103 protein-coding genes and 1 tRNA gene (1 of these 104 only partly in view) are annotated in these 90,976 nt (G+C 71.7%); 59 read left to right on the forward strand and 45 right to left on the reverse strand.

Annotated features, from left to right (window positions below):
• A protein-coding gene (locus ABZ444_RS08835) for a bifunctional metallophosphatase/5'-nucleotidase (protein WP_357994436.1) crosses the window boundary here: on the forward strand, nt 1–238 show its end. The gene continues 1,571 nt to the left of window position 1, outside the view; the window shows 238 of its 1,809 coding nt (coding positions 1,572–1,809); the start codon falls outside the window, past its left edge; the stop codon is at nt 236–238.
• On the opposite strand, the gene ABZ444_RS08840 is transcribed toward ABZ444_RS08835, so the two are convergent.
• Nucleotides 231–584 (reverse strand): pyrophosphatase, encoded by a 354-nt coding sequence (locus tag ABZ444_RS08840; RefSeq protein WP_357994437.1) that lies wholly within the window; start codon nt 582–584, stop codon nt 231–233. The two genes, ABZ444_RS08835 and ABZ444_RS08840, sit on opposite strands and share 8 nt — an antisense overlap.
• 39 nt (nt 585–623) lie before the next feature.
• Nucleotides 624–2,033, reverse strand: a complete 1,410-nt coding sequence (locus tag ABZ444_RS08845) for an ATP-binding protein (protein WP_357994438.1) — start codon at nt 2,031–2,033, stop codon at nt 624–626.
• A 196-nt stretch (nt 2,034–2,229) separates the two neighbouring features.
• Between ABZ444_RS08845 and ABZ444_RS08850 the strand changes: the two genes are divergently transcribed.
• Nucleotides 2,230–3,117, forward strand: a complete 888-nt coding sequence (locus ABZ444_RS08850) for a cytochrome c oxidase assembly protein (RefSeq protein ID WP_357994439.1) — start codon at nt 2,230–2,232, stop codon at nt 3,115–3,117.
• Between the two features lie 19 nt (nt 3,118–3,136).
• Here the strand turns inward: ABZ444_RS08850 and ABZ444_RS08855 are convergent, their stop codons facing one another.
• Nucleotides 3,137–4,540 carry an MFS transporter gene (locus tag ABZ444_RS08855; protein WP_357994440.1) on the reverse strand — a complete coding sequence of 468 codons (1,404 nt, stop codon included), beginning with the start codon at nt 4,538–4,540 and terminating at the stop codon, nt 3,137–3,139.
• A 113-nt stretch (nt 4,541–4,653) separates the two neighbouring features.
• On the opposite strand from ABZ444_RS08855, the gene ABZ444_RS08860 reads away from it, so the two are divergent.
• Complete coding sequence (locus tag ABZ444_RS08860; RefSeq protein ID WP_357967048.1) at nt 4,654–6,048, forward strand: cytosine permease; 1,395 nt, start codon at nt 4,654–4,656, stop codon at nt 6,046–6,048.
• A gap of 77 nt (nt 6,049–6,125) precedes the next feature.
• Nucleotides 6,126–6,590 (forward strand): hypothetical protein, encoded by a 465-nt coding sequence (locus ABZ444_RS08865; protein WP_357994441.1) that lies wholly within the window; start codon nt 6,126–6,128, stop codon nt 6,588–6,590.
• A 2-nt stretch (nt 6,591–6,592) separates the two neighbouring features.
• On the opposite strand, the gene ABZ444_RS08870 is transcribed toward ABZ444_RS08865, so the two are convergent.
• The 3 genes from ABZ444_RS08870 to ABZ444_RS08880 all read right to left on the reverse strand — a co-directional run bounded on the left by ABZ444_RS08870 (nt 6,593) and on the right by ABZ444_RS08880 (nt 8,132).
• Entirely contained in the window at nt 6,593–6,874 is a 282-nt protein-coding gene (locus tag ABZ444_RS08870; protein ID WP_357994442.1) for a hypothetical protein, read from the reverse strand.
• A gap of 35 nt (nt 6,875–6,909) precedes the next feature.
• Nucleotides 6,910–7,302, reverse strand: coding sequence for a CoA-binding protein (locus tag ABZ444_RS08875; protein ID WP_357967056.1), 393 nt, complete (start codon nt 7,300–7,302; stop codon nt 6,910–6,912).
• Between the two features lie 65 nt (nt 7,303–7,367).
• Nucleotides 7,368–8,132 (reverse strand): SDR family oxidoreductase, encoded by a 765-nt coding sequence (locus tag ABZ444_RS08880; RefSeq protein ID WP_357994443.1) that lies wholly within the window; start codon nt 8,130–8,132, stop codon nt 7,368–7,370.
• Between the two features lie 78 nt (nt 8,133–8,210).
• Here ABZ444_RS08880 and ABZ444_RS08885 point away from each other — a divergent pair, with 78 nt between their 5' ends.
• The 3 genes from ABZ444_RS08885 (at nt 8,211) to ABZ444_RS08895 (ending at nt 11,650) form a co-directional block, all read left to right on the forward strand.
• Nucleotides 8,211–9,047, forward strand: coding sequence for a helix-turn-helix transcriptional regulator (locus tag ABZ444_RS08885; protein ID WP_357994444.1), 837 nt, complete (start codon nt 8,211–8,213; stop codon nt 9,045–9,047).
• Nucleotides 9,048–9,080: 33 nt separating this feature from the next.
• The gene (locus ABZ444_RS08890; RefSeq protein ID WP_357994445.1) at nt 9,081–10,022 is read left to right on the forward strand and encodes an ATP-dependent DNA ligase; all 942 of its coding nucleotides are present in this window, start codon (nt 9,081–9,083) and stop codon (nt 10,020–10,022) included.
• A gap of 122 nt (nt 10,023–10,144) precedes the next feature.
• The gene (locus tag ABZ444_RS08895; RefSeq protein WP_357994446.1) at nt 10,145–11,650 is read left to right on the forward strand and encodes a M28 family metallopeptidase; all 1,506 of its coding nucleotides are present in this window, start codon (nt 10,145–10,147) and stop codon (nt 11,648–11,650) included.
• 42 nt (nt 11,651–11,692) lie between these two features.
• Here the strand turns inward: ABZ444_RS08895 and ABZ444_RS08900 are convergent, their stop codons facing one another.
• From ABZ444_RS08900 to ABZ444_RS08910, 3 genes are read right to left on the reverse strand one after another with little or no spacing between them, the layout of a single operon-like run.
• Complete coding sequence (locus ABZ444_RS08900; protein ID WP_357994447.1) at nt 11,693–12,304, reverse strand: hypothetical protein; 612 nt, start codon at nt 12,302–12,304, stop codon at nt 11,693–11,695.
• Nucleotides 12,301–13,062 carry a MerR family transcriptional regulator gene (locus ABZ444_RS08905; RefSeq protein WP_357994448.1) on the reverse strand — a complete coding sequence of 254 codons (762 nt, stop codon included), beginning with the start codon at nt 13,060–13,062 and terminating at the stop codon, nt 12,301–12,303. The genes ABZ444_RS08900 and ABZ444_RS08905 overlap by 4 nt, the downstream gene beginning before the upstream one ends.
• A gap of 44 nt (nt 13,063–13,106) precedes the next feature.
• Entirely contained in the window at nt 13,107–13,520 is a 414-nt protein-coding gene (locus ABZ444_RS08910; protein ID WP_357994449.1) for a VOC family protein, read from the reverse strand.
• Nucleotides 13,521–13,640: 120 nt separating this feature from the next.
• Here ABZ444_RS08910 and ABZ444_RS08915 point away from each other — a divergent pair, with 120 nt between their 5' ends.
• Both ABZ444_RS08915 and ABZ444_RS08920 read left to right on the forward strand, forming a co-directional pair.
• Nucleotides 13,641–14,582, forward strand: coding sequence for a hypothetical protein (locus ABZ444_RS08915; protein ID WP_357994450.1), 942 nt, complete (start codon nt 13,641–13,643; stop codon nt 14,580–14,582).
• 122 nt (nt 14,583–14,704) lie between these two features.
• Nucleotides 14,705–14,992 (forward strand): hypothetical protein, encoded by a 288-nt coding sequence (locus tag ABZ444_RS08920; protein WP_357994451.1) that lies wholly within the window; start codon nt 14,705–14,707, stop codon nt 14,990–14,992.
• A gap of 74 nt (nt 14,993–15,066) precedes the next feature.
• Here the strand turns inward: ABZ444_RS08920 and ABZ444_RS08925 are convergent, their stop codons facing one another.
• From ABZ444_RS08925 to ABZ444_RS08940, 4 genes are all read right to left on the reverse strand, one after another.
• Nucleotides 15,067–15,873, reverse strand: coding sequence for a CPBP family intramembrane glutamic endopeptidase (locus tag ABZ444_RS08925; protein WP_357994452.1), 807 nt, complete (start codon nt 15,871–15,873; stop codon nt 15,067–15,069).
• A 105-nt stretch (nt 15,874–15,978) separates the two neighbouring features.
• On the reverse strand, nt 15,979–17,175 hold the full coding sequence (locus tag ABZ444_RS08930; protein ID WP_357994453.1) for a hypothetical protein: 1,197 nt from the start codon (nt 17,173–17,175) through the stop codon (nt 15,979–15,981).
• A gap of 110 nt (nt 17,176–17,285) precedes the next feature.
• Nucleotides 17,286–17,663 (reverse strand): hypothetical protein, encoded by a 378-nt coding sequence (locus ABZ444_RS08935; RefSeq protein ID WP_357994454.1) that lies wholly within the window; start codon nt 17,661–17,663, stop codon nt 17,286–17,288.
• Between the two features lie 5 nt (nt 17,664–17,668).
• Nucleotides 17,669–17,797: a hypothetical protein gene (locus tag ABZ444_RS08940; protein WP_357994455.1), complete on the reverse strand. Its 129-nt coding sequence runs from the start codon at nt 17,795–17,797 to the stop codon at nt 17,669–17,671.
• Nucleotides 17,798–17,889: 92 nt separating this feature from the next.
• Between ABZ444_RS08940 and ABZ444_RS08945 the strand changes: the two genes are divergently transcribed.
• The 3 genes from ABZ444_RS08945 to ABZ444_RS08955 all read left to right on the forward strand — a co-directional run bounded on the left by ABZ444_RS08945 (nt 17,890) and on the right by ABZ444_RS08955 (nt 22,101).
• A complete protein-coding gene (locus tag ABZ444_RS08945; RefSeq protein WP_357994456.1) occupies nt 17,890–18,873 on the forward strand; it encodes a WYL domain-containing protein in 984 nt (327 codons plus the stop codon).
• Nucleotides 18,874–18,970: 97 nt separating this feature from the next.
• Nucleotides 18,971–19,387, forward strand: coding sequence for a hypothetical protein (locus ABZ444_RS08950; RefSeq protein ID WP_357994457.1), 417 nt, complete (start codon nt 18,971–18,973; stop codon nt 19,385–19,387).
• Entirely contained in the window at nt 19,384–22,101 is a 2,718-nt protein-coding gene (locus ABZ444_RS08955) for a tetratricopeptide repeat protein (protein WP_357994458.1), read from the forward strand. The genes ABZ444_RS08950 and ABZ444_RS08955 overlap by 4 nt, the downstream gene beginning before the upstream one ends.
• A 66-nt stretch (nt 22,102–22,167) precedes the next feature.
• Here the strand turns inward: ABZ444_RS08955 and ABZ444_RS08960 are convergent, their stop codons facing one another.
• The gene (locus tag ABZ444_RS08960; RefSeq protein WP_357994459.1) at nt 22,168–22,617 is read right to left on the reverse strand and encodes a GNAT family N-acetyltransferase; all 450 of its coding nucleotides are present in this window, start codon (nt 22,615–22,617) and stop codon (nt 22,168–22,170) included.
• Between the two features lie 26 nt (nt 22,618–22,643).
• A complete protein-coding gene (locus tag ABZ444_RS08965) occupies nt 22,644–23,516 on the reverse strand; it encodes a winged helix-turn-helix transcriptional regulator (protein ID WP_357994460.1) in 873 nt (290 codons plus the stop codon).
• A 54-nt stretch (nt 23,517–23,570) separates the two neighbouring features.
• Here ABZ444_RS08965 and ABZ444_RS08970 point away from each other — a divergent pair, with 54 nt between their 5' ends.
• Together ABZ444_RS08970 and ABZ444_RS08975 are read left to right on the forward strand one after the other, a co-directional pair.
• Entirely contained in the window at nt 23,571–24,842 is a 1,272-nt protein-coding gene (locus ABZ444_RS08970; protein WP_357994461.1) for an MFS transporter, read from the forward strand.
• A gap of 57 nt (nt 24,843–24,899) precedes the next feature.
• Complete coding sequence (locus ABZ444_RS08975; RefSeq protein WP_357994462.1) at nt 24,900–25,790, forward strand: hypothetical protein; 891 nt, start codon at nt 24,900–24,902, stop codon at nt 25,788–25,790.
• Here the strand turns inward: ABZ444_RS08975 and ABZ444_RS08980 are convergent.
• Nucleotides 25,756–26,673, reverse strand: coding sequence for a LysR family transcriptional regulator (locus ABZ444_RS08980; protein WP_357994463.1), 918 nt, complete (start codon nt 26,671–26,673; stop codon nt 25,756–25,758). The two genes, ABZ444_RS08975 and ABZ444_RS08980, sit on opposite strands and share 35 nt — an antisense overlap.
• An 80-nt stretch (nt 26,674–26,753) precedes the next feature.
• Here ABZ444_RS08980 and ABZ444_RS08985 point away from each other — a divergent pair, with 80 nt between their 5' ends.
• A complete protein-coding gene (locus ABZ444_RS08985) occupies nt 26,754–27,959 on the forward strand; it encodes an MFS transporter (protein ID WP_357994464.1) in 1,206 nt (401 codons plus the stop codon).
• A gap of 18 nt (nt 27,960–27,977) precedes the next feature.
• Here ABZ444_RS08985 and ABZ444_RS08990 read toward each other — a convergent pair whose 3' ends face one another.
• Nucleotides 27,978–29,561, reverse strand: a complete 1,584-nt coding sequence (locus ABZ444_RS08990; protein WP_357994465.1) for a Coagulation factor 5/8 type domain-containing protein — start codon at nt 29,559–29,561, stop codon at nt 27,978–27,980.
• 291 nt (nt 29,562–29,852) lie between these two features.
• Here ABZ444_RS08990 and ABZ444_RS08995 point away from each other — a divergent pair, with 291 nt between their 5' ends.
• The 4 genes from ABZ444_RS08995 (at nt 29,853) to ABZ444_RS09010 (ending at nt 32,697) form a co-directional block, all read left to right on the forward strand.
• A complete protein-coding gene (locus ABZ444_RS08995; RefSeq protein WP_357994466.1) occupies nt 29,853–30,458 on the forward strand; it encodes a hypothetical protein in 606 nt (201 codons plus the stop codon).
• Between the two features lie 174 nt (nt 30,459–30,632).
• Nucleotides 30,633–31,127, forward strand: a complete 495-nt coding sequence (locus ABZ444_RS09000; protein ID WP_352355860.1) for a sigma-70 family RNA polymerase sigma factor — start codon at nt 30,633–30,635, stop codon at nt 31,125–31,127.
• Nucleotides 31,124–31,831 (forward strand): zf-HC2 domain-containing protein, encoded by a 708-nt coding sequence (locus ABZ444_RS09005; RefSeq protein WP_357994467.1) that lies wholly within the window; start codon nt 31,124–31,126, stop codon nt 31,829–31,831. The genes ABZ444_RS09000 and ABZ444_RS09005 overlap by 4 nt, the downstream gene beginning before the upstream one ends.
• Before the next feature lie 17 nt (nt 31,832–31,848).
• On the forward strand, nt 31,849–32,697 hold the full coding sequence (locus ABZ444_RS09010; protein ID WP_357994468.1) for a PHP domain-containing protein: 849 nt from the start codon (nt 31,849–31,851) through the stop codon (nt 32,695–32,697).
• A gap of 76 nt (nt 32,698–32,773) precedes the next feature.
• On the opposite strand, the gene ABZ444_RS09015 is transcribed toward ABZ444_RS09010, so the two are convergent.
• Nucleotides 32,774–33,370 (reverse strand): alpha/beta hydrolase, encoded by a 597-nt coding sequence (locus ABZ444_RS09015; RefSeq protein ID WP_357994469.1) that lies wholly within the window; start codon nt 33,368–33,370, stop codon nt 32,774–32,776.
• Nucleotides 33,371–33,473: 103 nt separating this feature from the next.
• On the opposite strand from ABZ444_RS09015, the gene ABZ444_RS09020 reads away from it, so the two are divergent.
• Nucleotides 33,474–34,664: an aromatic acid exporter family protein gene (locus ABZ444_RS09020; protein ID WP_357994470.1), complete on the forward strand. Its 1,191-nt coding sequence runs from the start codon at nt 33,474–33,476 to the stop codon at nt 34,662–34,664.
• A gap of 21 nt (nt 34,665–34,685) precedes the next feature.
• Here ABZ444_RS09020 and ABZ444_RS09025 read toward each other — a convergent pair whose 3' ends face one another.
• The 3 genes from ABZ444_RS09025 to ABZ444_RS09035 form a co-directional block, all read right to left on the reverse strand.
• On the reverse strand, nt 34,686–35,054 hold the full coding sequence (locus ABZ444_RS09025; RefSeq protein WP_357967125.1) for a hypothetical protein: 369 nt from the start codon (nt 35,052–35,054) through the stop codon (nt 34,686–34,688).
• A gap of 102 nt (nt 35,055–35,156) precedes the next feature.
• Nucleotides 35,157–38,603, reverse strand: coding sequence for a tetratricopeptide repeat protein (locus ABZ444_RS09030; protein ID WP_357994471.1), 3,447 nt, complete (start codon nt 38,601–38,603; stop codon nt 35,157–35,159).
• Nucleotides 38,604–38,706: 103 nt separating this feature from the next.
• Nucleotides 38,707–39,399 (reverse strand): response regulator transcription factor, encoded by a 693-nt coding sequence (locus tag ABZ444_RS09035; protein ID WP_357994472.1) that lies wholly within the window; start codon nt 39,397–39,399, stop codon nt 38,707–38,709.
• Nucleotides 39,400–39,575: 176 nt separating this feature from the next.
• Here ABZ444_RS09035 and ABZ444_RS09040 point away from each other — a divergent pair, with 176 nt between their 5' ends.
• The 10 genes from ABZ444_RS09040 (at nt 39,576) to ABZ444_RS09085 (ending at nt 45,556) form a co-directional block, all read left to right on the forward strand.
• Nucleotides 39,576–39,827, forward strand: a complete 252-nt coding sequence (locus ABZ444_RS09040; protein ID WP_357994524.1) for a MoaD/ThiS family protein — start codon at nt 39,576–39,578, stop codon at nt 39,825–39,827.
• A 71-nt stretch (nt 39,828–39,898) separates the two neighbouring features.
• Nucleotides 39,899–40,564, forward strand: coding sequence for a DUF2993 domain-containing protein (locus ABZ444_RS09045; RefSeq protein ID WP_357994473.1), 666 nt, complete (start codon nt 39,899–39,901; stop codon nt 40,562–40,564).
• A 37-nt stretch (nt 40,565–40,601) separates the two neighbouring features.
• On the forward strand, nt 40,602–41,114 hold the full coding sequence (locus ABZ444_RS09050) for a sigma-70 family RNA polymerase sigma factor (protein ID WP_125643242.1): 513 nt from the start codon (nt 40,602–40,604) through the stop codon (nt 41,112–41,114).
• On the forward strand, nt 41,114–41,929 hold the full coding sequence (locus ABZ444_RS09055; protein ID WP_357994474.1) for a zf-HC2 domain-containing protein: 816 nt from the start codon (nt 41,114–41,116) through the stop codon (nt 41,927–41,929). The genes ABZ444_RS09050 and ABZ444_RS09055 overlap by 1 nt, the downstream gene beginning before the upstream one ends.
• Before the next feature lie 145 nt (nt 41,930–42,074).
• On the forward strand, nt 42,075–42,416 hold the full coding sequence (locus ABZ444_RS09060) for a thioredoxin family protein (protein ID WP_352355858.1): 342 nt from the start codon (nt 42,075–42,077) through the stop codon (nt 42,414–42,416).
• A gap of 174 nt (nt 42,417–42,590) precedes the next feature.
• Entirely contained in the window at nt 42,591–43,004 is a 414-nt protein-coding gene (locus ABZ444_RS09065) for a DUF4395 domain-containing protein (RefSeq protein ID WP_357967139.1), read from the forward strand.
• Nucleotides 43,001–43,840, forward strand: a complete 840-nt coding sequence (locus tag ABZ444_RS09070) for a sulfurtransferase (RefSeq protein WP_357994475.1) — start codon at nt 43,001–43,003, stop codon at nt 43,838–43,840. Before ABZ444_RS09065 ends, ABZ444_RS09070 begins: the two co-directional genes overlap by 4 nt.
• Nucleotides 43,840–44,142 (forward strand): DUF1416 domain-containing protein, encoded by a 303-nt coding sequence (locus ABZ444_RS09075; RefSeq protein ID WP_357994476.1) that lies wholly within the window; start codon nt 43,840–43,842, stop codon nt 44,140–44,142. Before ABZ444_RS09070 ends, ABZ444_RS09075 begins: the two co-directional genes overlap by 1 nt.
• A 104-nt stretch (nt 44,143–44,246) precedes the next feature.
• Entirely contained in the window at nt 44,247–44,807 is a 561-nt protein-coding gene (locus ABZ444_RS09080) for a sigma-70 family RNA polymerase sigma factor (protein ID WP_357994477.1), read from the forward strand.
• Nucleotides 44,804–45,556 carry a methylated-DNA--[protein]-cysteine S-methyltransferase gene (locus ABZ444_RS09085; RefSeq protein ID WP_357994478.1) on the forward strand — a complete coding sequence of 251 codons (753 nt, stop codon included), beginning with the start codon at nt 44,804–44,806 and terminating at the stop codon, nt 45,554–45,556. Before ABZ444_RS09080 ends, ABZ444_RS09085 begins: the two co-directional genes overlap by 4 nt.
• On the opposite strand, the gene ABZ444_RS09090 is transcribed toward ABZ444_RS09085, so the two are convergent.
• Complete coding sequence (locus ABZ444_RS09090) at nt 45,532–46,086, reverse strand: XRE family transcriptional regulator (protein WP_357994479.1); 555 nt, start codon at nt 46,084–46,086, stop codon at nt 45,532–45,534. The genes ABZ444_RS09085 and ABZ444_RS09090 overlap by 25 nt on opposite strands.
• A 225-nt stretch (nt 46,087–46,311) precedes the next feature.
• On the opposite strand from ABZ444_RS09090, the gene ABZ444_RS09095 reads away from it, so the two are divergent.
• Complete coding sequence (locus tag ABZ444_RS09095; protein WP_357994480.1) at nt 46,312–47,553, forward strand: hypothetical protein; 1,242 nt, start codon at nt 46,312–46,314, stop codon at nt 47,551–47,553.
• On the opposite strand, the gene ABZ444_RS09100 is transcribed toward ABZ444_RS09095, so the two are convergent.
• The 3 genes from ABZ444_RS09100 to ABZ444_RS09110 are packed head-to-tail and all read right to left on the reverse strand — an operon-like array spanning nt 47,540 to nt 50,053.
• Complete coding sequence (locus ABZ444_RS09100) at nt 47,540–48,727, reverse strand: hypothetical protein (RefSeq protein WP_357994481.1); 1,188 nt, start codon at nt 48,725–48,727, stop codon at nt 47,540–47,542. The two genes, ABZ444_RS09095 and ABZ444_RS09100, sit on opposite strands and share 14 nt — an antisense overlap.
• 7 nt (nt 48,728–48,734) lie before the next feature.
• Nucleotides 48,735–49,388 carry a hypothetical protein gene (locus tag ABZ444_RS09105; protein WP_357994482.1) on the reverse strand — a complete coding sequence of 218 codons (654 nt, stop codon included), beginning with the start codon at nt 49,386–49,388 and terminating at the stop codon, nt 48,735–48,737.
• Entirely contained in the window at nt 49,385–50,053 is a 669-nt protein-coding gene (locus tag ABZ444_RS09110; RefSeq protein WP_357994483.1) for a hypothetical protein, read from the reverse strand. Before ABZ444_RS09110 ends, ABZ444_RS09105 begins: the two co-directional genes overlap by 4 nt.
• Nucleotides 50,054–50,222: 169 nt before the next feature.
• Here ABZ444_RS09110 and ABZ444_RS09115 point away from each other — a divergent pair, with 169 nt between their 5' ends.
• On the forward strand, nt 50,223–52,169 hold the full coding sequence (locus tag ABZ444_RS09115; protein ID WP_357994484.1) for a hypothetical protein: 1,947 nt from the start codon (nt 50,223–50,225) through the stop codon (nt 52,167–52,169).
• A gap of 73 nt (nt 52,170–52,242) precedes the next feature.
• A complete protein-coding gene (locus ABZ444_RS09120) occupies nt 52,243–55,212 on the forward strand; it encodes an ATP-binding protein (protein ID WP_357994485.1) in 2,970 nt (989 codons plus the stop codon).
• Nucleotides 55,213–55,230: 18 nt separating this feature from the next.
• Here the strand turns inward: ABZ444_RS09120 and ABZ444_RS09125 are convergent, their stop codons facing one another.
• Complete coding sequence (locus ABZ444_RS09125) at nt 55,231–55,650, reverse strand: YjdF family protein (protein ID WP_357994486.1); 420 nt, start codon at nt 55,648–55,650, stop codon at nt 55,231–55,233.
• Between the two features lie 172 nt (nt 55,651–55,822).
• Here ABZ444_RS09125 and ABZ444_RS09130 point away from each other — a divergent pair, with 172 nt between their 5' ends.
• Together ABZ444_RS09130 and ABZ444_RS09135 are read left to right on the forward strand one after the other, a co-directional pair.
• On the forward strand, nt 55,823–57,052 hold the full coding sequence (locus ABZ444_RS09130) for a MurT ligase domain-containing protein (RefSeq protein ID WP_357994487.1): 1,230 nt from the start codon (nt 55,823–55,825) through the stop codon (nt 57,050–57,052).
• Complete coding sequence (locus ABZ444_RS09135; RefSeq protein WP_352319745.1) at nt 57,042–57,755, forward strand: glutamine amidotransferase; 714 nt, start codon at nt 57,042–57,044, stop codon at nt 57,753–57,755. Before ABZ444_RS09130 ends, ABZ444_RS09135 begins: the two co-directional genes overlap by 11 nt.
• 4 nt (nt 57,756–57,759) lie before the next feature.
• Here ABZ444_RS09135 and ABZ444_RS09140 read toward each other — a convergent pair whose 3' ends face one another.
• Nucleotides 57,760–58,122, reverse strand: a complete 363-nt coding sequence (locus ABZ444_RS09140) for a DsrE family protein (RefSeq protein ID WP_352319743.1) — start codon at nt 58,120–58,122, stop codon at nt 57,760–57,762.
• Between the two features lie 9 nt (nt 58,123–58,131).
• Nucleotides 58,132–59,625 carry a sugar-binding protein gene (locus ABZ444_RS09145; RefSeq protein ID WP_357994488.1) on the reverse strand — a complete coding sequence of 498 codons (1,494 nt, stop codon included), beginning with the start codon at nt 59,623–59,625 and terminating at the stop codon, nt 58,132–58,134.
• Between the two features lie 68 nt (nt 59,626–59,693).
• Between ABZ444_RS09145 and ABZ444_RS09150 the strand changes: the two genes are divergently transcribed.
• The 4 genes from ABZ444_RS09150 (at nt 59,694) to ABZ444_RS09165 (ending at nt 62,240) form a co-directional block, all read left to right on the forward strand.
• Entirely contained in the window at nt 59,694–60,182 is a 489-nt protein-coding gene (locus ABZ444_RS09150; protein ID WP_352319740.1) for an FABP family protein, read from the forward strand.
• Nucleotides 60,183–60,184: 2 nt separating this feature from the next.
• Nucleotides 60,185–60,481, forward strand: coding sequence for a DUF2470 domain-containing protein (locus ABZ444_RS09155; RefSeq protein ID WP_357994489.1), 297 nt, complete (start codon nt 60,185–60,187; stop codon nt 60,479–60,481).
• A 355-nt stretch (nt 60,482–60,836) separates the two neighbouring features.
• Nucleotides 60,837–61,250, forward strand: a complete 414-nt coding sequence (locus tag ABZ444_RS09160; protein WP_357967168.1) for a Fur family transcriptional regulator — start codon at nt 60,837–60,839, stop codon at nt 61,248–61,250.
• 51 nt (nt 61,251–61,301) lie between these two features.
• Entirely contained in the window at nt 61,302–62,240 is a 939-nt protein-coding gene (locus tag ABZ444_RS09165; RefSeq protein WP_357994490.1) for a folate-binding protein, read from the forward strand.
• 5 nt (nt 62,241–62,245) lie between these two features.
• Here the strand turns inward: ABZ444_RS09165 and dtd are convergent, their stop codons facing one another.
• Entirely contained in the window at nt 62,246–62,677 is a 432-nt protein-coding gene (gene dtd / locus ABZ444_RS09170; RefSeq protein ID WP_357994491.1) for a D-aminoacyl-tRNA deacylase, read from the reverse strand.
• A gap of 60 nt (nt 62,678–62,737) precedes the next feature.
• On the opposite strand from dtd, the gene ABZ444_RS09175 reads away from it, so the two are divergent.
• Nucleotides 62,738–63,646, forward strand: coding sequence for an asparaginase (locus tag ABZ444_RS09175; RefSeq protein ID WP_357994492.1), 909 nt, complete (start codon nt 62,738–62,740; stop codon nt 63,644–63,646).
• Here ABZ444_RS09175 and ABZ444_RS09180 read toward each other — a convergent pair.
• Complete coding sequence (locus ABZ444_RS09180; RefSeq protein ID WP_357994493.1) at nt 63,643–65,247, reverse strand: DUF2207 domain-containing protein; 1,605 nt, start codon at nt 65,245–65,247, stop codon at nt 63,643–63,645. The genes ABZ444_RS09175 and ABZ444_RS09180 overlap by 4 nt on opposite strands.
• A gap of 27 nt (nt 65,248–65,274) precedes the next feature.
• Nucleotides 65,275–66,363, reverse strand: coding sequence for an FAD-dependent monooxygenase (locus tag ABZ444_RS09185; RefSeq protein ID WP_357994494.1), 1,089 nt, complete (start codon nt 66,361–66,363; stop codon nt 65,275–65,277).
• Nucleotides 66,364–66,474: 111 nt separating this feature from the next.
• Here ABZ444_RS09185 and ABZ444_RS09190 point away from each other — a divergent pair, with 111 nt between their 5' ends.
• Nucleotides 66,475–67,392, forward strand: a complete 918-nt coding sequence (locus ABZ444_RS09190; protein ID WP_357994495.1) for a GntR family transcriptional regulator — start codon at nt 66,475–66,477, stop codon at nt 67,390–67,392.
• Here ABZ444_RS09190 and ABZ444_RS09195 read toward each other — a convergent pair.
• Nucleotides 67,389–68,123 (reverse strand): alanyl-tRNA editing protein, encoded by a 735-nt coding sequence (locus ABZ444_RS09195; RefSeq protein ID WP_357994496.1) that lies wholly within the window; start codon nt 68,121–68,123, stop codon nt 67,389–67,391. The genes ABZ444_RS09190 and ABZ444_RS09195 overlap by 4 nt on opposite strands.
• A gap of 115 nt (nt 68,124–68,238) precedes the next feature.
• Here ABZ444_RS09195 and ABZ444_RS09200 point away from each other — a divergent pair, with 115 nt between their 5' ends.
• Nucleotides 68,239–68,847, forward strand: coding sequence for an SGNH/GDSL hydrolase family protein (locus ABZ444_RS09200; RefSeq protein WP_357967185.1), 609 nt, complete (start codon nt 68,239–68,241; stop codon nt 68,845–68,847).
• Between the two features lie 15 nt (nt 68,848–68,862).
• On the opposite strand, the gene ABZ444_RS09205 is transcribed toward ABZ444_RS09200, so the two are convergent.
• The 5 genes from ABZ444_RS09205 to ABZ444_RS09225 form a co-directional block, all read right to left on the reverse strand.
• Complete coding sequence (locus ABZ444_RS09205) at nt 68,863–69,228, reverse strand: DUF2516 family protein (RefSeq protein ID WP_357967187.1); 366 nt, start codon at nt 69,226–69,228, stop codon at nt 68,863–68,865.
• Between the two features lie 118 nt (nt 69,229–69,346).
• Nucleotides 69,347–69,757, reverse strand: coding sequence for a hypothetical protein (locus tag ABZ444_RS09210; RefSeq protein WP_357994497.1), 411 nt, complete (start codon nt 69,755–69,757; stop codon nt 69,347–69,349).
• 3 nt (nt 69,758–69,760) lie between these two features.
• Nucleotides 69,761–70,255 (reverse strand): helix-turn-helix transcriptional regulator, encoded by a 495-nt coding sequence (locus ABZ444_RS09215; protein ID WP_352355473.1) that lies wholly within the window; start codon nt 70,253–70,255, stop codon nt 69,761–69,763.
• Between the two features lie 61 nt (nt 70,256–70,316).
• Nucleotides 70,317–71,222, reverse strand: a complete 906-nt coding sequence (locus ABZ444_RS09220) for a M56 family metallopeptidase (protein ID WP_357994498.1) — start codon at nt 71,220–71,222, stop codon at nt 70,317–70,319.
• On the reverse strand, nt 71,219–71,575 hold the full coding sequence (locus tag ABZ444_RS09225) for a BlaI/MecI/CopY family transcriptional regulator (protein ID WP_352319711.1): 357 nt from the start codon (nt 71,573–71,575) through the stop codon (nt 71,219–71,221). Before ABZ444_RS09225 ends, ABZ444_RS09220 begins: the two co-directional genes overlap by 4 nt.
• An 88-nt stretch (nt 71,576–71,663) precedes the next feature.
• Between ABZ444_RS09225 and ABZ444_RS09230 the strand changes: the two genes are divergently transcribed.
• Entirely contained in the window at nt 71,664–72,173 is a 510-nt protein-coding gene (locus ABZ444_RS09230) for an O-acetyl-ADP-ribose deacetylase (RefSeq protein ID WP_357994499.1), read from the forward strand.
• Here ABZ444_RS09230 and ABZ444_RS09235 read toward each other — a convergent pair.
• Together ABZ444_RS09235 and ABZ444_RS09240 are read right to left on the reverse strand one after the other, a co-directional pair.
• Nucleotides 72,170–72,973, reverse strand: a complete 804-nt coding sequence (locus tag ABZ444_RS09235) for a class I SAM-dependent methyltransferase (RefSeq protein ID WP_357994500.1) — start codon at nt 72,971–72,973, stop codon at nt 72,170–72,172. The two genes, ABZ444_RS09230 and ABZ444_RS09235, sit on opposite strands and share 4 nt — an antisense overlap.
• A gap of 5 nt (nt 72,974–72,978) precedes the next feature.
• A complete protein-coding gene (locus tag ABZ444_RS09240) occupies nt 72,979–73,725 on the reverse strand; it encodes an SDR family NAD(P)-dependent oxidoreductase (RefSeq protein ID WP_357994501.1) in 747 nt (248 codons plus the stop codon).
• A gap of 94 nt (nt 73,726–73,819) precedes the next feature.
• Between ABZ444_RS09240 and mshA the strand changes: the two genes are divergently transcribed.
• From mshA to ABZ444_RS09270, 6 genes are all read left to right on the forward strand, one after another.
• Entirely contained in the window at nt 73,820–75,097 is a 1,278-nt protein-coding gene (mshA, locus tag ABZ444_RS09245; RefSeq protein ID WP_357994502.1) for a D-inositol-3-phosphate glycosyltransferase, read from the forward strand.
• A gap of 42 nt (nt 75,098–75,139) precedes the next feature.
• Entirely contained in the window at nt 75,140–75,619 is a 480-nt protein-coding gene (locus ABZ444_RS09250; protein WP_357994503.1) for a YbjN domain-containing protein, read from the forward strand.
• Between the two features lie 39 nt (nt 75,620–75,658).
• Nucleotides 75,659–76,402 carry a phosphoglyceromutase gene (locus ABZ444_RS09255; protein WP_357994504.1) on the forward strand — a complete coding sequence of 248 codons (744 nt, stop codon included), beginning with the start codon at nt 75,659–75,661 and terminating at the stop codon, nt 76,400–76,402.
• Nucleotides 76,403–76,599: 197 nt separating this feature from the next.
• Nucleotides 76,600–77,325: a DUF433 domain-containing protein gene (locus tag ABZ444_RS09260; protein WP_357994505.1), complete on the forward strand. Its 726-nt coding sequence runs from the start codon at nt 76,600–76,602 to the stop codon at nt 77,323–77,325.
• 9 nt (nt 77,326–77,334) lie between these two features.
• A complete protein-coding gene (locus ABZ444_RS09265; protein ID WP_357994506.1) occupies nt 77,335–77,772 on the forward strand; it encodes a hypothetical protein in 438 nt (145 codons plus the stop codon).
• Nucleotides 77,773–78,091: 319 nt separating this feature from the next.
• On the forward strand, nt 78,092–78,319 hold the full coding sequence (locus ABZ444_RS09270) for a hypothetical protein (RefSeq protein ID WP_357994507.1): 228 nt from the start codon (nt 78,092–78,094) through the stop codon (nt 78,317–78,319).
• A 32-nt stretch (nt 78,320–78,351) separates the two neighbouring features.
• On the opposite strand, the gene ABZ444_RS09275 is transcribed toward ABZ444_RS09270, so the two are convergent.
• Nucleotides 78,352–79,089, reverse strand: coding sequence for a class I SAM-dependent methyltransferase (locus ABZ444_RS09275; protein WP_357994508.1), 738 nt, complete (start codon nt 79,087–79,089; stop codon nt 78,352–78,354).
• Nucleotides 79,090–79,310: 221 nt separating this feature from the next.
• Nucleotides 79,311–79,955 carry a phosphate signaling complex protein PhoU gene (phoU, locus tag ABZ444_RS09280; protein ID WP_357994509.1) on the reverse strand — a complete coding sequence of 215 codons (645 nt, stop codon included), beginning with the start codon at nt 79,953–79,955 and terminating at the stop codon, nt 79,311–79,313.
• Between the two features lie 123 nt (nt 79,956–80,078).
• On the opposite strand from phoU, the gene ABZ444_RS09285 reads away from it, so the two are divergent.
• Nucleotides 80,079–81,260 carry an ATP-binding protein gene (locus ABZ444_RS09285; RefSeq protein WP_357967218.1) on the forward strand — a complete coding sequence of 394 codons (1,182 nt, stop codon included), beginning with the start codon at nt 80,079–80,081 and terminating at the stop codon, nt 81,258–81,260.
• On the forward strand, nt 81,257–81,949 hold the full coding sequence (locus tag ABZ444_RS09290; protein WP_195898926.1) for a response regulator transcription factor: 693 nt from the start codon (nt 81,257–81,259) through the stop codon (nt 81,947–81,949). Before ABZ444_RS09285 ends, ABZ444_RS09290 begins: the two co-directional genes overlap by 4 nt.
• A gap of 55 nt (nt 81,950–82,004) precedes the next feature.
• On the opposite strand, the gene ABZ444_RS09295 is transcribed toward ABZ444_RS09290, so the two are convergent.
• The gene (locus tag ABZ444_RS09295) at nt 82,005–82,586 is read right to left on the reverse strand and encodes a copper chaperone PCu(A)C (protein WP_357994510.1); all 582 of its coding nucleotides are present in this window, start codon (nt 82,584–82,586) and stop codon (nt 82,005–82,007) included.
• Between the two features lie 251 nt (nt 82,587–82,837).
• On the opposite strand from ABZ444_RS09295, the gene ABZ444_RS09300 reads away from it, so the two are divergent.
• The 4 genes from ABZ444_RS09300 to ABZ444_RS09315 all read left to right on the forward strand — a co-directional run bounded on the left by ABZ444_RS09300 (nt 82,838) and on the right by ABZ444_RS09315 (nt 84,651).
• A complete protein-coding gene (locus ABZ444_RS09300; protein ID WP_043624891.1) occupies nt 82,838–83,320 on the forward strand; it encodes a CarD family transcriptional regulator in 483 nt (160 codons plus the stop codon).
• 17 nt (nt 83,321–83,337) lie between these two features.
• Entirely contained in the window at nt 83,338–83,808 is a 471-nt protein-coding gene (gene ispF, locus ABZ444_RS09305) for a 2-C-methyl-D-erythritol 2,4-cyclodiphosphate synthase (RefSeq protein ID WP_357994511.1), read from the forward strand.
• Nucleotides 83,809–83,995: 187 nt separating this feature from the next.
• Nucleotides 83,996–84,283 carry a GlsB/YeaQ/YmgE family stress response membrane protein gene (locus ABZ444_RS09310; RefSeq protein WP_357994512.1) on the forward strand — a complete coding sequence of 96 codons (288 nt, stop codon included), beginning with the start codon at nt 83,996–83,998 and terminating at the stop codon, nt 84,281–84,283.
• 98 nt (nt 84,284–84,381) lie between these two features.
• Nucleotides 84,382–84,651 (forward strand): GlsB/YeaQ/YmgE family stress response membrane protein, encoded by a 270-nt coding sequence (locus ABZ444_RS09315; RefSeq protein WP_352322341.1) that lies wholly within the window; start codon nt 84,382–84,384, stop codon nt 84,649–84,651.
• A 91-nt stretch (nt 84,652–84,742) separates the two neighbouring features.
• Here ABZ444_RS09315 and ABZ444_RS09320 read toward each other — a convergent pair whose 3' ends face one another.
• Nucleotides 84,743–85,759, reverse strand: coding sequence for a DUF2637 domain-containing protein (locus ABZ444_RS09320; RefSeq protein ID WP_357994513.1), 1,017 nt, complete (start codon nt 85,757–85,759; stop codon nt 84,743–84,745).
• Nucleotides 85,760–85,818: 59 nt separating this feature from the next.
• On the opposite strand from ABZ444_RS09320, the gene ABZ444_RS09325 reads away from it, so the two are divergent.
• Nucleotides 85,819–86,205: a PPOX class F420-dependent oxidoreductase gene (locus ABZ444_RS09325; protein ID WP_357994514.1), complete on the forward strand. Its 387-nt coding sequence runs from the start codon at nt 85,819–85,821 to the stop codon at nt 86,203–86,205.
• Between the two features lie 43 nt (nt 86,206–86,248).
• On the forward strand, nt 86,249–87,640 hold the full coding sequence (gene cysS, locus ABZ444_RS09330) for a cysteine--tRNA ligase (RefSeq protein WP_357994515.1): 1,392 nt from the start codon (nt 86,249–86,251) through the stop codon (nt 87,638–87,640).
• A 61-nt stretch (nt 87,641–87,701) separates the two neighbouring features.
• Here the strand turns inward: cysS and ABZ444_RS09335 are convergent, their stop codons facing one another.
• Together ABZ444_RS09335 and ABZ444_RS09340 are read right to left on the reverse strand one after the other, a co-directional pair.
• Nucleotides 87,702–88,034, reverse strand: coding sequence for an NIPSNAP family protein (locus ABZ444_RS09335; protein WP_357994516.1), 333 nt, complete (start codon nt 88,032–88,034; stop codon nt 87,702–87,704).
• Nucleotides 88,035–88,139: 105 nt separating this feature from the next.
• Nucleotides 88,140–88,910 carry a methyltransferase domain-containing protein gene (locus ABZ444_RS09340; protein WP_357994517.1) on the reverse strand — a complete coding sequence of 257 codons (771 nt, stop codon included), beginning with the start codon at nt 88,908–88,910 and terminating at the stop codon, nt 88,140–88,142.
• Between the two features lie 740 nt (nt 88,911–89,650).
• Between ABZ444_RS09340 and rlmB the strand changes: the two genes are divergently transcribed.
• Together rlmB and ABZ444_RS09350 are read left to right on the forward strand one after the other, a co-directional pair.
• Entirely contained in the window at nt 89,651–90,619 is a 969-nt protein-coding gene (rlmB, locus tag ABZ444_RS09345; RefSeq protein WP_357994518.1) for a 23S rRNA (guanosine(2251)-2'-O)-methyltransferase RlmB, read from the forward strand.
• 20 nt (nt 90,620–90,639) lie between these two features.
• Nucleotides 90,640–90,712, forward strand: a tRNA-Thr gene (locus ABZ444_RS09350).
• The last annotated feature ends 264 nt before the right edge of the window (nt 90,713–90,976 follow it).

The following is a 90,976-nucleotide window of genomic DNA, read 5'->3' on the forward strand; positions in this document are numbered from 1 at the left end:
GCCGGTGGGGTCGCGCGTGTCGGACATCAAGCTCAACGGCGCTCCCGTCACGGACACGCAGTCGATCAAGATCGCCGCGAACAACTTCCTGATGGGCGGCGGTGACGGCTTCTCGGTGTTCACGCAGAGCACGGACACGTGGAGCGGGCCGGTCGACCTCGACGCGTTCACGGCGTACCTGACCGCGCACTCGCCGATCAGCCCGTCGGCGGCCGATCGCATCACGATGATCAAGTAACCCCCGAGCCGGAGGCCCCGCCCCGCGGGACCTCCGGCTCTCCCGGCAACCGCGCCAGCCACTTGCGCTCGACCTCGGCCGCCAGGTCCATACCGTGGTGGCGGGCCATGAGCAGCACGTGGCACAGGACGTCGGCCAGCTCCGCACGGAATCCCGCGTCGATCTCCTCCGGGGTCATCCCCCTGGTTCGGGCCTGACCGGCGCGCATGAGGTACGCCTGGGTCAGCTCGCCGACCTCCTCCTGGAGCTTGAGCAGGTACCAGGCGTCGTCGCGGACGATCCCGAGCAGCCCGGCGCAGCTGTCGGAGACGCGTTCGACGTCACGGCCCAGCCGGTGCAGATCCATCGGCCGAGTCCAGGCGGGCACGACGGCGTGCGGCGGGTCTCAGCCCCGGTGCGGTGAGTCGGTGGTGGCGCCCGGGCGGTCCTGTTCGCGGTGCAGTGGCAGGCGGGCCACCAGGCGGGCGCCTGGTTCGTGGTCGGCGACCTTGAGTGTGCCGCCGTGCGAGGCGCAGATCTCGCGGGACAGCGGCAGCCCCAGCCCGCTGCCGCCCTTCTCCTTCCGGCGGGCGTCCTCCAGCCGGGTGAAGCGTTCGAAGACGCGCTCGCGGTCGGCGGGCGGGATGCCGTCGCCGTCGTCGGTGACCGAGATGCAGACGTGGTCGCCCTCCACCCACACCTTGAGGTCGATCCGGCTCGCGGCGTGCCGGGTGGCGTTGTCCAGCAGGTTCGTCAGCAGCCGGTCGAGCTGGACGGGGGAGCCGAGGACGGGGGCGTGGGCGCACATGTCCACGACGATGGGGATCTTGCCGCCCGCGCGGCGGCGTACCTGCTCCTCGGCCAGGCGGCACACGTCGACGACGCGGCGGTCGGGGATGGCACCGGCGTCCAGGCGGGCCAGCAGGAGGAGCTCGTCGATGATCCCGGTGAGGCGTTCGGCGGCGGCCAGGGCGCGGGCGCCGGTGGCGGGCCAGTCGGTCTCGTCGGGGTAGGCGTTGGCGACCTCCAGCTGGGTGCGCAGGGCGGAGATGGGGCTGCGCAGCTCGTGGGAGGCGTCGGCGACGAAGCGGCGCTGGGTCTCGGCCGAGCGTTCGAGGCGGTCGAGGGTGTGGTTGGTGGTGGCGGCCAGGTCGGTGATCTCGTCACCGGTCTCGGGGACGGGCACGCGCCGGCTCAGGTCGCGGCCGGTGATCTCGGCGAGCTCGGCGCGGATGCGTTCGACCGGACGCAGCGCGGAGGCGACCACGACCCAGGTGATGCCGGCGACGATCACCAGGGCGATGGGCGTGCCGAGGAACACCATGGCGTTCAGCCAGGACAGCGCCCGGTTGACGTCGCTGAGCGAGGAGGCGCCGTACACCGTGACGAGCTGGCCGTCGGGGGTGCGCACCTGGATCGCCATGATCAGGTACTGGGCCTCCTTCTCGTCCCTGAGGCCGGTGAGCGTGCTCTCGGCGCTGTAGAGGGTCTCCGGCCTGGTCACCTGCATGCCGGACAGCCGCTGGCCCTGGTGCAGGCCGGGGCTGGTGGCGAGCACGCGTCCGTCGGCGGCGACCACCTGCAGGAGCTGCACCCGGGCCGGGGCCTCCAGCGACGCGGGGAGCTGCCCGGCGCGGGCCTCGCTGGCCACCCTGCGGACGGCCAGCTCCACCCGGGTCTCCACGAGCCCGTGCAGGTTGTCCGGCCCGAGGGTGAGGGCGAGCGCGCCCGTGACTGCCAGGACCACTGCCGCCACCAATGTCGCGAGCGTGGTCAGGCGCCCGCGGATCGAGCGGGGAAAGAGCCTTTTCGCCATCCTCTGAGACCTACCCATAGAGACCTGAACGGGGAAAACGCCGGATCGAGATTCGGCAAGCGGCCCGCAAAGAGGGGTGTCCCGCGGGGCCGGCCCGGCGTCCCGCTCGAATAGTGGATCAAGTGGGAGGCGCCACGGGCATGCCGCCGGTCCTCGGCGGGCGGCTGCCGCGACACATGGGCGAGGTGATCGATCTGTGCCGCATCATCACCATCTGAGCGGGTTCTGGGCCGCGCCGGCGCTGGTCGTGCTGGTGACGTACGTGGTGCTGGCCGGGCGGACGACGTGGAGCCGGTGGCGTACCGCGAGCTTCGCCGGCGGCTGCGCGCTGGTGACCGTGGCGCTCACCGACCCCGTCGCCTCGCTGGCCGCGGCCGACTTCCGCGGCCACATGCTGCAGCACCTGCTGATCGGCATGCTGGCGCCCCTGGCCCTGGCCCTGGGCGCGCCGGTGACGCTGCTGCTGCGCTCGCTGCCGGTCGCGCACGCCGGCCGCCTGACCCGGGCGCTCCGCGGGCCCGCCGTGCACCTGCTGGCCAACCCGTGGACGGCCCTGGCGCTCAGCGCCGGCGGCATGGCGGCCCTGTACTGCACACCCCTGTACGGGCTCGTCCCCGCGCCGCCGGTGCACGCGCACTTCCTGCTGGCCGGGTACCTGTTCGCCTGGGTCGTCGCCGGGCCCGACCCCGCGCCGCGCCGCCCGCCGGTGCCGGTACGGCTGGCCGTGGTGGGGGTGGCGATCGCCGTGCACGCCAGCCTGTCCCGGGTCATGTACGCCGGCTGGCTGGCCCTGCCGGCGCCGTCCGACCAGCTCAGGGGCGCGGCGGAGATCATGTACTACGGCGGGGACGCCGCGGAGCTGCTGCTCGCCCTGGCCCTGGCGGCGTCCTGGCGGGCACGGCGCACTCCCGAGGACGCCGACGTCGAGCTGCTCGCCCCCGGGCTCACCGTCCGGGTGCCGGGGGAGCCCGAGCCCGTCCGGCGGGTTCGCGTCCCGGGCCGCGAGCCGGCGAGGGCACGCGGCCCGCTCACCCCCGCCGAGTACGGCGACGAACTGGACCAACCCGACCCCGCCGACCTGTAGCAGCCCGGCAGCAGCCTGGTCAGCGGGCGGCGCGGGAGCGGAAGAGGTCGTAGAGGGCGGCGGCCAGCGCCATGACCACGAACCCCAGCACCACCCACAGCCCGTGCCGGAAGGCCGTCGGCCAGCCCTGCGGCAGCGAGCCGAAGAACGCCGAGCCCGCCGCCGCGATGCCGATCGCCGACCCCAGCCGCTGCCCGGTCTGCAGCACCCCGGCGGCGCTGCCGCCGCCCGCGGGCGGCACCTCCGACAAGGTGATCGCCTGGTTGGGCGAGATCACCAGGCCGCTGCCGATGCCCGCGACCAGCAGCGGCAGCGCGGTCGCCGCGCCCACGCCGGCCCCCGGCACCAGCAGGGTCGCCACCATGGTCGCCAGCAGGCCCGCGATCACCGTGCCGAGGCCCACCGCGACCAGCTTCCTGCCCGCCCGGCCGACGAGCCTGCCGCCGACCACCGACGACCCGGCCGACCCCAGCGCGAACGGCGTGATCGACAACCCGGCCAGCAGCGCGCTGTAGCCCTCGCCGCTCTGCAGGTACAGGGTGAAGGCGAAGAAGATCCCGGTGAACCCGGCGAAGTAGAACAGGGCGATGGCCGACCCGAGGCTGTAGGAGCGCCTGGCGAACAGCGTCAGGTCCACCAGCGGCTCCCTGCGGTACAGCCGTTCCCAGAGCACGAACCCGGCCAGCACGAGCAGCGCGGCCGGCACGAGCAGCCACTTGGCCTCGCCCTGCCACTGGTGCTGCTGGATGAACGGCAGCAGCAGCGTCGCCACGCCCACGCCGAGCAGCAGCACGCCGACCGGGTCCATGCTCTCCCGCCGCCCGGTGCGCACCGGCCCGGGGGCGGGCTCGGGCAGCCACCTCCAGGCCAGCGGCAGCAGCGCGATCCCGATGGGCAGGTTCACCAGGAACACCCACCGCCAGCCCTGCTCGGCCCCGAACCCGGTGACCAGCGCGCCGCCGATCAGCGGCCCGGCGGCGGTGGACACGCCGATGGTCGCGCCGAGCGCGCCGAAGGCCCGGCCGCGTTCGTGGCCCAGGAACATCTGCTGGATCAGGCCGGACACCTGCGGGTTCAGCATCCCGGCCGCCATGCCCTGCACGAGCCTGGCCGCGATCAGCACCGGCATGCTCCAGGCGAAGCCGCAGGCCGCGCTGGCCGCCGTGAAGAGCACCACGCCCCACATGAACAGCGTCCTGCGGCTTCTCGCGTCGCCCATCCGCCCGGCCGGGACCAGCAGCAGGCCGAACGTGAGCGCGTAGCCGGACAACGTCCACTGCAGCCCGTCGTCCGAGGCGTGCAGGCCGGCGCGGATCGAGGGCAGGGCGACGTTGACGATGCTCACGTCCAGGCCCGACATGAACGCCGCGACCAGGCACACGCCCAGCGCCCGCCTGCGCGTGTCGGAACCGGGTGCCTGCATCGCGACCTCTCTGCGGAACAGGGGCAGCGATCATGATTCCCCCCAGGCTGGGAAATATCGTCCTAGGCGGACAATGATTTCTTTGCCGGGCCCCCGCGAAGGAGCAAGTGATCATGGACACGATGGCCGTGGAGCGGAACGGCATCAACGCCGTCCCCGACAGTGAGCGGCACGGAAGACCGTCCGACCTGTTCTGGCCCTGGGCGGGGGCGAACCTGTCCCTGTTCGGGGTGGCGTTCGGCGTGTACGTCGTCGGGCTCGGGCTCGGCGTCGTCCCCGCCGTCGTGACCGGCGCGGTCGGGTACGCGTTGTCGTTCCTGCTGGTCGGCCTGGTCGCCGTCGCGGGCAGCCGGTCCGGCGTGCCGACGATGACGCTGGGCCGGGCGCCCTTCGGGTACCAGGGCAACAAGCTGCCCGCGGTGTTGTCGTACGTCTCGAACGTGGGCTGGGAGATCGTGCTCGTCACGCTCGCCGCGCAGAGCGGCGCCGCCATCCTGCGCCGCGTGGCGCCCGGGATCCCCGAGACGACCGCCGTCGCCGGCTGCTTCGCCGTCTCGGCGCTGGTCGTGATCGCCGTCGGCGTGTACGGCCACGCCATGATCATGGTCGTCCAGCGATACCTGACGTACGCGTTCGTCGTGCTGACCGTCGTCTACCTGATCCTCATGCTGCCCAAGCTGGGCGGCTCGCTGGAGACGACGGCGGGCCCCGGCGGCTGGGTGGGCGGCGTCATCCTCTCCATGACCCTGCTCGGCCTGGGCTGGGTCAACTGCGGCGCCGACTACTCCCGTTACCTGCCCGCCGGCTCCCGGCCCAGGTCGGTGGCCCTGTGGACGACGCTGGGCGGCGCGCTGCCGCCGATGGTGCTGCTGGTGTTCGGCGTGCTGCTGGCCGGCGGCGACCCGAAGCTGGCCGAGGCCGCGGGCGGCGACCCGGTGGGCGCGCTGGCGGCGGCGTTGCCGACCTGGTTCCTGCTGCCGTACCTGCTGACCGCGATCGGCGGCTTCCTGGCCGGGGCGATCATGGACATCTACTCGTCGGGGTTGTCGATGCTGGCGCTCGGCGTGCCGGTCAGGCGGCATCTGGCGGTGCTGATCGACGGGCTCCTCATGGTGCTCGGCGGCTACTACCTGCTGTTCGTCTCCGACAACTTCTTCGGCACCTTCCAGGCGTTCCTGGCGATCATCGGCGTGGTGATGGCCGCCTGGGTGGCGATCTTCCTGGTGGACATGTGGCGGCTGCGGGACGGCGGCCGCGCCTACGACGAGCGGCTGCTGCGCCCCGGCGCGCCCGCCCTCAACCCGGCCGGGCTGGTCTCCCTGGTGGTGGCCTCGGTCGTGGGCGTCGGCCTGATCACGTCCGCGGACGAGCACATCGCCGCGGTCGTCGGGTTCCTGATGAGCGACGAGCTGAGGAACAGCACGTTCGGGGCGGCCAACATCGGCGTGGTCATCGCGCTGCTGCTGGCCGGGGTGTTGTACTTCGTCCTCACCCTGCGCCGCCGCTGACCTTCTCAGGACCGGGAAGCATCCATTACTGTTGGTGAGCAGTTATGGACTTTCCGTGGTTGTCTTCCGTATTGCGGTTGCTCAGGTGGTCCGTCCACGGCGCCTTCTGGGCGTCGCTGGTGATCGCCCTGGCGGCCGTGCTGGGCGAGGAGCGGTCCGCCGAGGCCGCCGGGGGCGTGCTGCTCGGGCTGCTCTACGGCGTGGGTCAGGTGCTCCAGGGCGGCCCGCCGCGGCCGATGCTCGGGCGGGTGTGGCTGGGGCTGGTGACCGCGTGCTGGGCCGTGCTCGCGGTGGCGGCGGCGCCGTTCGTGTGGGCGGCGTTCCCGCTGGTGTTCGCCTACCTGCGGCTGCTGCCGCTGTGGGCGGCGACGTTCGGCGTCACGGTGCTGACGTCGGCGGCGATCATGGCGGCGGGCTGGCACGCGGGCGAGCTGTCGGCGGCGCTCGTCGTGGGGCCCGCCATGGGCACGGCGGTGGTGACCCTGCTGGCGCTGGCCTACCAGGAGTTGTGCGCCGAGAGCGCCCGGCCGCCGGCCGGATGAGGTCAGTTCGGGCCGGGCCGGCGCCAGGTCTCGAACGGCGCGGGAGAGCCCATGCGCTCCTTGAACTCGCGCGCCCTGGTCAGGCAGTCGGGACAGACAGGCTCGGGCACCGACCGGGCCAGGGCCTCCGGGGTCGGCTCGCGCTGCGTGCCGAGCACCGTCCGGTCCGGAGGCAGGCCGGTCTCCGGGTCGATGGTCATCATGGTGACGTTCGCGGCGGTGTAGGGGAACGTGCGCTTGCACGCGAAGCAAGTGCCGATCGTGGTGATGTGGTCGTCTTCCATGGATCCGCCCTCCCTCACCGCACCGTACCTCGCGATCAGGGATTGCGGCGCAACGCCCACTCCACCGCGGGGCAGCGGTCCATGACGACGTCGAGCCCGGCGTCGAGGGCGCGCTGGGCGGCCGCCTCGTCGATCACGCCGATGGGCAGCCACACCGCGCCCGCGCCGGCCGCGATGGCCTCGTCCACGACCTGGCCGGCGAACTCCGAACGCCGGTAGACCGCCACCACGTCGGGCTTGACCGGCACCTCGGCCAGCGACGTGTAGCCCGGCTCGCCCAGGACCGGCCGGCCCGCCGGATGGACCGGGATGATCTTCTTGCCGCGCGCCTGGATGCGCTGGGCCTGGTCGTAGGCCGTGCGCTGCGGGTCGTCGCCGAGCCCCACGAACACCCACGTCCCGGCCTCGTGCAGCAGGTGCCTGATCACGCGCTGATCCGCGAAACGATCGTCCATGCAGGCGTCAACACGCCGGACGCGCGCGGGCTTCCCGGCTACGCCTGGGCGGTCGGCAGCACGACCACCTGGCGCAGGTTGACGTGCCGGGCCCGGCTGACCGTGTAGCCGATCAGGTCGGCGATCTCGTCGGCGGTCAGCGGGGTGAACGCCTCGAACATCCCGGCGAGCTGCGCGCCCAGCTCGGCGTTGTCGATGTGGTCGCCGAGCTCGGTCGCGGTCAGGCCGGGTTCGAGGTTGGTCACGCGCACGCCCCGCGGGCCGAACTCCGGGCGCAGCGAGGCCGACAGGTGGGTCAGCGCGGCCTTGGTCGCACCGTAGACCGCGTAGTTGGGGAACGTGACGTGCGCGCCGATCGAGGAGATGTTCACCAGGTCGGCCGTCCGTCCGGCGTCGGCGGCGGCCAGCAGGTCGGCCGCGAAGGCGCCGGTGACGCGGAGCACGCCGGCGACGTTGGTGTCCAGCATGCGCGTCCACTCGTCGAGGCGGCCGTCCTGGACGGGGTTGGGCAGCATCACGCCGGCCGCGTTGACGACCAGGTCGGCCCGGCCCAGCCCGGTGTGGACGACCTCCACGGCGGCGGCCACGCTCGCGTCGTCGGTGACGTCCACGGTGACGGGCAGCGCGGTGCCGCCGTCAGCGTTGATCTTGGCGGCCAGCTCGGCCAGCCGGTCGGCGCGGCGGGCGAGCAGTGCCACCTTGGCGCCGTTGGCGGCCAGCAGGCGGGCCGTGGCCTCGCCCATGCCGCTGGCGGCGCCGGTCACGACGGCGATGCGGCCCGAGAGGTTCTCGTAGTTCGTCATGGCTCTCACCCTGGCCGAGCCGGACGGACTTACCCAGCGCACGGCTTTTCCTGGTAACGGCGGTACTACCCTGAAGCGGTGGAAGGTGATTTGGGGCAGTTTCTCCGTTCTCGTCGGGCCCGGATCCATCCGGCGGACGCCGGGCTGCCCGCGTCGGGGCGGCGGCGGGTCAGCGGCCTGCGGCGCGAGGAGGTCGCGCTGCTCGCGGGCGTGAGCGTCGACTACTACATCCGCCTGGAGCAGGAACGCGTCCAGAACGTCTCCGACGCCGTGCTCGACGCCGTCGCCCGGGTCCTGCGCATGGACGACACCGAACGCGCCCACCTGCGCGACCTGCTCCGGCCGGCCAGGCACGTGAGCCGGCCCGTCCTGCGTCCCGGGCTGAGCAGGCTGCTCGACCTGGCCGACGGCATGCCCGCCTTCGTCCTCGGGCCCCGGATGGACGTGCTGGCCTGGAACGCGCTGGCCGACCGTGTCAGCGGCTTCACCGGCGTCCCGGACGGCCGGCGCAACCAGCTTCTCCAGGTGTTCCTGGCGCCGCACACGCGCACCCTCTACCCCGACTGGGCCGAGGTGGCCGCCGACACGGTCGCGTACCTGCGGCTGTACGCCGGCCGCCACCCGGAGGACCCGCTGCTGGCCGAGCTGGTCGCCGAGCTGTCGGCCGACCCCGACTTCGTCCGCCTGTGGGCCGAGCACGGGGTCGCCGAGAAGACGTACGGGGTCAAGCGCCTGCGCCACCCCGAGCTGGGCGAGCTGGAGTTCGGGTACGAGACCCTGGCCGTGCCCGGCCAGCCCGACCTGGTGATCGTCATGTACACGGCCGACCCGGACTCGGAGACCGGCCGCACGGTCGCCCGGCTTCGTGAGGAGATCGGCTCCTCGCGGGAACTCGCCGGGTCCGGCCGTGGTTGACCCGGGCGCGGGCCAGTGGGCATCGTGGGGCGGGTGACCGCCGATGACGTCGCTCTGACCAACCTCGACCAGCCGCTGTTCGACGGGTCCGGCGCCACCAAGCGCGACCTGGTCGACTACCTCGACGCGGTCGCCGACCGCATCGTCCCGGCGCTGCGCGGGCGCGCGCTGTCGGTGCTGCGGGTACGGCCGGGCCAGGAACCCTTCATGCAGAAGAACCTGCCCAAATACGCCCCTTCCTGGATCAGGACGATCACCGTCTGGGCCGAGGCGTCCCGCAGGGAGGTGTCGTACGCGCTGTGCGACGACCGGCGCACCCTGCTCTGGTTCGCCAACCAGCGGGCCGTCGAGTACCACCCGGCGCTGTTCCTGGACGGCCGGCCCACGCACATGATCCTCGACCTCGACCCGCCCGAGGGCGACGACTCCTTCCCGCTCGCCGTACGGGCCGCCCATCTCGTCCGCCAGGCGCTCGGCGACGCCGGGCTGGCGGGCGCGGTCAAGACCAGCGGGGCCAAGGGCGTGCACGTGTTCGTCCCCGTCCCGCCGGGCACCGCCATGGACGACCTGGCCGCGGCCACCCGGGCCCTGGCCGCCCGCGCCGAGCGGCTCGACCCGGCGCTGGCCACGACGGCCTTCATCAGGGACGACCGCGCGGGCAAGGTGTTCATCGACTCCACCAGGGCCGGCGGCGCGACGGTCGTGTCGGCCTACAGTCCGCGGGTGCGGCCGGGCGTGCCGGTCTCGTTCCCCGTCCCCTGGGACGAGCTCGACCGGGTCGTGCCCGCCGACTTCACCATCCACAACGCGGCCGGGCTGCTCGGCGGGCGCGACCCGTGGGCCGAGCTCATGCCGGAGCCGCGCGAGCTGCCCGCCGACCTGGTCGCGGAGGGGCACACGATCCCGGTGGCCCGCGTCCAGGCGATGCACGAGGGCAAGCGTCGCGCCCGTGCCCGGCGAGCCGAGTCACCGTAGTGTCCGGATATTGACGCACTGGCGTAGGCCGGTAGACCTTCTCAGGGGTGCTTCGACGGGCTACCTTGCGAATCACTGCGGCTCGGGGGATTTCTCCGCATCTCACTCCTAGGGGAGCCTGCATGCGCAGAATCATCATCGCGTTAATCGCCGCTCTCGCCTTACCCGTCGCCATGGCGGTCCCGGCGAGCGCGGGCCCGCTCGACGACGTCTTCGCCAAGCTGCTGGTGAAGCAGGTCAAGGGCGAGAACGTGAAGAAGCACCTGGAAGCACTCCAATCCATCGCCAACGCCAACGGCGGCACCCGCGCCGCCGGTACACCCGGCTACAACGCCTCCCGCGACTACGTGGCGGGCAAGCTGCGCAGGGCCGGTTACAAGGTCACGTTCCAGCCGATCAACTTCGTCGAGAGCTGGACCGAGAACAGCCCGCCCACGCTGAACCGGACCGCGCCGGACGCCAAGTCGTACGTGCCGAACGAGGACTTCTACTCCTTCCAGCCGTCACCCGCCGGGGACGTGACCGCCCAGGTCCAGGGTGTGGACCTGATCCTGCCGCCGACCCCGACGCCCACCTCGACCAGCGGCTGCGAGGAGTCGGACTTCGCCGGGTTCGTCGCCGGGCGCATCGCGCTCATCCAGCGCGGCACCTGCGCGTTCGCCCAGAAGATCCGCAACGCGGGCCGGGCGGGCGCGTCCGGGATCATCGTGTTCAACGAGGGCCAGCCCGGCCGGACCGACGCGTTCCCGCTGGACATCGGCGAGTGGCGGGCGAACGTGCCCATGGTCTTCGCCGACTTCGCCGTCGGCAACGAGCTGGCCACCGGCTCGCCGACCGTGCGGCTCAAGGTCGACGCCAACCTCGTCCTGGGCACCAACGACAACGTGATCGCCGAGTCCCGGTTCGGCGACCCGCGCAACGTCGTCATGGTCGGCGGGCACCTCGACAGCGTGACCGTCGGCCCCGGCATCAACGACAACGGCTCGGGCAGCGCGACCATCCTCGAAGTGGCCGAGGAGATGGCGCTCTTCCCGGTCAAGAACAAGGTGCGCTTCGCGTTCTGGGCCGCCGAGGAGATCGGCCTGCTCGGTTCCGACCAGTACGTCGAGAAGCTGTCCCAGGCGCAGCGCGACCGGATCAGGGTCTACCTGAACTTCGACATGGTCGCCTCACCCAACTACGCGTACAAGTTGTACGACGGCGACGACTCCGACGGCCAGGGCTCGCCGGCCGGTCCGCCCGGATCGGCGCAGATCGAGCGGCAGCTCGCCGACTTCTACGCCTCCCGCCACCTGCCCACCGTGGGCACCGACTTCGACGGACGCTCCGACTACGGGCCGTTCATCGCGGTCGGCATCCCCGCGGGCGGCATCTTCACCGGCGCCGAGGGCATCAAGACGGCGGAGGAGGCCGCGCTGTTCGGCGGCGTCGCCGGACAGCCCTACGACTCCTGCTACCACCAGGCGTGCGACACGATCGCCAACATCAACGCGACCGCGCTCGACGTGGACGCCGACGCGGTGGCCGACTCCACGGCCAGGTTCGCCTTCAACCTGAACGGCATCCCGCCGCGGACCGCCGCCGCCGCGAAGAGCAAGGCCGCTGTCACCTCGCAGTCGGCAAGCTGATCGGACGATCCCGGGCGGGCGGACACGCCCGCCCGGGACCGCTCATGTGGTGGTGTGCGTGGGGGAGCGCAGGGCGGCGACCGCGGCGGCGGGGTCGTCGGCGAAGAAGCGGATCGAGGTGACCTCGGCCCGCTTCCCGAGCGGCCGCACCGCGACGACCGGCTCGGTCAGCTCCACCGTCACGTTCGTCCTGGACGCGACCGCGACGCCCAGCCGCCCGCCGTCCACGCTGATCAGCCCCGTCTCGTTGTAGCTCTGGGCGGTCCGGACGGAGGCGATGAGGTGGCGGGGCACGCGGAGGTCGAAGTAGGCGGCGTACCGGACGCGCAGCTCGTCCTCGGTGACCACGTGGGGCCTGGTGACGGAGGCGGCGGCCATGAAGACGACGAACAGCAGGCTGTACAGGTCGCCGACCAGCACCGGCACGCGTATCGCCGCCGGCACGTCGTTCACCACCAGCAGCAGGTCCACGACCGCCGTCTCGACGACCATCGCGAACATGAACAGGCCCAGGGTGAACGCCTGCTCCTTGGCGTACGACACGGCGGTCGCCCCCGCCGGGACGCCGTGCCGCCGTCTGGCCGCCCACAGGGCCACGCTGGTCAGCCCCGCCAGCTCGAACCTGAGGACCGCGCGCAGCACGCCCATGATCACGTCTTCTCCTCGGGTTCGGTCTCCGTCAGTTTGGTGAAGAGCAGTTGGAGCACCTCCGCCTGCGCGGGCGACAACTCCTCGATCATCGCCTCCATCCACGACAGGTCGGCCCCCGGGCCGGACGGCACCATCCCGGCCAGCTCGTCCGGTATGTGGGCGGCCATGTCCGCGGCGAGCGGCCCGATCCGCTCGTCCCCGGCCTGCGCGTCCGCCAGCTCGTCCAGCCGCCGGTACAGCTCGTGCCCGGCGGCGAGCGCCCCCGGCTCGGTCATCGGGCGCATCAGCTCGGCCAGCCCCGCCTGGCCCTCCTCGTCGGACAACATGGTGGCCAGGGTCAGCAGCTCGTGGTCGAACGCCCCGAAGGCCGACCCGCCGCCGCCCAGGTCGCGCAGGACGGCGGCCGCGTCGGGGGACATCATCGACTCCGGGCTCAGGCCGGGCTGCGCCAGCAACGCCGCCAGCCGGGCCCGTCGCGCCGCGATGGCCTCCTGCTGCCTGGCCAGGTCGGCGTCCAGTTCCTGCAACGCCTCCCGGAAGTCCGCGCCCCCGTCGTCGGCCAGCGCGTCCCGCAACTCCTCCAGCGACAGCCCGAGCCCGGCCAGATGCCGCACCCGCGCCAGCCGTACGGCGTCGCGCAGCCGGTACTCCCGGTAGCCGTTGGGAAGACGTTCGGGCTCGGGCAGGATTCCCAGGTGGTGGTAATAGCGCACGGTACGGGTCGAAACCCCGACCAGCGCGGCCAACTCGCCGATCCGCATGCCCTCATTGAACAGTTTGACGTCGCGTCAAGGTCAAGCGGGCCTCAGGCGGTCCGGCTCGCGAGGACGTTCATGTAGTGGTGGTTGATCATGATGCCGAGGATGTTGCCGAAGGGGTCGCGGACCGAGGCGGTGGTGAAGCCGGGGCCGCGTTCGGTGGGCTGGTCGTAGGGGGTGGCGCCCATCTCCAGGAGCCGTTCCCAGGTCGTCTCCAGGTCGTCGACGGCCCAGTAGGCGACCGCCCCGCCGTCCTGGTCGCTCCAGCCCTGCGGGGCGAACCGGGCGTCGATGATGCCGAGTTCGTGCTGGTAGTCGCCGATGCGGAACTCCACGTAGACGGGGTCGCCCTGTTCGGGGCGCTGGAAGTAGGCGGGGATGGCGAGGAGGTCGGCGTACCAGTCGCGGGCGGCTGCGACGTCGTGGGCGTAGAAGCTGATGGTGGTGAGTCCGCGGAGCATGTTCTGTGGCCTTTCGTGCGGTGGTTCGTGAGATCGATGCTGCCAGGCAAAGTGCTCATCGAATGAGCACTTTCTGAACGGTCTGAGGAACGTCTGGTCCGGCCCGTTCGTCGTCCTTGCGTGACCCTCTCCCCGGAACTTGACGAACGGCTGCGCGAGGCGTCCGCCCGGATGCACCGTGCCGAGCACGTCCGGCGCCTGCGCAAGAACGCCACGCAGCAGATCGCGGACGTCCGGGACACCCTGAAGGGCCTGGAGTCCGAGCTGGCCGACGAGGAGCGCGACGTCGTCCGGCTGGAGGGCGGGCTGTCCGCCGTCCTGTCCCGCATGCTGGGCAACCGGGAGGAGCGGCTGGCGCGCGAGCGCGCCGAGGTGGTGGTGGCCAGGGAACGCGTGGACGGTCACCGCGCCCGGCTCGCGCAGCTCGAAGCCGACGTCGCGGCGGCCGACGCCGAGCTGGCCGTGCTCGACCCGGCCTCCCGCGAGTACGCGCGGCTGCTGGCCGAGAAGGAGCAGCAGCTCATCCGGAGCGGCGATCCGTGTGCGCGGGAGCTGGCCGACCTCGGCGCCGCGCTCGACCGGCTGAGCGCCGAGATGCGCGAGTGCGACGAGGCCCACCAGGCGGGGCAGGGCGCGCACGACGCGCTCGCCGTCGTGCTGCGCCTGCTCGGCTCGGCCAGGACGGCCTCCACCTTCGACGTGTTCGGCGGCGGCCTGATCACCGACGCCTTCGAGCACGACAGGCTGACCAGCGCCGACAAGGCCGCCTGGCACGCCCAGCGGGCTCTGGACGTCTTCTCCCGCGAGCTGGCCGACACCGGGATCGCGGCCCGGCCGGTGATGCCCAAGGTGGACACGCGGTGGTTCGTGGACGCCTTCTTCGACAACATCATCAGCGACGTGCTCAAGCATCAGCGCATCGAGAAGACCAGGGCCGAGGTGCAGAAGCTGGCGCAGTGGGTGCGCGGGACCAGGGCGCACCTGAGGGGGCGGCGGGTCCAGTTGCTGGCCGAGCAGTCGCGGCTGCTGACCAGGCGTGAAGAACTGCTGCGTCCCGCGTAGCCGCTCGCCGGGCGCCACAGATCACTGTCGTCACGGACAGTAGTTGAACGACTGCACTGCGTGAATGATGGCGAGGACGCCGGCGCTCACGGCGCCGTACCTCAAGGGACAGGAACGCGCTCATGCTCCGTACCACGACCAGCCTGACCGGCCTCGCCACCGCCGCCGCACTCGTCCTGAGCCTGGCGGCCCCCGCCTCGGCCGCGACCGGCACCCTCTACATCAACCGGGCACAGTACGACGACCCCAGCGGCTGCTACACCTCCGACAGCGCGAACCCCTTCGTCTACAACCGGACCGACGAGGTGGCCATCGTGTTCCTCCGGCCGGGCTGCCAGGGGCCGGTGACCGCGGCGGTGCAGCCGAACGAGGGCCAGGAGATCGTCGGCACCAGCGTGTTCATCCGGTAGGGAAAAGCGTCCGGCCACGGCCCCGCGGTGTTGTGCGGGGTCGTGGCCGTCGTCGTTCCAGGGAAGGGGGCGTCTCACATCAAGGCGGCGCCGGAGGCGAGGGCGACGATGCCGGCGACGGTCATCAGGAGCGTCGTGCCGGGGTGCATGGTGATCGAGATGCGGATGTCCTGCTTCTTCCAGGCGAGCCAGACGCCGGGGTAGAGGAAGACGAGCTTCGACAGGACGGTCCAGGGGGCCCAGAAGTGGTACACGGAGAACAGGAGGGTGTTGAAGATCGGGGCCCACTTGCCGAGCTGCGGCAGGCGGGGCAGCAGGAAGCCGCGGAAGTAGTACTCCTCGATCAGCGGCAGGGTGAAACCGGTGAACGGCCCGCAGACGAGCAGCGTGGTGAGCAGGACCGCCTGCGGGTAGTCCTGGAGGTAGGTGGTGGCGGAGGGGCCGGCGCCCTGGTAGTCCACCCAGGTGAAGAACCAGTCGTAGACGAGGTTGTCCAGCGGGGTCAGCGAGAGCGAGACCACGGTCATCCACACCAGGCACGCGCCCCCGAGCAACATGACCCTGCCGCGCGGGAGCGGCTTGTCGCGGTAGCGGACGACGCCCTTCATCGTGAAGCGGCCGGTCTGCTTCTTGCCCAGCCACAGCAGGAACAGCTGGAGCGGGAAGAGCACGATCGTGAGGGCGAGGGCCCAGGCCGCGAAGATCGGCGCGTCCATCGTCCGCACCAGCGGGGCGGCGACGAACGTGTACACGGCGACGATGGCCGCGCCGGGCACCAGGTGCAGTGCGATGGAGAGCGGGACGGAGTGACGGTCCGCGAGGAGCTTCGCGACGAAGCCTGTCGGGTGGGCGCCGGCCGGGGGCCGCGTTGCTGTGTCCATGTCGGCAATCGTGGCCGGGCGACCCGACACGGCCCTGACATCGTTCTGACACGGCTTCGAGCCCCGTGAAAGGCGCACGTCACGAGGGGGCGGCGGGGGAGGCGCTCAGGGTTCGAGCCGCCACAACGCGGGCCTGCCGTCCTGGGCCGACCGCTCGGAGCCGATGCCGCCGAGTGCGTAGATCTCGCCGCCCGGCGCGGCGGCCAGGTCCGTGATCTCCGGCACCCCCTCGTCGACGGGCGCCCGCTCGCGGGTCCAGCGTCCGTCCGACAGGTGCCACAACATGCCGGAGCCCGTGGCCGCCCACAGCCCGCCCCGTCCGTCGGGCACCACGTCCACGAACGGGTCAGGCTGGTCGCCGACCGGGCCCCACCAGCAGCTCCAGCGGCCGGCGACGTTGCGCATCACCACGCTCCTGGAGATCGTGACGTCCTCCTGGTCCACGGGTTCGTGCTCGCCCCAGCTGTACGTGCCCGCGACCCAGAACTCCGCCGGCCCGGTCCGCGCCACACCCGCGATCCGCGTCCAGGGCTTGTCCGGGTGGATGGCCTCGGTGCCCGGAGGCAGGAGCATCCCGTCAGGCAAGGGGATGGCCTGCCAGCCCCGGTCCGTCCATCTCGACAGCTGGATCCGCGCCTGCTCCGCGTCCGGGTCGGAAGAGGCGATCACCCACGGCTCGTCGGTGCTGCCCGACAGCTTGTAGCTGTAGGAGTGCAAGGGCGCGGTCTGCCAGGCCGTACCGCTCCAGCGCATCGAGCGGTCGCCGAGCAGCACCCAGGCTCCCTGCGCCGCCAGCTCCTCGCCACTGGTGGGCCGCACGCCCAGGTCCACCTGCTCGCTCCGCCACGCGTGGCCGTCCCAGGTGGACAGGACGTAGGTCGCCGCCGCTCTCTCGGCGATCACCCAGGCTCTGTCGGCCGACGCGGCGCCCAGCCGGACCAGAGGGTCCTCGCCGAGCGGGAGCGCGGGGAGCTTCTTCCAGGACGAGCCGGTCCACTGCACCGGCCACCGGGTGCGGCCGCTCCCGCGGAGAGCCCAGAGCGCGCCGTCCGGGGTGACCGTCGCCTCGGCGAGCTGTCCCTCCTCCGCCTCCGTCCAGGCCAGTTCCCAGGTCGAGCGGGGCAGCGTGGTGGGGTGCAGCTGGTCGACGTTCCTGCCGGGGGACGGGCAGGTGCCGGTGTTGGTCGTCATCGGCGGTCCCAGCCGGTCGGTCAGCACGTCCAGCTCGGAGGACGCGGTGGTCGCCGGGCCGGCCGTGGACGCCGGTGGCGCGGGCCTGCCCGTCGCGCATGCCGCGAGCAAGAGGACACCGGCTAACGGGGCCAACCGCCGCACTTTGCTCTCCCTGTCTCGTATCCGGGTTCGTAACCGCTTCTCCATACGTTGTGGGATCCGTTGTAGCCGAAGGTGGTTCACATCGTTCGGGCGGACGGGCCGGCGGGCCAGCGGCCGGTGCTCTTGGCGGCCTCGATCGCGGCGCGGCCCGCCGGGCGCATCCGGCCGGCGGCCGCCAGCGCCTCGGCCTTGGCGACGTTGATGCCGGACCAGGGGCTCCGGCGGGTGCGCGGCGAGTAGCGCTGGAGGTAGTAGTCGCCGTCGAAGGCCCTGCGGTGGCTGTCGATCCAGCCGTGGCACAGCGCTTCGTCCAGGGCCTCGTCGAGGGTGACGGTGGTCGCGGCGCTGTTCTTCTTGGCGATCAGCAGCCAGACGTCGGCGGCGGTCTCGTGGTGCTCGGTGAGCCAGGACTTCCAGGCTGCGGCGTCGTGCAGGATCAGGGCGTTGTCGGTCATCGTGGTCAGCCCTTCCGGCTCGCGAGGACGTTCATGTGGTGGTGGTTGATCATGTTGCCGAAGGGGTCGCGGACCGAGGCGAAGCCGGGGCCGCGTTCGGTGGGCTTGTCGAACGGGGTGGCGCCGCGGAGCATGTCGTGTGGCCTTTCGTGCGGTGGTCTGTGAGATCGATGCTGCCAGGCGAAGTGCTCATCGAATGAGCACTTTCTCTGGCATCGTCGAAGGCATGAGAGCGGATCGACTGGTGGCCGTCCTGCTGCTGATGCAGTCGCGCGGACGGGTGACGGCAGCGGACATCGCCGCCGAGATGGAGGTCTCGGTCGCCACGGCGCGCCGGGATCTGGAGGCCCTGTCGGCGGCGGGCATCCCCGTCTACCCGCAGGCCGGGCGCGGCGGCGGGTGGGCCCTGCTCGGCGGCGCCCGCACCGACCTGTCCGGGCTCAAGGCCTCCGAGGCCAGGGCGCTGTTCCTGCTGCTCGGCCCGGCCGCGGCGATCGCGCCGGAGGCCAAGGCCGCGCTGCGCAAGCTCGTACGCGCCCTGCCGTCGACGTTCCGGCAGGAGGCCGAGGCGGCGGCGGACGCCGTCGTGGTCGATCCGGCCCGCTGGGGCGAGCACCGCCGTACCCGGCCCGCGCTCGTCAACCTGCTGGAGGACGCGGTGGTCCGGCGCCGGAGGGTCCGCCTCACCTACTCCGGACGGGAGCGAGTCGTCGCGCCGTACGGCCTCGTCGACAAGGACGACACCTGGTACCTGATCGCCGGCACCCCCGACGGGCAGCGGACCTTCCGCGTCGACAGGGTCACCGACGCCGAGGTCACCGAGGAGCCGGCCGAGCGTCCGGCGGACTTCGACCTCGCCACGGCCTGGGACGAGGTCGTCACCACGATGGAGGCCAGGCGCGCGACGACCACGGCCACCGCGACCATCGAGGCCCGCTACCTGCGCGTCCTGCGCGACCGCTTCGGCCGCCACTGCGAGGTGATCTCCCACGGGGAGCGGGTCCGCGTCACGCTCACCGCGCCGACCGCGCTGGACATCGCCCGCCAGCTCGCGGGCTGGGGCGACCTCGTCGTCGTGGAGGGCCCGGAGTCCGTCCAGAAGGAGCTGACGAAGCTGGCCACCCAGCTCACAGCACTGTACGGCCCCCAGGACGACGGCGGCCGGAACACAGTTCCCCCCGTCCCCGCCCCGGGGAAGAGCTCGGCGTAGGCCCCTCCGCCGGCCCGGGATCGGCGTGCGGGTGGCGACCGGCTGCCGCTGGTCCTACGGTGAGGATCCGGTACGTCGACCGTGGGAGGGGATCCGCGTGGACCCGATCGTTCTGGCCGCCGGCACGGCTCTGGTGACGGCCCTGGCCACCGACGCCTGGCAGCCGGCTCGCGACGGCGCGGTGGCGTTGTGGCGGAAGGTTCGCCCCGAGCAGGCCGAGGTCGTCGAGGCGGAGCTGGTCGAGGTGCGCGAGCAGGTTCTCCAGGCCCGTGGGGAAGGCGATGCCGACACCGAGCGGGCGCTGGCCGGGGCCTGGCAGATCCGGTTGCAGCAGTTGCTGCGCGCCGACCCGTCGCTGGCGGGCGAGTTGCAGCGGGTGCTGGACGAGGTGCTGACCCCGGCGGTGGAGCCCGCCGGTCAGGAGCGGATCGGCTCGCTGGTGATGAAGGCGCGAGCCGGCGGTCACGCCCGCGTCTACCAGGCCGGCCGCGACCAGACCATCAACGAGCGGTGACCTCGTCCCCGGCCCGGCCGGAAGAGCCCACGCAGCCGCAGCTGCGACTGGAGGCCACCGCTTCCGGGCACGGCCACGCGTACCAGGCCGCGCGTGACCAGTTCATCAACGAGACGGTGCTGCCCGAGGCGGTGCTGCGGCCGGTCGCCGAGGTGGCCGCGCCGCCGCGGGTGGTGAACCTGCCCCGGCACACGCGTACCTTCGTCGGGCGCGGCGACGAGCTGGCACGGCTGGAGGCGGCGTTGTGCGGCGGGGGTGAGGTGGTGGTGGCCGCGGTGCACGGGCTGGGCGGGGTCGGCAAGTCCACGCTGGCCGCCCACTACGCGCTCGCGCAGGCCACCCGGCGCCCCGAGCCGGAGTGGGGGCGTCAGGCCGGTGGCGGGCTGAATCCGGTGTGGTGGATCAACGCCGATTCGGGCCACGCGGTGGAGACGGGCCTGGCGGCCCTGGCAACGGCGTTGCAGCCGGAACTGGCCGCCACGACCTTACGGCTGGAAGCGCTGGCCGAGCGGGCCACCGCGTGGCTGGCCGCCCACGACGGGTGGCTGCTGGTGCTGGACAACGTCGTCGACCCCGCCGATGTGCGGCCGCTGCTGGAGCGGACGCCGGCCGGCCAGGTGCTGGTGACCAGCAGGCTGGGCGAGGGCTGGCACCACCTGGACGCGCACGTGCTGCGCCTGGACGTGCTCGGCGAGCGCGAGGCGATCGAGCTGCTGGCCCGGCTCGCCACCCCTGACATTCCGCGCGAGGTCGTACAGGTCGCCCTCGACGAGGAGAACCTGCCCGAGGGCCTGGACGGGGCGGCCGAGCTGGTGCGCGAGCTCGGGCACCTGCCGCTGGCGATCGAGCAGGCGGGCGCGTATCTGCACCAGACCCGGCTGAGTCCGCGCGCCTACCTGAGCCTGCTGCGAGAACAGCCGGCGGTGATGTACGACCGGTCCGCCCGCGGGGCGGACGCCGAGCGCACCATCGCACGCGTCTGGCGGCTCACCCTCGACCGGCTGGCCGACACCCCGCTCGCCGGTGATCTGCTGCGCATCCTGGCCTGGTACGGCGCCGAACCCATCCCCCGCAGCCTGCTCGGCGGTCTGGACACCGAACCGTCGCAGGCGCAGCACGCGCTGGGCGAGCTGGCCGCCTACAACATGATCGTCCTCGACGCCGTGGCGGTCACCGTGCACCGGCTGGTCCAGGCCGTTGCTCGCACCGCTGACCATGGTGACGCGCCACGGCCGGGCGACCCGCATCGTCGGCCCGCCGCCGTCGACGCCGCCCGGGAGCAGGCCACCTTCCTGCTCGACGACGCCGTTCCTGAACCGCCGTGGGATCCAGCAGGCTGGCCGCTCTGGCGGGCGCTGCTGCCGCACATCACCGCGTTGGCCGGCCACGCCCCTCCGCACACCGATTCCCCCGTCACCGCCCGCCTGCTCAACGAGACCGGTCTCTTCCTGAAGGACCAGGGCGCGATCAGGGGCGCGATCGGCTTCTACACCCGGGCGGGTACGACGTATGAGCGGGAGCTGGGCGTCGACCACCCCGCCACCCTGATCTCGCGCAACAACCTGGCCAGCGCTTATGAGTCGGTGGGGGATCTGGACCGGGCCGTCCCCCTGTACGAGGCGACGCTGTCCGATTCCGAGCGGGTGCTGGGCGTCGATCATCCCTCCGCCTTGATTTCCCGTAACAACCTGGCCAGCGCTTATGAGTCGGTGGGGGATCTGGACCGGGCCATCCCTCTGTACGAGCGCACGCTGGCCGACCGGGAGCGGGTGCTGGGCGTCGATCACCCCTCCACCCTGACCTCCCGCAACAACCTCGCCTACGCCTATGAGTCGGCGGGGGATCTGGACCGGGCCATCCCCCTGTACGAGCGCACGCTGGCCGACCGCGGGCGGGTGCTGGGCGCCGATCACCCTTTCACCCTGGCCTCGCGCAACAACCTGGCCGGCGCCTACCGGTCGGTGGGGGATCTGGGCCGGGCCATCGCCCTGTACGAGACGACGCTGTCCGACTTCGAGCGGGTGCTGGGCGTCGATCATCCCTCCACCCTGACCTCCCGCAACAACCTCGCCTACGCCTACAAGTCGGCGGGGGATCTCGGCCGGGCCGTCCCCTTGTACGAGGCGACGCTGGCCGATCGGGAGCGGGTGCTGGGCGCGGACCATCCACAGACCTTGTCCTCCCGCAACAACCTGGCCACCGCTTATGAGTCGGCGGGGGATCTCGGCCGGGCCATCGCCCTGTACGAGGCGACGCTGTCCGATTCCGAGCGGGTGCTGGGCGTCGATCATCCCTCCACCCTGACCTCCCGCAACAACCTCGCCTACGCCTACAAGTCGGCGGGGGATCTCGGCCGGGCCGTCCCCTTGTACGAGGCGACGCTGGCCGACTCGGAGCGGGTGCTGGGTGCCGACCACCCCGACACCCTGCTCCATCGCAACAACCTGGCCGGTGCCTATGAGTCGGCAGGGGATCTCGGCCGGGCCGTCCCCTTGTACGAGGCGACGCTGGCCGACCGGGAGCGGGTGCTGAGCGCCGACCACCCCGACACCCTGACCTCCCGCAACAACCTCGCCTACGCCTACAGGTCGGCGGGAGATCCGGACCGGGCCGTCCTGCTGTACGAGAGGACGCTGGCCGACTGCGAGCGGGTGCTGGGCGCCGACCACCCCACGACGCAGGTGGTGCGGGCCAACCTGGATGCGGTCCGGTAGCCGCCCCCGCCGATCGCCGCCGGAGGCGGGTTCTGCTCGGGCCGGAAGCGGCGCGGGCGTTGCCGGCTACTGCGAGGTCGTGTCGCGGCGGTAGGTGTAGAGGATGAGTCCTTCGTGGAATCTGCCCAGCTTGTCGTACAGTGCGCGGGCCTGGGCGTCTTCCAGGGTGTTCCAGTAGAGGCTCGGGTAGCCGTGGTCCTCGGCGTCGCGGGCCACCCACTCGATCACCGCCGTCGCGATGCCCCGCCGCCGGTACTCGGCGTCCACGAACAGGTCCGCCATGTAGCACCTCCCGGCGTACCAGACGCTGGCGTGGAACAGGTAGTGCGCGATGCCCACCATTTCGCCGTCCAGGCGGGCGGTGATCCCGCGGGTCTGCTCGTCGTCGATCAGGCGCCGCCAGGTCCGTTCGTAGGCGTCGTCGTCGCGTTGTGTGTCGAAGTAGGCGTCCTGACCGCGGGCCAGCACTTCCCAGCGGGCGCGGTCGGGTTCGGTCAGTAAGTTGATCTCCAGCATGGCGCCATCCTGCCGCAGGCCGACGGTCAGCGATCGCGGACGAGGGCGAGCATCTCCTCCACCGAACCGGCCGGATCGGTGATCGGGAACTGCACGGCCCGGACGACCGCGTCGGGGTCGACCAGCAGGGTGAGGCGCTTGAAACGGTCGACGCCGGCCGTGCGGAAGGTCGGCAGCAGCAGCCCGGCGGCGAGCCTGTCGTTCTGGTCGGACAGCAGGGGAAAGGGCAGTTTCGCGTGCGTGACGAACGCGGCCAGCTGGTCGGGGCGCTGGGTGCTCACGCCTCGGATCGTGGCGCCCGCCGCCGCGAAGTCGGCGAACCGTGACGCGTAGGTGAGAGCCTCCAGGGTGCAGCCCCTCGTCCCCGGGATGTCGCCCCAGCCGGGCGGGTAGTCCTGGGCGCCCGGGGCGAACGCGCCGGGGAAGAAGTAGAGCACCGTCCAGACGCCCGGCGCGTTGGGCGCGACCAGCTCGCCGTCATGTCGTTCCAGCACGACGTCGGGGAGCTTCCGGTCGACCAGCTCGTGCACGCGACGGCTCTCGGCGGAGCCGTGCTCGCTGGTCGCGGTCAGGGCGCCGTCGCCCATCACGTGCCTTACGCCCCAGTCCTGGAGGGCGATCAGTGCCGGCAGCAGACCTTCGCCCTTCGCCGTCAGCACGTAGTCGTGGCGCGGGGGGCGGGTGGAGTAGGGCCGCCGTTCGAGCACGCCGTGTTCGACCAGGTTGGCCAGGCGTTCGGCCAGGGCCCGGCGGCTGACGCCGAGCTCGCGCTGCAGGCCGTCGAAGCGGGTGGTGCCGCCCGCGATGTCGCGTACCACCAGGAACGTCCACCAGTCGCCGATCACGCCGAGCGCTTGCGCGATGCCGCAGTCGGAGTCGGGGAGATCGGCGCGCTTCACGCACTCCAGTATAGTGCGTTCCAGTTTGGAACTTACTAGGTGAGGAGCGCGGGGATGGAGTTCGACAGCGGAGGTGGGGCGGCCGTCTTCTGGCGGTGGTGGACGGCCGGCACGACCAGCGCGGTCGGCTCGGCGGTCGGCGCGGTGGCGTTACCGCTGACGGCCCTGACGGTGCTCGACGCCTCCGCGTTCGAGATGGGCGTGATCGCCGCCGCCGCTTACGTCGCCTGGATCGTGATCGGCCTGCCCGCCGGGGTGATCGTGCAGCGGCTCCCGATGCGAAGGGTGCAGGTCGTCGCCGACCTGGTGCGCGCGGCGGCGGTCGTCTCCATCCCGCTGGCCTGGTGGCTGGACGAGCTGACCATCGCCCAGCTGGTGATCGTGGCCCTCGTGACCAGCTTCGCGAACGTGCTCTTCGACGTCGCCAACTCGACCTTCCTGCCGTCGATCGTGAGCAAGGAGCAGCTGCAGTCCCGCAACAGCCTGACCTCCGGCACCCACGCCACCACCCAGCTCGGCGGGCCGTCGGTCGGCGGCCTCGTCGTCCAGGTGCTCGGGGCGGTGCCCACCCTCCTCGTGGACGCGGTCAGCTACCTCGTCTCGGCCCTGCTGCTGCGGACCCTGCCCGACCGCCGCCCCGAGACCCCCGACCGCTGGCCGCCGATGCGCGAGATGATCCGCGAAGGCTGGCGGTTCGTCGTGCGTCACCCGGTCATGGGCCCGTGCATGTGGGCCGCCACCGCGGTGAACGCGGTCTGCGGGGCGCAGCACGCGCTCTATGCGCTCTACCTGGTACGCGAGCTGCATGCCGAGCCCGGCCTCGTCGGCCTGCTGCTGGCGGTGGAGGGCGTCGGCACGCTGATCGGCGCGGCGTCGACGAGCCGGCTCACGTCCAGGTTCGGCACCGCCCGTACGCTGGTCGGCGCGGGCTTCGTCGCGGTGGCCGGGGCGCTCGTCATCCCGCTCGGCTACGGCTGGCAGGGCTTCGCCGCGTTCGCCGTCGGCAACGTGGTGTTCGCCGCCGGGGTCGTGGTGCTCAGCGTGGTGACCCGGACGTACCGGCAGCTCGCCAGCCCGCCCGAGCTGCTGTCCCGGGTGATGGCCACGGTCCGCTTCGTCTCCTGGGGCGCGATCCCGGTCGGCGGGCTGGTCGCCGGGGTGATCGCCGGGCTGCTCGGCGCCCGGGCGACCCTGTTGACCTTCGTCGTCGCGGCCGTCTGCGTGCCGCTGGTCCTGCTGGCCTCACCGGTCCGGCGCCTGCGCGACCTCACCGACCATCAGGGGAGCGAGGAGACCCCCGGCTCGCATGGTGTCCCGATCACATGATGATTCGCGGAAGTGGCGGTGACGTCATGGCGATCTTGCGGCGACAGGATCACAGCCATGAAGCGCATCCCCCTCTTCCTCTCCACCGTCGCGCTGCTGACCCTGGTCGCCACGCCGGCCCAGGCCGCCGCACTGCGCCCGATCGTCGTGCAGCCGTACGGCGACCTCACCGAGGGCGTCACCGTCGCGCCGGACGGCACGATATACGTCGGCCTGCTGACCAAGGGCGAGATCAGGAAGGTCGACAGCACCGGCACCGACAGCCTGCTGGCCGCCCTGCCCATCGGCGAAGGCAAGCTGAACGGCCTGGCCACCGACCGCCACGGCAACGTCTACGCCGCCCTCAACTCCGGTGAGGCCGCCACCAACGGCATCTGGCGGATCACCTCCTACGGCGAGGCCAAGCTCTACGCCGCGCTGCCGATCGGCTTCGCCAACGGCCTCGCCTTCGGCCCCGACCACGCGCTCTACGTCACCGACACCACGAACAGCGTCGTCTACCGCGTGGCCGACGGCAAGGCGGCGGTCTGGGCCAAGTCGTCCCTGCTGGTCGGCTCGGACGGCACCGGGGCGAACGGCATCGCCTGGCGTTCGGGCGCGTTCTACGTGGCCGTGTCCGACGAAGGGCAGATCGTCCGCATCCCGTACGGCAAGGGCGGCAAGGCGGGCGTGCCGACCGTGTACGTCAAGGACGCCAAGCTGGCCGGCGCCGACGGCGTGGCCTTCGACGTGCGCGGACAGCTCTACGTGCCGAGCTACACGGGTAACACCCTCAGCATCGTCCGCACCGGCGGCGGCGTGGAGGTGCTGGCCGACAAGCTGGACAGCCCGGCCAGCCTGGCCTTCGACGGCAAGGCGCTCTACTTCGTCAACATCGGCGGCAACGGCGCGCCCAGCCTGATGAAGACCAAGGTCAAGCTTCCCGGCCAGCCGCTGCTGCGCGGCTGACCCCGCTCCCGCCGCCTGCGGTCGGCGGGCCGATCAGGCCGAGGAACGCCGCGGCCGCCGCGGACGGGTGGGCGCCCCAGATCAGGTGCTCCACCCGGGCCGGGGCGTCGCGGAGGCGGACGAGGCCGAGGTTCGGGAAGCGGGGGGCGTACCCGGCGGGGAGCAGGCCCACGCCGAGGCCGTGCCGGACCAGGTCGACCATGAACTCGGCGGAGGTGACCTCGAAGGCGACCTCGCGGTGGACGCCGGCCGCCGCGAACGCCACGTCCGACTGGATGCGCCCGGCGTGACCGGCGCGGAAGTCGATGAACGGCTCGTCGGCGAGGCCGCGCAGGTCGCTCTCGCCACCCGCGAGAGGGTGGTCCGGCGCGACGACGGCGACCAGCTCGCCCCTGGCCAGCGGGCGGCTCTGGACGGCCTTCGGCTCCGCGCGGGTCGGCAGGCCGAGGAAGGCGACGTCGGTCTCGCCCCGCCGGACGCGTTCGATCAGGTCTTCGCTGCCGGCGGAGACCAGCGTGATGCGCACCCGCGGGTGCCGGCGGCGGAACTCCTTCAGCACGACCGGCAGGTCCACGGCGGAGACCGTGGGGATCGAGCCGACGGCGAGCCGCCCACGGATCTCCCCGCTGGCCGCGGCGACCTCGGTCCGCACCCGGTCGGCGGCCTCCAGGCAGTCGCGGGCCGCGGGCAGGAACGCCTCCCCGGCGGTGGTCAGCCGTACGCGGCGGCTGGTGCGCTCGAACAGCCGGGCGCCCAGCTCCCGTTCCAGGGCGGCGATCTGGTGGCTGAGCGCCGACTGCACGACCCGGCAGCGCTCGGCGGCCCGGGTGAAGTTGCTGGTCTCGGCGACGGCGAGGACATACCGCAGCTGTTGAAGCTCCATAGATCCATCGTGCCGCACGATCGATCGTGATGAAAACTATGTGTTGGACTCATCGATGGAGTCTCGGCAGGCTTGTCCCCATGACGCAAACTCTTTCTCCGCAGGCGACACGCTCCGCCTTCCGGGCGTGGGCCGGGGTCGCCGCGATCACGGCCAGCCTTTTCGTCTTCCTCACGACCGAGTTGATGCCGGTAGGGCTGCTGACCCCGCTCAGCGAGGACCTGGGCATCTCCGTGGGCGCGGCCGGATTGATGGTGACGTTGCAGGGCGTGTCGGCCGGGCTGGGCGTGCCGTTCATCGTGGCGTGGTCGAGGCGGGTCAACCGGCGGGTGCTGTTGTCGGTCCTCCTGGCGGTGCTGGCCGTGGGCAACCTGGTGACCGGCATCGCGCCGAGCTACACGGTGATCTTGGGGACGCGGCTGCTGCTGGGCTTCGCCAGCGGCGTGTTCTGGGCCATCGGCGTGAGCATGGCGATGCGGCTGGTCGAGGAGCGGCACGCCAACCGGGCCGCGGCCATCGTGATGTCCGGCATCTCGATCGCCACCGTGGTCGGCATCCCGCTCGGCACCTTCCTGGAGAGCCTCACCGACTGGCGCACCACGTTCCTCATCTGGAGCGGGCTGAGCGCGCTGGTGTTCCTGGCGGTCGCCGGCACGATCCCGTCGCTGCCGTCGGCGAACGCCGTCTCGGTCCGCGAGGTGTTCGGGCTCCCGCTGCGGAACCTGCCGCTGCGCCTGGTGCTGTTCACGGTGGTGCTGTTCGTGCTCGGCCACTTCGGGGCCTACACCTTCGTCCGGCCCTTCATGGAGGCCAACGCGGGCGCCTCGCCGCTGCTGGTGACCGGGGTGCTGATGGTGTTCGGGGTCGCCGGCGCGATCGGCAACTTCGTCGCCGGGCACACCGTGAGCCGGAGCCTGCGGGGCAGCTTCGTCGTCGGCGCCGCGGGGCTCGTGACCGCCATGCTGCTGCTGCTCGCGATCGGCGACAGCGCCACGGGGGCGATCGTGGCGCTGGTCGTCTGGGGGCTGTCGTTCGGCGTGGTGCAGCTCGCCCAGGTCAACATGACGCTCGCCGCCGCGCCGGAGACCTTCGAGGCGGCCATGTCGCTCAACACGATGGCGTACAACACCTCGATCGCGCTCGGCGCGCTCTTCGGCGGGCTGTTCGCCGACAACGTCGGGGTGACCAGCGTCGTGTGGTTCGGCGTGGCGCTGACCGCGGGCTCGCTGCTGCTCAACCTCGCCACCGGCCGGCGGACCTCGCGGTCCGTCCAGCCGGTCGCGTGAAGGGCGGGGACGCCCGCCTCACGGCAGTCGCCGCGCGGCGGTCGCCTCCCACGTCCGCAGGTACGATTCCGCGCCGCTCGCCAGGTCACGGACGATGTCCTGACCGGCGAGCAGGCGCATGTCCTCGATCCAGTCGGGGACCAGGCCGTAGTTGGCCACGCCGTCGACGTTGACGTCCCAGACCCGCTGCCCGGTGCGCTGGCGGTCGAGGCGCACACTCCCGTCGAAGGACGCGAACGGGTACGTCACCGGGTTCGCGGCGTTGCCCGCGCGCGGGGCGGGCAGGCGGCCCATGCCGTTGACGTCCAGGCCGTAGCCGTAACCCACGTTGTACTGCTGCCGCAGCGGCGCGGTGCGCCGCCACTCCGCGACGAAGTCCGTGGAGTTGTGGCCGTACTGGGTGATCATGCCGCCGAGGGCGTAGATCCGGCTGAAGAAGCCCGGGTCGGCCCAGCTGTGGGAGGAGATCACGCCGGGGTGGCGGGCCGCCTCCAGCAGACCGAGTGTCTGGGCCGCGGCCTTCACGCTCATGTGGTCGATCTCCACCATCATGCCGCGCCGGATCAGGCCCTGGACCATGTACGTGCCGAGCGAGGTCAGCCCCCGGGTGTTGCAGTGGGGCGCCGGCGGGTACAGCGGCAGCGAGACGCCCGGCGGCAGCAGTCGCGCGATCTGGTCGGGCAGCACGCCGGCCGGGTCGATGGTGTTGTCGTGCTCCGGGCCCGTGCAGGTGCGGGCCTGCCAGAACGAGCCGGTGGACAGCAGGTTGCCGACGTTGACGATCGCGCCCTGGGTGCCGGAGTCGAAGCGCACGCCGCACAGCGCGTTGTCGTACTTGTGGCAGACGAACATGCTGCGCACGCCGAGCGCGTACATCTCGTCCAGGCCCCGGTCGATCTGGGACTTCGTGCACTGCGGGATGCCGAAAATCTGCCGGCAGCCGAACGGCTCCGACGTCTCGATCCCGAGGACGACGGCCAGCTTGCCGGCCGCGGCCACGTTCCTGGCCTCGGCGGGATCGTCGACGATGCGGAACCAGCCGCGTCCGGGGCCGCCCGACTCGGCGTCGATGTGGTCCTGCAACTCGCGGGCCCGCTGGGCCTGCAGGCGGATGGACGTCATCTCGTCGCAGGAGTACTTCCTCAGCGGGTAGATCGCGCACAGCTGCCGGTTGGCCACCAGGTCGTTGACCAGTACCCGGAGCCCGCCGCGCCACGCGCGCTCGACCCAGGTGTAGTACGCCTGCTGGTGGGTCAGCGAGTCGTTGGCCGGCCAGTCGCGGAAGGTGGGCCAGCCCACCGGGTCGTGGGTGCCGGTGGGCTTGCCGGTCCTGGTGAAGTTCTCGTACCAGGCCAGCTCGCCGTTCGGGTAGTGGTCGGGGCAGTCGGCCAGCGCCTCCTCGATGCCGTCGGGGTCGAACGGCTTGCCGCACATGAGCATGCCGCCGAACGTCTCGTACGAGAACAGGTGGCTGTGGCCGTCCACGAAGCCGCTCACGGCGGCGGCGGCGTGCGCGGCGGCGGTCGGGACGGACGGCGCGACCAGCGCGCCGGTCAGGAGAAGGACGGCTGCGGCCGCCCGGCGGATGAGACGGTGGAACACGGGACCACCTCCCAGGCTGCGGTACCGGGGTCGCCGCAAGCATCCACCGCCGGAAGGGTCCCGGCAAGACCGAACATGAGCTGATCTCATCTAAATCCGCGACCGAAATGTCAGGCGCCCACGTCCTCGGCCAGGCGGCCGGCGGAAGGGGCGTCCACGTGCGCGACCCGAACGGCCACGGCTACGAGTTCCGCACGGCCGATCCATGAGTTTTCCGCATGGGAGCCGTTGAACCCGGCCCGCGCGGGCCGGCGTACACCCTGACGACGACCACCGAGCCGGAGGACGGCGATGGACAGTCAGGGATGGGGTGGCGGGCTGGCCCTTCGGCCGCGCGACTACCTGGGGATGGGTGAGCCGCTGGCCGACGTGGTCGCGGCGGCGGGGCCGTACGAGGGGGAGGCACTGCACCGGCTCGCGCTGGGCACCGCCGCCACCATGGCCAGGCTGCATCTGACCGGGATCGCGGGGCTGCGGCTCGGGCCGCACAACGTGCTGGTCGGGCCGCTCGGCGAGGCGTCGTTCGCGCCCGGCCCGAGGAGCAGCGACCTCCCGCCGGCCGACGTGCGCGAGTGGGCCGACGTGATCGTCTTCGCCGCCGCCGGGCACACCGGGGGCGGCGACGACCTCGACCGGTTGCCGCCCGCGCTGCGCGGCCTGGTCGACCGGTGCCGGCGGCCGGATCCGGCCGCCCGGCCGACGGCGATCGAGCTGGTGCGCGTCCTGCTCGGGCACGCGGCCTCCGCCCGGCACGCCTCGGTGCGCGACCTGCTGCGCGAGGCCGAGGCATGGGCCGGTCCGCACGAGCCGGCACGTCCTGAGGCACGTCCTGAGGCACGTCCGGAGGCACGGCCGCGAGCGGCGGGCCGGCACGGGCGTGCGTCATCGGGTGAATGATCAGCTGTTTATCGCTGAAACAACAGGTGGGGTGATTGATGCAAATCCCGTATCTTGTTCCTCGCCCGTGACTAGGGCAATAATTCAATATCAGTAGTTATCCGGGCGACATTTCATGATGTACGCAGCGCGAGGAGTCGCCGCGTGAATCATCGTGTGACCGACGAGGCCATGGTGCGGGCCCTGTACCGCGAATACGGGTCCCCGCTGATGGCCTTCGCCGTGCGGCTGACGGGCGGCGACCGGCGCTGGGCGGAGGACGTCGTCCAGGAGACGCTGGTACGCGCCTGGCGCAACCTCGGGGACCTGCGGACCGACAACGGCTCGTTGATGCCCTGGCTGGCCACCGTGGCCCGCCGGGTCGTGATCGACGACCGGCGCCGGGCCGGCACGCGCCCCCTCGACACCGTGGAGGAGGTCCCGGAACGGGCGAACGCCGTGGCCGCCGAGGACGACCGCCTGCTGCGCGAGATCGTGGTGACCGACGCCATGCTGTCGTTGTCGCCGGCGCACCGCCAGGTGCTCACGGAGACCTTCCTGCGCGATCGCACACTGCAGGAGGCCGCGGAGACGATCGGCGTGCCCGTGGGCACGGTGAAGTCCCGCGTGTACTACGCGATGCGGGCGTTACGCATCGCACTGGAGGAAAGGGGGGTGGGGCTCCCGTGAACGAAGTGCACCACGAGGACGTGGCGGCGTACGCGCTGGGCCTGCTGGACGACGACGAGCGCAACGCCTTCGAACGCCACCTGCACGGCTGCCCGAGCTGCGCCGGCGAGGTCGGCGCGTTCGCGGCCATGGGGGAGCTGATGCGCGACGTCGATCCCGACGACCTGCGCGCCGGGCCGCCGGAGTCCACGCTGGACTCCCCGGTCGAGTCGCTGCTGGTGCGCCGGGCCGCCGTGGAGCGCCGCCGCCGCACCCTCCACCGGGGGCTCATGTCGGCCGCCGCGTGCTTCCTCGTCGCGACCGGCGTCTTCCTCGCCGTCAACGCGGCGACCTCGGGCCCCAACCCCGACAGCGTGCACAGCCCCGCCCGCGCCCTGCTCATGACCGGCCGCACCTACCCGGTCAACGACCCCGCGACCGGCGTGTCCGGTGTGGTGGGCGTCGAGGACAAGGGCTGGGGAACCCACGTGGCGCTGGAGCTCAAGGGCGTCAAGGGGCCGCTGAAGTGCCGGCTGGTGGCCTTCGGCGACGACGGCCGCTCGGAGACCGTGGCGAGCTGGGGCGTGCCCGACAAGGGGTACGGCGTCCCGGGCGCCCCCGACCCCATGCTGCTGCACGGCGGCACCAGCCTGACCCAGGACGACCTCAACCACTTCACCATCGAGACCCTGGACGGCCGCATCCTCGCGACCGTGCAGGTGTGACCGCCTACCATCGAGCGATGCGCATCGACCTGCACAGCCACAGCACCGCCTCCGACGGCACGCAGCCGCCGGCCGACGTGGTGCGCCGCGCCCGCGAGCGCGGCCTCGACGTGCTCGCGCTGACCGACCACGACACCGTCGCCGGGCACCGCGCGGCCGTCGAGGCGCTGCCCGAGGGCCTGACGCTGGTGCCGGGCATGGAGCTGTCGTGCCGGCGGGCCGGGCAGAGCATCCACCTGCTCGCCTACCTCTTCGACCCCGCCGACCCCGAGCTGCTGGCCGAGTGCGAACGCATCCGCCGGGCCCGCGAGGAACGCGGCAGGCTGACCGTCGAACGGCTGGTCGAGCTGGGCGTGCCGATCACCTGGGAGCACGTGTCCGCGGTGGCCGGCGACAGCCCGGTCGGACGGCCGCACATCGCCCGCGCCATGGTCGCCGCGGGGGCCGTGGCCGCGCCCGAGGAGGCGTTCACGCCCGAGTGGATCGGCGCGGGCGGCCGCGCGCACGTCACCCGCTACGCCCTCGACCCCGTACGCGCGGTCCGCCTCGTGCGGTCGGCCGGCGGGGTGCCCGTGCTGGCCCATCCGAAGGCGGTCAGGCGCGGCGAGGCGGTGCCCGACGAGTGGATCGCCGAGCTGGCCGCGGCCGGGCTCTTCGGCGTGGAGGCCGACCACCTCGACCACGACGACGAGGCCCGCGCCCACCTGCGCCGCCTCGCCGCCGGGCTCGGCCTGGAGGTGACCGGGTCGAGCGACGACCACGGCGAGCTGACCGGCCACCGCCTGGGCTGCGAGACCACCGACCCCGAGGTCTACGCGCACCTGCTCGCCGAGGCGAAGGGCGCCGCACCGATCACGACCCGCTGAACAGGCCGGCACCGATCACGACCCGCTGAACAGGCCGGCACCGATCACGGCGCGCTGAACAGGCCGGCGGAACCGGTCACGGCGCGTTGAAGTACGTGGTGAACCAGTCGCGGGCGTGTTCGGCGACGCGCTCCAGCGCGCCCGGCTCCTCGAACAGGTGGGTGGCGCCGGGCACGACGGTCAGGCGATGTTCGGCGCTCAGGTGCCGCTGCGCCTCCTCGTTCAGGTCGATCACGATCGGGTCCCGGCCGCCGACGATGAGCAGGGTGGGCGCGCGGACCGCGGCCAGCCGTTTCCCGGCCAGGTCGGGCCGCCCGCCGCGGGAGACGATCGCCGCGATCCGGTTGTCCGGCTCGGCCGCCGCCCACAGTGCCGCCGCCGCGCCCGTGCTCGCGCCGAAGTAGCCGATCGGCAGCCCCGCCGCCTCCTCGTGCCCGCGCAGCTCCTCCGTACGCTCCAGCAGCCGTCCGGCCAGCAGCCCGATGTCGAACACGTTGGCCCGGTCGGCCTCCTCCTCGGGCGTGAGCAGGTCGAACAGCAGTGTCCCCAGGCCGGCCTTGTTCAGCACCTCTGCCACGTACCGGTTGCGCGGGCTGTGCCGGCCGCTGCCGCTGCCATGCGCGAACACCACCACCCCCCGGGCGGCGTCAGGGACGACCAGGTCGCCGGTCATGCTTCACCTCCGACGGGCGCGCTGCCCCGCTGCGCCACAATCTTGCCGCTACCCAGGCACGGCGACCTCTATCCACCACTCGAATGGGCATTGACCTGGGAGTATGGACAAAGAGCCGGGGCGCAAGCAGCAGAGCGCCGGCGCGCCGCTCGGGCGGATCTTCTCGGGCGCGGCGGCCGGGCTCGCGCGCCTGCGCGCCCAGGGGTTCCGGGGGTGGCTGGGGACCGAGCGGGAGGCGTTCACCCAGACCGTCAAGGTGACGCTGGCCTGCGTGTTCGGGTGGTGGCTCGCCACGTTCGCGCTGAAGGTGCCGCTGCCCGTGCTGGTGCCGATCGGGGTGCTGCTCACGGTCTCGGCGACCGCCTACAGCACGGTCGTCCGCGGGTTCCAGCAGGTCGGGGCGGTCGTGGTCGGGGTGGCGGCGGCGTCGGGGCTGATCTGGCTGATGGGCGTCAACGCGCTGACGCTGGGCGTGCTGGTGGCGGCCGGGCTCGTGCTGACCCGGCTGCTCAACCTGCCGGCCCAGAACGTGCAGATCCCGATCACCGCCCTGCTGGTGCTCTCGCTCGGCCGCACGTACGGCTTCGCGCGCCTGGCCGACGTGCTGCTCGGCGCGGCCATCGGCATCGCGGCGAACCTGCTCATCCTGCCGCCGCGCTTCGTCGAGCACGCCGCCAGGGAGCTGTGCGACATGTCGTCCGAGCTGGCCGACCTGGCCCAGGACATGGCCGACGGGCTGAGCGGCCACTGGACCGAGGACATGGCCCGCGACTGGCTCGACCGCGCCCGCGAGCTGTCCCAGCGCCTGGAGGAGACCAAGGACACCGCCGACCAGGCGGCCGAGTCCCTGCGCCTGACCTTCCGCCGGCGCCGCCGCTACGACCGGCGCCTGCGCCAGTCGGCCGAGGCCGCGACCTGTCTCGACCACGCCGGGCACCAGCTCAGGAGCATCGCGCGGGGGCTGGTGGACCTGGTCGCCGGCGCCCGCGGCCTGCCCGGCGAGAAGGCCGCCGACCTGCCCGAACCCCTGGCCGGCGAGCTGCGCGCGTTGTCGCGCATCTTCCGCGACTTCGGCCTGATCCAGGTGGGCAAGGCCGCGTCCAGGGACATGGCGGACCTGTGCGCGGCCCTGCGCGAGGGCGAGCACCAGCAGCGCCACCTGGCCGCCGAGCTGGCCGGCTCCCCGCCCAAGGGCCCCCTGTGGCCCCTGTACGGCGCCCTGCTCGACGACTGCGCCAGGATCCGCCACGAGTTCGACCCCGACACCGGCCCCCATCGGTCCGCCTTCCCCTGACCCCGCCCGCCGCGCCCCCGTTCAGGCCAGGAGCAGCGCGGTGACGAACTGGAGCAGGTGCCAGGCCACGTACGCGGCCAGTGAGCAGAACGCCCACTCCTTGCTCCTGCTCACCCGCGCCACCCAGACCAGCACCTCCACCGGTTCGGACCGCGGCCTGACCGCCCGTACCGCGAAGTAGGCGGCCATCAGCCAGGCCGCCCCCGACGCGGTGAGCAGCCCGACGGACAGGGCGAGCAGCACCCCCGGCCCCGCCGGCGGGTCACCCGGCGAGAGCTGACGGCTCCAGGCGGCCAGCACCCCGGCCAGCAGGCCGAGCGTGACCCGCCGGTCCCTGCGCGCCTGTCGCTTGAGTGACTGCAGGTCTCGACGCATATGGTTCTTGAGCATCCGGATCACCTCCGTGTCGTTGGCTGGTGACACCAGCCAACGAGAAGGCGCGGAGAAGATCTGCGACCTCACTTCCGAGATTTCCCGACTTTTAGCGGTATTTCAGGAGAGCTCCCGCAGCTCCTGCGCCGCCCGCCGGCCCTCGAAGACGTCCCCGACGTCGTCCAGCGTGCGTACGGCCTCGGCCAGATGGGCCACCGCCGCCTCGCGGTCCCCGAGCCTGGCGGTGATCAGGCCGAGCGCCCTCAGCGCGCATCCCAGGTCGCGCCGCGTCCCGCACTCCAGGTGCACGTCCCTGGCCTGCTTGGCGTGGACCAGGGCCTCCTCCGCCCGGTCCAGGTCGAGCAGCACCATGGCCAGCGTCGTGAGCGCCGCCCCCCACCGGTCCTTGGTGCCGGTCTCGTTCTGCAGCTCGGCGGTCTGCCTGGCGTACTCCAGGGCCGCCGCGGGCTCGCCGCCCGTGTGCAGCGCCTGTGCGATCGACAGCAGCGCGCTGGCCCGGTTGTCGCCCGTCTCCTCCCTGAGCGCCAGCGAGGCCCGCGCCGCCCGCAGCGCCTGCTCGTGCCACCCCAGCGACAGGTACGTGTACGCCAGCGTCTCCTGCACGTCGGCCTCGGCCCGCCGGTTGCCCAGTCCCTGGACCAGGTCCAGCGCCTCCAGCGCGTACACGAAGGCCACCTGGGGCAGGCCCTGGCGGCGGCGCACCCGGGCCAGCCGGTTGAGCATGCGGGCCTCGACGGGCTCGTCGCGGATCACCCGGCTGATGCCGAGCGCCTGGTTCAGGTAGTCGTCGGCGCGCAGGTAGTCCGACAGCCGCCAGTGCACCAGCCCGATGTCGCCGAGCGTCTCGGCCTTGCCCTGCTCGTGGTGGAGCTCGACCTGCACCGCCAGCGCCTGCTCGTAGCAGGCCAGCGCCTCGTCGTAGCGCGAGCCGTTGCGCGCGATGCGGCCCAGCGCGCACAACGCCCGTCCGCAGCCGTGCTGGTCGCCGGTGGCCGTGTACCCGGCCAGGGCGCGTTCGGCGTCGCGGCGGGCGTCCTGCTGCAGCCGGAGCCGGTCGTAGATCTCGGCCAGGCAGAGCAGCGTCTCGGCCTCGGCGTGCTCGTCGCCCAGCTCGTGGCAGATCGACAACGCCTCCAGGCCCTCCGACAACGCCGCGTCCGGCTCGCCCAGGCTCTGCCGCACCCGGGCCGAGACGATCAGGCTCTGCGCGGTGCCCCTGCGGTCGCCCAGCTCCTCCCGTACGCGCAGCGCCTGGCCGGCGTACCGCAGCGCCAGGTCGTGCCGTTCCCGTGACAGGTGCAGCAGGGCGAGCGTGTGCAGGCAGGTGGCCACGCCGGCCAGGTCGCCGATCTCCTGGTACACCTCCAGCGCCTCGCCCGCGCGGCGCAGCGCCGCGTCCCTGTTGCCCGCGATGCCGTGCACCTCGGCCAGGTCGTTGAGCGCGCGGGCCAGCCCCGCGCGGTCGCCCAGCGAGGTGAAGTCGGCCAGCGCCTCGCCGATGAACCTGGCCGCCAGCGTGGAGGGCCCGATGTCGCGGTGGATCGAGCCGAGGTGGCTGCGCATGAGCGCGACGGCCCGCCGGTTGCCCACCTGGATGGCCGAGGTCAGCCCGGCCTGCTGCACCTCCAGGTTGTTCTCGTAGTACCGCAGCCTCCTGAACGGCTCGAACACCGCCTCGGCGAGCTGCCAGGCCATCCCGTACGCCCCGCTCTCCTCGGCCAGCCGCACCGCCGAGACCAGCGACCGCCGTTCGGCCTCGAACCACTCGCGCGGCGTGCCCGGACCGGTCGCGACCGCCAGGTAGTGGTCGAGCAGCCGCACCCTGGCCTCGCGCACCCCCGCCTCGGCGTGCCGGCCCAGCTCCCTGGCCTGCCACTTGACCAGGTCGTGCACCCGGTACCGCGACCCGGGCAGCGGCTCGACCAGGTACGCCCGGTGCAGCCCCTCCACCGCCGCCACCGCCTCGCCCACCGGCACGCCCAGCGCCGCCGCCAGCACCTCCGGCGCGAAGTCCCTCCCGGGCAGCAGCCCGACGTGCCGGAAGGCCCGCCGCTGCGCGGGGCCCAGCGACTCGTACGCCAGGTCCAGCGCCGACCTGAACGCCTCCTCCGGGTCCCCGGCCAGCGGCCGGTCCGGCGTACGCAGCTCCGCCGCCCGCGACCGCACGCTCAGCCCCGGATCCTCGGCCAGCTTGGCCGCCGAGATCCGTAACGCGTACGGATGGTACGAGCACACCCGGGCCAGCTCGGCCAGCGCGTCCCGGTCCGCGGCCCGCGGCGAGCCCTCGCCGAGCACCGACACCAGCAGCGCCACCGCGTTGCCCGGGTCGAGCACCGACAGGTCCATGAGGTCGGCGTGCCCGGTGGCGCGCAGCGGCGCCATCCGTGTCCTGCTGGTCACCAGCACCACGCAGTCCTTGCCGCCGGGCAGCAGCGCCCGCACCTGGGCCGGGTCGGCCGCGTTGTCCAGGACGAGCAGCAGCCTGCGCCCGGCGATCCTGCTGCGGTAGAGCAGCATCAGCTCGGCCTCGTCGGAGGCCGGCATGTGCTCGCCGACGCCGAGCGAACGCAGGATCTGCCCGAGCGCCTCGGCCGAGCTCATCGGCGGCTGGGTCGGCGACTGGCCGCGCAGGTCGATCATGATCTGGCCGTCGGGGAACCGGTCGGCGTGCAGGTGCCCCCAATGCGTCACCAGCGCGGTCTTGCCCACGCCGGTCAGACCTTGCACGACCATGGTGTTCGTCCGCCGCGGCCGGTCCAGCCAGGCCGTGAGCAGGTCGAGGCTCTGCTGGCGGCCGGTGAAGTCGGGCACGCCGGCGGGCAGCTGGCGCGGCTTCGGCAGCTCGCCGACCGGCAGCGGCCCGGCCTGCGCGCCCGGCCGCGTGAGGAACGGCGTCACCCGGCCGCGCCACGGCTCGGACAGGTGCTCCCAGGCCCCCGCGGCCTCGCGCAGCGCCACCGGGTCGGCGATCCGCAGCCGCCGGTACCCCGGCCGCACCAGCAGGCCGCGCCTGACCCACTGCGTGAGCTGCCGCTGCACGACGTCGGGCGCGCTGCCCACGAGGTCGGCCAGCGTCTCCATGGACAGCGGCGGCGCGGCGGGGGAGGCCAGCTCGTACCGCTCGTCCAGGTGCAGCAGCCACACGGCCAGCCGGGCGGCGACCGGGGCCCGGGCCAGCGCCTCGTGCCTGCGGGCCGCCAGGTTCCTGGCGAACAGCTCCTGGACGAGCGCGGTCGCCACGGCCGGGCCCGCCGAGGCGTGCTCGCGTAACCGCCGCAGGTCGATGGGCCAGGCCCGGACCTCGGTCAGGGCGTCCACCTTGACGCGCTCTCCCGGGCTCCAGAAGGCCAGCTCGCCCACCAGGTCGCCGGGGCCGCGCAGGTCGTGCACGACCTCCCGGTCGCCGCCGGGGACGTGCTCGCGGGCGTACCCGTGGTCGATCAGGTGGACGCGGTTGACCGGCCGGACCGGCGAGCAGATCAGCTCGCCGCGGCGGAAGAGGCGGGGGCTCGCGCCCTCGTCCACGAGTGACCTGAACAGACCCACGCCGCCACCACCACCAATCTGGGGACGGCGGTGTCCTCGACATGACAGGTTGGAAACAGACCCAACGACAAAGTGTCACATCAGGCGAACACGGGTCAACGGATCACACGTGCGCCGAATCGCTGCGATCGGGCACGAACCGGTAGCCGACGTTGCGGACGGTCCCGATCAGCGACTCGTTCTCGGTGCCGAGCTTGGCGCGCAGCCGCCGGACGTGCACGTCGACCGTCCTGGTGCCGCCGAAGTAGTCGTAGCCCCAGACCTCCTGCAGGAGCTGGGCGCGGGTGAAGACCCGGCCGGGATGCTGGGCCAGGTACTTCAGCAGCTCGAACTCCTTGAACGTCAGGTCGAGCACGTTCCCGCGCAGCCGCGCGGTGTAGGTGGCCTCGTCGATCGACAGGTCGCCGCTGCGGATCTCGTCGGGGACGTCCTCGGCGGCGGTCTGCGACCTGCGCCCGGTCGCCATGCGCAGCCGCGCCTCCACCTCGGCGGGCCCGGCGGTCTCCAGCAGCACGTCGTCGACCCCCCACTCGGCGGTCATCGCGGCCAGGCCGCCCTCGGTCACCACCACCAGCAGCGGGCAGTCGATGCCCGTGGTGCGGATCAACCGGCACAGGCTCTTGGCCTGGACGAGCTCCTTGCGCGCGTCGACGACGACGGCGTCGGCGGGCGGCGTGTCGATGAGCGCCGACGCCTCGGCCGGCGAGACCCGGACGGAGTGGAGCAGCAACCCCAGCGCCGGCAGCACCTCGGAGGACGGCTCGAGGGCGTTGGTCAGCAGCAGCAGGTTGCTCATCACGGCCTCCTCTAACACACAAGGACCCGGAGGCGACGTCGCCCAGGTCCTGTAGGCGAGGATATCCCACGGCTTGGTCGCGTCCATTGCGCGTCCACCAGGTGAACAGCGGGCCCTTTGCAACAACCGCGTCAAGGGCGTCGCACAATGGAGCGAAGGCGATTGTGAGGCAACGCATGGCCACAGGAAAAGTACGTTATTGGGCGGCGGCCAAGGAAGCCGCCGGAGTTGCGGAGGAGCCGTTCGAAGCGGCGACTCTTGACGAACTGATGACCAAAATCACAGCGAACCGGGCCGAGCTCGCCCGGGTGGTCGGCCGTTCGTCGTTCCTTGTCGACGGCGCCCCCGTGGGCCGGCGCGCCCACGACACGGTGGTGCTCGGCGAGGGCGTCACGGTGGAGGTGCTGCCGCCCTTCGCCGGCGGGTGATCGACGGCTCCGGCGGGGAAGGAGACCGCCGGATCGATAGGCTCGAACCCCCGCCGACGACAGGGAGCCCCATGCGCAAGCTGATCATCTTTCTGATCGTGCTGGTCGTCCTCTTCGTCGTCGTCGACCGTGTCGCCGTGGCCGGGGTGGAGCGTGACCTGTCCAACCGGATCGCCGCCGCCACCGACCTCAGTGGCACCCCCAAGGTGACGATCGAGGGCATCCCGTTTCTCACTCAGGCCGTCTCGGGGCACTATCCCGAGGTACGGTTCGATCTCGGCACCCTCACCTACGGAGGCGTGCCGGTGAAGAACCTGCGCGGCGTCGCCTACGACGTGACCGCCCCGCTGTCCGACGTGCTGCAGAACCGTGCCGACGTCCGGGCCGGGCGCGTCACCGTGAGCGGCGTGCTCACCCGGGCCACGATCGACAAGTACGCGCCCCGGGGCATCAAGATCAGCGGCAACGGGCGGCGGCTCGTGGCGTCGGGAGAGGTGACGGTGGGGGTGCAGAAGGTGCAGTTCACCGCAGAGATGCGGGTCGACGTGGCCGACGGGGCCATCAGGCTCCAGGCGGAGAAGATCCAGGGCGTGCCCGACCAGCTCGCCCGTTTCGTCACCTACACGATCCCGTTCAAGGGCGGGCTGCCCTTCGACGTGAAGATCACCGGGGTCAAGAGCGTGGCCGACGGATTGGAGTTCTCGGCCGAAGCGTCTGACGTGCCGATCCGTGGATGAGCCTGAACCGCTGCGGCCCCCCGTACGTGATGAGGGCGTGAGCGCAGCAGGCACCGCGGACGAGGAACTCGTACGCACCCTCTTCGACGAGCACGCCGGGCCACTCTACGGGTACGTGCTGCGACTCACCGGTGATTCCGGACGTGCGGAGGACGTGGTGCAGGAGACGCTGTTGCGGGCCTGGCGGCACCCCGACGCCCTCTCCGGCCGTCCCATCCGGGCCTGGCTGTTCACGGTGGCGCGTAACCTCGTGGTCGACCAGCACCGGGCCAAGAAGGCCAGGCCGCAGGAGACCGGCGACGAGGCCCTCGCGGTCCTGCCGGCCGACGACGAGCTGGAACGGGCGGTCGAGTCGTGGGCCGTGGCCGAGGCGCTGGCCGCGCTGCGGCCCGAGCACCGCGAGGTGCTGCTGGAGGTCTACTACCGGGGGCGATCGGTGAAGGAGGCGTCGGCGACGCTGGGCATTCCGCCGGGCACGGTCAAGTCGCGCACCTACTACGCGCTGCGCGCGCTCAAGCTGGCGCTCGAAGAGCGGGGGCTGGCGCCGTGATGACCTGCGAAGAAGTGCGCATCGCCATGGGCGCGCACGCCTTGGGCGCGCTCGAACCCGACGAGGCGCTGGAGATCGACAACCACCTGGCCACCTGCGAGACCTGCGGCGCCGAGCTGCTCGAACTCGAAGGCGTCGCCGCCTTCCTCGGCAAGGTGTCCGAGCGCGACGTCGAGCTGGTGGCCAGTCCGCCGCGCCAGGTGCTCGACCGGCTGCTCAACGCCCGCGCCCGGCGCCACCGGCGCGGCCGGCTCATGCTGGCCGTGGCCGCCTCCGTCGCGGTGATCGCCGTCGGCGGCACGGTCTGGACCGTCACCCGGCAGGACGTCGGGCAGCAGACCGCGGCCGCGCCCGCGGCCGCCCCCCAGTCCTCGGCGGCCGGGAAGTCGCCCGAGACGGAGGGCTTCGTCGCCAGCGACGCCGCGCCCGACGCCCAGCTCAGGAAGGCCCTCCCGACGCCGAGCGCGATGCCCACGACGCCCCTGAGCACCACCGGCGACGGCCGGGCGTTCAAGGGCGAGAACGCGGCCAAGGACTACTACGCCACGGTCTACGCCCTGCCCGGCGACGGGCGCACCGAGCTGCTGGTGACCGTGCGGAACGTGCCGGTCGGCACCGCCTGCAGCCTGGCCGTCTACGACGACAGGGGGCGGCGCGAGGTCGTCGGGAGCTGGACCGTCAGCCGCGAGACCTACCGCAAGGAGACCGTCTTCCAGATGGCGACGCCGGTGCTCATGCGGCGCATCGACCGCTTCGAGGTCGTCGACCGGCGGGGACGCGTCCTGGTGAACGTCCCCGGCCCGGCCAGGAAGTAATCGCGGCCGCCCGTGGTTGGCACCTGAGGTGACGGGTCTGTGGATCGCGCTGGCGACGCTGGCGCTCGGCACGGTGATCGGGGTGGTTCGTCTGCGCCGCGACGGACGGGTGCGCGCGGCGGCCGGGGAACGGCTGACCGCGGACATGCTGGGCGCCGCCATGGGCGAGCGGGCCACGCTGGTGCAGTTCTCGACCGCGTTCTGCCAGCCCTGCCGGGCGACCAGGCGGGTGCTGGCCGACGTGAGCGCGCTCGTGCCCGGGGTGGCGCACGTGGAGATCGACGCGGAGTCCCGGCTCGATCTGGTGCGGCGGTTCGACGTCATGCGCACGCCGACCGTATTTGTGCTGGATCCGTCAGGCAACGTGGTCAAAAAGGCCTCTGGCCAGCCACGGAAGGCCGACGTGCTGGCCGCGCTGGCGGTCGCGATCCCCTCCGGGGAGTCACGGCCGTCTCACGAACTGTCTCAGAACTCGGACGAGATGTGACAGATGGCGAGACGACGAGTAGGGTCGTCGCTATGAACCCGTCGACAGAGCTGCTCACGAAGCGGCGCGCGGTTGATTTCTGCCGCGTAGCCACCGCGCTCTGTCGCGCTGCCTGAGGACGGTCACCGCGGACATCTGGTCCGCCCCATTCGACCCCTTCAGGAGCATCCTGCGATGCGTGCTGATCCCAGAGCGCTGCGCTTCGGTGCGGCCGTCACCACCTTGGTCCTCGCTCTCGTCCTCGTGACGGGGAACGCGTGGCTGCTCGCCGTCCAGGCGGTGGTCTTCGCGCTGGGAGTCGCACGCCGCTCGCCGTACACGATGCTCTTCAAGGCGCTCGTCAGGAGCGCGCCGAAGGAGACCGAAGACGCCCGCCCGCCGCGGTTCGCGCAGGGGGTGGGGCTGCTCTTCGCGGTCGCGGGGCTGGCCGGGTTCGCCGCCGGGATCACACCGCTGGCCCTCGGGGCCACGGCCGCGGCTCTCCTCGCCGCCTTCCTCAACGCAGCCTTCGGATTCTGCCTCGGCTGCGAAACGTACCTGCTCACCCGCCGTCTACTGCCCGCCGCCAAAATGGAGGTTTCCCAATGAGCCGCTCCGCCGCCCTGGTGGACGCCGACTGGGTCGAGGCCAACCTCGACACCCCCAACGTCGTACTCGTCGAGGTCGACGAAGACGTCAGCGCCTATGACAAGGGCCACATCCGTGGCGCCGTGAAGGTCGACTGGCGGCAGGACCTGCAGGACCCGGTCCGCCGCGACTTCGTGGACAAGACCGGTTTCGAGGCCCTGCTGTCGGACCGCGGCATTTCCAACGATGACACCGTCGTGCTCTACGGCGGCAACAACAACTGGTTCGCGTCCTACGCGTACTGGTACTTCAAGCTCTACGGCCACCAGGACGTCAAGCTGCTCGACGGCGGGCGCAAGAAGTGGGAGCTCGACTCCCGCGAGCTGGTCCGCGACGTGCCCGAGCGCGCCAAGACCCAGTACGTCGCCCAGGAGCAGGACACCGCGATCCGCGCCTTCCGCGACGACGTGGTCTCCGCGATCGGCAAGCTCAACCTGGTCGACGTGCGCTCGCCCGACGAGTTCACCGGCAAGCTGCTCGCCCCGGCCCACCTCCCGCAGGAGCAGGCCCAGCGCGGCGGCCACGTGCCCACCGCCCGCAACATCCCGTGGTCCAAGGCCGCGAACGACGACGGCACCTTCAAGTCCGACGACGCGCTGCGCGCCCTCTACGGCGAGGCCGGCGTCGACTTCGGCAAGGACACCATCGCCTACTGCCGCATCGGCGAGCGCTCGGCGCACACGTGGTTCGTGCTGCACGAGCTCCTCGACCAGGGCAACGTGAAGAACTACGACGGTTCGTGGACGGAATACGGCTCGCTCGTGGGCGTGCCGATCGAGCTGGGGGAGGCCCGCTGATGACCACTGCACAGGGTTGCGGAGCGCCGGAGCAGACCATCGCGCTGCCGGCCGGGATCGATCTGACCAACCAGGCCGTCATCCAGGGCGTGGTGACGGGCGCCACCACCGCCTACGCGCGGCTGCTCGACCACTCCGGCGAGTTCACCGGTGAGGTCGTCGTCTCCGACGACGGCGTCTTCCGCTTCTTCGCCGCGCCCGGCGACTGGACCGTCCGCATCATCGCGGGCGGCGGCGTCACCCGCGACGTTCAGGTGGAGGCCAGGCTGGGTGAGGTCGCCCAGCTCGCGGTCGCCGTCTGAGCCCAGACAGCGCCGAGACGGGGCCCGTGTCCACACCGGACACGGGCCCCGTTCCCGTTCCGGGCGAGCGCAACGAAAACCGGCGCGGCGGTGTTGTAGAGGGCGTGAGTGGAACCGACTGTCTCGACCCGGTGCGCAAGGCGCTCCTCGACGACCTCGACGAGGGCTTCGCCGAGCTGTACGCCGCCCACCGCGGCCTGGTCTTCTCGACCGCGCTGCGGCTGAGCGGGCGCTGGGCCGACGCCGAGGACCTCACCGCCGAGGCGTTCCTGCGGGCGTACCGGGCACTGGCGGGCTACGAGCCCGACCGCGTGGCCGCGCTGCAGCCGCGGGCCTGGCTGATGACGATCCTCATGAACATCTGGCGCAACTGCGCCAGGGCCAAATCCCGCAAACCGCCTCCCGACCTGCGGGACGAGCCCGTGGACGAGCCCGACCCCGCCCAGGACGTCGAGGAGGCGGCGGTCCGCAGGGAGACCGGCGACGAGCTGTCGGACCTGCTCGGCCTGCTGCCCGAGGAACAGCGGGCCGCCGTGGTGCTCCGGCACGTCGTCGACCTGCCGGTCAGCGAGATCGCCACCGTGCTCAGGATTCCGCAGGGCACGGTCAAGTCGCACGTGTCGCGAGGGCTGCGGCGGCTGCGCGAACTGGGAGGTGCCCGATGAACAACGATTCACTCCTGGCCGGGCTGGCCGCGCTGGCCACCGACGCGCCCGCCGGGCTGCTCGACCGGATCGCCGCCCGCTGGGTGAGCGTGCCCGCGCCGATCGGCGAGCTGCGGGTGGCCTTCACCGATCAGGGCGTGGCGTACGTGCACGCCGGTGACGACTTCGCCGCCTCGTTCAGGAAACGCTTCGGCCGGCCGCTGCTGGCCGCCGACCGGCCGCCCGCGGGGCTGGTGCCCGCGCTGCGCACCGGCCGCCTCGGCAAGGTGGCACTGGACCTGCGCGGCGTCAGCGGCTTCCAGCGTGACGTGCTCGACGCGGTCAGGACGATCCCGAGGGGCGAGGTCAGGCCGTACTCGTGGGTGGCCGAGCAGATCGGGCGTCCCCGGGCGGTACGCGCGGTGGGGACGGCGCTCGGCGCCAACCCGGTGCCGCTGCTCGTGCCGTGCCACCGGGTCGTCAGGTCCGACGGCGTGACCGGCGACTACGTGTTCGGCCCGGCGGCCAAGGAACGGCTGCTGCTGGCCGAGGGCGTCGACCTGGACCGGGTGCGCGCGCTGGCCGGGGAGCGGGTGTTCTACCTGGCCAGCGACACCACCGGCGTGGTGTGCTTCCCGACCTGCCACAACGCCCGCCGGATCACCCCCGCGCACCGGCACGGCTTCCGCAGCGTCGCCCAGGCCAGAGCGGCCGGCTACCGGCCGTGCCGCACCTGCCGGCCCGCTCAGGCGGGCGGCTTGGTCGGGTAACGCATCAGCAGGGTGGCGCGCACGACGTCGGGGCCGTGCGCGCGGTAGCCGTGGGGGACGTCGGAGAGCCAGGAGATGTGGTCGCCGGCCCCGGCCGTGAGCGGCTCGTGGATCGGGCCGGCGCTGAGTGTGCCGGTGAAGACCGTGACGTGCTCGCTCACCCCCTTGTGGTGGGCGGGCGAGGTCTGGGTGACGCCCGGGGGCACGCGGACGCGGTAGAGCTCGTAGGTGACGCTGTCGTCCTCGAAGACCTCCAGCAGGTCGGCCTCGATGGCGGCGCCGCGCATGGTCTGCGGCTCGGGCGGCGAGTCGAGTATCGCCCCGATGGGCACGCCGAGTTGCGCGGTGATCGCCCAGAGCGTCTCCAGCGTGGGGTTGCGGGTGCCGGTCTCGACGCCGGACAGCGTGGCCTTCCCGATGCCCGCCCGCTTGGCGAGCTCGGACAGCGAGACCCCGCGCGCCTGGCGCAGCCGTCGCAGCCGGTCACCGACGACGGCGGGGTCCTGGTCGAACGCGGGCAGCGGCTCCATATCGCCATCGTGCCGCAAGGCTCGTCCGGTGTGACCGCCTCCTGTGGGCCGAATCGTCGTTTCCCGCATTTGTCACTGCTCAGGAGTGGCCTGGAAACACGCTGGCCACAGGGTGTCCACGGGTTGCGGCTGCGGCGTAAGGGACAGACCGCTACGATTCAGCAGATGTCCGGATCGACAGGTGTGATGGCGCCGCCCCGACCTGGGCCTACGCCGGCTCAGCGGATGCCGTCGCCGTATTCGCTGCCCCTGCACGCGCTGCGCCTCGCGGGGAAATGCGCGCTGCCCCTGATCCTCTGGTACGCGGCGGGCCAGGTCGTGCGCTTCGCCCTGCTGTACGCCGCCACCGAGCTCGCCTACGGCGACCTGCGCCAGCTCCGGCTGGTGGGCACGGTCACCTTCCTGACCGTGATCGTCCTCGCGGTGATGACGGTCACCACGGGCATGCTCTACACCCTGCGCGGCGCGCTGTGGGAGATGCGCGCGCGAAGGGAGGAGGGCGTCGAGGACGAGCGCTTCTTCCGGGTGCTGGACCGCGTGGCCCCCGCCTTCGCGGTGCTCTACCTGTCATGGGGCTGGCACGTGGAGGACGCCCGAGCCCTCCAGCGGATGGACCTGAACCACCACTTCTACGACATGACGTCGGCGGCCTGGTTCGGCGAGGAGACCCAGGTCGGCAAGGGCCTCACCGACCTCGACTGGCGGGTCTCGCTGGGCGCGATGGTCGTGCTGTTCGGCCTGAAGTGGCTGTTCGCCAAGCTCGTGGAGCAGGGCAAGGGCAAGCTGTACGGCTTCGGCGCCGCCTTCTCCGAGTTCGCCTTCGTCTTCTACGGCCTGAACGCCACCGTCGCCATCGCCGGGCTGCGCTCGGACTGGGTGCAGCACCGCAGTGTGGTCGCCGGCGGCGAGGACCTGCTGGAGCAGGCGGAGAAGAGCGTGCCGCTGTGGAAGACGGTCACGACCGCGGTGGGCGACTTCTGGCCGTACTTCATCGGCGGCGTCGCCGTCCCGCTGGCCTGGCTGACCGTGGCGATGCTGGTCTTCGGCGCCTACTCCGACGAGACCCGCAGCCTGGTCAAGGGCACCCGGTTCGAACGGGGCGTGGACCGGCTGGAGGACAGCCACGACCTCACCAAGAGGTCGTTCGACCAGCTCACCGGTGGCTTCCGGGACCGCTGGCTGCCGCTGGCCAACTCCCTGCGGATGATCGCCAAGGGCGGCGCGCCGCTGTTCGGCATGATGTGCCTGAGCTACGTCGCCCTCACCGTGGGCGCCGAGTACGCCGAGCGTGCCGTGGTGACGCTCGTCGGCTCGCAGGCCGAGTGGGCTTGGGCGTACAAGCAGGGGCCCGTGACGTTCGTGCGCGGGCTGGTCGTGACCGTGCTCACCATGGCGCTGCTGGCGGCCACGTACGACCTGGCCGCCACGCGGGCCCGGCTCAAGGGCGAGCCGCTCAGCGACGTATGAACCGCAGCACGTCCGCCTCCGGCTTGCCGGCCTTCTCCCGTTTGAAGAAGTCCGCCGTCGGGGTGTCGGAGCGGTAGTCGCTGACTCTGAAGGAGAGCTCGACCTCGTTCGCGACCGGCGCCGGCACGATGGCCATGCCCTCGAACGTGTACTCCTTGCCCAGCTCCAGCCGGTCCGTCGGGCGGTCGCCCGGCGTGAACTCCACCGTCCAGGTCCGGCCGGCGCGGTCCGCCAGCTTGACCTTGTCCGGCGGCGCGGTCATGGTGGCGCTGGACTCGTCGAGGAGCTTCTGGGTGATGTCCACCTTCAGCCAGGTGACCTCGGGGCCGTGCTTGCTGCCCTGGGGCGCCTGGACGGGCTTCAGGGCGGCCTTCCACTCGATCTCGTGGACCTTCCCCGACTGGCCGGGGGCGACGGCGATCTCCTTGATCTTGATGCCGTCGGTGATGGTCGTGTCGTAGAAGCGGTAGCCGTCGTAGGTGTTGAGGCCCATGGCGACGACGGACGCCACGGCGGCGCCCACGGCGACCAGGACCAGCCGGCGGCGCCTGGGCGGCGGGGCGTCCTGCGGGGCCGCCGGCGGCTGCTCCGCGGGCGGTACGGCGGCTGCCGCGACCGGGGGCCGCTGCGGGGACGGCATGGTCATGCCGGGCCGGATGGCGGGCAACGGCTGGGTGCTGCCTCCTGAGGACTCCCGCGGGGCGGGCGGCCACACCTGCTGGTCCGGATGCACGAACCGGCCCCGTCCGGGCCCACCGGGCATCCCAGGGCCGCCGGGCATGCCAGGGCCGGGCTGCTGCGCGCCGCCACGGCCGGGAGGCGCCCCGGCCGGGCCGGTCGGGGGAGTCGCGTGGCCTGAGGGCGCGGGGCCGGAGGGAGCGGGACCGTAGCCGGGCGGCGGCGTGGGACGGGTCGGCGGCGGCGTGGCGCGGTCGCGCGGGGAGCCCGTACGGCGGCGCCGGGGCCTGCCGGGCAGCGGCGACGGCGACGGCGGCACCGGCCCGGCCCCGGGCGGTGGCGTCTGCGGCGACGGCGGCATCGGCCCCGGCGGGGTCGCGGGGGCCGCGGGCGGCGCGGGCGGCGGGGGCGGCGGGAAGGCCGAGGGGGCCGGGGCAGGGTCCTCGGGGTGGTGGTCGTTCCTGGGGGCGAACCAGTCGCGCTCGTTCGTGCTCACGGTGCGATCACTTCTTGACGGTGGAGTAGACGGCCTGCGGCGAGGTAGCGAGCTTGCGCGCGGCCTCCTCGTCGAGCCCGAGGTCGATCTCGACCTCCGGCTGGAACGGCTCCACCAGCATCTCGGCCGGCAGCCCGAAGACCACCCGCGCCCCCGGCAACGCCGATGGAGGAACCTCGAAGAAGAACCGCCCGCTGACCCAGATGTCGGGCTGCACCCACGTGTTGGCCAGCGTCAGAGTGCTCGCCACGCGGTCGGTGGCCGCGAACTTCTTGCCGTCCGCGGTCAGCAGCTGCGGCTGCCCCAGGTGGTACGGCTTGAGGCTCGACCTGGCCGAGGCGTTGACCACCAGGAACAGGTTGTCGGTCGTGATGGTCCGGTCGCTGTTCTGGATCGTTCTGGTGGCCAGGTACGAGTCGAGCCGGGCGGTGAACCGCCGGGCGTCCACGTCCTCGCCCTTGGCGCCCGTGTAGGTCACCCTGGCGCCCGCATCGTTGGCGGACAGGTGGAACGTCTGCAGCCCGACGGCGGCGGCCGCCAGCAGCAGCCCGGCGCAGGCGTTGAGCAGTTTGGAGCCGCCGCCAGACCCGCGTCCGGCGCGGCGGCCGGGCCCGTCGGGACGCCCGGGGACGGCGGAGGAACGCGGCTGGGTGGCGGTCATGCCCCCTCACCCGCCTTGACCGGCAGCGTCACGCGGGCCTTCACCTCGGGGTAGAACTTGTCCTCCTTCTCCTCGGCGACCATCTGCCAGCGCAGCCGCTCGTCCTCGAAGCCGGGGGCGTACTCGAAGGTGGCCACGTCGAGCGTGATCTTGTCCGGTGGCCGTTCGGTCGCGCCGAGCCGGTACCGGACGAGGACCTGGCTGGTCACGCCGGGGTGGAGCTGCCGGGTCTCGTCGCCCTTGTTCAGGGCGTAGACGAAGGGCCCCGACTCCTTGGGGAACTTGGGGCTGATGGAGACGAGGGAGTCGGCGAAGGACATGCCGAGCCACGCCTTGTCCGGCTTGGCGGGGTCGGGGGGCACGCCGACGCTGGAGGTCTCGTCCCCCTTGTTGGTGACCTCGAAGACCAGCTCCACGAACCGCTTGTCCTCGTCGAACTGCGTCTTGGCCCGCTCGACCTTGACCCGCGACTCCACGAAGCGCGTGGAGTAGCGGCCCTGGTCGAGCGTCGCACCCTGGCCGAGCAGGTCCGGGCCCTTGTCGGGGGCCTCGTTCAGCCCGCCCAGCAAGGCCGTGATGCCGATGGCCGTGACCGCCACGAGAGCCACGATGGGCACCGCCACCGGGCGTGTCGGCCTCGTGTCGCCGCCGGAGGGTTCGGTCATGGGTATGGATGGTAATAGGTCACGGTTGCCCCATCTGCCGCAATGCTCCCTTCTGGCGGGTGGAATTGCCGCGAACCCTGCCGCTACGGGGGTGGAAGCTCATACGCTGTCACGGAGCGGAAAAGGGCTGGCCCCTGCAACTAACGACATATCGCGGCCGGAGGGTCACGTGGCGGACGTGCATCCCGAGCATGCCCAGCTCCAGGCGGACCGCATCTACCTGGGGTGGCAGTACATCCTGCTGCATCCCGACCCGGGGCCGCCGCCCAAGCGTCCCTCGCCCGTCCAGGAGCCGGCGCCGGACGCGGAGTCGACCGGCCGGGCGGCGGCCGAGGCGCTGCGCCGCGAGCGGCTCCAGGAGGACATGCTCAACCGGCCCGTACGCGTCATCCGGGCCATCAGCCTGACCATGTCCGCGCTGATCCTCGTGGCCGCGTTCAGCGGCTACCTGGGGTGGTCGTTCGCGCTCCTCGGGCTGGTCGCGGCCGGCGGCGTGGCGGGCATCTGCACCTACGCCCTGCTCCAGGGCGACCGGGCGGTCCGCTACCGAGTGCTCGAACAGCAGGCCAGGGACGACCGGCAACGCCAGGAACGTGACAAAGAGCTGTTCCGCGCCCAGGAGGAGCACGCCCGGCGCTACCGCGACTGGCAGGAGTCGAAGGAGCGCCACGAACGCCAGCTCACCTGGTACGCCGTCGCCGTCCCCGACGAGATCGACCGCATCGACGTGGCCGGCGGCACGCTGCCCGGCTGGTCCGCGCTGATCACGCTGCTCGGCGCCACCCGGCTCTACAGCGGCGGCCACCTGACCGTGCTCGACCTGTCGGAGGGCGCGATCGCCAAAGACCTGATCGAGCTGGCCCGCAAGGGCGGCGACGACCCGCTGGTCTGGGTGCTGCCGGTCGACCTGCCGAAGCTCGACCTCGGGGCCACGCTCAAGCCGGAGGCGTTCGCCGACGTGCTGGCCCACGTGGTGAGCGTGAGCGAGGAGCACCGCACCACCCGCGACCTCAGCTTCGACAACGCCATCCTGGAACGGGTGCTCGAAGTGCTCGGCGAGAACGCCACCATCAGCCAGGTCACCGCCGCCCTGCGGGCCCTGGCGCAGGTCGGTGACCCGCGGGACGACCTGCGCTTCGGCCTGATCACCGCGACCCAGCTCGAACGCATCGGCACGCTGTTCGGCCGCGGCGTGAGCGACCGGGTGGTGATCGAGCGCGCCTGGGCCCTCGAGTCGCAGCTGCGCAAGCTGGAGACGCTCGGCACCCAGGCGGTGCGGCTGCCGCCCGCCCGGCTGCGCGTGGTGAGCATGGACCGGCAGGCCGGCGTGTTCGGCAACCGGGTGCTCGGCACGTACGTGGCCACCGCGCTCACCCACATCCTGCGCCAGTCGCCCGCCTCCGACCGGCCCTGGTACCACACGATCATCGTGGCGGGCGCCGACAAGCTCCGCGGCGACGTGCTCGACCGGCTCATGGACGCGTGCGAGACCTCCCGTACCGGGCTGGTGCTGACGTACCGGAGCCTGACCCCCACCGTGAAGGAGCGCCTGGGGCGCGGCCACGCGGCCGTGGCGTTCATGCGCCTCGGCAACGCCGAGGACGCCCGGGTCGCCAGCGAGCACGTCGGCACCGAGCACCGGCTGGAGCTGGCCCAGCTCACCGAGACGATCAGCGACGCCCTGCCGGGCCTGGACGGCGGCTACACCTCCACCATCTCCCAGGTGGACGACGCCCGGCACGACCGCGGCGACGACGGCCGCGCCGACCTGGCCGAGGACATCACCGAGTCCACCGAGTGGGGCAGGACCGCCGACAAGATCTCCGAGACCGAGCGCGTGCTCCACCGCTCGCGCGAGTTCCTGGTCGAGCCGCACCAGCTCCAGCAGCTCCCCACGACTTCCGTGATCGTCACCGACGCGACCGCCGAGGGCAGGCGGGTGCGGCTGGCCGACGCCAACCCGGCCATCCTCACCTTCCCCAAGACCACGCTGGGCGACCTGGAGGAGGTGCGCGAGGCCGTGCTGGCCCTGGAGGCGAAGGACGAGGGCGAGGAGCCGCCACCCAACCTCGGGCCACCACCGCCACGCCTTGACTGGCGCAAGGGCAGGCAATGACCTGGTCAAGGGCGTGGTGAGGAGCTGACGATCGGCGGGATTTTACTGAGAACCGACTGTGGGGGAATTGAAGATGCAGCCGAGTGTCTCGCTGAGCGGGCCCTGGTATCGGATCCAGTCGATCGCCGCACCCTCGCGAAGCTCGTCGGCGGAATGGGATTTCGTCACCGTGCTGCCCGCCGTGTTGTCGGCGGCGCAGCGTGACCGGCCGTTCGTCATCGGGTGGCTGTCGCGGGGTTCCGGCGCGCCGCTCGAACTGATCACCAATGCCGGCCCGCTCTCGCCGCCGCGCCAGCCGCGCAGGGCGACCGACGTGCCCGGCCTGCCGACCGGGCCCCAGCCGCTGCTGTTCCCGGGCGGCGCGCGGGGGATCGAGCTGAACGAGGAGTACCTGGCCGACCTGGCCGACCTGGTCTGGACGCCGTGCCCCGGCCGCCAGGCGCCGCCGCTGGGCGGACGGGGGCGCGAGTTCGCCGGGTCCGACCCCGACGAGCTGAAGCGGCCCACGTTGTTCGAGTCGACGCTGGTCACGCTCATGTCGCGGCCGTTCGCCTGGCTGGTCGTGGCCGAGCCGACCGACCTGCTCGACGCCGAGGTGGCGCACCTGCGCACCCAGCTCAACGTCCTGCGGCAGTACGGCGACGCCTCCGAGCGTTCCCGGTTCGACGCCGAGCGGGCCGAGCGCCGCATGCAGGAGCTCGACGCCTTCCGCGAGGCCGGCCTGTGGAACGTGCGCGTGCTGGCCGGCGGGGCCACCGCCGAGGAGCTGCGGCAGATCGCGCCCGTGCTCGTCGGGTCGGTCGAGATGAGCCACCACCCGTACCGGCTGCGCAGCGCGCACGGCGCGGTCTACGCGCTGTCGGAGGCCCTGGCCATCACCATGCAGGACCCGGCCGACGGCGCCGCCGCGCCCTTCGCGGCCACCGCCGGGGCGCTGGCCGCGCTGGCCGGGCTGCCCAGGCGCGAGGTGCCCGGCGTACGGGTGCTCGACTCCGGCTTCTTCGACGTGACGTCCGAGGCCGACGGCGGCGAGCTGGAGCTGGGCGAGATCCTCGACGGCCAGGACAGAGGCGTGGGCAGCTTCCGGGTGCCCCTCGCCACGCTCAACAGGCACGCGTTCGTCACCGGCGCGACCGGCTCGGGCAAGTCCCAGACCGTCCGGCACCTGCTGGAGCAGCTCAGCGAGGCGCGCATCCCCTGGCTGGCCATCGAGCCGGCCAAGTCCGAGTACGCGGCCATGGCCGGCCGCATCGCCGACCCGGTGACGGTGATCAACCCGTCGGCCCCCGAGGGCGTGCCGCTCAGCGTCAACCCGCTCGAACCCGAGCCCGGCTACCCCGTCCAGGCGCACATCGACATGATCAGGGCGCTGTTCATGGCCGCCTTCGACGCCGAGGAGCCGTTCCCGCAGATCATGTCGCTGTCCCTGCAACGCGTCTACGAGGCCACCGGCTGGGACGTCGTGACCGGCGGCGCCGTGCCCGGCTCGAACGTCCCGCCCAGCGTGCCGACGCTCGAACAGCTCCAGCAGCACGCCATGGACGTCATCAAGGAGATCGGCTACGGCCGCGAGGTCCAGGCCGACGTCGAGGGCTTCATCTCGCTCAGGCTGCGGTCGTTGCGGGTCGGCTCGGCCGGGCGTTTCTTCGAGGGCGGCCACCCGGCCGACATCGGCGGCCTGCTGGAGCGCAACGTCGTCCTCGCCATCGAGGACGTCGCCAACGACGAGGACAAGGCGTTCCTCATGGGCACGCTGATCATCCGGATCGTCGAGCACCTGCGCATGCGGGCCAGGAAGGAGAAGTCGGCCGGTCTGCGGCACGTCATCGTGATCGAGGAGGCCCACCGGCTGCTGCGCGACCGCGGCCACGGCCGGGCCTCCACGCACGCCGTGGAGCTGCTGGCCGGCCTGCTCGCCGAGATCCGGGCGTACGGCGAGGGCATCGTGGTGGCCGAGCAGATCCCGACCAAGCTCGTCTCCGACGTCGTGAAGAACACCGCGCTGAAGGTCGTCCACCGGCTGCCCGCCGAGGACGACAGGAAGCTCGTCGGCGCGGCCATGAACCTCAGCGACGAGCAGTCCAGGCACGTCGTCTCGCTCCAGCCGGGCTCGGCCGCCGTCTTCGCCGACGGCATGGACCGGCCGCTGCGGGTGCGCGTCCCGCTGGGCGAGTCGCGGGAGAAGCCGCTGCCGGGCCCCCAGCCGCCCATCCGCGGGCGCAGGTCGGCCGCGTGCGGGGCGCAGTGCCGTACCGGCCAGGCGTGCACCCTGGTGGAGCTCAGAGAGGCCGACGTGCTCGCCGACGGGCCCGACTGGGCGTGGCTGCGCATCTGGTGCGACACGGTCGTGCTCGCCTTCGTCAGCAACCGGCCGCTGCCCGGCGTGCCGCGCACCCTGTCGGCCGCCTGGGGCGAGCTGCCCGCCCGCCGCCGTGAGTGCCTGCTCGCCACGCTGGTCGAACGCGCCGTCCAGCGGCGGGCCTGGTCGTTGCGGAGCTGGTTCGACCCGGCGCTGCTCACCGAGAAGGCCGCCGAGGTCGCCGCGCGGCTGCTGTCGGGGGCCGAACCGGGCGGCGACCGTCCGGGCGCGTCGTGGGTGATCCCGCAGGTGCGCTGGCTGCACGAGGTCGACCGGCTCTTCCCGTACGGCCAGGCCGCCCCCAACCTGCGCAGCCCGGCCCCGCCCATGGAGTACGCCCTGTTCCGCCAGTCCAACGGCAACGGCGCGGCCGACCTGGTGCACGCCGAGCTGCTCGGCCACCGCGCCAAGGCCCTGCGCCACCACCCGCTGTCCATGGAGGTGGACCACAACCGCGCCCTGGCCTGGCGGGTCATCCTGGGCGACGACGAGAACGAGAGCATGCAGCGCGACATCACGAACGTGGCGATCGGCATCGAGGCGTCGGCCAGGATCAGGCACGTCGGCCAGACGATGGGCGCGGGCTGGCTGGAGGGGGTGTTGTCGTGGCCGCAGCGGTTCGTCCTGCCGTTCGACCACGGGGGCGCCCCGGAGATCGCCTTCGTCGACGCCCCCTCGGCCTGACGCCCGCTCGGGGGCGGGTCAGCGGTCGCGGCGGCGTTCGAGGCGTTTGCGGCGGGCCACCTCGCGCTTGTGCTCGGCCAGCTCGCGCCGCCGTTCCCGCCGCCCCTGCGCAGCCTCCCGCTTACGGCTCTCCAGCTCCAGCCGCATCGCCTCCTGCGCGGCCGTGCTCCGTACGGGCACCTGGGCGGCGGCCCGCGCCGCCAGCTTGGCCGCCCGCTTGGGGTTGACCCGCCGCGCGCGCTCCCCGCCGGCCACGGCGGGCGCGGCATGGGCCTGCTCCAGCAGCGAAACGCCATGGCGCATCAGGAACGCGTGCAGCTCGGGATCGGTGGGCTCGGACCCGAGGGTGAACCGGGTCGCCCGCAGCCGCCCGCCCTCGGCGACCTCCAGCACCCCGACCCAGAACGGGCCGTCCAAATAGACCGACAACGTGACCATCTTCTCCGCCCTTCACCAGACATGCCGGGAAAGCGACCTGGACAGGCCGCCTCCGGCACACCGGACATCCCTGGAAGGGCGGATACGTGATGCTTCGCCCGGGCTACCAACCGGGCCGCGTTTTCGTGTGCAACTCCAGAGTAGGACTCAACGGCGACTAGGATCCATGTGCATGACCCAGCTTCCTCTGCGGGCTCAGCTCGCCAGCGCCCTGGGACGCAGCGCCGCCACGCTCTCGCGGATGACCGGGCGCGGTGACGGCTCGGTGATCGGCGGCAGGGTCGGCCTGCTGCTTGAGCCCGACCTCCTGCGCAAGCTGGCCCGCGACCGCAAGCTGGCCCTGGTCAGCGCCACCAACGGCAAGACCACCACGACCAGGTTGATCACCTCCGCGCTGCTCGACATGGGCGAGGTCGCCACCAACGCGTTCGGCGCCAACATGCCGGCCGGGCACGTCTCGGCGCTCTCCCAGCACAAGGGCGCCCCCTACGGCGTGCTGGAGGTGGACGAGAAGTACCTGCCGGAGGTGCTCGACACCACCGGTGCCGGCGTCGTCTGCCTGATGAACCTCAGCCGCGACCAGATGGACCGCGCGGCCGAGATCTGGCTGCTCGCGCAGAAGTGGCGCAGGGCGCTGTCGGGCAGGCCCACCCACGTCATCGCCAACTGCGACGACCCCCTCGTCACCTGGGGGGCCTCCACGGCCGCCAAGGTCACCTGGGTCGCCGGCGGCCAGCGCTGGAAGGAGGACTCCTGGTGCTGCCCCGAGTGCGGCGGCCCCCTCGACCGCAAAGACGCCGACTGGTCCTGCCGTGAGTGCACCTTCCACCGTCCAGAGCCGCAGTGGGTGCTCGACGACGACGTCGCCATCGACCCGCGCGGGCAGCGCTGGCTGCTCGACATCCAGCTCCCCGGCCTGGCCAACCGCTCCAACGCGGTGATGGCGCTGGCCGTGGCCGAGGCGTTCGGGATGCCGGTCGACCGGGCGCTGCCCCGGCTGCGCGAGGTCACCTCGGTGGCCGGCCGCTACACCACGGTCGAGCGCGAGGGCCGCCACGCGCGGCTGCTGCTGAGCAAGAACCCGGCGGGCTGGCTGGAGGCCTTCGACGTCGCCGACCCGCAACTGCCGATCATCCTCTCGGTCAACGCGCAGGGCCCCGACGGCCGCGACACCTCGTGGTTGTGGGACGTCGACTACCGCATCCTGCGCGGCCGTCCGGTCTTCGTCACCGGTGAGCGGCGGCTCGACCTGGCGCTCCGGCTCGACGTGGCCGACGTGCCGTTCACGTTGTGCAGCTCGTTCTCCGAGGCGCTGGCCATGCAGCCGCCCGGCCGGGTCGACGTGATCGCCAACTACACCGCCTTCCAGCAGATCCGATCGGAGTTCGGACGTGCCGTCTGACAGCGCCCTCAGCATCGTCTGGATCTACCCCGACCTGCTGAGCACCTACGGCGACCAGGGCAACGTGCTCGTCCTGGAGCAGCGTGCGCAGCGCCGGGGCATCGAGGTCGAGACCGTCTACGTCCGCTCGGCCGACCCCGTGCCGGAGACCGGCGACATCTACCTGATCGGCGGCGGCGAAGACCGTCCGCAGATCCTGGCCGCCCAGCGCCTGCGCCGCGACGGCGGGCTCCAGCGGGCCATCGCCCGGGGCGCGGCGATGCTGGCCGTGTGCGCCGGCTACCAGATCATGGGCAGCACGTTCGGCGGCGAGGAGGGCCAGCCGGTCGACGGCATCGGCCTGCTCGACATCGCCAGCTCGCGCGGCCCCGCCCGGGCCGTGGGCGAGCTGGTCGCCGAGGTCGACGCCGCGCTCAACCTGCCCACGCTGACCGGCTTCGAGAACCACATGGGCGTCACGCACCTCGGCCCGGGCGTCCGGCCGCTGTCCAAGACGGTCGCCGGGGTGGGCAACGGCGACGGCTTCGAGGGCTGCTACGCGGGCCACGTGGTGGGCACGTACCTGCACGGCCCGGCCCTCGCGCGCAACCCGGCCCTGGCCGACCTGCTGCTGTCGTGGCGCGTGGGCGAGCTGACGCCCCTCGACGACTCCCGCTACGAGGCCCTGCGCCAGGAGCGGCTGAGCACCGTCCTGTCCGGCTGACGGCCTAGTAGACCAGAGCCTGGGCGCCTTCGCTGACCGCCTCCTCCACGAAGGCGGGCGCGCCGGCGATGCGCACGCCCTCGATCACGTCGTCGACCGTGATGTCGCGGCGGGCGGCGCACTGCGTGCACAGGGTCACCCGGCCGGCCGCCAGGACGGCTTCGAGCAGGTCCGCCAGCGGCGCCGCGTGGGGCAGGGAGAACTCCTTGGCCCGCCCCGGCAGGGCGAACCAGGACGACTCGCCGGTCAGCCAGAGGGAGACCGGCACACCGCTCGCGAGCGCGGCCGCCGCCACCGTGAAAGCCTGGTTGCACCGCTCAGGGGCGTCCGCCCCCGCGGTCACCTTGATCACCAATGATCGTGCCATGGCGTCACCCTAACCCTCACCGACGCGGGCCCACACGTACGGATCGGCCTGAGCGCTGCCGAACGGCGACCAGGCCAGGCGCGTCTGCCCGGTCCTGTCGTCGGTGTCGGAGTCGTAGACGAGCACGTTCGCCCTCAGCGCGGTGGGCGGGGCGGGCAGCAGCGCGAACGGGATGCGCACCTCGACGCCGTACCCGCCGTCGCGGGACGCGGACGCCACGCCCACCCGCGGGGCGGGGCCCTGGCGGGCGTCGGCGTCGCGGGCCGCGCACGGGCCGCCCTTGGCGGTGTAGGGCAGGACGCCCAGCTTGAAGGTGGTCGAGGTGTCGTCGGAGTCGCCGCGCGGGTCGAGGGCGATCTCGACCGCGTCGGTGCGCCAGTGGCGCTCGCACTCGTCGAGGGCGGCGCCGCGCGCCTCGTCGGTGACCTCGACCTGGACGTAGAGGTCGGCGCCGTGGCGGGTCAGCCGGGCGGTCGCGGCGCAGTCGGCCGCCGGGCAACGCTCGCCCTCCCAGTGGGCGAGGGGCAGGGCGGGGCCCGCGTACTCGCCGGGGGAGGCGCGGCCGTCGAGCACGGGGGCGCGCCCGGCGACCGGGAGCGTGGTGGCGGGCGGCTCGGGATAGTCGGGCTGCGCCCGGTTGGCCAGCCAGGGCAGGCCGGTCGCGCGCGCCCAGTCGCGGAACTCGGCGTACAGAGGGCGCAGGCCCGCCTGCTCGACGACGGGGGCGGGCACCGGCCGCCCGCCGTCGAAGACGACCGAGAACCAGTCGCACCCGAACGGCCCGGCCACCTTCGCCGGCCGCGCGGCGAACCCCTGCGTGCGGTACGCGCGCTCGGCGTCGCGCTCCCGCTGGGCCCACGTGGCGCGGTGGCGCGGCGACCAGGCGCCCGCCCAGACACCGAGCTGCGGCAGCCCGGTGGCCGGGTCGCGCAGGCCGGCCGTCGCGCAGCCGGGGCCCACGGGGCCGCGCAGCCCCCAGTTCTGGGTCAGCAGCCGGGTGGCCCGCCAGGGCGCGCCCGTCCCGGGGAACGCGGCGGGGTCGGCGGCCAGCCGGAACGCCTCGACGGCCAGCCGGGCGGCGAGCTGGTGCCCGCCGTGCTGGTTGAAGGGCCGCGGGTCCATCGTCACCACGGTCGAGGGCCTGGTGGCCCTGATCGTCTCGACCAGCCGCCCGAGGGTGCCCGGCCCCCACGCGCGGGCGGTCAGGGGCGCCGACAGCGTGTACCAGAAGTCCGGTCTGTCCAGGTAGAAGACGTCGCGGATGCCCGCGTGCGCGACCGCCGCGCGCTCCTCGGCCTCCCTGATCCGGCCGAGCGCCGCGCCCTTCTCCGGCCCGGCGGCGTTGCCGCCGCCCTCGCCGCGGGTGACCGTCACGATCCCGGTGGTCAGCCCCCGGCGCTCGCGCCACTGCCCGAACGTGGACAACGACTGGTACTCGTCGTCCGGATGGGCGCCCACGAACAGCACGTCGACGTGCGGCGGCACGGCCCAGGCATCCAGCATCGCGGCTCCCCCCGGCGAAACCTCTCCCCGATCCAGAAGGTTAGCGACCGGGACTAGGCTTGGTGAGCATGGAAGAACCTGAGGTGCACCCCGCTCTGGAGCAGATCGCGTTCCTGCTCGGCCGCTGGGAGGGTGCCGGCGTGGGCGGATATCCGACGATCGAGAGCTTCAACTTCGGCCAGGAGATCGAGTTCGGCCACAACGGCAAGCCGTTCCTGACCTACGTCAGCCGCACCTGGCTGCTCGACAACGACGGCAACCGGGTCAGGCCGCTGGCCACCGAGTCCGGCTACTGGCGTCCGCAGCCCGACCGGCAGATCGAGGTGGTGCTCGCGCACCCGACCGGCATCGTCGAGATCTACATCGGCGAGGTCGTCTTCCACAAGATCGAGCTGCGCACCGACGTCGTGGCCCGCACCTCCACGGCCAAGGAGTACACCGCCGGCCACCGCCTCTACGGCCTGGTCAACGGCAACCTGATGTGGGCCTACGAGATGGCCGCCGTGGGCCACCCGCTCACCGACCACATGTCGGCCGAGCTGAAGAAGGTGTCCTGAGCATGACCTCGCCCTTCACCCCCGACGCCGTCGAGGCGATCAAGCGCCACATGAACGACGACCACACCGGCGACGCCCTGGTCATCGTGCGCGGGCTCGGCGGCCGGCCGCAGGCCACCTCGGCGGTGACCAGCGACGTCGACGCCGAGGCCATGGAGTTCACGGTCGACGGCGGCGAGCGGGTGCGCGTGGCGTGGGGCGAGACGCTGACCGAGCGCGTCCAGGTGCGCAAGGCGGTCGTGCGCCTCTACCGGGCGGCCTGCGCCGAGCTGGGCATCGAACCCCACGGCGAACACTGAACCGGGAACACTGAGCCGGGAACGCTGAGCCGGGAACGCTGAACGGGAAAACAAAGAAGGGCCCCGGGCAACACTCCGCCTGCCGAGCAGACGGGCCGGATGGACCAATGGACGGGATGCGTCATCCCGCCCTCCGGCTGCCAGGGGCCCCGGTGGTTGCCTCGAATTCGCTTGCGACACGAGACAACAGTCCGCAGCGCTAGCGGACAACCACCTCGCTAGCCCGACTATGACTATCCATTATTCGGACCACCTCCTTTCCGCGTACTCACGAAGCTATGCGGTCGCGAGCGCCGGGGGCAAGTAATTATCAGACGGCCGCGAACAGGCGATCGTGCGCTTTACACTCGGGGGCATGACCGAGACGCAGTGGCACGAGGAACTCCGCGCCAAGGGCTACCGGGTCACCCCGCAGCGGCAGCTCGTGCTCGAAGCGGTCAAGGATCTGGAGCACGCGACGCCCGAGGAGATCTGCACCAAGGTGCGCGAGACCGCGCGCGGGGTCAACATCTCCACCGTCTACCGCACCCTCGAACTGCTCGAAGAGCTCGGCATGGTCACCCACACCCACCTCGGTCACGGCGCGCCGACCTACCACCTGGCGGCCGAGGCCGACCACGTCCACCTGGTGTGCCGGGGCTGCGACGAGGTCTTCGAGGTGCGTCCCGAGCTGGCCGAGGGGCTGGTGAAGGGGCTCGACGAGGAGCTGGGGTTCGCCGCCGACGTCCATCACCTCACGGTGTTCGGCCGCTGCCGCAACTGCCGCTGACCCACGGCACCGGCGTCGGGCGCCGTCGCGCGGGCGGATAGCCTTGGGTGCATGCGTAGCCCTCTGCTCGATCTCCCCGGCGCCGTCGCGGCCGACGGGCCGGACGCCGACGTAGCCGCGCACTATGGCGACCTGTTCGCCGAGCAGCGCGCGCTGGCCAAGGGTGAGGCGGTCGTCGACCGCAGCAACCGCGAGGTGGTCCGCATCTCCGGCGCCGACCGGCTGAAATGGCTCAACGACCTGACCTCGCAGAAGCTCGACACGCTGACGCCCGGCCAGTGGACCCAGACGCTCGACCTCGACCTCCAGGGCCGCGTCCTGCACCACCTCACGCTGGTCGACGACGGCGAGAGCGTGCTGGCGCACGTCGAGCCCGGCACGGCGCAGAGCCTGATCGACTACCTCGACCGCATGCGGTTCATGCTGCGCGTGGAGGTGTCGCGGGCCGACGACCTGGCGGTGCTCTCCACGGCCACCGAAGACTTCCTGGTGCCGCGGGCGGAGCTGGCCGGCCATCTGGGCCGGCCCCTGGCGGGGTTGTGGGCGTACGAGGCGCTGCGCATCGAGGCCCACCGGCCGCGGCTCGGCTTCGAGACCGATCACAAGACCATCCCCCACGAGGTGGGCTGGGTCGGCTCGGCGGTCCACCTGAGCAAGGGCTGCTACCGCGGCCAGGAGACGGTCGCCCGCGTCCACAACCTGGGCCACCCGCCGCGCCGCCTGGTGTTCCTGCACCTCGACGGCAGCGTCGACACCCTGCCCGCGCACGGCGACCCGGTGATCTTCGAGAGCCAGGAGATCGGCGTGGTCGGCTCGGCCGCCCGGCACCACGAGCTGGGCCCGATCGCGCTGGCCGTGGTCAAGCGCACGGTCCCGGTCGACGCGCCGCTGCTGGCCGGTGGCGTGGCCGCCGCCCAGGAGGTCGTCGTGCCGCCGGACGCCGGTCGCAACGTCACCATCGACCCCTCGCTGCGCCGCCGGATCCGCTGACCCCGCTAGGCGTCGATGTCGAGGACGAGCGTGATCGGCCCGTCGTTGACCAGCGAGACCTTCATGTCGGCGCCGAAGCGGCCGGTCTCCACATGGGCGCCGAGCGCCCTCAGCTCCTCGACCACGGCCTCCACCAGCGGCTCGGCGACCGGCCCAGGGGCCGCGGCCTGCCAGGTGGGGCGCCGGCCCTTGCGCGCGTCGCCGTAGAGGGTGAACTGGCTGATCACCAGGAGCGGGGCCGAGACGTCGGAGCAGGACTTCTCGCCGTGCAGCACGCGCAGGCCCCACAGCTTGGCGGCGAGCCTGGCGGCCTCGGCGCGGGTGTCGGTGTGCGTCACGCCGACCAGGACGAGCAGCCCCGGCTCGTCGACCGCGCCGACCGTCTGCCCCTCGACCTCGACGGAGGCCGAGCTCACTCGTTGTACGACTGCTCGCATGGCATCCCATTCTGGCGCAGAAAGAACTGTTCGTAGACTCGTGCCGAAAGGGGGCGCGTAATGTCGCTTGTTGTCGAGGTTGTCCGGTCGGGGTTCGTGGAGTCCACCCATCAGGCCCGCATGCTGACCGTGGACGCGCAGGGTGTCCCGGTGGAGACGCGGGGAGCGGTGCACGTGCCGGCCTCGCCGCGATCGTCGATGAAGCCGCTGCAGGCGCTCGGCATGATGCGCAACGGCCTCCAGCTGGAGGGTGAGCTGCTGGCCCTGGCCTGCGCCTCGCACTCCGGTGAGGCGTTCCACGTGGACGGCGTACGGAATATCCTGGCCGGAGCGGGCCTGGACGAGTCCGCCCTGCTGTGTCCGGAGGACCACCCGTTCGAGCGCACCTCGACCGAGTTCGGCCGGGTCTACATGAACTGCTCCGGCAAGCACGCCGCCATGCTGGCCACCTGCGTGCTCAACGACTGGCCGCTCACGACGTACCTGGAGCCCGCGCACCCGCTCCAGCGCGCGATCCGCGCGACGGTCGAGGACCTGACCGGCGAGCGGGTGGCCGCCTCCGGCGTGGACGGCTGCGGCGCGCCGCTGTTCTTCGTCTCGATGCTCGGGGTGACCAAGGCGTTCAGGGCGTTCCCGCTGGCCGCGGAGGGCTCGTTCGAGCGGCGCATCTTCGACGCCATGCGCACCCACCCCGAGTGGACCTCCGGAACCGACCGGCCCGAGGCCAAGCTCATGCGGGCGATCCCCGGGCTGATGCTGAAGGCGGGCGCGGAGGCGTTCGACGCGTTCGCCTTCGAGGACGGCCGGGCCGGCACGATCAAGATCGAGGACGGCTCCTCACGGGCCCGCGTGCCCGTCACCGTGGCGGCCCTGCGCTCGCTCGGCCTGGACGCGCCCGAGCTGGCCGAGCTGGCCAGGCCGGCGCTGCTGGGCGGCGGCCGGCCGGTCGGCGAGCTGCGGATCCGCTAGAGGGTGCGGAACTGGCGGCTGGCGGAGATGGCCCCCGAGGTCGTCGTGGTGAACGTGCGCATCGATCCGGCGAACTTGGACAGGTCCCACTCCGCCGGCCCGTGGTACCAGTAGAGGTTGTCGGCCTGGTGGCCGTTGCCGGTCACCGAGGCCACCACCCGCGACCAGTGCTCGACCCCGTCGAAGATCACCGCGTACGGCAGGTAGCGCGAGAACAGCTCCACCCGGTGCTGCTCGGGCACCTCGCCGAGGTCGCCGGAGAACAGGTACTCGCGGAAGCCCATGGTGTGCGCGAGTGCGGCCGAGCCCTTGGCGGTCTTGGCCGGCATGTACTGGCCGCCGACGGCCAGCGCGCCGCCCGCGATGACCAGGGCCAGCCCCAGCAGCCCGTAGGTGGTGAACCAGGCCAGCCCGACCGTGGCCAGCAGGCCGAGGCCGATCAGCACGACGCCGATCGTCGTCCACCGGGTGCGCTCGGTGTCGGGACGGCGGGCGAACCAGCCCTGCGCGACCACGTCGGTGTAGAGCGCGTCGCGCACCTTGCCCAGATGGCTGGCGAACGAGCCGGACAGTTGTGACAGCAGCACCGCGTCGCGGCCGTCGAAGACCGCGTCGTAGAGGGCGCGCTCGTACTGCAGCAGCGAGTTGACCGGCGCGTTCTGCAGCCTGACCAACAGCCAGTCGGGGGCGTCGTAGGTCTGGCGGGGCTGCTCGTCGATCCGCAGGTAGCCACGGACGGCCAGGTCGACGATGGTGGCGGTCACGTCGATCACGTCGGCCTGCTCGTCCACCAGCGTGCCGATCTGGCCCGGACGCACGCCGTCCGGCGGGGTGAAGTGCCCGTTCTGGATGGGATCGACGCTGCCCTTCTCGTGGCCCGCGACCCGGGCGTCCCGGCCGCGCGTCCAGTAGAGCAGGCCGACGCCGCCGAGCAGCAGCACGAGCAGGCCGGCCAGCGCGCCCCCGGTGACCAGGTCGAGGGTGAACGCCGAGGCCAGCGAGAAGCGCCGCTCCAGGATGGGCGCCCCGGAGCTGGAACCCTTGGGGTAGCCGACGACCACCGTCAGGGCCTGGCCCGCCGCGAGGTTGTCCTGCTCGAAGTCGGCCCGGGTGGCGGTGTGATCCATCGAGGCCGAGGTGCAGCCGATCGCCGAGGTCAGGTCGCCGGCGAAGCACGACAGGTTCTGCACCTGGCCGGGCCCGCTGACCTGGACGGTCGCCTTGGTCACGGGGACGCTCCAGCCGCTGACGGCGAACCAGCGCAGCTCCTCGACCCCGCCGGAGGTGGTCACCGCGCCCTTGACGTCGTACTCGACGGTCTGGCCGGTCACGGTCAGGACGTCGCCGTCGAGCTTGCCACCCTTCACGTTGGTGACCCCGTAGACGCGGTCGTTGTCGTCGTCGTAGCGGGTCTTGGTGAGCAGGGTGCGCTTGAGGCCGCCGGACGCCCCGGTGATCTTCTCGACCACGTGGAGGGTGCCGTCCTTGCCGAGCGTCATCGTCACCTGGTCCGTGATCCCGGCCTCCGCCAGGGCGGGGGTGGCCAGCAACGTCAGAGCAGTGGCTCCCAGGGCGGCCAGTGTGAGTCTGAAACCCGTCATGGCGGGACATCGTAGCGGTTGCGGGTGTCAATCCAGGGTGATGCCGTCGGCCGCCCGGCGTACGCTCTCGGGCGAGGCGGCCATGCCCGGGTTCTCCAGGGCCAGAGCCTGGTTCAGGGCGACGTAGGGCCGCATGCGCCGCTCGTACCGGTCGAACGCCCCCTCGGGGAGCCGGCCCAGCTCCTCGGCCAGCACGTACGCCCCCACCAGGGCCAGGCTGGTGCCCTGCCCCGACAGCGGCGAGGGGCAGTGGGCGGCGTCGCCGATCAGCGCGACCCGGCCCTGCGACCAGCGGTCCATCTCGACCTGGGCCATGGCGTCGAAGTAGAAGTCGCCGGCCCGCCACATGGCCTCCAGCAGCTTGGGCGCCTCCCAGCGCAGCCCGGAGCAGTGCTCCTGGACCAGGCGCTTCTGCTGCTCGACGTCGCGGTGGTCGTAGTCGATCGGGCCCGCGGCGAAGCCCATGTTCACCTTCATCACCGCCGGCTCGCGGTCGCTGAACAGGCCGAACCCGGCCTCTCCCGCCCGGTGCCAGAGCTGCCAGTGGTCCAGGCCGAGGAAGTTGTCGGCGGTGTAGATGGAGACGTACATGCCGAGGTGCCGCAGGAAGCGCTCCTCCGGGCCGAAAACGAGCCTCCTGACGTTGGAGTGCAGGCCGTCGGCGCCGATCACGTAGTCGTAGCGTTCGCGCGCGCCGCTGTCGAAGGTCACGTCGACGCCGTCGCCGTCCTGGGTGAGGGTGGCGATGGAGTCGCCGTAGCGGCAGGGGGCGTCGGTGACGGCGCCGACGATCGCGGTGAGGTCGTCGCGGGCGATCTCGACGTCCGGGCTGTCGAGCCGGCCGCCGCTGATCGTCTCCTCGGTGCTGCGCATGATCTCGTTGCCGTCGCCGTCGACCATGGACATGCCGCGCATGGTCGTCCGCGCGGCCCTGACCTGCTCCAGGATGCCCATACGATCGGCCACGACCAGCGCGGCGCCGCGGAGGTCGACGGCCTGACCGCCCTGGCGCGGGCGCGGCGCGCGCTCGACGAGCGTGACCTCGAAACCACGCCGCCGCAGCCAGTGAGCCAGGACGGGACCACCGACGCTCGCTCCCGAGACCAGAACCTTCACGATGTGCTCCTTGCTGTTGACGTTGTACGCGGAACTGAATGTACGTCGTACATACAGCAGCTCACAAGGGTTCGCTGATACAATCTGTACTAGTACAGAGAAAGGGTTGTGATGACCGCTCCGCCCTACGCGCGCATCGTCGAGGACATCAGGCGGCGCATCGCCGACGGCCGGCTCCGCCCCGGCGACCGGGTGCCCTCCACCAGACAGCTCGCCCGCGACTGGGAGGTCGCGCTCGCCACGGCCGCCAAGGCGCTCACGGTGCTGGCTCAGGAGGGCGTGGTGGTCGCCGAGCCGCGCGTCGGCACGGTCGTGGCCGAGACGCGCGGCGGCAGGGCGCGGCGGGCCCCCGTCCCGTCCGGCGACGACCTGACCCGCGACCGCATCGTGGCCGCGGCCGTTGACATCGCCGACGCCGACGGGCTCGCCGAGCTGACCATGCGCGGCGTCGCGGGCCGGCTCGGCGTCGCCACCATGTCCCTCTACCGGCACGTCGGCGGCAAGGACGACCTGGTCATGCTCATGATCGACCACGTGATCAGGGAGTTCCCGCTGCCCGGCCCGCCGCCCGACGGATGGCGGGCCAGGCTGGAGACCGCCGCGCGGGTGCAGTGGGCGGGCTACCGCACCCACCCGTGGATGGCCAGGGTCACGTCACTGACCAGGCCGTTGCCCTCGGCCAGCCTGATCGCCCACACCGAGTGGGTCATGCGCACGCTGGAGGGCTCGCCTCTCGATCCCGTCAGCAAGATGCACGTGCACACCCTGCTGTTCAGCTTCGTCCAGGGCCTGGCCGCCAACATCGAGATGGAGCAGCAGGCCCAGGCCGCGACCGGGCTGACCGCCGACGAGTGGATGACCAGCCGGGAGGGGGAGCTCCAGGCGCTGGCGGAGTCGGGGCGGCTGACCGCCTTCACCGGCGTCATCGAGGAGCTGGGCGGCGAGTTCGACCTCGACCTCGACCGGCTCTTCGCCTTCGGCCTCGACGCGCTGCTCGACGGGCTCGCCGGGCTGGTCGAGGGGCGCTAGTCGGAGATCGCGATGCGCAGCCGGCGGAAGCCGCGGCCCTTGCTCTCGATCTTGGCCACCTTGATGCGGCCGATCTGCTTGGTCGAGGCCACGTGGGTGCCGCCGTCGGCCTGCGTGTCGAGGCCCACGATGTCGACGATGCGCACGTCCTGGACGGCCTCGGGCACCAGGTTGCTCGCCGTGCGGATGATGTCGGGGATCTCGAACGCCTCCCGCCGCGGCAACACGCGCACGTCGATGCGGCGGTCGGCGACGATCTCGGCGTTGCACGCGTCCTCGACGGCCTCCTTGAAGCCGGGGGGCACCTCGGGCAGGTCGAAGTCCATGCGCGCGCTCAGCTCGTCCATGTTGCCGCCGGTGACCAGGCAGCCGTAGTCCCTGAACACCACGCCGCACAACACGTGGAGCCCCGAGTGCGTACGCATGAGCGCCGAACGCCGGGCGTCGGCCACGGCCGCCGCCACCACCGTGCCGGCGGGCGGGATCGGGTCGCCCTCGGCGGGGATCAGGTAGAGATCGTCGCCTTTGCGCACCCCGACGATGCGGGTCTCCACGCCCTGCCAGATCAGAACTCCGTGATCGGCAGGCTGGCCGCCCCCGCCTGGATAGAATGCCGACCTGCTCAGCACGATCCCCTCAGGCGCCGCGTCCAGCACGACGGCTTCGAAGTCGCGCAGGCTCTGGTCGGACAGTTCGAGCCGCTGTGTGCGTCCGTGGAGGTCGGCGGTCATATCGGCAGCCTAGTGCCCCGGGGTGATTATGCGTGGCCTGATGCTTCGAGGAAGAATCGCCCCGGTCGTCGCAATAATGGGGATTTTTGCTGGGATTTCCGCATGTACTAGTGCGGTGGCCCGGACGCCGCCGCAGCGGGCGCCTCAGGCCGTCCCGCCGGCCCGTCCGGCGGTTCCCGTGATGATGTTCGTGGGCGACAGCTTCACGGTCGGATCCGGCCCGGTGCCGCCCTGGCGGACCTACGCCTCGGAGTCGGCGCGGCTGCTCGGCTGGCAGCCGGTGATCGCCGGCGCCGGTGGCACCGGCTACCTCAACGAGGGCAAGGTGGGCCGCACGTTCCGGCGGTCGTTCGAGGAGGAGCTGGCCTGGCGGCCGGCCCCCGACGTGCTGGTCATCTCCGGCGGCCACAACGACCAGCGCTGGAGCACCGGGCAGGTGCGCGAGGCCGCCGCGGCCCTGCTCGCCGAGGTGCGCCGCCGCTGGCCGGTCACCAAGGTCGTGATGGTCGGCCCGATCTGGCTGGAGGACACACCGGCCAAGGCCTATCGGGTACGCGACGCCCTGGCGGAGGTGGCGGACGCCGCGGGCGTGCCGTTCCTCGACCCGATGCGCCGGAAATGGGTGACCGGCAGGCCGTCGGAGACGGTGCTGCCCGACGGCGTGCATCCCACGTTCGCCGGGCACGAGCGCATCGCCGCGTGGCTGGCGGCGCAGCTGGCCTGAGCCGGCCGGTCCGGCCTACCAGGGGCCGTAGGGGCCGCTGTTGCCGCGGCCCATGCCCTTGACGGCGGGCTTGACGTCGACGATGTAGATCGTGGCGGCGATGACGGCCAGGATGGAGAACAGGCCGAGCCCGTTGAGGCCGATGAAGCGGAAGCCGCCGATCAGCATGAAGTCGTTGAAGTAGCCCAGCGCGCCGCCGCCGGACAGCAGGGTCGCCAGCGCGAGGATGAGCACCCAGATCTTCTTCTGCAGCTTGCCCGCCGAGACGAACGCGTTGGTCGGCACGCGCGCCGCGTGCACCAGCGCGTAGATCGACATGCCGAAGATGACGGCGGCGAGCACCAGGAAAAGGAAGTTGAAAACGCCGTTGATCATATTCATGTTGCTGGCTCCACCCAACGCCGCGATGAAATCGGCCCCAGCCTAATAGGCGTCCCCGGCGAGCGGGCACCGGAAGAGAAACGGGCCCGCCTCCGGGGAGGCGGGCCCGCTCGCTCACTCAGGCCTTGGCCCGAGGGGTACGAGTGGTCTTCTTGACGGGCTCGGCGACGGGCGGCTCGGCGGCCTCCGACACCTCCTCCAGCTCAAGGGCGGCCTCGCCGGTCGTCTTGCTGACGACCTTGCGGCCACGGGTGGCGAAGTCCTCGTAGACCTCGGTGGCCTTGTTGCTCAGCTGGTCGGCGTACTCGCGGGCCTTGTCCGGGAACTCGCGGACGAAGCCCTCGGCCTTGTCGGCGTACGCGCGGGTCTTCTCCGGCAGGTCCTTGGCCAGCTCCGAGCGGCGGGACTGGAGCTGACGCAGCTGCTCGGGCAGCTCGCGCAGCTTCTCGACGGCGAAGTCGCCGGCGCCGGCGAAGGCGTAGAAGGGCTTGGAGTCGGTGAGCTTCTTGACCTCGGTGGCAAGCGTCATGGGTTAACCTTCCTTGGTTTCCTGGGTGACGGTCCCGTTGCCGGGGGAGGCCGCGTAGGGCTCAAGCGCGGCGAGATACTCCTCGGGCAGCGGTGGCTCGTCGTCCGCGGTGGAGTCGTGCTGAGGGCGGGCGTTCTGGGAGGTCTGCTCGCCCTCGGTGCGGTTCTCCTTGCGGAACGATTCGTAGATGTCGATCAGCACCTGGCGCTGCCGCTCGGTGAGCAGCGTGTCGGCGTTGACCGCGGTGATCACGTCGCTCGGCGGCTCCCGGTCCTCGATGAGGCCGGCCTGCACGTAGAGCGCCTGCGAGGAGATGCGCAGACCCTTGGCGATCTGGTTGAGAATCTCCGCGCTCGGCTTGCGCAGCCCGCGCTCGATCTGGCTCAGGTAGGGGTTGGAGACCCCTGCCGCCTGCGCGAGCTGGCGCAGCGAGATCTTCGCCTGCTGCCGTTGCTCGCGGATGTATTCGCCGATCGAGCCGACCTTCGGTAGTGCCATACCCACAGTCTGCCGTCCCGTGCTTGCAATTGCAAACGGAACGGCTAACACCTGCAAGCAGTCAGAGCTGGTAGACCCACAGGAAGGGGGTGGTGGTGAGCAAGCTCACAGAGAGGGCGAGGTAGCCGTACCGGACAAATGCTGACAATTCCGGCCCCGGCTTGATCAGGCGGTCCACCCTGGCCATGACGTTGTGCGCGTGCACGCCGAGCATGCCGTGCGGGGTCGGCATGGCGCCGGCCGTACCGAACCTGAGCAGCGCCGTCGCCAGCCTGCGCGGCGAGCAGTAGCGGCGGGCGCGGTCGTCGGCGGCCATCTCGATCAGCAGCTCCACCTGCGCCTGCGCGTCGGCCACCACCTTTGACCAGGGCAGCGCCCGGCGCAGCGCGGCGAACGGCAGCAGCACCAGATCATGCCGCTCGCGCACGTGGGCGGCCTCGTGCGCGAGCACGGCCGCCATCTCGTCCTGCGACAGCAGCTCGAGCGCGCCCGCGCTGACCACGACCTGCGAACGCAACCCCGGCACGCAGTACGCCGCCGCGCTGGGATGGTCGAGCACCCGCACCCCCGGCACGCCGGGATCGTCGCGGGAGATCAGCGCGAGCAGCACGCGATGCCGCCGCCGCGCGCGCAACGCCTGCACGCCGGCCGTCAGCAGCACCACGACCAGCACCGCCAGCGAGGTGAGACCGGCGATCATGGCCAGGACGTGCAGCGGGTCCCACGCCTCGACCGGCGTCTCCCCGCGCGTGAAGGCGATCAGCCCCGGCAGCACGCCCACGTCGTAGGGCATGACCGCGTAGGCCAGCATGGCGCCGGTGGTGGCCAGACCCCAGGCCACGCCCAGGGACTGCCAGACGATGATGGCGAGCCTCGGGGCACGGGAGGTCCACCGGGCCGTCGTGAAACGCCAGGAGCCGAGCGCGCACGCCGTGGCGAGCGCCGCTAGCACCGCTGCCGTGATCACTCTTCCTCCAGCTCCGTGAGGGCTCTCCGCAGGATCTCCGCCTCCGGGCCCGACACGGCCTGGGCGAAGCGGGTCAGGGCGGCCGATCGGTCGCCCGTCAGGTCCAACGCCTCAAGCATAAGCTCGGCGATGTAGGCGTCACGGCTCGCGGCCGGCTCGTAACGCCACGCGCGGCCGTCCCTGGTGCGCTCCAGGAAGCCCTTGCGCGTGAGGCGGTCGAGTACGGTCATCACCGTCGTGGGGGCGAGGTCGCGATCGGCAATGAGCCGGCCGACCTCGCGGGCGGTCAGCGGGTTGTGCTCCGCCCAGAGGATGTCCATGATGCTGCGCTCAAGCTCGCCAAGACCCTTCACGCCCTTCAGGGTAGCTCTACAAAGCGTCGAGCTGGCATCCGGGAGCGGCAAGTGGCGGCGCGGAAGCCCGCCTGGCAGGCTCGGTGAGATGAATGTCACGTTGGTGCAGGGCGACATCACCGAGCAGCGGACCGACGCGATCGTGAACGCGGCCAACTCCTCGCTGCTCGGCGGCGGGGGCGTCGACGGCGCCATCCACCGCCGCGGCGGGCCGGAGATCCTGGAGGAGTGCAGGCGGCTGCGCGCCGGGCAGTACGGCAAGGGCCTGCCGACCGGCCGGGCCGTCGCCACCACCGCCGGGCTGCTGCCGGCCCGCTGGGTGATCCACACGGTCGGGCCGGTCTACTCCAGGTCGCAGGACCGCTCCGAGCTGCTGGCCGCCTGCCACCAGGAGTCGCTGCGGGTGGCGGACGAGCTGGGCGCGCGGACGGTGGCCTTCCCCGCGATCTCCACGGGCGTCTACGGCTGGCCACTCGACGACGCCGCGCGCATCGCCGTCGCCGCCGTGCGCGCGGCCGGGACGTCGGTCGAGGAGGTCAGGTTCGTGCTGTTCGACACCGCCGCCTACGAGGTGTTCCTCGCGCAGATCTCCCGTTAGGACGCCTGTCGGCGAGGGTCCACCGCCGACCAGGGCAGGGTCAGCTCGCCGAGCCGCCATCTGGCCGGGCCGCCGAGCGGCGGGCGCGCCGCCACCGGCCACTGCCCGGCCAGCAGCCGCACGGACGCCAGCCAGCGCTGCCGCAGCCCGTGCACCCCGTAAGGGGCGCTGACCGCCCACGCGTGGTCGAAGTCGCGCAGGAACGCATGGATGCGCTCACCCGGCACGTTCCGGTGGATGAGGGTCTTCGGCAGCCGGTCGGCCAGGTCGGAAGGCCGCTCGAAGGCGTCGAAACGGGCGGAGAACGTCAGCGTCCGCGGGCCGTCGGGGGACAGGCCCACCCAGACCGCCCGCCGTCCGGTCTCGGAGCAGGTGCCCTCGACCAGCACGCCGCCGGGGGCCAGCTTGCCGCACAACACGTCCCAGTAGCGCCACGCCTCCGCCTCGCCGTACTGACGCAGCACGTTGAAGGCGCGGACCAGCGTCGGCGGGCGCGGGACGGGCAGCTCGAAGCCGCCGAGCGCGAAGCTCAGCCCCTCCCGCTCGTACGGCTTGGCCAGGGCCACCCTGGCCGGGTCGATCTCGATGCCGACCACCTCGACGTCGGGCGTGACCGCGCGCAGCCGGGTGAACAGCTCAAGCGTGGTGGTGTGCGAGGCGCCGTAGCCGAGGTCGACGACGAGCGGGCGGACGGCGGCGCGCAGGGCCGGGCCGTGCACGGCGGCCGTCCAGCGGTCGACCCGGCGCAGCCGGTTGTGCCACGTCGTGCCGCGCGTGATCGCGCCGACCGGTCTGGCCATCCGGCTCAGCCACCGCTGACGCGGTGCACCTTGTGCTGGGCGGCCTGGGCACGCGGCCTGATCACCAGGCGGTCGATGTTGACGTGGGACGGGCGCGTCACGCACCAGGCGATGGCGTCGGCCACGTCGTCGGAGGACAGCGGGTCGGGGACGCCCTCGTACACCCGGGCGGCGGCCGTCTCGTCGCCGCGGAAGCGGGTGACCGCGAAGCCCTCGCTCCTGACCATGCCCGGCGCGATCTCGACCACCCGGACCGGCTGCCCCACCAGCTCAAGGCGGAGGGTCTCGGCCATCGCGGACTGGGCGTGCTTGGCCGCGCAGTAGCCGCCGCCGCCCTCGTACGAGACCAGCGCGGCGGTCGAGGTCAGCATCACCAGCACACCGTCGCCGGACGCCACGAGTTTGGGGATCAGCGCCTGGGTCATGCGTAGGGAGCCGAGGACGTTCGTGTCGTACATCTGCTGCCAGTCATCCAGAAGGCCGTCCGTGACCGATTCCGTGCCGAGCGCGCCACCGGCGTTGTTGACCAGCACGTCGCAGCGGTCGAGCGAGCCCACCAGCGCGTCGACCGACTCCTGAGAGGTCACGTCGAGCGTCACCGGCCTGATCGAGGGCACCTCCGCGGCCAGCTTGTCCAGCCGGTCGCGGCGCCGTGCGCCCGCCACCACCGCGTAACCTTCAGCGGCGAGCCGCCGCGCGGTCGCCTCGCCGATCCCGCCGCTCGCACCGGTCACCACTGCCGTTCTCTGCATGCCCCTCATCCTGCCAGGGCGGACGCGGTGCGAACGGCGGCAGGGAATGTCGAAAAAATCTGGATAGTTGTATTCCGCTTGGAGGTGATGTCGAGTGAGGCGACGACGGGTCAGCCGGGTCGCGACCATCAGCATGCACACATCGCCATTGGACCAGCCCGGCACGGGCGACGCCGGTGGGATGAACGTGTACATCGTCGAGTCGGCCAGGAGACTGGCACAACTCGGCGTGGAGGTGGAGATCTTCACCAGGGCCACCGCCCGCGACCAGCCGCCCGTGGCCGAACTCGCCCCAGGCGTCCTGGTACGTCACCTGACGGCGGGGCCGTACGAGGAGATGGACCGCGCGGACCTGCCCGGGCAGCTGTGCGCCTTTTTGTCGGAGGTGCTGCGCACCGAGGCCATGTACGACCCGGGTCGCTACGACGTCATCCACTCCCACTACTGGCTGTCCGGGCAGGTCGGCTGGCTGGCCAAGGAGCGCTGGGGCGTGCCGCTCGTGCACACCATGCACACCATGGCCAAGGTCAAGAACCTGCTGCTCGCCCAGGACGACAAGCCGGAGCCGCAGGCCCGCGTGGTGGGCGAGGAACAGGTCGTGGAGATCGCCGACCGCCTGGTGGCCAACACCGCCGACGAGGCCCGCGAGCTCATCGACCTCTACGGCGCCGCCCGGCAGCGGGTGGCCGTCGTGAACCCCGGCGTCAACCTCACCGTCTTCCAGCCCGCCTCGCAGGGCGCCGCCCGGCAGCGGCTCGGCCTGCCGCAGGACGCCCGCGTGCTGCTGTTCGTGGGCCGCATCCAGCCGCTCAAGGCCCCGGACGTGCTGCTGCGCGCGGCCTCGCGCATGCTCATCGACGACCCCTCGCTGCGCGGCCGGCTGGTCGTCGCCTGCGTCGGCGGGCCGTCGGGCAACGGGCTCGCCCGGCCGTCCATCCTCACCGAACTGGCCGGTGAGCTGGGCATCTCGGACGTCGTCCGGCTCGTGCCGCCGGCTCCGCAGGCGGAGCTGGCCGACTGGTACCGGGCGGCGGACGTGACCGTCGTGCCGTCCTACAGCGAGTCGTTCGGGCTCGTGGCCCTGGAGTCGCAGGCCTGCGGGACGCCGGTCGCCGCGGCCGCCGTGGGGGGCTTGCGCACCGCCGTCGACGACGGGGTCTCCGGCGTGCTGGTGGACGGGCACGACCCCGACGAATGGGCCCGCGTCCTGCACCGCCTGGTCACCCTGCCGGACTGGCGTGAGCAGTTGTCGCGGGGGGCGCGTACGCACGCGGCCGCCTTCGGCTGGCAGGCGACGGCGGGCCGGCTCATGGAGGTGTACGCGGGCGCCGTCGCGAATCTGCACAAGGTGCCCGTGGCGCTCAACTTCTAGCGGCTTGATGGTCGTACGTCGCGCGCTCCTAAGCTGTATCCCATGCGCGATGTCGTCGAAGCCGCGCTCAAGGCCGCGGACGTCTCCTATGACGAGCCGCGGCCCGGGGCGTTCCTGGTCAAGCTGCCCGGACAGCACAAGCTCGCCACCATGACCTGGCTGATCGTCGGCGAGCGGGTGCTGCACGTCGAGGCGTTCTTCTGCCGCCAGCCGGACGAGAACCACGAGGAGTTCTACCGCTGGCTCCTCGGCAAGAACGGCACCATGTACGGCGTGCACTTCTCCCTCGACCCCGTCGGCGACGTCTACCTCGTCGGCCGGGTGCCGCTGGCCGCCGTCAGCGAGGAGGAGGTCGACCGGCTGCTCGGCTGCGTGCTCACGTACGCCGACGACTGGTTCGACCGGGCGCTGGAGCTGGGCTTCGCCTCCTCCATCAGGCGGGAGTGGGAGTGGCGTGCCAAACGCGGCGAGTCCCTGGCCAACCTGCAGGCCTTCGCCCGCTTCGCCGACCCCGGGCAGTGACCTGCCGGCGCTCCGGGCGGCGGCCATAGGATTGGCCGCATGGCGACTTTGGTGCTGCTACGGCACGGTGAGAGCGACTGGAACGCGAAGGGCCTGTTCACCGGTTGGGTGGACGTCAGCCTGTCGGCCAAGGGCGAGGACGAGGCCCGGCGCGGCGGCCGGCTCCTGCAGGAGGCCGGTCTGCGGCCCGACGTCCTGCACACCAGCCTCATGACCCGGGCCATCCAGACGGCCCAGCTCGCCCTGGGCGAGGCCGACCTGCTCTGGCTCCCGGTCAAGCGCAGCTGGCGGCTGAACGAACGCCACTACGGGGCCCTGCAGGGCAAGAACAAGGCCCAGACGCGTGAGGAGTTCGGCGACGAGCAGTTCATGCTCTGGCGCCGCTCGTACGACGTGCCGCCGCCACCCATCGCCGACGACGACGAATACTCCCAGGCCGGCGACCCCCGTTACGCCCTCCTGCCGCCGGAGCTCATGCCGCGCACGGAGTGCCTGAAGGACGTCGTCGACCGCATGCTCCCGTACTGGTACGACGAGATCGTCCCCGACCTGGCCGCGGGGCGCACGGTCCTGGTGGCCGCGCACGGCAACTCGCTGAGGGCCCTGGTCAAGCACCTCGACGGCATCAGCGACGACGACATCGCCGGGCTCAACATCCCTACGGGGATCCCGCTGGCGTACGAGCTGGATGCCGACTTCAGGCCGCGGGCGCGGGGCGGCCGCTACCTCGACCCGGAGGCCGCCAAGGCCGCCATCGAAGCAGTGGCCAACCAGGGCCGCTGACCCCCACAGACCCTCGGGCGCGCGCGAGGGGACTCCCGTCCCCTCGCGCTTCCCTCGGCCTCGACCTGCGGGATTCTCGTGACGTGTCGGGATGACGGTTCCTGCGCCGGAGCGTGGATGATCAATCTGAAAGACGGGAGATCGCGAGCATCCGGTCACGGATTTCCCTAGGCTGAGCCTGAAGGGAGAGGACTCTGATGGAATCGCGCGACCACGGTCCACGTGGTGGGTTGATCAGCGACTTCCGCTACGTCACCCCCCTGTACAGCAAGAGCCAGGCGGCAGACCTGATCGGCGTTCCGCGTGAGTCCTTCCGCAACTGGTCCGTCGGCTACGCGTACAAGCGGATGGACGGCGTCACGGTGGCGGTCGAGCCCTTGGTGACGACCGCCGGCGCACAGGGGCCGACCGTGCCGTTCGTCGGCCTGGCCGAGGCGTACATGCTGGCCGCCTTCCGCAGGGCAGACGTTCCGATGCGGCGCATCAGGCCCGCCGTTCGCTGGCTTGAGGAGAACATCGGTCTTGAGCAGGCATTGGCCGGCGAGCGGTTGATGACCGACGGCGCTGAGGTGCTGTGGGACTTCAGGGAGCACACCGACGATCCCGTGGAGCGCGAGGCGGTCGACGGGCTGGTCGTGGTACGCAGCGGTCAGCAGGTGTTCCGGCCGATCGTCCGGGACTACCTGCGACGCGTCACTTACGTGGACGGTTGGATGAAGGTGATCCAGCTTCCGGGGTACGAACGCGTGGCGGTCACGGTCGACTCATGGATCAACGGCGGTCAGCCGACCGTCGCCCGACGAGGCGTCCGTGTCGCCGACGTGCTCAACCGCCTGCGGGCCGGTGAGGACAGCCGAGAGGTGGCCGAGGACTACGACCTCCAGGTGGACGAGGTCGAGGGACTCCTGCCGCAGGCGGCGTGAGGGGAAGGCATGACGGACGATGCGCGCGCCTCCGGGTTCACCTTCTTCCTGGATCGCGGATCAGGCTCCCGTATCGTCCCCCAAGCTCTGCGCGAGGCCGGCTGGGTCCTGGAAACGATGGACGAGCGCTACGGGCCGGACGCCTCCCAGCGCATCGCTGACGTTCAGTGGATCGAAGAAGCCACGATTCGCGGCGACATCCTGCTGTGCAAGGACCTTGCCATCTCCCGGAACCTGGTGGAAGCGCGTGTCGTCCACACGAGCGGTGCGCGCATGTTCGCGCTGGCGAACGCCAGGATGGTCGGGAAGGAGATGGCGGCGGCCTTCCTCGGCAACGAGGCTCAGATCGTCCATGTCGTGAGGCGGGTGATCGAGCCGTTCGTTTTCGCGGTCGGTCACGAGGGACTGCGGCGAGCCCGATTGCGCTATCCCGTCGAAGGGGCGTGACCGACAAAGACGGTTCGGTGCCCGTCTCGACGCTGCGTCGAGATACAGCCGTGCAGCGGCCGATGCCGCCTTTCTTGCGGACGGATCGGCGCTGCTACGTCCGACGTCACCTGGCTGGACGTCCGCCATGGGCGAGGCCCTGGGGCCGGGGGCTGTTGGCGGGGAAGCTATGTCACTGATGCCGGACACTGAAATGTGTGGGCCGTTCTGGGGCGAGGTGCCTATGCTTTCGGGGATGTGAGCACCTCTGCCAGAGCTGAGCGCTCCTGCCCCCTTCCGTCCGCCAGGGAAGCCCGCGTTCCGGGCGGGACGGTCTGACATGCCGACGTGGGAGCCCCACGTGTCGCGCGGGCTCGTACGCGTGGTCGAAGCGTCCTGTTGTGAGGAGTACGTCCTGTGCTTCGAGGCGGCGCAGTTCTTCGTACGGCGGGTCACCGAGCGAGGGGACCACGAGGAGACCGCCAGGGGCCCGTACGCCCGTGCCGCCGCGGTCTGGGCCGAGCTGGCGCGGCGGCACGTGTGCAGGAGCCGGCAGGCGGCCTCCTGACCTGACCGGGCGTGGCACGGCGGCACGGCCCGTCAGTCGGACGTCGGGCGCAGGACCAGGGTGACGAACCCGAAGACGTCCCGGTAGACGCGCAGCCACTCGGCGCGGTGGGTGTCGGCCGTCGTGATGGCCTCGCACCTGTCCGGATGGTCGGGGTTGTCCAGAGCCCAGGACGCCAGCGAGCCCGTCCAGGCCCATTCGTAGTCGTCGAGCTCCTGGCGCGTGCTGATGTGGCCGTGCACCGGCGTCCAGCCGTCGGCGGTGACGCGGTCCATCAGGGCCGGCAGGTCGGTGAGCTCGCCCAGCATCTCCACCGCCTCGGCAGAGGGCTCCCGGGCCCAGAAACCGTCCCCGACCAGGACGCGCCCGCCGGGGGCGAGGTGCTCGCGCGCCGCGGCGAGCGTGGGGAGCAGGCCGCCGAACGCGTGCGTCGCCCCGACGCTGATCACCAGGTCGAACGCGTGCGGGCAGGTGAACTCGGCGGCGTCCGCACGATGGAGGACGAGCCGGTCGTGGACGCCGAGCGCCTCCGCGCGCTCGCGGGCGTGCGCCAGCGAGCCCTCGGCGATGTCCACGCCCTCCGCCTGCAGCTTGGGGTGCGTGCCCAGCGCGCGCAGCAGCCACTCCCCGCCGCCGCAGCCGAGGTCGAGCACGCGCGAGTCGCCCTGGGGAAGGGCGCGGTCCAGCAGGCGGCGCACCGAGTCGTCGTCGAGCGGTGCCGCGATCGGATGGTCCGCATGGGCGAGTCGGGAGATCTGTTCACGATTCACCGGCGGAGCGTGCCACATGCGGAGACGTTGCCGCATCCGCTTTTGGCCAGGAGACAGGGCGCTAGGCAGGCGTCTGTCGCGGCTTGCCGCTGTTTGTCCGGCCGGATTGTCTCGTCCCCGTGTCTGGTCCCCGTGTCTGGCCGGGGACATGCGAAGCGGGCGGCCCCCCGACAGGTGCCGCCCGCTGCGTCCGGGTGAAGAGCCTGCCCCCCGGGAGGCCGTCAGCTGGGACGTGAGCCGGTGACCAGGTAGACGACGTCCCTCGCCACCCGCACCGCGTGGTCGGCGTACCGCTCGTAGTACCGGCCGATCAGCGTGATGTCGATCGCCGGCTCCACGCCGTGCGCCCAGTCCTTGGCCAGGATGTTGCGGAACAGCCGCCGGTGCAGCCGGTCCATCGCGTCGTCGTCCTCTTCCAGCTCAAGGGCCGACTCCACGTCCCTGGAGGCCACGCAGCTTCCGGCCTTGGTGACCAGGTTCTCGGCGATCTGTCCCATTTCCACGATGGTCGAGCGCGTCTCGGGCGGAATCGCCGAGTCGGGGTGCCGCAGCCGGGCCACCTTGGCCACATGGACGGCGAGGTCGCCCATGCGTTCGAGGTCGGTGCCCATGCGCAGCGCCGTGATGACCATTCGCAGGTCCACCGCGACCGGCTGCTGCCGGGCCATCAGCTCGAAGATCGACGACTCGATGTCGGCGAAGAGAGCGTTCACCTCCTGGTCACGGGAGATGACGCTCTCGGCGAGCTGGAGGTCGGCGTCGAGGAGGGCCGTGGTGGCACGGGAGATGGCCGAGCGGACGAGCCTCGTCATCTCGACCAGCTTGCTCGTCAGGAGATCAAGTTCTTCATGGTACGCATCGCGCATGTCGTCACCGTACGTGCCACTCGATGAACGAACCTCTACTGCGAGATGAACTTTCCAGGAAAGGGCCGTTCATCCGCAGGTGAGAGGTCTGTCCCTTGGACTTCGCCACCTACCATCGGAGGCATGAGTGAGATGGCCATGAGCTTCGCGGCCCTGGCCGGGTTCGTCGTGGGAGCCCTGGCGGTCCTGTTCTACCGGAACCAGATCGAGGCTCCGAAGAGGACCGATTCAGCCGACGGCGTCGAGACCGGAGCGGCGCTGCCGCAGGGCGTGGCCTCCGTGCTCGCCGTGCTCCCCTCGTCCGCCGTCGTGCTCGACGCGCACGACCGCGTGCTGCGCGCCAGCTCGGCGGCGCGCGCGTTCGGGCTGGTCAAGGGCGACAGGCTGATGGCCGCGGAGCTGCTCGCACTGGCAAGACAGGTACGCCGCGACGGCGAGATCCGCGAGAGCGAGATCGACGTCGCCGGCCACAAGTTCGGCCAGGAGACGACGAACTTCGCCGTCCGTGTCGCCCCCCTCGGCTCCTACGGCCAGGTGCTGGTGCTGGCCGAGGACCAGACCGAGCGGCGCAGGGTCGAGGCCGTGCGCCGCGACTTCGTCGCCAACGTCAGCCACGAGCTGAAGACCCCGGTGGGCGCGCTGAGCCTGCTGGCCGAGACCATCCAGGACGCCGCCGACGACCCCGAGGCGGTCACCCGCTTCGCCGGGCGCATGCAGCACGAGGCCGCCCGGCTCACCTACCTGGTCCAGGACCTGATCACGCTGAGCAGGATCCAGGGCGCCGAGCCCATCCCCACCCCGGGCCAGGTAGCCATCGACGAGGCCGTCCACGACGCCATCGACCACTGCAACACCAAGGCGGTGGCCAAGGACATCACGCTGGTCACCGGCGGCACCGAGGGGTTGCGCATCTGGGGCGACGACGAACTGCTCGTCACCGCCCTGCGCAACCTCATCGACAACGCCGTCGCCTACAGTCCCGAGCACACGCGGGTCGTGGTCAGCGTCCGTCCGGCCGGCGACTCCGTCGAGATCAGCGTCAGCGACCAGGGCATCGGCATCCCCGAGGAGTCTCTGGAGCGCATCTTCGAGCGCTTCTTCCGCGTCGACGCGGCCAGGTCACGGGCGACCGGCGGCACCGGGCTCGGCCTGGCCATCGTCAAGCACGTCGCCGCGGCCCACGCGGGCGAGGTGTCCGTCTGGAGCAAGGAAGGCTCCGGCTCCACCTTCACCCTCCGTCTGCCCGCCTTCGGCGGCACGGCGGTGGCAGTACCACCCTCGATTCCCCTGGAGACCGCAAAATGACCAGAGTTCTAGTGGTTGAGGATGAGGAGTCCTTCTCCGACGCCTTGTCCTACATGCTGCGCAAGGAGGGCTTCGAGGTGTCGGTCGCGGCGACCGGGCCCGAGGCGCTCGACACGTTCGACCGCAACGGCGCCGACCTCGTGCTGCTCGACCTGATGCTGCCCGGCCTGCCGGGCACCGAGGTGTGCCGCTCGCTGCGGCAGCGCTCGAAGGTGCCGGTCATCATGCTGACCGCCAAGGACAGCGAGATCGACAAGGTCGTGGGCCTGGAGCTGGGCGCCGACGACTACGTGACGAAGCCGTTCTCCTCGCGGGAGCTGGTGGCCCGCATCCGCGCGGTGCTGCGCCGTCAGGGCGACGTGGTGGAGGAGCTGGAGACGGCCGTCCTGGCCGTCGGCCCGGTGCGCATGGACGTCGACCGCCACGTCGTCGCGGTGCGCGGCGAGCAGGTGCAGCTGCCGCTGAAGGAGTTCGAGCTGCTGGAGGTGCTGCTGCGCAACGCCGGCCGGGTGCTCACCCGCGGCCAGCTCATCGACCGCGTCTGGGGCGCCGACTACGTGGGCGACACCAAGACGCTCGACGTCCACGTCAAGCGCCTGCGGGCCAAGATCGAGGCGGACCCGTCCAACCCGCGCTGCATCCTCACCGTGCGCGGCCTGGGCTACAAGTTCGACGCCGTCGAGGAGTGAACGACCCTTGTTCTGGTACGTGGGTTCGTACCAGAACAAGGGTTTTCTCATGCCGTCAGTGGGCCTCTTCGGTGGCCGTGGGGGTGGCCGACGCCGAGGGCGTCGCAACCGGGGTGGCGTTGGGGGCGGCGGGGTAGTCCTTGAACTCGCGGCTGCGCGTGACCACAGGGACGGTCAGGGTCACTGTCCCGGCGTTGGCGAACTGGAGGTCCAGACGCACGCTCTCGCCGCCTCTGAGGCTCGTGGAGATGCTCTCCAGCATCAGCTGGGGCTGCGGCTTGCCGGTGTTGACGAGCTGGTTGGGGGGAAGCTGGATCGGCGTGGCGACCTTCACGGACCCGACCGAGCCCGCCGAGACGGCCTGGAGCGTGTCGGCGGCGCCCGCGGTGTTGAGGATGTTCAGGTAGATCGGGGCCGAACCGCGCCACGGGAGCTGGGCGCCGGAGTCAGGGCCGAGGATGAACGCCTGCGGGATGTGAATGCCGCGCGTGCCATAAGCACCCTGGTCGATGAGTGCGACCGCCTCGTTCGGGGCGTACGGCTTGTTGGTGTTGGCGTCGAATCCTGCCCCGCAGCCCGCGAGCACGGGGGCTGCCAAGAACGCGGCGGCTACGACAATCCAGCGACGGCTGGTCACGTGCGGGTTCTCCTTGCTCTTGCGCGGTATGGCGCATGGGGTGTTGGGCAGCGCCTACCATATCCACCTGAATCCATGGTCATATCCGCACCCCTGCAGGTCATTCGCTATGTCCGGAAATGCGATTCATACGGTCGAGGACTTGTCAAGCCCCAATATGCGGCTTTGACCTGCAGTTATGAGGTTTTCACTGTTCCGGGAGCCTGTGGATGCGTGGTACCCTGGAGTACAGCGGAAGGGGTACTTGTCACATGACTTTCCAGGTCGGCGACACTGTCGTCTACCCCCACCATGGGGCTGCTCGGATCGAAGCAATCACGAAGCGATCCATCAAGGGTGAGGAAAAGACCTACCTGGTGCTCAAGGTCGACAAGGGCGACCTTACCGTCCAGGTGCCAGCAGAAAACGCGGAACTCGTCGGTGTGCGCGACGTTGTCGGCCAGGAAGGCCTTGAGCGGGTTTTCGATGTTCTTCGGATGCCGCACACGGAAGAGCCGACCAACTGGTCGCGCCGTTACAAGGCCAATCTGGAGAAGCTCGCCTCCGGCGATGTGAACAAGGTTGCGGAGGTGGTTCGCGACCTGTGGCGTCGCGACCGCGAGCGCGGCCTGTCAGCGGGCGAGAAGCGCATGCTCGCGAAGGCTCGTCAGATCCTCGTCAGCGAGCTCGCGCTCGCCGAGAAGACCAATGAGGACAAGGCTGAGGCCCTGCTCGACGAGGTTCTCAACTCCTGAACACGAATCTTCCACGGGTGGGCGTCGGAGTCGACGTCCACCCGTTCGCTTCGGTGGGATCAGGGCGTGAGCTCAGCCTCGCCGGCCTCCACTGGCCGGCCGAGCTCGGGCTCGACGGCCATTCCGACGGCGATGTCGCCGCGCATGCCGCGTGCGACGCGCTGCTGTCCGCGGCCGGCCTGGGCGACCTGGGCGGGCTGTTCGGCACGTCGGACCCTCGCTGGGCGGGGGCTTCCGGGGTCACCCTGCTGGAGGAGACGGCCCGCCAGGTGCGTGCGGCGGGCTTCGAGATCGGCAACGTGGCCGTCCAGGTGATCGGCAACCGTCCCAGGATGGCTCCTCGGCGTACCGAGGCCGAGCTGGCGCTCAGCGGCGCCGTGGGGGCGCCTGTGAGCGTCTCGGCGACCACCACGGACGGGCTCGGGCTCACCGGGCGCGGCGAGGGGATCGCCGCCATCGCCACGGCCGTCGTGGTCAACCTTTCCTAGGCGTTCAGCGTCTTATGTACGGGATGCGTGAGGGTGTCCCGGCGGGTCGTCGCCGAACCCGCCAACTGTGGGGGCGGCGGTTCGTCACTGGCGCGGTACGGACCGCCGCCTTCCTCGGGGGGTAGTTTCCCCAGGTGTCGGGTATGTCCCCATCTAAGACATGTGAACGTCTCGGGGGGAGCTACACATGATCGGCGCGATCGTTTCCGCGGTAGTCATCGGCGCCATCGTCGGTGCGCTGGCCCGGCTGATAGTGCCTGGCAGGCAGAACATGTCCATCGGCCTGACGCTCATCGTGGGCATCGTGGCCGCCCTGATCGGCACCCTGATCGCACAGGCGTTCGGCTGGGCCGACACCAAGGGCATCGACTGGCTCGAACACATACTCCAGCTCGTGCTGGCTGTGGTCGGCGTGCTCCTTGTGACGCGGATGGGCCCGGGACGCGGTGGACGCACCGGCCGAACAACGACCTGACCTGCTCGTTCGTAAAGTCGGCGCATAATCGCCGGCGATCGGGTAGCGAAGCTCCCCGTGAGAGTGAACGGCTCACCCTCACGGGGAGGTTTCGTGTCATGACCATTCAGTCCATCCTTGGCGCCATCGTGATTGGCGCCGTCATTGGCGCAATCGGTCGCCTGCTGCTGCCCGGCAGGCAGGCCATCGGGTGGATCCTCACCATCGTCGTCGGCATCGTCGCCGCCCTGCTGGGCACGCTCATCGCCCAGGTGCTCGGCGTCGAGACGACCCCCGGCATCGACTGGATCGAGCTCGTGATGCAGGTCGTCCTGGCGATCGTCGGTGTCGGCCTGGTCGCCGGCCTACGCCGCGGCTCCAGGGTCTAGCGGCGCCAGGGGTGTAGACGAGATAGACGCACACGAAACGGCCCGTCCGGGATCATCCCGGACGGGCCTCTCGGTTCTTCGCGGGTGGCCGCTATTCCTCGGGGTCCGGCGGGCGCGGAGTGCTGCGCAGGCGGCCGGACGGGGCCTGGGTGTCCTCGTGGATCACCGGGTGGGGCGCGGTGTCCTCAGCGTCGCTCTGGCGCGTCCGAGGCTCGTCGGTGGCGGGGCGGCTCCTGCGGTCGTCCTCGATGACGGGGACGGGCTGGGTGTCGACGTCACGGGTGTCGGTGGCCCGGGTGTCGGTTCGGGGGTGGACCAGGACGTCGGTCGGCTTGACCCGGTCGCCCCACCGCACCGGCCGCCTCAACGGCTCAGGCTCGGGTTCCGGTTCCGGTTCCGGCTCGGGTTCCGGCTTCGGCTCCGGCTCGGGTTCCGGTTCCGGTTCCGGTTCCGGCTCAGGGGCCGGTTCGGGCTCGGGTTCGGGCTCGGGTTCCGGGTCTTGCGGTACGGCCTGCCACTCGGACACCTGGGCCGGGACCGGCGGAGTCTCCGGCGCGGCGGTGGGCCCCACCAGCGGCGTGGACTCCAGCACGGGCGGGGGCGCCTCGGTCACGAGCGGCGGCGGCGTGTCGGCCGCGCGGCCCGGATGGAAGGGCACGAGCTCGTCGTCGTCCTCCTCGCGCGCCGCGCCCCGGTGAGCCTGGACGTGCTTGATCAGCAGCAGCCAGAGCCACAGGGCCAGGGCCAGCATGACCCAGGGTGCCAGGGCCACGCCCACGGCCACCTGGCGCGCGTCGAAGGTGAACCGCAGCGCGGTCGCCACGTTGACCGCCGCGGCGGCCACGATGAGCAGGACCAGCACGGTGGCGGCCTGCGCCCGCACCAGCGGCCGGGCGGGGCGCAGCAGCAGCACGCCGAGCAGCGCGACCACGAGCAGTGCGTCGAAGGCGGCCGGATAGAGGAAGGCGAGGTCCTGCCGCGCTTCGCCGGTGACGGCCAGCGCGCGCAGATCGTCGAAGGACAGCGCGCAGGCGGCTCCGGTGAGAGCGGCCACCGCGAGCCCGGCCAGGGCGATGCCCAGGCGACGGAGCGTAGAGGGGGGAGTCACGTCCATGGCGCCTTCGAGACTACAGAAGAATGGGGATCACGACCGATCGAGGGAGACACATGCCCGAGCTGCCGGAAGAAGCCCGCCAACTCCTGGATGCCCCGAATCATGCGACGGTGACCAGCATCAACCCCGACGGCGGACCCCAGTCGACCGTGGTGTGGGTGCGCACGGACGGCGACGACGTGCTGTTCTCGACCGTCCGGGGGCGGGTGAAGCCGCGTAACTTCGAGCGCGACCCGCGGACGAGTCTGCTGGTCATCGACCCTGGCAACCCCTATCGCTACCTGGAGGTGCGCGGCCGGGTGACGATCGAGGAGGATCCCGGGGGTGCGTTGATCCAGGAGCTCGCCCAGAAGTACACAGGCGGGCCTTGGGAGGACAAGCCGGGCACGGAGCGTCTGATCATCCGGATCCGTCCCGACAAGGTCACGGTGCGAGGCTGAGTAATCGGCCTGTGAGAGCCTCCGAGGCGTTAGCCTTGCCTTCGTGAGCCTGCACATCTACGACACCAGCACGCGCGCCATCCGTGAATTCGTTCCGGTCGAAGCCGGCCGGGCGTCGATCTACCTGTGTGGGGCGACCGTGCAGGCTCCTCCGCACATCGGGCACATCCGCTCAGGCGTGAACTTCGACGTGCTCAGGCGCTGGCTCACGCGTTCCGGCTACGACGTGACGTTCTGCCGCAACGTCACCGACATCGATGACAAGATCATCAGGGTGTCGGCCGCGGAGGACGTGCCCTGGTTCGTCATCGCCGAGCGCAACCAGCGGGCCTTCACCTGGGCCTACGACACGCTCGGCTGCCTGCCGCCCACCGTCGAGCCGCGGGCGACCGGCCACGTGCCCGAGATGATCACGCTGATGGAGCGGCTGATCGAGCGCGGCCACGCCTACGCCTCGGGCGGCGACGTCTACTTCAGCGTCCGGTCCTACGTCGACCACTACGGCAAGCTCTCCAACCAGAAGCTGGAGAACATGCGGGCCGCGGCCGACACCGACGACGAGTCGCTCAAGCGCGACCCGCGCGACTTCGCCCTGTGGAAGGGCGCCAAGCCGGGCGAGCCGACCTGGCCCACGCCGTGGGGGCCCGGGCGTCCCGGCTGGCACCTGGAGTGCTCGGCGATGGCCACCAAATACCTCGGGCCGACGTTCGACATCCACGGCGGCGGCATCGACCTGATCTTCCCCCACCACGAGAACGAGATCGCCCAGTCGCAGGCCGCCGGCGACGGCTTCGCCCGCTACTGGATGCACAACGGCATGCTCAAGATCGGCGCCGAGAAGATGAGCAAGTCGCTCGGCAACTCGCTGCTGATCCCCGAGATGGTGCAGAAGGTGCGTCCGGTGGAGCTGCGCTACTACCTGGCCGCGCCGCACTACCGTTCCTCGATCGAGTACTCCGAGGAGGCGCTGCTGGAGGCGGCGGCGGCCTACCAGCGGATCGAGGGCTTCGTCACCCGCGCCGCCGAGGTGATCCACGACGTCGACGCCGACGCGCCCCTTCCGCAGGCGTTCGCCGACGCGCTCGACGACGACCTCGGCACGCCGCAGGCGCTCGCCGTGGTGCACGAGGTGGTGCGCGAGGGCAACGTGGCGCTGTCGCGGGGCGACAAGGAGGCCATCGCGCGGCTGCTCGCCGAGACCCAGAACATGCTCGACGTGCTCGGCCTCGACCCTCGCTCGCCGCAGTGGCGCGGGGGCGGCTCAGACCTGTCGCCAGTGGTCGACGCACTCGTGGCGGTGGCCCTGGAGCAGCGCAAGGCCGCGCGGGCCCGTAAGGACTACGCGGCGGCCGACGCGATCCGCGACCAGCTCGCCGCGGCGGGCATCACGGTCGAGGACACGCCGCACGGGGCCCGCTGGGAGCTGGCCCGCTGACCTTCCGCCGCTCTTGACCTTTCGCCGCGCCTGAGTGACGGCGGGCGCCTTGCGCCCGCCGTCAGCCGCGGAGGGCCACGACGGCGGCGTCGGGGGCCTCGATCACGATCGTGTGGTAGCCGTCGATGCGCGAGACGATGCCCTCGCGCGGGCCCTGGTGCCATTCCGGGCTGGTGTAGAAGGCGTCCTCCTGCTCGTCGCGGGTCTCCTTCGAGGAGAACGCGCGGATCAGGTACGCCTCCTCGTGGCCGTCCTCGTCCACGAGGGAGGAACCGCTGCTCACCACGTCGATGCCGGCCTTCGCCAGGAGGGGGAGGGCTTCTTCGCACATGATCCGGAGGAAGTCTTCGCGGGTGCCGGGTTTGAGGCGGTAGGTGCGGATCTCCAGGATCATGCGGCTGCTCCTTCGGGGAAGTGTGGGGCGGCTGGCACGTTATCCGTTGGTCGCTGACATCCTCCGTCAGTGAAGGGTTCTGTTCTGGGAGCCTGTTTGAGGGCTCTAGGAGCCGGATTCCGGGGCTTTCGGCTTGTCGGCTGGGTTGTGGGTCGGTTCGCCGGTCGGCTTGTCGGTCGGTTCGCTGGTCGGCTTGTCGGTCGGTTCGCTGGTCGGTTCGCCGGTCGGTTTGTGGGCCAGGAAGAAGGCCTGCCGGCCTGAGCGGGGTCTCTCGCTCTCGTCGGGCTCGCGGATGAGCCGGGCGTCCAGGGACAGTCCGGCCTTCGCGAGGAGCTCGGCGATGTGCTCCGGGGGAGTCCAGTAGACGTCCAGCGAGAGCTTGTGGCCGTAGCCCTGGCTGAGGTGGCGGCGTTCGTCGCCGACCTTGAACGCGATCAGCAGGTGGCCGCCCGGCGCCAGCACCCGCTGGATCTCGGCGAACACCGTCGGCAGGAGCTCCGGCGGGGTGTGGACGGTGGAGTACCACGCGAGGGCGCCGGCCAGGGACGCGTCCGCCAGGTCCAGCGCGGTCATCGAGCCCACTTCGAAGCGCAGGCCGGGGTGGCTCTGGCGGGCGACGTCGATCATCCTCGGGGACAGGTCGATGCCGAAGGCGTTCACCCCGAGGGAGTGGAGGTGGGCGGTGACACGGCCCGGTCCGCAGCCCAGGTCGGCCACCTCTCCGGCGCCCGGTCCCTGTACGAGTTCGGCGAACGCCGCCAGCATGGCCCGGTCCAGGGGCTTGGTGTCGAGTTCGTTCCTCAGTAGTTCGGCGTACTCGGGGGCGACGGCGTCGTAGGCCGTTCGGGTGGTGTGGAGGTAGGCGGACTCAATCATGGCTAAGGACGATAACCGGCCTTTGGGGTGGGTGGTGGGAGCTTGTGGATCTGTCTGGGGGTGTATGGAGGTGGACGGCTTTTGTGCTGTGCTGGGAGCTGTGCGGGGAGAGGGTGGGCGGGCGGTTGACGCGATGCGCGGCCGCGGCCTTCGCGTGCGACCCGGTGAGGTGAGTGAAGCTTTGTGGTGATGTGCTCGCGTAAGACGCCTCGGTGAGGTTGTGAGTGGGGCGGTACGTGCGCTTCGGGGGAGGGCAGGTGGCTCGCCGGGTGTGCCGCAATCGGTCGTGTTGGGCGAACGCCCTGTGCTCCTGAAGCGTCTCCTCCAGGGCACGCGGATCCCCCCGAGACCGCGCTCTACCCCTCTTCCCGGACCGCTCTTCCTAAGATCGCTCCTCCTGGGGCCGCACTTTCGCGACTGCGCGCTCTACTGCGTGACGGGGTGGCTCTTTCTGGGGAAGGGCAGCAACCGTGTGGTTTCTGGCCTTACGGCCGCTGGGTTTTTGCAGCGTGGCTGGGTTGCTCCTTCCTGCGAGGCTCGATTGGTCTTCCTGTGCTGGGGCTTGGGCGGCGTGATCGGCTGGGAGCTTCCGGTGGATGGCAGCTCTGCCGCGTGACCCAGATATGTCCTCCTACGAGTCGGACCTCTGCCGCGTGGCCGGATTCGCCCTTCTCGGTGGGATTGGGCGGGGGCTTGCCCGGCGGGATCGGTTGGGTCGGCGGGCCGATACCCTTGATGGCATGGCAGCAGGCGGTAGGGCATCGGGCAGGCCCGCGAAGAAGAAGGGCCCCTCCAAGGGCACCGGGGGCCAGAAGCGCCGGTCGCTCGAGGGCAGGGGCGCGACGCCGCCTGCCGAGATGCGCCACTGGTACAAGGACAAGGCCAGGACCGAGCGCATCGCCAGGGAGGACCGCGGCGAGACGCGCCGTCCGGGCAGCGGCCCGGCCCGGCAGAAGCGTTCCGAGGACGCCCCCGAGTACATCGGCGGCCGTAACCCGGTGCTGGAGGCGCTGCAGGCCGGGGTGCCCGCCAACGCCCTCTACGTAGCCCAGCGCGTCGAGAACGACGACCGCGTACGCGACTCCATCAAGATCGCGGCGGAGCGCGGGATCGCGCTGCTCGAAGTAACCCGCGACAAGCTCGACCGGATGACGGAGGGCGTCGTCCACCAGGGCATCGCGCTCCAGATCCCCGCCTACGACTATGCGCACCCGTCCGAGCTGGTCCAACTGGCCCAGGACGCGGCCGAGGTCCCGCTGATCGTGGCGCTCGACTCGGTCACCGACCCGCGCAACCTGGGTGCCATCGCCCGTTCCGCCACCGCGTTCGGGGCGCACGGCCTGCTCATCCCGTCCCGCCGCTCGGCCGGGGTGACGGGTGGCGCATGGAAGACGTCGGCCGGCACGCTCGCCACGCTGCGCGTCGCCCGCGCCTCCAACCTGACGGCCGCCCTCCGCGAATACCGCGAAGCCGGCCTCTTCATCGTCGGCCTCGACGGCGCCGGAAAGATCGACATCGGCGACGCCGACCTCCTCGCCGAGCCGCTCGTGGTCGTGGTGGGCTCCGAGGGGAAGGGCCTCGGCCGGTTGGTGCGAGAGCAGTGCGACGTGGTCGTCCGCATCCCCATGCAGGCCGCCGCGGAATCCCTCAACGCGGGGGTCGCCGCAGGTGTGGCACTGTACGAGGTCGCTCGTCACAGGCGCCGCTAGCGTCTACACTGGTAGGCCGTGCCGACGTAGCTCAATCGGCAGAGCATCTGTCTTGTAAACAGAAGGTCAGGGGTTCGATTCCCCTCGTCGGCTCTGCAAGCGAAAGGCCCCTGAGCAGGCGTTACGCCGTCAGGGGCCTTCTGCTTTCCGACCTTCAACCGGTGTCTTCCGCGTCTTTGGGAGCCACCGGGGTCTGTCCGCCCACGAGAGCGCTGGAGATGGCCTCCGTGGCCGCGCGCCGGTCGCCCTCCAGCAGGTGGCCCTAGAGCCTGTACGGAGTTGAGATCAGAGGGATTGCCTGCGGTACGGCCGGTGGCCCTGGTAGGCCATCGAACATGGCGCGTGGAGACCTCACCG

The sequence above is a fragment of the Nonomuraea sp. NPDC005730 genome, from assembly GCF_040630865.1.
Taxonomy (GTDB): Bacteria; Actinomycetota; Actinomycetes; order Streptosporangiales; family Streptosporangiaceae; genus Nonomuraea.

What these genes read in the sequence shown, in the direction of transcription:
- ABZ444_RS08905 (WP_357994448.1), bottom strand. Translation starts at nt 13,062, where the DNA reads ATGCGGATCGGCGAGTTGGCCGCGCTGGTCGGGGTTTCGACCCGTACC.
- ABZ444_RS09255 (WP_357994504.1), top strand. Translation starts at nt 75,659, where the DNA reads ATGGCGACTTTGGTGCTGCTACGGCACGGTGAGAGCGACTGGAACGCG.
- ABZ444_RS08870 (WP_357994442.1), bottom strand. Translation starts at nt 6,874, where the DNA reads ATGGAAGACGACCACATCACCACGATCGGCACTTGCTTCGCGTGCAAG.
- ABZ444_RS08855 (WP_357994440.1), bottom strand. Translation starts at nt 4,540, where the DNA reads ATGCAGGCACCCGGTTCCGACACGCGCAGGCGGGCGCTGGGCGTGTGC.
- ABZ444_RS08910 (WP_357994449.1), bottom strand. Translation starts at nt 13,520, where the DNA reads ATGCTCCGCGGACTCACCACCATCAGCTTCTACGCCCACGACGTCGCA.
- ABZ444_RS09310 (WP_357994512.1), top strand. Translation starts at nt 83,996, where the DNA reads ATGATCGGCGCGATCGTTTCCGCGGTAGTCATCGGCGCCATCGTCGGT.
- ABZ444_RS08995 (WP_357994466.1), top strand. Translation starts at nt 29,853, where the DNA reads ATGGACAGTCAGGGATGGGGTGGCGGGCTGGCCCTTCGGCCGCGCGAC.
- ABZ444_RS09165 (WP_357994490.1), top strand. Translation starts at nt 61,302, where the DNA reads ATGCGTAGCCCTCTGCTCGATCTCCCCGGCGCCGTCGCGGCCGACGGG.
- ABZ444_RS09155 (WP_357994489.1), top strand. Translation starts at nt 60,185, where the DNA reads ATGACCTCGCCCTTCACCCCCGACGCCGTCGAGGCGATCAAGCGCCAC.
- ABZ444_RS09325 (WP_357994514.1), top strand. Translation starts at nt 85,819, where the DNA reads ATGCCCGAGCTGCCGGAAGAAGCCCGCCAACTCCTGGATGCCCCGAAT.
- ABZ444_RS09040 (WP_357994524.1), top strand. Translation starts at nt 39,576, where the DNA reads ATGGCCACAGGAAAAGTACGTTATTGGGCGGCGGCCAAGGAAGCCGCC.
- ABZ444_RS08860 (WP_357967048.1), top strand. Translation starts at nt 4,654, where the DNA reads ATGGACACGATGGCCGTGGAGCGGAACGGCATCAACGCCGTCCCCGAC.
- ABZ444_RS08970 (WP_357994461.1), top strand. Translation starts at nt 23,571, where the DNA reads ATGGAGTTCGACAGCGGAGGTGGGGCGGCCGTCTTCTGGCGGTGGTGG.
- ABZ444_RS09060 (WP_352355858.1), top strand. Translation starts at nt 42,075, where the DNA reads ATGCTGGGCGCCGCCATGGGCGAGCGGGCCACGCTGGTGCAGTTCTCG.
- ABZ444_RS08935 (WP_357994454.1), bottom strand. Translation starts at nt 17,663, where the DNA reads ATGACCGACAACGCCCTGATCCTGCACGACGCCGCAGCCTGGAAGTCC.
- ABZ444_RS09015 (WP_357994469.1), bottom strand. Translation starts at nt 33,370, where the DNA reads ATGACCGGCGACCTGGTCGTCCCTGACGCCGCCCGGGGGGTGGTGGTG.
- ABZ444_RS09195 (WP_357994496.1), bottom strand. Translation starts at nt 68,123, where the DNA reads ATGACCGCCGACCTCCACGGACGCACACAGCGGCTCGAACTGTCCGAC.
- phoU (WP_357994509.1), bottom strand. Translation starts at nt 79,955, where the DNA reads ATGCGCGATGCGTACCATGAAGAACTTGATCTCCTGACGAGCAAGCTG.
- ABZ444_RS09010 (WP_357994468.1), top strand. Translation starts at nt 31,849, where the DNA reads ATGCGCATCGACCTGCACAGCCACAGCACCGCCTCCGACGGCACGCAG.
- ABZ444_RS09290 (WP_195898926.1), top strand. Translation starts at nt 81,257, where the DNA reads ATGACCAGAGTTCTAGTGGTTGAGGATGAGGAGTCCTTCTCCGACGCC.
- ABZ444_RS08840 (WP_357994437.1), bottom strand. Translation starts at nt 584, where the DNA reads ATGGATCTGCACCGGCTGGGCCGTGACGTCGAACGCGTCTCCGACAGC.
- ABZ444_RS09035 (WP_357994472.1), bottom strand. Translation starts at nt 39,399, where the DNA reads ATGAGCAACCTGCTGCTGCTGACCAACGCCCTCGAGCCGTCCTCCGAG.
- ABZ444_RS09120 (WP_357994485.1), top strand. Translation starts at nt 52,243, where the DNA reads ATGCAGCCGAGTGTCTCGCTGAGCGGGCCCTGGTATCGGATCCAGTCG.
- ABZ444_RS09315 (WP_352322341.1), top strand. Translation starts at nt 84,382, where the DNA reads ATGACCATTCAGTCCATCCTTGGCGCCATCGTGATTGGCGCCGTCATT.
- ABZ444_RS09150 (WP_352319740.1), top strand. Translation starts at nt 59,694, where the DNA reads ATGGAAGAACCTGAGGTGCACCCCGCTCTGGAGCAGATCGCGTTCCTG.
- ABZ444_RS09085 (WP_357994478.1), top strand. Translation starts at nt 44,804, where the DNA reads ATGAACAACGATTCACTCCTGGCCGGGCTGGCCGCGCTGGCCACCGAC.
- ABZ444_RS09205 (WP_357967187.1), bottom strand. Translation starts at nt 69,228, where the DNA reads ATGAATATGATCAACGGCGTTTTCAACTTCCTTTTCCTGGTGCTCGCC.
- ABZ444_RS09020 (WP_357994470.1), top strand. Translation starts at nt 33,474, where the DNA reads ATGGACAAAGAGCCGGGGCGCAAGCAGCAGAGCGCCGGCGCGCCGCTC.
- ABZ444_RS09215 (WP_352355473.1), bottom strand. Translation starts at nt 70,255, where the DNA reads ATGGCACTACCGAAGGTCGGCTCGATCGGCGAATACATCCGCGAGCAA.
- ABZ444_RS08980 (WP_357994463.1), bottom strand. Translation starts at nt 26,673, where the DNA reads ATGGAGCTTCAACAGCTGCGGTATGTCCTCGCCGTCGCCGAGACCAGC.
- ABZ444_RS08920 (WP_357994451.1), top strand. Translation starts at nt 14,705, where the DNA reads ATGCTCCGTACCACGACCAGCCTGACCGGCCTCGCCACCGCCGCCGCA.
- ABZ444_RS09125 (WP_357994486.1), bottom strand. Translation starts at nt 55,650, where the DNA reads ATGGTCACGTTGTCGGTCTATTTGGACGGCCCGTTCTGGGTCGGGGTG.
- ABZ444_RS09090 (WP_357994479.1), bottom strand. Translation starts at nt 46,086, where the DNA reads ATGGAGCCGCTGCCCGCGTTCGACCAGGACCCCGCCGTCGTCGGTGAC.
- ABZ444_RS09070 (WP_357994475.1), top strand. Translation starts at nt 43,001, where the DNA reads ATGAGCCGCTCCGCCGCCCTGGTGGACGCCGACTGGGTCGAGGCCAAC.
- ABZ444_RS08925 (WP_357994452.1), bottom strand. Translation starts at nt 15,873, where the DNA reads ATGGACACAGCAACGCGGCCCCCGGCCGGCGCCCACCCGACAGGCTTC.
- ABZ444_RS09055 (WP_357994474.1), top strand. Translation starts at nt 41,114, where the DNA reads ATGACCTGCGAAGAAGTGCGCATCGCCATGGGCGCGCACGCCTTGGGC.
- ABZ444_RS09265 (WP_357994506.1), top strand. Translation starts at nt 77,335, where the DNA reads ATGACGGACGATGCGCGCGCCTCCGGGTTCACCTTCTTCCTGGATCGC.
- dtd (WP_357994491.1), bottom strand. Translation starts at nt 62,677, where the DNA reads ATGCGAGCAGTCGTACAACGAGTGAGCTCGGCCTCCGTCGAGGTCGAG.
- ABZ444_RS09065 (WP_357967139.1), top strand. Translation starts at nt 42,591, where the DNA reads ATGCGTGCTGATCCCAGAGCGCTGCGCTTCGGTGCGGCCGTCACCACC.
- ABZ444_RS09230 (WP_357994499.1), top strand. Translation starts at nt 71,664, where the DNA reads ATGAATGTCACGTTGGTGCAGGGCGACATCACCGAGCAGCGGACCGAC.
- ABZ444_RS09105 (WP_357994482.1), bottom strand. Translation starts at nt 49,388, where the DNA reads ATGACCGCCACCCAGCCGCGTTCCTCCGCCGTCCCCGGGCGTCCCGAC.
- ABZ444_RS09190 (WP_357994495.1), top strand. Translation starts at nt 66,475, where the DNA reads ATGACCGCTCCGCCCTACGCGCGCATCGTCGAGGACATCAGGCGGCGC.
- ABZ444_RS08975 (WP_357994462.1), top strand. Translation starts at nt 24,900, where the DNA reads ATGAAGCGCATCCCCCTCTTCCTCTCCACCGTCGCGCTGCTGACCCTG.
- ABZ444_RS09235 (WP_357994500.1), bottom strand. Translation starts at nt 72,973, where the DNA reads ATGGCCAGACCGGTCGGCGCGATCACGCGCGGCACGACGTGGCACAAC.
- ABZ444_RS09180 (WP_357994493.1), bottom strand. Translation starts at nt 65,247, where the DNA reads ATGACGGGTTTCAGACTCACACTGGCCGCCCTGGGAGCCACTGCTCTG.
- ABZ444_RS09250 (WP_357994503.1), top strand. Translation starts at nt 75,140, where the DNA reads ATGCGCGATGTCGTCGAAGCCGCGCTCAAGGCCGCGGACGTCTCCTAT.
- ABZ444_RS08940 (WP_357994455.1), bottom strand. Translation starts at nt 17,797, where the DNA reads ATGCTCCGCGGCGCCACCCCGTTCGACAAGCCCACCGAACGCGGCCCC.
- ABZ444_RS08845 (WP_357994438.1), bottom strand. Translation starts at nt 2,033, where the DNA reads ATGGCGAAAAGGCTCTTTCCCCGCTCGATCCGCGGGCGCCTGACCACG.
- ABZ444_RS09335 (WP_357994516.1), bottom strand. Translation starts at nt 88,034, where the DNA reads ATGATCCTGGAGATCCGCACCTACCGCCTCAAACCCGGCACCCGCGAA.
- ABZ444_RS09240 (WP_357994501.1), bottom strand. Translation starts at nt 73,725, where the DNA reads ATGCAGAGAACGGCAGTGGTGACCGGTGCGAGCGGCGGGATCGGCGAG.
- ABZ444_RS09110 (WP_357994483.1), bottom strand. Translation starts at nt 50,053, where the DNA reads ATGACCGAACCCTCCGGCGGCGACACGAGGCCGACACGCCCGGTGGCG.
- ABZ444_RS08880 (WP_357994443.1), bottom strand. Translation starts at nt 8,132, where the DNA reads ATGACGAACTACGAGAACCTCTCGGGCCGCATCGCCGTCGTGACCGGC.
- ABZ444_RS08895 (WP_357994446.1), top strand. Translation starts at nt 10,145, where the DNA reads ATGCGCAGAATCATCATCGCGTTAATCGCCGCTCTCGCCTTACCCGTC.
- ABZ444_RS08945 (WP_357994456.1), top strand. Translation starts at nt 17,890, where the DNA reads ATGAGAGCGGATCGACTGGTGGCCGTCCTGCTGCTGATGCAGTCGCGC.
- ABZ444_RS09210 (WP_357994497.1), bottom strand. Translation starts at nt 69,757, where the DNA reads ATGACGCTTGCCACCGAGGTCAAGAAGCTCACCGACTCCAAGCCCTTC.
- ABZ444_RS09340 (WP_357994517.1), bottom strand. Translation starts at nt 88,910, where the DNA reads ATGATTGAGTCCGCCTACCTCCACACCACCCGAACGGCCTACGACGCC.
- ABZ444_RS09075 (WP_357994476.1), top strand. Translation starts at nt 43,840, where the DNA reads ATGACCACTGCACAGGGTTGCGGAGCGCCGGAGCAGACCATCGCGCTG.
- ABZ444_RS09285 (WP_357967218.1), top strand. Translation starts at nt 80,079, where the DNA reads ATGAGTGAGATGGCCATGAGCTTCGCGGCCCTGGCCGGGTTCGTCGTG.
- ABZ444_RS09045 (WP_357994473.1), top strand. Translation starts at nt 39,899, where the DNA reads ATGCGCAAGCTGATCATCTTTCTGATCGTGCTGGTCGTCCTCTTCGTC.
- ABZ444_RS08960 (WP_357994459.1), bottom strand. Translation starts at nt 22,617, where the DNA reads ATGCTGGAGATCAACTTACTGACCGAACCCGACCGCGCCCGCTGGGAA.
- rlmB (WP_357994518.1), top strand. Translation starts at nt 89,651, where the DNA reads ATGGCAGCAGGCGGTAGGGCATCGGGCAGGCCCGCGAAGAAGAAGGGC.
- ABZ444_RS09130 (WP_357994487.1), top strand. Translation starts at nt 55,823, where the DNA reads ATGACCCAGCTTCCTCTGCGGGCTCAGCTCGCCAGCGCCCTGGGACGC.
- ABZ444_RS09300 (WP_043624891.1), top strand. Translation starts at nt 82,838, where the DNA reads ATGACTTTCCAGGTCGGCGACACTGTCGTCTACCCCCACCATGGGGCT.
- ABZ444_RS09260 (WP_357994505.1), top strand. Translation starts at nt 76,600, where the DNA reads ATGGAATCGCGCGACCACGGTCCACGTGGTGGGTTGATCAGCGACTTC.
- ABZ444_RS09145 (WP_357994488.1), bottom strand. Translation starts at nt 59,625, where the DNA reads ATGCTGGATGCCTGGGCCGTGCCGCCGCACGTCGACGTGCTGTTCGTG.
- ABZ444_RS09270 (WP_357994507.1), top strand. Translation starts at nt 78,092, where the DNA reads ATGCCGACGTGGGAGCCCCACGTGTCGCGCGGGCTCGTACGCGTGGTC.
- ABZ444_RS09160 (WP_357967168.1), top strand. Translation starts at nt 60,837, where the DNA reads ATGACCGAGACGCAGTGGCACGAGGAACTCCGCGCCAAGGGCTACCGG.
- ABZ444_RS09025 (WP_357967125.1), bottom strand. Translation starts at nt 35,054, where the DNA reads ATGCTCAAGAACCATATGCGTCGAGACCTGCAGTCACTCAAGCGACAG.
- ABZ444_RS09095 (WP_357994480.1), top strand. Translation starts at nt 46,312, where the DNA reads ATGCCGTCGCCGTATTCGCTGCCCCTGCACGCGCTGCGCCTCGCGGGG.
- ABZ444_RS09140 (WP_352319743.1), bottom strand. Translation starts at nt 58,122, where the DNA reads ATGGCACGATCATTGGTGATCAAGGTGACCGCGGGGGCGGACGCCCCT.
- ABZ444_RS08985 (WP_357994464.1), top strand. Translation starts at nt 26,754, where the DNA reads ATGACGCAAACTCTTTCTCCGCAGGCGACACGCTCCGCCTTCCGGGCG.
- ABZ444_RS09175 (WP_357994492.1), top strand. Translation starts at nt 62,738, where the DNA reads ATGTCGCTTGTTGTCGAGGTTGTCCGGTCGGGGTTCGTGGAGTCCACC.